Source organism: Candidatus Margulisiibacteriota bacterium, from assembly GCA_041658645.1.
GTDB lineage: Bacteria > Margulisbacteria > WOR-1 > O2-12-FULL-45-9 > XYB2-FULL-48-7 > JBAZZV01.
Window position 1 is genome coordinate 1 of record JBAZZV010000005.1, and the last position, 115,343, is coordinate 115,343.

The 115,343-nt window shown below is 52.8% G+C and carries 107 protein-coding genes and 3 tRNA genes (1 of these 110 running past the window's edge); 69 read left to right on the plus strand and 41 right to left on the minus strand.

Annotated elements, in window-relative coordinates; all coding sequences use genetic code 11:
* Positions 1–157: 157 nt before the first annotated feature.
* Positions 158–1,018, minus strand: a complete 861-nt coding sequence (locus WC903_04915; protein ID MFA5893284.1) for a hypothetical protein — start codon at positions 1,016–1,018, stop codon at positions 158–160.
* Positions 1,019–1,058: 40 nt separating this feature from the next.
* On the opposite strand from WC903_04915, the gene queC reads away from it, so the two are divergent.
* The 14 genes from queC (at position 1,059) to WC903_04985 (ending at position 23,503) form a co-directional block, all read left to right on the plus strand.
* Positions 1,059–1,700, plus strand: coding sequence for a 7-cyano-7-deazaguanine synthase QueC (queC, locus tag WC903_04920; protein ID MFA5893285.1), 642 nt, complete (start codon positions 1,059–1,061; stop codon positions 1,698–1,700).
* 249 nt (positions 1,701–1,949) lie between these two features.
* Complete coding sequence (locus tag WC903_04925) at positions 1,950–4,322, plus strand: hypothetical protein (protein MFA5893286.1); 2,373 nt, start codon at positions 1,950–1,952, stop codon at positions 4,320–4,322.
* A 55-nt stretch (positions 4,323–4,377) separates the two neighbouring features.
* Entirely contained in the window at positions 4,378–5,196 is an 819-nt protein-coding gene (locus tag WC903_04930) for a lipid II flippase Amj family protein (protein ID MFA5893287.1), read from the plus strand.
* 9 nt (positions 5,197–5,205) lie between these two features.
* Positions 5,206–6,105 carry a riboflavin biosynthesis protein RibF gene (gene ribF, locus WC903_04935; protein MFA5893288.1) on the plus strand — a complete coding sequence of 300 codons (900 nt, stop codon included), beginning with the start codon at positions 5,206–5,208 and terminating at the stop codon, positions 6,103–6,105.
* Positions 6,106–6,120: 15 nt separating this feature from the next.
* Positions 6,121–6,381, plus strand: a complete 261-nt coding sequence (gene rpsO / locus WC903_04940) for a 30S ribosomal protein S15 (protein ID MFA5893289.1) — start codon at positions 6,121–6,123, stop codon at positions 6,379–6,381.
* Positions 6,378–8,498 carry a polyribonucleotide nucleotidyltransferase gene (locus WC903_04945; protein MFA5893290.1) on the plus strand — a complete coding sequence of 707 codons (2,121 nt, stop codon included), beginning with the start codon at positions 6,378–6,380 and terminating at the stop codon, positions 8,496–8,498. Before rpsO ends, WC903_04945 begins: the two co-directional genes overlap by 4 nt.
* 160 nt (positions 8,499–8,658) lie before the next feature.
* Entirely contained in the window at positions 8,659–11,490 is a 2,832-nt protein-coding gene (locus tag WC903_04950; protein ID MFA5893291.1) for a TaqI-like C-terminal specificity domain-containing protein, read from the plus strand.
* Positions 11,491–11,513: 23 nt separating this feature from the next.
* Entirely contained in the window at positions 11,514–12,947 is a 1,434-nt protein-coding gene (locus WC903_04955) for a hypothetical protein (protein MFA5893292.1), read from the plus strand.
* Between the two features lies 1 nt (position 12,948).
* A complete protein-coding gene (locus WC903_04960; GenBank protein ID MFA5893293.1) occupies positions 12,949–13,074 on the plus strand; it encodes a hypothetical protein in 126 nt (41 codons plus the stop codon).
* Positions 13,064–17,203: an SIR2 family protein gene (locus WC903_04965; GenBank protein ID MFA5893294.1), complete on the plus strand. Its 4,140-nt coding sequence runs from the start codon at positions 13,064–13,066 to the stop codon at positions 17,201–17,203. The genes WC903_04960 and WC903_04965 overlap by 11 nt, the downstream gene beginning before the upstream one ends.
* 189 nt (positions 17,204–17,392) lie before the next feature.
* Positions 17,393–19,537: a phosphoribosylformylglycinamidine synthase subunit PurL gene (gene purL, locus WC903_04970; GenBank protein MFA5893295.1), complete on the plus strand. Its 2,145-nt coding sequence runs from the start codon at positions 17,393–17,395 to the stop codon at positions 19,535–19,537.
* Positions 19,537–20,163: a lytic transglycosylase domain-containing protein gene (locus WC903_04975; protein ID MFA5893296.1), complete on the plus strand. Its 627-nt coding sequence runs from the start codon at positions 19,537–19,539 to the stop codon at positions 20,161–20,163. The genes purL and WC903_04975 overlap by 1 nt, the downstream gene beginning before the upstream one ends.
* 155 nt (positions 20,164–20,318) lie before the next feature.
* Entirely contained in the window at positions 20,319–20,915 is a 597-nt protein-coding gene (locus WC903_04980) for a ComEA family DNA-binding protein (GenBank protein MFA5893297.1), read from the plus strand.
* Positions 20,916–21,130: 215 nt separating this feature from the next.
* Positions 21,131–23,503 (plus strand): DNA internalization-related competence protein ComEC/Rec2, encoded by a 2,373-nt coding sequence (locus WC903_04985; protein MFA5893298.1) that lies wholly within the window; start codon positions 21,131–21,133, stop codon positions 23,501–23,503.
* Here WC903_04985 and WC903_04990 read toward each other — a convergent pair.
* Genes WC903_04990 through WC903_05000 form a run of 3 tightly spaced genes read right to left on the minus strand, consistent with a single transcriptional unit; the run spans position 23,403 to position 28,046 of the window.
* Positions 23,403–25,361, minus strand: coding sequence for an S-layer homology domain-containing protein (locus tag WC903_04990; protein ID MFA5893299.1), 1,959 nt, complete (start codon positions 25,359–25,361; stop codon positions 23,403–23,405). The genes WC903_04985 and WC903_04990 overlap by 101 nt on opposite strands.
* Positions 25,358–26,092 carry a FlgD immunoglobulin-like domain containing protein gene (locus WC903_04995; protein MFA5893300.1) on the minus strand — a complete coding sequence of 245 codons (735 nt, stop codon included), beginning with the start codon at positions 26,090–26,092 and terminating at the stop codon, positions 25,358–25,360. The genes WC903_04990 and WC903_04995 overlap by 4 nt, the downstream gene beginning before the upstream one ends.
* A gap of 1 nt (position 26,093) precedes the next feature.
* Entirely contained in the window at positions 26,094–28,046 is a 1,953-nt protein-coding gene (locus WC903_05000; protein MFA5893301.1) for a hypothetical protein, read from the minus strand.
* A 55-nt stretch (positions 28,047–28,101) separates the two neighbouring features.
* Between WC903_05000 and coaE the strand changes: the two genes are divergently transcribed.
* Positions 28,102–28,704 carry a dephospho-CoA kinase gene (gene coaE, locus WC903_05005; GenBank protein ID MFA5893302.1) on the plus strand — a complete coding sequence of 201 codons (603 nt, stop codon included), beginning with the start codon at positions 28,102–28,104 and terminating at the stop codon, positions 28,702–28,704.
* Positions 28,679–30,655 carry an excinuclease ABC subunit UvrB gene (gene uvrB / locus WC903_05010; GenBank protein MFA5893303.1) on the plus strand — a complete coding sequence of 659 codons (1,977 nt, stop codon included), beginning with the start codon at positions 28,679–28,681 and terminating at the stop codon, positions 30,653–30,655. Before coaE ends, uvrB begins: the two co-directional genes overlap by 26 nt.
* A 3-nt stretch (positions 30,656–30,658) precedes the next feature.
* Here uvrB and WC903_05015 read toward each other — a convergent pair whose 3' ends face one another.
* The gene (locus WC903_05015; GenBank protein ID MFA5893304.1) at positions 30,659–33,151 is read right to left on the minus strand and encodes a hypothetical protein; all 2,493 of its coding nucleotides are present in this window, start codon (positions 33,149–33,151) and stop codon (positions 30,659–30,661) included.
* Positions 33,152–33,261: 110 nt separating this feature from the next.
* On the opposite strand from WC903_05015, the gene dapA reads away from it, so the two are divergent.
* The 15 genes from dapA (at position 33,262) to WC903_05090 (ending at position 46,970) form a co-directional block, all read left to right on the plus strand.
* A complete protein-coding gene (gene dapA / locus WC903_05020) occupies positions 33,262–34,146 on the plus strand; it encodes a 4-hydroxy-tetrahydrodipicolinate synthase (GenBank protein MFA5893305.1) in 885 nt (294 codons plus the stop codon).
* A gap of 67 nt (positions 34,147–34,213) precedes the next feature.
* Entirely contained in the window at positions 34,214–34,927 is a 714-nt protein-coding gene (locus tag WC903_05025) for a metallophosphoesterase (protein MFA5893306.1), read from the plus strand.
* The gene (locus WC903_05030) at positions 34,920–35,507 is read left to right on the plus strand and encodes a hypothetical protein (GenBank protein ID MFA5893307.1); all 588 of its coding nucleotides are present in this window, start codon (positions 34,920–34,922) and stop codon (positions 35,505–35,507) included. The genes WC903_05025 and WC903_05030 overlap by 8 nt, the downstream gene beginning before the upstream one ends.
* 40 nt (positions 35,508–35,547) lie before the next feature.
* Positions 35,548–36,372: a PHP domain-containing protein gene (locus WC903_05035; GenBank protein ID MFA5893308.1), complete on the plus strand. Its 825-nt coding sequence runs from the start codon at positions 35,548–35,550 to the stop codon at positions 36,370–36,372.
* Positions 36,350–37,441, plus strand: coding sequence for an alanine racemase (gene alr, locus WC903_05040; protein ID MFA5893309.1), 1,092 nt, complete (start codon positions 36,350–36,352; stop codon positions 37,439–37,441). Before WC903_05035 ends, alr begins: the two co-directional genes overlap by 23 nt.
* Positions 37,438–38,958: a DNA polymerase III subunit gamma/tau gene (dnaX, locus tag WC903_05045; protein MFA5893310.1), complete on the plus strand. Its 1,521-nt coding sequence runs from the start codon at positions 37,438–37,440 to the stop codon at positions 38,956–38,958. The genes alr and dnaX overlap by 4 nt, the downstream gene beginning before the upstream one ends.
* Positions 38,959–39,978: an aspartate-semialdehyde dehydrogenase gene (locus WC903_05050; protein ID MFA5893311.1), complete on the plus strand. Its 1,020-nt coding sequence runs from the start codon at positions 38,959–38,961 to the stop codon at positions 39,976–39,978. It abuts the gene before it with no gap.
* Positions 39,979–39,984: 6 nt separating this feature from the next.
* Positions 39,985–40,626, plus strand: coding sequence for a class I SAM-dependent methyltransferase (locus WC903_05055; GenBank protein MFA5893312.1), 642 nt, complete (start codon positions 39,985–39,987; stop codon positions 40,624–40,626).
* Complete coding sequence (locus WC903_05060) at positions 40,623–41,381, plus strand: potassium channel family protein (GenBank protein MFA5893313.1); 759 nt, start codon at positions 40,623–40,625, stop codon at positions 41,379–41,381. The genes WC903_05055 and WC903_05060 overlap by 4 nt, the downstream gene beginning before the upstream one ends.
* Entirely contained in the window at positions 41,382–41,912 is a 531-nt protein-coding gene (locus WC903_05065) for a DUF2148 domain-containing protein (GenBank protein ID MFA5893314.1), read from the plus strand.
* Positions 41,913–41,915: 3 nt separating this feature from the next.
* Positions 41,916–42,521: a serine O-acetyltransferase gene (gene cysE / locus WC903_05070; protein MFA5893315.1), complete on the plus strand. Its 606-nt coding sequence runs from the start codon at positions 41,916–41,918 to the stop codon at positions 42,519–42,521.
* A gap of 75 nt (positions 42,522–42,596) precedes the next feature.
* Positions 42,597–44,054 carry a cysteine--tRNA ligase gene (cysS, locus tag WC903_05075; GenBank protein ID MFA5893316.1) on the plus strand — a complete coding sequence of 486 codons (1,458 nt, stop codon included), beginning with the start codon at positions 42,597–42,599 and terminating at the stop codon, positions 44,052–44,054.
* Positions 44,055–44,060: 6 nt separating this feature from the next.
* Positions 44,061–45,122 carry an MFS transporter gene (locus tag WC903_05080; GenBank protein MFA5893317.1) on the plus strand — a complete coding sequence of 354 codons (1,062 nt, stop codon included), beginning with the start codon at positions 44,061–44,063 and terminating at the stop codon, positions 45,120–45,122.
* Between the two features lie 5 nt (positions 45,123–45,127).
* The gene (serS, locus tag WC903_05085) at positions 45,128–46,381 is read left to right on the plus strand and encodes a serine--tRNA ligase (protein ID MFA5893318.1); all 1,254 of its coding nucleotides are present in this window, start codon (positions 45,128–45,130) and stop codon (positions 46,379–46,381) included.
* A gap of 286 nt (positions 46,382–46,667) precedes the next feature.
* Positions 46,668–46,970: an FmdB family zinc ribbon protein gene (locus WC903_05090; protein ID MFA5893319.1), complete on the plus strand. Its 303-nt coding sequence runs from the start codon at positions 46,668–46,670 to the stop codon at positions 46,968–46,970.
* Here the strand turns inward: WC903_05090 and WC903_05095 are convergent.
* Positions 46,918–47,481 (minus strand): aminodeoxychorismate/anthranilate synthase component II, encoded by a 564-nt coding sequence (locus WC903_05095; GenBank protein ID MFA5893320.1) that lies wholly within the window; start codon positions 47,479–47,481, stop codon positions 46,918–46,920. The two genes, WC903_05090 and WC903_05095, sit on opposite strands and share 53 nt — an antisense overlap.
* Positions 47,482–47,499: 18 nt before the next feature.
* Here WC903_05095 and WC903_05100 point away from each other — a divergent pair, with 18 nt between their 5' ends.
* Genes WC903_05100 through WC903_05110 form a run of 3 tightly spaced genes read left to right on the plus strand, consistent with a single transcriptional unit; the run spans position 47,500 to position 50,473 of the window.
* Positions 47,500–48,567, plus strand: a complete 1,068-nt coding sequence (locus tag WC903_05100) for a peptidoglycan bridge formation glycyltransferase FemA/FemB family protein (protein MFA5893321.1) — start codon at positions 47,500–47,502, stop codon at positions 48,565–48,567.
* Positions 48,568–48,627: 60 nt separating this feature from the next.
* On the plus strand, positions 48,628–48,987 hold the full coding sequence (locus WC903_05105; GenBank protein ID MFA5893322.1) for a four helix bundle protein: 360 nt from the start codon (positions 48,628–48,630) through the stop codon (positions 48,985–48,987).
* 58 nt (positions 48,988–49,045) lie between these two features.
* On the plus strand, positions 49,046–50,473 hold the full coding sequence (locus WC903_05110; GenBank protein ID MFA5893323.1) for a UDP-N-acetylmuramoyl-L-alanyl-D-glutamate--2,6-diaminopimelate ligase: 1,428 nt from the start codon (positions 49,046–49,048) through the stop codon (positions 50,471–50,473).
* Here WC903_05110 and WC903_05115 read toward each other — a convergent pair.
* Positions 50,470–51,102, minus strand: a complete 633-nt coding sequence (locus WC903_05115; GenBank protein ID MFA5893324.1) for a hypothetical protein — start codon at positions 51,100–51,102, stop codon at positions 50,470–50,472. The genes WC903_05110 and WC903_05115 overlap by 4 nt on opposite strands.
* Before the next feature lie 39 nt (positions 51,103–51,141).
* Here WC903_05115 and mtnA point away from each other — a divergent pair, with 39 nt between their 5' ends.
* The gene (gene mtnA / locus WC903_05120) at positions 51,142–52,122 is read left to right on the plus strand and encodes an S-methyl-5-thioribose-1-phosphate isomerase (protein MFA5893325.1); all 981 of its coding nucleotides are present in this window, start codon (positions 51,142–51,144) and stop codon (positions 52,120–52,122) included.
* Positions 52,123–52,190: 68 nt separating this feature from the next.
* Positions 52,191–52,466, plus strand: coding sequence for an acylphosphatase (locus tag WC903_05125; protein MFA5893326.1), 276 nt, complete (start codon positions 52,191–52,193; stop codon positions 52,464–52,466).
* On the opposite strand, the gene WC903_05130 is transcribed toward WC903_05125, so the two are convergent.
* From WC903_05130 to WC903_05140, 3 genes are read right to left on the minus strand one after another with little or no spacing between them, the layout of a single operon-like run.
* Positions 52,460–53,599, minus strand: a complete 1,140-nt coding sequence (locus WC903_05130; protein MFA5893327.1) for a hypothetical protein — start codon at positions 53,597–53,599, stop codon at positions 52,460–52,462. The genes WC903_05125 and WC903_05130 overlap by 7 nt on opposite strands.
* The gene (locus tag WC903_05135; GenBank protein ID MFA5893328.1) at positions 53,592–55,097 is read right to left on the minus strand and encodes an MBL fold metallo-hydrolase; all 1,506 of its coding nucleotides are present in this window, start codon (positions 55,095–55,097) and stop codon (positions 53,592–53,594) included. Before WC903_05135 ends, WC903_05130 begins: the two co-directional genes overlap by 8 nt.
* Complete coding sequence (locus WC903_05140; protein ID MFA5893329.1) at positions 55,097–56,308, minus strand: hypothetical protein; 1,212 nt, start codon at positions 56,306–56,308, stop codon at positions 55,097–55,099. Before WC903_05140 ends, WC903_05135 begins: the two co-directional genes overlap by 1 nt.
* Positions 56,309–56,394: 86 nt before the next feature.
* On the opposite strand from WC903_05140, the gene WC903_05145 reads away from it, so the two are divergent.
* The 3 genes from WC903_05145 to WC903_05155 are packed head-to-tail and all read left to right on the plus strand — an operon-like array spanning position 56,395 to position 58,840.
* A complete protein-coding gene (locus WC903_05145; GenBank protein MFA5893330.1) occupies positions 56,395–56,994 on the plus strand; it encodes a Yip1 family protein in 600 nt (199 codons plus the stop codon).
* On the plus strand, positions 56,994–58,592 hold the full coding sequence (locus WC903_05150) for an AMP-binding protein (GenBank protein ID MFA5893331.1): 1,599 nt from the start codon (positions 56,994–56,996) through the stop codon (positions 58,590–58,592). The genes WC903_05145 and WC903_05150 overlap by 1 nt, the downstream gene beginning before the upstream one ends.
* Positions 58,589–58,840, plus strand: coding sequence for an acyl carrier protein (locus tag WC903_05155; GenBank protein MFA5893332.1), 252 nt, complete (start codon positions 58,589–58,591; stop codon positions 58,838–58,840). Before WC903_05150 ends, WC903_05155 begins: the two co-directional genes overlap by 4 nt.
* Here the strand turns inward: WC903_05155 and hisG are convergent.
* The 3 genes from hisG to panD form a co-directional block, all read right to left on the minus strand.
* Positions 58,830–59,705: an ATP phosphoribosyltransferase gene (gene hisG / locus WC903_05160; GenBank protein MFA5893333.1), complete on the minus strand. Its 876-nt coding sequence runs from the start codon at positions 59,703–59,705 to the stop codon at positions 58,830–58,832. The genes WC903_05155 and hisG overlap by 11 nt on opposite strands.
* A 256-nt stretch (positions 59,706–59,961) precedes the next feature.
* On the minus strand, positions 59,962–60,252 hold the full coding sequence (locus tag WC903_05165; GenBank protein ID MFA5893334.1) for a hypothetical protein: 291 nt from the start codon (positions 60,250–60,252) through the stop codon (positions 59,962–59,964).
* Entirely contained in the window at positions 60,249–60,590 is a 342-nt protein-coding gene (panD, locus tag WC903_05170) for an aspartate 1-decarboxylase (protein ID MFA5893335.1), read from the minus strand. The genes WC903_05165 and panD overlap by 4 nt, the downstream gene beginning before the upstream one ends.
* Between panD and WC903_05175 the strand changes: the two genes are divergently transcribed.
* The 7 genes from WC903_05175 to thiF are packed head-to-tail and all read left to right on the plus strand — an operon-like array spanning position 60,589 to position 64,208.
* Entirely contained in the window at positions 60,589–60,843 is a 255-nt protein-coding gene (locus WC903_05175; protein ID MFA5893336.1) for a DUF1858 domain-containing protein, read from the plus strand. The two genes, panD and WC903_05175, sit on opposite strands and share 2 nt — an antisense overlap.
* A 16-nt stretch (positions 60,844–60,859) precedes the next feature.
* Positions 60,860–61,105 (plus strand): glutaredoxin family protein, encoded by a 246-nt coding sequence (locus WC903_05180; GenBank protein MFA5893337.1) that lies wholly within the window; start codon positions 60,860–60,862, stop codon positions 61,103–61,105.
* Positions 61,092–61,691 carry a thiamine phosphate synthase gene (gene thiE / locus WC903_05185; GenBank protein MFA5893338.1) on the plus strand — a complete coding sequence of 200 codons (600 nt, stop codon included), beginning with the start codon at positions 61,092–61,094 and terminating at the stop codon, positions 61,689–61,691. The genes WC903_05180 and thiE overlap by 14 nt, the downstream gene beginning before the upstream one ends.
* Complete coding sequence (gene thiS / locus WC903_05190) at positions 61,688–61,888, plus strand: sulfur carrier protein ThiS (protein ID MFA5893339.1); 201 nt, start codon at positions 61,688–61,690, stop codon at positions 61,886–61,888. Before thiE ends, thiS begins: the two co-directional genes overlap by 4 nt.
* Positions 61,888–62,664: a thiazole synthase gene (locus tag WC903_05195; protein ID MFA5893340.1), complete on the plus strand. Its 777-nt coding sequence runs from the start codon at positions 61,888–61,890 to the stop codon at positions 62,662–62,664. Before thiS ends, WC903_05195 begins: the two co-directional genes overlap by 1 nt.
* Positions 62,654–63,616: a 2-iminoacetate synthase ThiH gene (gene thiH, locus WC903_05200; GenBank protein MFA5893341.1), complete on the plus strand. Its 963-nt coding sequence runs from the start codon at positions 62,654–62,656 to the stop codon at positions 63,614–63,616. The genes WC903_05195 and thiH overlap by 11 nt, the downstream gene beginning before the upstream one ends.
* The gene (gene thiF, locus WC903_05205) at positions 63,609–64,208 is read left to right on the plus strand and encodes a sulfur carrier protein ThiS adenylyltransferase ThiF (protein ID MFA5893342.1); all 600 of its coding nucleotides are present in this window, start codon (positions 63,609–63,611) and stop codon (positions 64,206–64,208) included. Before thiH ends, thiF begins: the two co-directional genes overlap by 8 nt.
* Before the next feature lie 24 nt (positions 64,209–64,232).
* Here thiF and WC903_05210 read toward each other — a convergent pair whose 3' ends face one another.
* A complete protein-coding gene (locus WC903_05210; GenBank protein MFA5893343.1) occupies positions 64,233–65,123 on the minus strand; it encodes a phosphatidylglycerol lysyltransferase domain-containing protein in 891 nt (296 codons plus the stop codon).
* The gene (locus WC903_05215) at positions 65,120–65,530 is read right to left on the minus strand and encodes a GNAT family N-acetyltransferase (GenBank protein ID MFA5893344.1); all 411 of its coding nucleotides are present in this window, start codon (positions 65,528–65,530) and stop codon (positions 65,120–65,122) included. Before WC903_05215 ends, WC903_05210 begins: the two co-directional genes overlap by 4 nt.
* 90 nt (positions 65,531–65,620) lie before the next feature.
* Here WC903_05215 and WC903_05220 point away from each other — a divergent pair, with 90 nt between their 5' ends.
* The 6 genes from WC903_05220 to WC903_05245 all read left to right on the plus strand — a co-directional run bounded on the left by WC903_05220 (position 65,621) and on the right by WC903_05245 (position 71,467).
* Positions 65,621–66,526, plus strand: a complete 906-nt coding sequence (locus WC903_05220) for an FAD-dependent oxidoreductase (GenBank protein ID MFA5893345.1) — start codon at positions 65,621–65,623, stop codon at positions 66,524–66,526.
* 70 nt (positions 66,527–66,596) lie between these two features.
* Positions 66,597–67,250, plus strand: a complete 654-nt coding sequence (locus WC903_05225; GenBank protein ID MFA5893346.1) for a metal-dependent transcriptional regulator — start codon at positions 66,597–66,599, stop codon at positions 67,248–67,250.
* Positions 67,247–69,280 (plus strand): ferrous iron transport protein B, encoded by a 2,034-nt coding sequence (gene feoB / locus WC903_05230; protein ID MFA5893347.1) that lies wholly within the window; start codon positions 67,247–67,249, stop codon positions 69,278–69,280. The genes WC903_05225 and feoB overlap by 4 nt, the downstream gene beginning before the upstream one ends.
* Before the next feature lie 72 nt (positions 69,281–69,352).
* Positions 69,353–69,772, plus strand: a complete 420-nt coding sequence (nikR, locus tag WC903_05235; GenBank protein ID MFA5893348.1) for a nickel-responsive transcriptional regulator NikR — start codon at positions 69,353–69,355, stop codon at positions 69,770–69,772.
* Positions 69,773–69,788: 16 nt separating this feature from the next.
* Positions 69,789–70,496 (plus strand): energy-coupling factor ABC transporter permease, encoded by a 708-nt coding sequence (locus WC903_05240; GenBank protein ID MFA5893349.1) that lies wholly within the window; start codon positions 69,789–69,791, stop codon positions 70,494–70,496.
* Complete coding sequence (locus WC903_05245) at positions 70,493–71,467, plus strand: PDGLE domain-containing protein (protein ID MFA5893350.1); 975 nt, start codon at positions 70,493–70,495, stop codon at positions 71,465–71,467. The genes WC903_05240 and WC903_05245 overlap by 4 nt, the downstream gene beginning before the upstream one ends.
* Before the next feature lie 22 nt (positions 71,468–71,489).
* Here the strand turns inward: WC903_05245 and rfaD are convergent, their stop codons facing one another.
* Genes rfaD through WC903_05260 form a run of 3 tightly spaced genes read right to left on the minus strand, consistent with a single transcriptional unit; the run spans position 71,490 to position 74,058 of the window.
* The gene (rfaD, locus tag WC903_05250; GenBank protein MFA5893351.1) at positions 71,490–72,476 is read right to left on the minus strand and encodes an ADP-glyceromanno-heptose 6-epimerase; all 987 of its coding nucleotides are present in this window, start codon (positions 72,474–72,476) and stop codon (positions 71,490–71,492) included.
* Positions 72,476–73,513, minus strand: coding sequence for an NAD-dependent epimerase/dehydratase family protein (locus tag WC903_05255; GenBank protein ID MFA5893352.1), 1,038 nt, complete (start codon positions 73,511–73,513; stop codon positions 72,476–72,478). Before WC903_05255 ends, rfaD begins: the two co-directional genes overlap by 1 nt.
* 14 nt (positions 73,514–73,527) lie before the next feature.
* A complete protein-coding gene (locus tag WC903_05260; GenBank protein MFA5893353.1) occupies positions 73,528–74,058 on the minus strand; it encodes a ferritin family protein in 531 nt (176 codons plus the stop codon).
* A 93-nt stretch (positions 74,059–74,151) separates the two neighbouring features.
* Here WC903_05260 and WC903_05265 point away from each other — a divergent pair, with 93 nt between their 5' ends.
* Genes WC903_05265 through WC903_05310 form a run of 10 tightly spaced genes read left to right on the plus strand, consistent with a single transcriptional unit; the run spans position 74,152 to position 80,486 of the window.
* Positions 74,152–74,532, plus strand: a complete 381-nt coding sequence (locus WC903_05265) for a desulfoferrodoxin (GenBank protein MFA5893354.1) — start codon at positions 74,152–74,154, stop codon at positions 74,530–74,532.
* A gap of 2 nt (positions 74,533–74,534) precedes the next feature.
* Positions 74,535–75,227 (plus strand): flavin reductase, encoded by a 693-nt coding sequence (locus tag WC903_05270; GenBank protein ID MFA5893355.1) that lies wholly within the window; start codon positions 74,535–74,537, stop codon positions 75,225–75,227.
* Entirely contained in the window at positions 75,224–76,411 is a 1,188-nt protein-coding gene (locus WC903_05275) for an FprA family A-type flavoprotein (GenBank protein ID MFA5893356.1), read from the plus strand. The genes WC903_05270 and WC903_05275 overlap by 4 nt, the downstream gene beginning before the upstream one ends.
* A gap of 16 nt (positions 76,412–76,427) precedes the next feature.
* A complete protein-coding gene (locus WC903_05280) occupies positions 76,428–77,006 on the plus strand; it encodes a rubrerythrin family protein (GenBank protein MFA5893357.1) in 579 nt (192 codons plus the stop codon).
* A gap of 18 nt (positions 77,007–77,024) precedes the next feature.
* A complete protein-coding gene (locus tag WC903_05285) occupies positions 77,025–77,264 on the plus strand; it encodes a hypothetical protein (GenBank protein ID MFA5893358.1) in 240 nt (79 codons plus the stop codon).
* Positions 77,261–77,824: a TMEM165/GDT1 family protein gene (locus WC903_05290; protein ID MFA5893359.1), complete on the plus strand. Its 564-nt coding sequence runs from the start codon at positions 77,261–77,263 to the stop codon at positions 77,822–77,824. Before WC903_05285 ends, WC903_05290 begins: the two co-directional genes overlap by 4 nt.
* The gene (locus WC903_05295) at positions 77,824–78,219 is read left to right on the plus strand and encodes a SoxR reducing system RseC family protein (GenBank protein MFA5893360.1); all 396 of its coding nucleotides are present in this window, start codon (positions 77,824–77,826) and stop codon (positions 78,217–78,219) included. Before WC903_05290 ends, WC903_05295 begins: the two co-directional genes overlap by 1 nt.
* A gap of 26 nt (positions 78,220–78,245) precedes the next feature.
* A complete protein-coding gene (locus tag WC903_05300; GenBank protein MFA5893361.1) occupies positions 78,246–78,755 on the plus strand; it encodes a methyltransferase in 510 nt (169 codons plus the stop codon).
* A gap of 8 nt (positions 78,756–78,763) precedes the next feature.
* A complete protein-coding gene (locus tag WC903_05305) occupies positions 78,764–80,122 on the plus strand; it encodes a HAMP domain-containing sensor histidine kinase (protein MFA5893362.1) in 1,359 nt (452 codons plus the stop codon).
* The gene (locus WC903_05310; GenBank protein MFA5893363.1) at positions 80,115–80,486 is read left to right on the plus strand and encodes a response regulator; all 372 of its coding nucleotides are present in this window, start codon (positions 80,115–80,117) and stop codon (positions 80,484–80,486) included. The genes WC903_05305 and WC903_05310 overlap by 8 nt, the downstream gene beginning before the upstream one ends.
* A gap of 3 nt (positions 80,487–80,489) precedes the next feature.
* Here WC903_05310 and glgP read toward each other — a convergent pair whose 3' ends face one another.
* Complete coding sequence (gene glgP / locus WC903_05315) at positions 80,490–82,478, minus strand: alpha-glucan family phosphorylase (GenBank protein MFA5893364.1); 1,989 nt, start codon at positions 82,476–82,478, stop codon at positions 80,490–80,492.
* A 172-nt stretch (positions 82,479–82,650) separates the two neighbouring features.
* On the opposite strand from glgP, the gene dusB reads away from it, so the two are divergent.
* Positions 82,651–83,643, plus strand: a complete 993-nt coding sequence (gene dusB / locus WC903_05320) for a tRNA dihydrouridine synthase DusB (protein ID MFA5893365.1) — start codon at positions 82,651–82,653, stop codon at positions 83,641–83,643.
* Here dusB and WC903_05325 read toward each other — a convergent pair.
* Both WC903_05325 and WC903_05330 read right to left on the minus strand, forming a co-directional pair.
* Positions 83,590–84,339, minus strand: a complete 750-nt coding sequence (locus tag WC903_05325) for a ZIP family metal transporter (GenBank protein MFA5893366.1) — start codon at positions 84,337–84,339, stop codon at positions 83,590–83,592. The two genes, dusB and WC903_05325, sit on opposite strands and share 54 nt — an antisense overlap.
* Before the next feature lie 12 nt (positions 84,340–84,351).
* Positions 84,352–85,065, minus strand: a complete 714-nt coding sequence (locus WC903_05330; GenBank protein MFA5893367.1) for an anaerobic ribonucleoside-triphosphate reductase activating protein — start codon at positions 85,063–85,065, stop codon at positions 84,352–84,354.
* Positions 85,066–85,152: 87 nt separating this feature from the next.
* On the opposite strand from WC903_05330, the gene WC903_05335 reads away from it, so the two are divergent.
* The 4 genes from WC903_05335 to WC903_05350 all read left to right on the plus strand — a co-directional run bounded on the left by WC903_05335 (position 85,153) and on the right by WC903_05350 (position 87,439).
* A tRNA-Asn gene (locus WC903_05335) sits at positions 85,153–85,224 on the plus strand.
* A gap of 45 nt (positions 85,225–85,269) precedes the next feature.
* On the plus strand, positions 85,270–85,554 hold the full coding sequence (locus tag WC903_05340; GenBank protein ID MFA5893368.1) for a GIY-YIG nuclease family protein: 285 nt from the start codon (positions 85,270–85,272) through the stop codon (positions 85,552–85,554).
* Positions 85,555–85,556: 2 nt separating this feature from the next.
* Positions 85,557–86,126, plus strand: a complete 570-nt coding sequence (locus WC903_05345; GenBank protein MFA5893369.1) for a CAP domain-containing protein — start codon at positions 85,557–85,559, stop codon at positions 86,124–86,126.
* Positions 86,123–87,439 carry an NAD(P)/FAD-dependent oxidoreductase gene (locus WC903_05350; protein MFA5893370.1) on the plus strand — a complete coding sequence of 439 codons (1,317 nt, stop codon included), beginning with the start codon at positions 86,123–86,125 and terminating at the stop codon, positions 87,437–87,439. Before WC903_05345 ends, WC903_05350 begins: the two co-directional genes overlap by 4 nt.
* Positions 87,440–87,546: 107 nt before the next feature.
* Here WC903_05350 and WC903_05355 read toward each other — a convergent pair whose 3' ends face one another.
* The 18 genes from WC903_05355 to WC903_05440 form a co-directional block, all read right to left on the minus strand.
* The gene (locus WC903_05355; GenBank protein MFA5893371.1) at positions 87,547–88,656 is read right to left on the minus strand and encodes a hypothetical protein; all 1,110 of its coding nucleotides are present in this window, start codon (positions 88,654–88,656) and stop codon (positions 87,547–87,549) included.
* A gap of 52 nt (positions 88,657–88,708) precedes the next feature.
* The gene (locus WC903_05360; protein MFA5893372.1) at positions 88,709–90,154 is read right to left on the minus strand and encodes an FAD-binding oxidoreductase; all 1,446 of its coding nucleotides are present in this window, start codon (positions 90,152–90,154) and stop codon (positions 88,709–88,711) included.
* Between the two features lie 19 nt (positions 90,155–90,173).
* Positions 90,174–92,003: an S-layer homology domain-containing protein gene (locus tag WC903_05365; protein ID MFA5893373.1), complete on the minus strand. Its 1,830-nt coding sequence runs from the start codon at positions 92,001–92,003 to the stop codon at positions 90,174–90,176.
* 67 nt (positions 92,004–92,070) lie between these two features.
* Positions 92,071–95,574 (minus strand): hypothetical protein, encoded by a 3,504-nt coding sequence (locus WC903_05370; GenBank protein MFA5893374.1) that lies wholly within the window; start codon positions 95,572–95,574, stop codon positions 92,071–92,073.
* Between the two features lie 33 nt (positions 95,575–95,607).
* A complete protein-coding gene (locus tag WC903_05375; GenBank protein MFA5893375.1) occupies positions 95,608–97,692 on the minus strand; it encodes a flagellar biosynthesis protein FlhA in 2,085 nt (694 codons plus the stop codon).
* Between the two features lie 20 nt (positions 97,693–97,712).
* On the minus strand, positions 97,713–98,816 hold the full coding sequence (gene flhB / locus WC903_05380; protein MFA5893376.1) for a flagellar biosynthesis protein FlhB: 1,104 nt from the start codon (positions 98,814–98,816) through the stop codon (positions 97,713–97,715).
* A gap of 20 nt (positions 98,817–98,836) precedes the next feature.
* Entirely contained in the window at positions 98,837–99,610 is a 774-nt protein-coding gene (fliR, locus tag WC903_05385; GenBank protein MFA5893377.1) for a flagellar biosynthetic protein FliR, read from the minus strand.
* Positions 99,607–99,876, minus strand: coding sequence for a flagellar biosynthesis protein FliQ (fliQ, locus tag WC903_05390; protein ID MFA5893378.1), 270 nt, complete (start codon positions 99,874–99,876; stop codon positions 99,607–99,609). Before fliQ ends, fliR begins: the two co-directional genes overlap by 4 nt.
* Positions 99,873–100,544, minus strand: a complete 672-nt coding sequence (gene fliP / locus WC903_05395; GenBank protein ID MFA5893379.1) for a flagellar type III secretion system pore protein FliP — start codon at positions 100,542–100,544, stop codon at positions 99,873–99,875. Before fliP ends, fliQ begins: the two co-directional genes overlap by 4 nt.
* Entirely contained in the window at positions 100,541–100,837 is a 297-nt protein-coding gene (locus tag WC903_05400; protein MFA5893380.1) for a hypothetical protein, read from the minus strand. The genes fliP and WC903_05400 overlap by 4 nt, the downstream gene beginning before the upstream one ends.
* Positions 100,834–101,124, minus strand: coding sequence for a flagellar motor switch protein FliN (gene fliN / locus WC903_05405; GenBank protein MFA5893381.1), 291 nt, complete (start codon positions 101,122–101,124; stop codon positions 100,834–100,836). Before fliN ends, WC903_05400 begins: the two co-directional genes overlap by 4 nt.
* Position 101,125: 1 nt before the next feature.
* The gene (locus WC903_05410) at positions 101,126–102,334 is read right to left on the minus strand and encodes a FliM/FliN family flagellar motor switch protein (protein ID MFA5893382.1); all 1,209 of its coding nucleotides are present in this window, start codon (positions 102,332–102,334) and stop codon (positions 101,126–101,128) included.
* 8 nt (positions 102,335–102,342) lie between these two features.
* Positions 102,343–103,155: a flagellar hook-basal body complex protein gene (locus tag WC903_05415; protein ID MFA5893383.1), complete on the minus strand. Its 813-nt coding sequence runs from the start codon at positions 103,153–103,155 to the stop codon at positions 102,343–102,345.
* Entirely contained in the window at positions 103,148–103,891 is a 744-nt protein-coding gene (locus WC903_05420; protein MFA5893384.1) for a flagellar hook-length control protein FliK, read from the minus strand. The genes WC903_05415 and WC903_05420 overlap by 8 nt, the downstream gene beginning before the upstream one ends.
* A gap of 78 nt (positions 103,892–103,969) precedes the next feature.
* A tRNA-Leu gene (locus WC903_05425) sits at positions 103,970–104,053 on the minus strand.
* 4 nt (positions 104,054–104,057) lie between these two features.
* Positions 104,058–105,287, minus strand: coding sequence for a UDP-N-acetylmuramoyl-tripeptide--D-alanyl-D-alanine ligase (murF, locus tag WC903_05430; protein MFA5893385.1), 1,230 nt, complete (start codon positions 105,285–105,287; stop codon positions 104,058–104,060).
* 2 nt (positions 105,288–105,289) lie between these two features.
* On the minus strand, positions 105,290–106,534 hold the full coding sequence (gene rho, locus WC903_05435) for a transcription termination factor Rho (protein MFA5893386.1): 1,245 nt from the start codon (positions 106,532–106,534) through the stop codon (positions 105,290–105,292).
* Between the two features lie 455 nt (positions 106,535–106,989).
* Positions 106,990–107,073: transfer RNA gene (locus WC903_05440), tRNA-Leu, on the minus strand.
* A 254-nt stretch (positions 107,074–107,327) separates the two neighbouring features.
* Here WC903_05440 and WC903_05445 point away from each other — a divergent pair.
* A complete protein-coding gene (locus WC903_05445; GenBank protein ID MFA5893387.1) occupies positions 107,328–107,954 on the plus strand; it encodes a class I SAM-dependent methyltransferase in 627 nt (208 codons plus the stop codon).
* A gap of 430 nt (positions 107,955–108,384) precedes the next feature.
* On the opposite strand, the gene WC903_05450 is transcribed toward WC903_05445, so the two are convergent.
* On the minus strand, positions 108,385–109,926 hold the full coding sequence (locus WC903_05450; GenBank protein ID MFA5893388.1) for a hypothetical protein: 1,542 nt from the start codon (positions 109,924–109,926) through the stop codon (positions 108,385–108,387).
* 409 nt (positions 109,927–110,335) lie between these two features.
* Here WC903_05450 and WC903_05455 point away from each other — a divergent pair, with 409 nt between their 5' ends.
* Complete coding sequence (locus WC903_05455) at positions 110,336–111,781, plus strand: TM0106 family RecB-like putative nuclease (GenBank protein MFA5893389.1); 1,446 nt, start codon at positions 110,336–110,338, stop codon at positions 111,779–111,781.
* On the opposite strand, the gene WC903_05460 is transcribed toward WC903_05455, so the two are convergent.
* Positions 111,773–115,343, minus strand: partial view of an SNF2-related protein gene (locus WC903_05460; GenBank protein MFA5893390.1) — the 3' portion only. Its footprint extends 131 nt past the window's final position; only the last 3,571 of its 3,702 coding nucleotides appear in the window; its start codon lies beyond the right edge, outside the window; its stop codon occupies positions 111,773–111,775. The genes WC903_05455 and WC903_05460 overlap by 9 nt on opposite strands.

The window sequence follows — 115,343 nt, forward strand, 5'->3', positions numbered from 1 at the left end:
CTGCCAGCAGCCTGGCTAATACTTCTTTGATTTTCATCTTTTTACGTAGTTTCTTGAGGATTTGATCAGCGTAGCCCCAACCCCGCCCCCCAAAATCCTGCACACGATGTGGGTATATAGCCCAAAAAGCGGGGGGATCGGTTTGGCCCGATTCTGCCTATCCGATGAAGCCAAGACGGAAAGTAAGATCGGACCTTTCCAGGGTTTCATTTAGTTGGGCGATCTCTGTCTGACGCATAAAATTATTTATATCTTCTCCCGTGTTTACCCGGGCAATTATAGTTCTTAATTGAAAATAAATGCCGGCTTTAATTGCCAATTCGGTGTTATACGGTAAACCATGGTTTTTTGCGACTTTACCGGCGAGCTTAAAAGAAAGCTGCATGAAAACCGAACCCCAGGCAATCTTATCGAAGTGTTCGGCATAACTAACTCCAAATTCCGGATAATCTCCCATTGTTTCCGCTTTTTCCCGGTCAAATGATAAGACCTCATCAATGCTTTTTAGGTTAAAGTGCCAGTAGGTTGATGAACCATCCATTTTATGCTCAATAAACTCGGTTGCGAATTTGTCCCAAACGCCGTAGGCCAGCGGACCGATCATCAGGTTAGGGTCGACCGGCTTTCTTGGATCAACTACCTGATTGCCTTGAGGAACAAGATAAGTTGGGAAATGAGTTATCCCGGGTAAATTGCATTCAAGGCTGTTGCCCCAAAAGTTCACCGAATCGCTGAACTTTAGCGGGGTCCAAGCCGAGTGGTCGATCAGCCATGATTCTCCGCCGCGTTTTGGCGTTCCTGGTCTATCTCTGGTCACTTTACCCGGGTTTAATTCGATTGGCTCGATCTTGATGCCGTAGGTTGATGCAGCGCTAAACCAGCGCAGATGAAAGACAACACCCTGATGAGAAAAGGCCACCTCATTCCCTCTGGCCAGATCAGGAAAATTTCTTTTGGTGATAAATCTCCCGCAAATATTGGCATGTCTTTGATAAGCAATTGATACCGGATTGGTCATATCTATGTATATATCGCCAAAAAACTGCTAAAATTTCATTATGTCCAAAAAAGCGATAGTTTTATTGTCCGGCGGGTTAGATTCGACGACCACCCTTTATTACGCTAAAAGTAAGGGTTATAAATGCTATGCGCTGATGTTTGATTACGGCCAGCGGCATAAACGGGAATTGCGGAGTGCGGTGGCGGTTGCGAAGCGCGTCAAAGTACCTTATCAGATCATCAAGATCAAGTTGCCTTGGAAAGGAAGCTCTTTGCTTGATCCGCGTTACGCGTTACCCGTTACGCGTTCCTTCAAGACGATCGGTCAAGGGATACCGTCAACTTATGTCCCGGCCCGGAATACGATATTTTTAAGCTTCGCGCTCTCCTATGCCGAAGCGATCGGCGCCAAAGCTATCTTTATCGGTGCCAACGCCGTTGACTTCAGCGGCTATCCCGATTGCCGCCCCGATTATTACCGGGCGTTCCAGAAAGTGGCAGAGAAGGGGACGAAAGCTAAAAAGATAAGGATAATTACTCCGTTAATTAATATGACGAAAGCGCAGATCATCCGATTGGGCCTCAAGCTCGGCGCGCCGCTGGATATTACCTGGTCATGTTACGCCGGCGGCCGCAAACCCTGCAGGGTTTGCGATAGCTGTTTGCTAAGGGAAAAGGGCTTTGCTGAATTGAGGCAATAGTCCTTTCGACCATCTTCATTTTGTACCCCCCTTGAACTTAAACCCTAAAGACGCAGATCAAGAAAAGAAAATTGGCTGAAATTATCGGTGGCCGATACTGATAGAAAGTCTGTCGAGGAAGTCGGTTTGGAAACCTGCGAATAAACTTCGCGGTTTCCAAACCAGGAAAGAGGAGTAAGGAAACCGAGACGTTTAGTCTCGGGTTTCCGAGCTTATGTTCATAATAACCCGATAAAAAAGGAGCTCCCTATGGTAATCAATATTTCGACTAATTTAATATTTAGAAATCTGCCGGCTTCAAGCAGTGTAAATAATGATCCTGATGGCAGCGCCGTAGCCAGCCGCAATCGCGCTGAAGAAGGGGTCTATTTCCGGCCGGAAAATTATCAGATGCTAACCGATCTTATCGGAGAATTAAATGAGGAAAGAAAAATCAGCTATCTCGCTCAAAATGGCCCAAGCAACTCATGTAGTAGTATTTCATCCCCTCCTTCCCCTCCTCTCCCTCCACCAACTGTTTTTGTTATTACCCCTCCCTATATTAAGAAAGATGGGACGCAACTGAAAAAGTTTAAAATTATCGGCGACTATTTACCCTTAAATCAACAAATCGACAGGATTGAATTATCGGATGGTAGCGGGAATATTATTGATGCTAGACCATTTGATCGAAAAAACAAAAACATAATCGAATTCTCGATCACTATCGATCAAAACACAAGGGCCGGGACATACGGTCTTAAAATCTTTCGAAAATGGGGACAAAAGACGATCGAAATGCCTGAAGCTTTAAAAGTGGCCGAAAAGACCCAGCCGGTGACGCCACTGGAATTTCGGGTTTCTTCCGAATCGGTCGTGGCGGATAATTTTCCCCATGGAATCATGATATCTGGGGAACACGTGGATAAAGCGAATAATGTAAAGGTGGTTGATGGGAACAATAACATTTTATCTAATCAGGCGCTGGTTGGTTCGCCAAATGAGAAAACAAGAGCTTTTGATTTGCAGTTCGGTCCAGCCCAGCTTGTCGGCCTGGGCCTGACTGCCCATCAAGTCGCGTCGGGGAAAAGATATGATGTTTCGCTGGTCATTAGCTACTCTGATGGTACTCCGGATAAGGTACATCCCTTTACCATCATAGACGAGCGCCATCCCACCATCGTTATGCCAGAAAAGTTAGGGGCGGACAACACCAGCCATAACGTCGTTGTTTTTGGTCCCGGTCTCGATCAGATTGATGCGATGAAAATATTTTCGAACAGCGTGGAAGTTTTTTCCTCCCCCGTCAATGAGTCGAACAGCCAGACCGTTACTGATGACCGGATCATAACTATGCCTGTTCGGATTAATCCTCAAAGCTTGCCGGGAGGAACACCCGACGACTCGGAAAAAGCTGGAAGGACTAATTATAATGCGGCAGTCGTTTTGTATTCCGCCGGTACTCAGGTGCTTCGGAGGGATATTACTTTATATAGTGATCTAGCTGTTCAACCAACTCCGCCGGCATTGCCGCCGGTGATTCAAGCGTGCCAGCCGCCATATGTTTGTCTGGTTCCACCATTAACTCCGCTTTTGTCGCCTCCTATTTTGGGTGTTCCTTCAGCCTTTCATCCGAATATCGAGAAAGCAGCTCCAGTAGGAGATATTGAGGTGGCGGAGACGGGAAGGGTCCCTCTTTATTTAGGGTTTACGCCACAGATAATTGGTGATTCTCCCAAGGCATGGATCAAAAAAGAAAATGAGACTGCTGAAAAGATCGTCAAAAATGATGAGTTGAAAGAATTTATCGCTGCACACAAAGATAAGTACAGATATGATGATTCAACTGAAACCCTCGTAATTAAAGGAGAAATGAACAAAGATGAGAAGAACGAACTTTTAACGATTTATTCTTCTCCGGAAGAGAAAGAAGCAATAAATAGGCTTTTTAGCCAGTCCAAAAATAGTTTTTTTGAATTAAATCTTCAAACACAAGGTTCGCTTTTTATTCCTAATAAGGATAATGAAGAATATAAGAATGGTTTTAGATTTGGCGGGAATGTCCTTTTTACACCGGCAAAGTGGTTCAGGATCGAGGCGCAGGGGCAAGGCACCTGGTCGGGTTCCGGTTCGACCATGAACCTGCCATATTTTTATGGTGTGGTTAGCCGTACCGGCAAATTTAAGGGGGCTGTGCACTTTAATGCCCCCGATATTTTTAGATTTAAATTAAATGTTGAGTATACCGACAGCGCTTACCGTAAAGACGGGAAGGATTTTGATGACAGCCGTTGGCGCGGAACCGGGACTGTATTGGCTGATCTGTCAAAATCGGTAAAGAGCACCTGGGCGCCTTCCCGTATTTCGGCTAACGGCGGTTTTATTCTTCAAGGTTCGAGAAATATTGATGGGGAAAAACACTCGTTAGGCGGCGGAGGATTTATCTCTCAATTTAGATGGGATAGGGGAGTCTTTAGCGATTTTCCCTTCGAACCATATTTTGGCATAGAGTGGGAAAAAGGCGAAGTTGCCTGGGGCAGGAATACTCATTTTGGGGTAAAATTTAATATTATGGACTTCTTAAGAAATACTGCTGGGACCATACAGACGGGCGTCTTGCCTCCATCGATCGATATTTTCTGATCAGGTTCAACTGATTCTGCCTCAAAGACTCGAAGAAGATGATATAATTAACCCCATGAGCCCCTTACTGATCGTCTGCCTCCTGACCGGGATCATCCATTTTACCGAAACGGCCGCTTCGGCGCTCCGCTTGGCCGGCGTCCGGACCAAACTGATCGCCACTTCCCTCTCGTTCGTTAACGCGACCCTCCTGATTACCCGCACCTCGAACATGCTCCAGGCGCCGTTTGTCGGCGGGCTGGTCGATCACGCTATCCTGATCAATGACCCGTCCGCCCTGGTGAACGGTTTCCGGCAGATCATCTTTGCCGCTTTCATCGGCAACCTGCTCGGGGCGGTCTGCACCCCGTTCTTTGTTGCTGTCTTTACCAAAGCAATATTTAGATTTGAGCGGGTCGGTTCGGTCCCCAGGCTGATCGTCTCGGCGTTCCGGCCGAAGAACATGCTGGCGATCGGTCGCCTCTTCCGCTTGCCGAACCGGGCCTCCTTCATCAATTTGTCGTTGAAAGGGATGCCGAAGACTTTTCTCTGGTTGAACTTGGTCGTGGTTTCGGTCTATGCCATCGGGGTCCTCTCGTCGTTATACGCCGGGGCGCTGGTCCCGGAATTCCGGATCACCGCTTCGCAGTTGTCGGCGATCGTCAACGGGATCGCTACGATCCTCCTGGTGACTTTGGTTGACCCGACCTGTGCCTATATCACCGATCAGGCGATCCGGGGAAAACGGCCGGAGTCAGACGTCCGGGCGATGGTCTTCTACATTATTATGGGGAGAGTGGTGGGGACGCTGATCCTCTCACAGCTCTTCCTTATTCCGGCCGCCGAATATATCAGAAATGTCACTTTGCTGGTCAAAGGGGCTTTTGGTCATTAGGTCCCAAGCATGAAGATCATCAGACACCCGCAAAAAAGCAGATTACACCGGCCGGTCGTCGCTCTGGGGACTTTTGACGGCGTCCACCTTGGCCACCGCAAAGTCATCTTGGCGGCAGTCAAATACGCCCAAAAGATCGGCGCCCACTCGGCGGTCATCACCTTCGATCCCCATCCCCAGGAGATAGTGGCGCCGGAGCGGGGCCTCCGCCTCCTGACCACCCTGGGGGAGCGGGAAGAGTTTTTCTGCTCGCTCGGGGTCGATTCCGTCATCGTTATCCGGTTTACTCCCACGATGCGCGCCCTCTCTTATAAGAAGTTCATTCAGCGGTATCTGGTCAAGAAGCTTGGGGTCAGAGGGGTCTTCGTCGGCTATGACCATGCTTTTGGCCATGACCGCTCCGCCGGGACCAAAGAATTGCGGCAGTTGGGCCGGGAACTCGGTTTTAGCGTGACCGTTGTCCCGGCGGTCAAGGTCGGGCACCGGCTCCCTAAATCAGGCCTGATCCGGGAGCTGGTCAGCCGTGGGCGCTTTAGCCAGGCGGTCAAACTCCTGGGCCATCCTTACCGCCTTACCGGCCGGGTGGTCGGGGGGTACGGTCGGGGGAGGAAGTTAGGCTTTCCCACCGCTAACCTGAAGGTTGATCCGCGGAAGCTCCTTCCTGCCCAGGGGGTTTACACCGGCACTGTTAATGATAGGCAATGTTTGGTCAATATCGGTTTTAGGCCAACTTTTGGGCATGGGGACCAGCTGGTGGAGGTCCATTTGCTCGGTTTCCGGGGAAATCTGCGCGGTAAAACGCTTAAAGTTGATCTTTGGCACCGCCTGCGCGACGAAAAGAAGTTTATCGATGCCGCGGCTTTAGTTGGCCAGATCAAAAAAGATATTGCCCAGGCCCGCCGACTGTGATATAATCTTGTTATAATGACATTAGAAAAGAAGTTAGAGACGATCGCCCAGTTCAAGACCCATGAAGGGGATACCGGTTCGACTGAAGTCCAGGTCGCCCTGCTGACCAGAAGGATCCAACATCTGGTCGAGCATCTGAAGAAGAACAACAAGGACAACCACAGCCGCCGCGGGCTCCTCCTGCTGGTCGGCCAGCGCAAGCGGCTGCTCAACTACCTCAAACGCGAAGACACCAAACGCTTCGATGTTTTGACCGGGAGCCTGAAACTCCAATGATCAAAACAGTCAAGCAGGACCTCGGCGACGGCCGGATCATAAGTTTAGAAACAGGCCGGGTGGCCAGGGAAGCTGGTGGTTCCGTTATCGTTCGCCTTGGTGACACGATGATCCTGGCGGTGGCCACGATGTCCGCCACCCAGCGCGAAGGGATCGATTTTTTCCCCCTGCTGGTCGACTTTGAAGAGAAACTCTACGCCGCCGGCCGCATCCCCGGCGGATTTTTCAAGCGGGAAGGGCGCCCGTCCGAAAAGGCGATCCTGACCGCCCGCAAAATTGACCGCCCGATCCGCCCGATGTTCCCCGAAGGTTTCCGCAACGACGTCCAGATAGTCGTTACCCCGCTTTCCGTCGACCAGGAGAACCCGCCGGACATTTTAGCCATCATCGGCGCCTCGGCCGCCCTCTCGATCTCGGACATACCGTTCGACGGGCCGCTGGCCGCGGTGCGCGTGGCCAAGGTCGGTGATCAATTCATTACCAACCCGACCGCGACCCAGATGAAAGAATCATCGCTCGACTTGGTGATCGCCGGGAATAACGAGACGGTCTCGATGATCGAAGCTGGTGCCGATCAGGTCAGCGAAGCCGATGTGCTGGCGGCGATCAAGGCCGGGCATGTCGTGATCCGGCAGATGATCGCCTTGCAGTTGGAGCTGGTCAAACAAGCCGGACAGCCGAAGATCGCCGTGGCCATCCACGAGATCGACCCGCAAATCGAGAAACTGGTCCGCGATCAGGCGACGAGCCAGATCGAAGCGGCCCTGAAGATCGCTGACAAGGATAAGCAGGGAGCCGAGGTCAAGAAGATCATCGAAGGGATCAAAAAGAGCGCCCAGTCTAATGCCGCTTTGGCGGAAATGGTCGCCAAGAACCCGGGCGACGTCAAAAAAGTGATCGAAGAGATCGAATACGAGTCGATGCGCCGGATGATCTTAAAGGATGGTAAGCGAATCGACGGCCGCGGACCGAAAGAGATGCGCGAGATCAGCTGTGAACTGGGTGTCTTGCCGCGGACCCACGGCTCCGCCATTTTCTCCCGCGGGCAGACCCAGGTCCTGACGGTAGTCACCCTCGGTTCAGCCGGAGAAGGGCAGAGGATCGAAGGGTTGGACCTCGAAGAGACCAAGAAACGGTACATGCACCATTACAACTTTCCGGCCTATTCGGTCGGTGAGGTTCGCCCGCTGCGCGGGGCTGGCCGGCGCGAGATCGGTCACGGTGCCCTGGCGGAAAAAGCCCTCTTGTCGGTCATTCCGGACGAAGAGGTTTTTCCTTATACCCTTAGATTAGTTTCCGAAGTCCTCGGGAGCAACGGTTCGACCTCGATGGCCTCGACTTGCGGCTCGACCCTTGCCTTGATGGATGCCGGGGTCAAGATCGAAGCGCCGGTCGCCGGCATCTCGATCGGCTTGATCTCCGAAGGGGACAAGGCGGTCACCATTACCGACATCCAGGGAGTGGAAGACCACCTGGGCGATATGGACTTTAAGGTGACGGGGACCCGCACCGGGATCACCGCCATCCAGGTCGACATCAAGATCAAAGGGTTATCGTTTGAGATCATCGAGCGCGCCCTGCAGCAGGCCAAAGAGGGGCGCAACTTCATTCTCGACAAGATGGAAGAGACGATCAAAGAGCCGCGGGCCGAAATGTCCCCTTACGCGCCGCGCGTCATCACCATTAAAATTGACCCGAGCAAGATCGGCATGGTCATCGGCCCTGGCGGCAAGAATATCCGGCGGATCACCGAAGAGACCGGCGTCCAGATCGATATCAATGACGATGGGACGATCCTGATCACGACCGCCGACGCCGAAGGGGCGAAGAAAGCAAAGGCGGAGATCGAAGCGATCACTTTTGAGCCGAAGATCGGCGATGTCTTCAAATCGCGGGTCGTCCGGATCATGGCGTTCGGCGCCTTCTGCGAAATCCCGGGCGGGAAAGACGGCTTGATCCACATTTCCCATCTCTCCAACCAGCGCGTGGGGAAGGTCGAAGACGTCCTCAAGATCGATGACGAGGTCATCGTCAAGGTCATCGAGATCGACGACATGGGTCGGATCAACCTGACGGTCAAAGGCGTGACCGACGAAGACAAAAAGCGCGCGGTTTAAGCAGTCGAAACCCTCACCCGCTAACGTAAAGTGTCCCCCCTCTCCCAAAGGGAGAGGGGTTTTCGTTTAAATTTTCAAACCCACCGTATATTTCTTTCTGTGTTTTGCCCGAAATTGTCATTTTTCCCCTTATACGCGTAATTAATGTATAATTGCTATTATGCCTGCTCCAAAAGAAGTAATTGAGCTTGTCGAACGATTTGAACGCAATCTGGAAGAATACAAATCGGGCCGCTACAATGAAACCCAGCTACGGATAGAATTTTTAGACCCATTTTTTGAGGCGCTCGGATGGGATATCAACAATAAAGAGGGCCGCGCCCCCGCCTACCGGGATGTAACCCATGAAGACCGCCTTTCAGTCGGAGAATGGACCAAATCGCCCGATTATTGCTTCCGGGTCGGCAAAGAACGGAAGTTTTTCCTTGAAGCGAAGAAACCCTCGATTAATGTCAAAGAAGATATCAGCCCCGCCTACCAGCTAAGGCGATATGCCTGGTCGGCCAAACTTCCTCTTTCTATCCTTTCCGACTTTGAAGAATTTGCGGTATATGACACTCGGATAAAACCGGTTAAAACCAATGGCGCGAAGGTTGCGCGTATTAAGTACTTTACCTACAAAGATTATATTGATAAATGGGACGAGATCGCCGGGATATTTTCGCGGGAAGCGGTTTTAAAAGGCTCTTTCGACAAATACGCGGTTTCAGGTAAAAAGAGACGGGGGACGGCGGAAGTTGACGATGAATTTCTTAAAGAGATCGAATTGTGGAGGGAGATACTGGCCAAAAACATTGCCGAAAATAACCCGAGGCTTTCCACCCGTGAATTAAATTACGCGGTCCAGAGCACGATCGACCGGATAATCTTTTTAAGAATATGCGAGGATCGGAGGATAGAAGATTACGCCAGGTTAATGGCTTTGCAGAATGGCGACAATGTATATCCGCGCTTATGCGACCTGTTCAAGCAGGCTGATGATAAATATAATTCGGGGTTATTCCATTTCAGCGAAGAAAAAGGAAGGACCGGCCACCCCGATACCCTGGCGCTGAAATTGAAAATCGATGATAAACCAATAAAAGAGATCATTAAGGGGTTATATTATCCCGACAGCCCATATCAATTCGATTATATGCCGATCGAGATACTCGGGCAGGTTTATGAGCAGTTCTTAGGCAAAGTAATTCGCCTTGAAGACCATCACGCCGTAATTGAGGAAAAGCCGGAGGTGCGGAAGGCGGGCGGTGTTTATTACACACCAAAGTATATTGTTGATTACATCGTTAAGAATACGGTCGGAAAGCTGCTCGAAGGTAAAACGCCGAAGCAGGCGGCAAAGATCAAAATCCTCGATCCAGCCTGCGGTTCCGGGTCGTTCCTGATCGGGGCTTACCAGTATCTGCTCGATTGGCACCGCGAGTGGTATGAAAATGACGGTGCTCTAAAGTGGGCCAAGAAAACGTCTCCAGTGCTATATCAGGATATACATGGGGGATGGCAGTTGACCATTGCCGAGAAGAAGAGGATCTTGCTTAATAATATTTTCGGGGTAGACATCGACTCGCAGGCGGTGGAGGTTACCAAGCTTTCTTTACTATTGAAGGTCTTGGAAGGAGAAACATCGCAGACGATCAATTCCACGCTCCGGCTGTTTCATGAGCGTGCCTTGCCCGACCTTGGCAACAACATTAAGTGTGGAAATTCCCTGATCGGGCCGGATTATTATGAGAATAAACAGATTAGTTTGTTAGAAGAAGAAGAACGCTATAAGGTGAATGTCTTCGATTGGCAAAAAGAGTTTGCTGATATTATGCAAGTCGGGGGATTTGATGTTGTAATTGGAAACCCTCCGTATGTGAATATGGTGGCTCTTCCCAAAAACGAGCGAGAATATTTTCAAAATAAATACAATTCTTGTAAAAATAAAAGCGATCTTTACAGTTTTTTTGTTGAGAAGGCCATGTGTTTGACTTCAAAGCCAATAAGACGGATAGGGCTTATTATCCCACAGACCTGGCTTGCCACCGATAGCTTTGAATTACTGAGAGAAGAATTATTTGGCGAGAAGGCAATAGATGAGTTGGTGGATTTAGGGCATGGAGTTTTCCGAGGTGTAATAGTAAAAGCATTGATACTTATATGTTCCCGTGCGAACAAAGAGATTCAGATAAAGAACAAAGATTTTACGGACCGGATTAGCGTACGAACCAATATATGGGATAAGCGGCCTTTTCAGATTGATTTGTCATGGAGTACGCAAAGACAAAATATAAGCGATAAGCTTTATAGGTCGGGGAAAACGCTTAGCTCAATTATTCAATTTCAAAGAGGGATAAAGACGAGCAATGATAAGAAATTTGTATTAAGCAAGCAGATTAACAAAGATTGCATGAAAGTATTTCGCGGAAGGAATATAAAGGCCTACCAACTGAATTGGGAGGGGGAATACATTTGGTATAGGCCAGATTTGATGAAAGCAAAGGTTGGTAGCCTTCCTCATAGCAAATCGTTTTTTGAGGTTCCGGAAAAGATCGTGACTCAACGGATCAATAGCTCTATGCAACTGCTTGCTGCTTATGATAACAGACAAAACTACTTTTTGGACACAACAAATGTATCAAATTATAGTTCGTGGGATAAAAAGCATCCCCTAAAATATATATTAGCATTATTGAATTCCAAGCTAATCAACTATTGGTATTGTAATAAGTATAGAATGCCGACAATTGGGCTTTATGAGCTTCATAGCATTCCAATCAAATTGATTGATAAAAATGATGATCTAGATAAGAACGCTTGTAATGAAATAATCCGATGTGTTGATATAATAATCAAATTAAAAGATCAAGAAACAAATGAAAGCACTTCTCACGGGAAAACAACCTTATCGCGCCAAATAGATAATGCAAATAAACATATTGATCAGCTTGTTTATAAGCTTTATGGGTTGACGGATGAGGAGGTGGGGGTGGTGGAGGGGGGAGGATGAGTTTTATAAATTTAGACCTTTCCATGAATGACGAATTTGATAATCAATTGTTTAGCGAGAGACATGAATTTAAAGGGACTTTGTCTAAAGGCGGAATAAGCGTTAATAATCTGCAAATATTTATAGAATACTCTTTGGTTTCGGTTGGCCATATTAAAGGGAAAATCACGGGAGACGCAAGTGTTTACAAGGAAATTCAGAAAATCTTTGAGCTTCCAGGGGTTTATTGTGAGCTACGCTCGGTTGCCCCAAAACCAAGGCAAATAGAGATATCTAGTAATAAAGTGATTATTACTTCTATTAAAGGGAAATCAAGTGATATGGTTTATCATATTGCCGACCTTCGTTTCGATGAACTTATTATAGTCGAACCTCATGGGAAAGAAAGGCGCTATGAGCGCGAGCTAATTTTCTTCTTATCTGATTCCAAAATGATATGGGACGTTGGAGGATCAATAGAGAGATCAGTTTCGGGGGACATTAAACGCTCACTTTCTAACAGCAAGATAGAGCTAAACGAATCCTTTCCCTTTGACATAGAAATTTATCCTTATCATTATTATAAAAATATTTCTTTGCCAAAAAGCTATGAAATAACTACAGATGTTATGTCCTTACATATGAGAACGAAAAAGTCAAAAGAAGATTTATCTGACGATGTCTTTCTTGAAATGGGAGAAGGGTTGTGTAAGGACCTTTTATTATTAATTTCTTTTGTGGCGAGAAGTCGAATTTCATGGTTCCGCTATCGATTTCAAGCGGATTCCTTCCTTAAAGAATATGTATTAAAAGTTTCGGAGTCATTGCCGGTGAATAATGACGTATATGATTGCGCTGTTGAATATCACGAGATTAGGAAATTCATAAAAGTGGCGCTTACTCGATTTCGGAGGTTAAGGGATGAAGGATTTAATCTTTTTTGGGCAATGAACCATTACGTAAGTACCAAAGAAGCTAAATATCTTGAACAAAAATATTCAACATTATTTATGGCTCTTGAACAAATAAAGGATTTGTTCGCAAAGAAAGAAGGGCTGGATAAAATCTTGCCAGACAATGAATTTAGGGAGCTTAAAAAGCCAATAATAAAAATGATCAATGATAATATTATGGATGAGGCAAAATCTATCCGTATAAATGAAAAAATATTAGAATTAAATAGGTATCCCTTGAACTATTTACTTGATCTTGTTTTTGATCGATATAAGGTTGAATGGAGGAATTTATATCCTCCTGGGTCTGAGAGGACTCTTGTAAGTACCAGAAATAATCTGTTCCATTCTTCTAAAAAGGTAGAAATTGATCATTTAGCAAAAGAATATTATCGCTTGCAAGCCATTCTCGAAAGAATTATCTATGGCTTACTAGGATGGAGCGACTATTCTCGCTCGCCGGGAATGGGGATAAAAACATGGTTGGCTGCTAATGATGAAAAAAAACCGTTGGTTGATAAATAAAATGCAAAAAATGCTTCAGTACCAGATTGATGCTACGAACAAACAAATTGATCGGCTGGCTTATAAGCTTTATGGCCTGACGGAGGAGGAGGTTGGGGTGGTGGAGGGGGCGGGAGATGGAAAATAAAATATTTGATCCATCAACAAAAAACCAACTGCCCGATGATATCTACTTTATTCCAACAATTCCACCACAAATAAAAGATGCTGCTGCTAATGGCAAGTTAGTCGTGTTTTATGGCGCCGGAGTGTCTAGAATAATTGGGTGTGATGGCTGGGAGGAATTATCCAATAGATTGATTGACGAAGCATTTGAAAGAAAGCTGATTTCTTTCTTTGAAAAAACAAGGGCCAAAGAAAAATATCCTCCAAGAAAAGCGATAAGCATCATCAAGGATCAATTGGAGCCAGAAACATTTAAAAATATACTTCTGGAGGCACTAACGGAAAAGAACGATAAGAAAAAGCAATTCCCAATATATGACAAACTAATTAGACTTAGGGGGATATATGTAACAACGAACATTGATTCTTGTTTTGATGGCAAGTTCGATAGCGAAATGATATTCGCAACCCCTTCAGAGATTGCTACTGCTACAATAAGGAATAATTCGCTTTTTCATCTTCATGGTTCAATAAGAGAGGGTTGTCCGATAATACTGACAACTAGCGAGTATTTATTTCACTACAATAATGATCAAATTCAACAGTTTCTTCGACGTATATTTTCAGGTGACTTTACTGTTCTCTTTATTGGTTATAGCATGTCAGAAATTGAGGTGCTTGATTATATATTATTAAAAGGAAAAGGAAGCTCAAAAGAACATATAGTTGGAAATTATTTATTACTACCGTTCTTTGAGGCAGAAAAGGCAATGTTAAAACACGAGCGCTGTTACTTTTCTCAGCTTAATACAATGGTAATCCCATATGCAATAGACAAGAAAGGATACGAACAGTTGTACGATGTAATTGAATCGTGGGAAAGAGAGATCAATATAGCATCTCCTTTCTTATATAAGACATTTGATTTCATCGAAAACAACGCGAAGGAATATAATGCCTCAAATGTCGCAGAAGTACTCCAGCTGCTGAAGAATGATCAAGAGTTTTATCGTCACTTCTTTAAGCATGTATCAACAATCGATTGGTTTACTATGCTAAAACAAAAGGGATATTTCTTGCCAATAGAGGCTCCAAAGCCCGTGGAAACGGACCAAAAAGGAGCATATATGATTCCGGAATGGGAAATATTGCAATATCTGGAAAGAATATCATTACAATCATTGGCGGGACAAACAGATATTTGCAATGAAATATTGACAGTAATTAAAGACACAACGGAATATCATATAAAGAATGATAAGGTTCTGGACAATTTTAGAATCTGGCAATATTTCATCAAAATCCTTGGAAATTTACCAGCCGTAGCAACTATCGATTATCTTAATAAATATAATATTGATCTCGGCAAAGATTGGATTCGAGAATGGCTTAATTCAAAATTTGATAACGGTTCGCCTTCGAGCGAGATAGCGGAAAACCTTCTCCCAAAATTCTTGGCCCCAAGGGAGGAAGATGTTGATATTGCCGAAAAGATATTGAAGGAACTTGTCGAAATCAAACTTAAACCGATGGCTGAAACCAGTAAGGAACTCTCGAGCCGCGAATATGAATTTGTAACTATTGTCGACCCATATTGGCTAAATAAGGCATTCGATGATAGCCGTGAAAAGATAGGCAGGCTTTGCAGTAAGAATCTGGAATATCATATGGCCGATAAAATTAAACAGATTATTCTTTATGAGGGCAATAGATATGGCTTTGATATTGTAGAGGATGTATTTGAGCTGGTCATCAATAGAGTAGGGAATGAAAGCGGAATGATCGAAGAATTTAATTTCAAATGTAAAATAAATAAAATTATCCCGGAATCGCAGGAAGATAGTAGCAAGACAAAAAAGGCATTATTCGGGATATTTGAAAGAAAAAAAGAAACCATTGCTGAATGGCCCATCAATAATTGTAAGACTCAAGAGTGCTTTGTCAATTCAATATATACGGAATTGCTTAATATTAAAGATATTAAAACGGCAGAGATGGCTGATGTTATAAAAAGAAGACTCGGAGATATGTATGATGAACTGTATGATGATATGTCCTATATTTGGATGAAATCGATTGACGCCAATGACGAGTTGGGCGCTACTGAAGTGAAACAACTATTGACGAGGTTGCTAAGAGATTTATTAATCGTGAAGTGCCAAGAGAATAAAAGCGAAGGTAAAGAGATATTGGAAAGCATGATCCAGGATTATCGATTTGCCATCTTTAAAAGAATGGCTTTATATCTGATTAATACATACTGGCATGAATATAGGGCCTTGTTTGACATGTATTTTACCGGAGATATTGCAAAGGACATGATTTATAAGACTGATTATGAGGTTGAGATGTTCAATCTGTTTAAGGGGCACAGCCGGGATTTCAACGAAGAACAAATAAATACTATTGAGAAGTTAATTGAAGAAGGGCATCCTTATTATAGGAGAGAAGAAAATAAAGGTCTTATGAACAGTTGGAAACTCCAGAAATATCTCCCGTTAAAAGACGACCCACGGTTCAAAAATAGATATCATGAATTGGCGAAAGCAGTCGGCAAGGAACCAAAAGAGCCTGATAAGAAATTTATAAAAGCTTTGTGGGGTGGGGAACAATCCTCATTAAAAAAAGAAGAAATTATCAAAATGGAGAATACAAGGTTGTATGAATATCTGCAATCGTTCAAGGGCGATGATGGGGAAGGCCCGACAAAAGAAGGGCTGGGTAATGCGTTAAGATCGGCTGTAATAGAGAGTCCTGCAAAGTTTGTTGATGAAATAATGATGTTTAAAGACGCCAATTATTTATATGTCCATAATATTATATATGGCTTGGTAGAAGCCTGGAAAAACAAAAAAGAATTTGACTGGAAAAAGGTGTTTGACTTTGCCGTTGAATATATAAATAAACCGACTTTTTGGGAAGAGGCCAAGGCAGGGCAAGGCGCGGATTATCTAAATACTCATATCTGGGTATTTAGTTCAATGGCCGACCTGATAGAAGAAGGCAGTAAGGACAATTCCTGGGCCTTTCCGGAAACATATCTTGCTCAAGCAAATAGCCTGCTTGATATGATGTTCGATAAATCCGAACCTGCAAAAGAATCCAGTTATGATAATGCGGTAACCCGGGTATTGAGTACAACGCTTGGCAAAATTATTAAATCAAAAATACTGTTGATGTTAAGGAAAGCTCGTATTGATAAGAGGAATAATAAACAAAAAGACGATTCATATTATTCAGTAGAATATGAGAAATTGTTTAAAAAGGCCGAAATAGCAGTTGATGAAGCATATGCTCTTTTTGGGCAATATATGCCAAATATGTTCTATTTGAATAGATCCTGGGCTGAAGGCAAGGTTAAGGAATTCGAAAGTATCCCACAAGAAGATATTCGTTGGAAATCATTCTTTGAGGGGTATTTATTCGGGGGAAGATTGTATGACGATTTATATGAGCTAATGCGGACACATTATGAAAGGGCTATTGGTTATGATTTTGGGGAAGGTTATGCAAGAGAAAAACTATTGGATCATATCTCAATCGGTTATATAAGGGGCAAAGAATCATTGGATGATCAAAACAGCTTATTTAGAAAGGTTATCGACCGGTGGCAATATAAAGAATTAAGAGAAATTATATTATATCTTTGGTCGCAAAGAGATTATCTTAAGATAAGCAATGATTCTGAGGAACTAAAAGAAATAAAACCGGCAAAACAAAGAGTATTAGACTTGTGGAAATGGTTTTATGACAATAAAGCACCGGTGGAAAACAAACTAAAGGGTGATTATCCAAAATTGATGTCGGACTTATCCCGACTCACATGTTTATTGGATGAGATAAACGAAGAGAATTCGAAATGGCTATTACAGATAGCACCTTATGTCGGAGTGGCCTTCAATTCGCCATTCTTTATAAAATCATTGCTTCCATTGATAAAAGATGTTGATAGCGCAAAACATTCAGGGAAAATTTACTTAGCAATGCTTACGGCTATTACTCCTGATTATCCCAGGGAGACGATCCAAGCATTAGTAGAAAGCCTATATAAGTATGATAACGAAGAGGATGTTGTCAAAATATGTAACATTTATGGGAGCAGGGGGCATGAATTTCTACGAGAAATATATGAAAAGCATAAAAATAGTTAAAAATGGCGAAAAAGAGTCCGATATTATAAACATGCCCATGTTCAACAGTTCATGTTGGGCCAAGGTCAATTCTTGTTATGATCCCAAACATGAGAAAATAAGATTACGTCAATTGTAAGGAATTTCCTCCTTTTTTAGGATTGCTTTCAATTTGTCAACGTCGACCGAAAAATGCTAAAATAGATCGTCATGGACAAACAAGTCTACCGCGAACTTGGTTTAAAAGACGACGAATACCAGCGTATCCTCACCATTCTCAAAAGAGAGCCGACCCCGACTGAACTGGCGATGTTTTCCGTCGAATGGTCGGAGCATTGCGGCTATCCTCGTTCCAGGAAATGGCTCAAACTCTTCCCCCAGACCGGCAAATACGAATCGCTGGTCGGCGAAGATGCCGGCGGGATCGTCTATGACGGGATGGCGATCATCTTTAAGATGGAATCGCACAACCATCCTTCCCAAGTCGAACCAAAACAAGGAGCAGCAACCGGCGTCGGTGGCATTTTGCGCGATATTTTTACCTCCGGCGCCCGGCCGATCGCCTTGCTCGATTCGCTCCGCTTCGGCCCACTCGATAACCCCTTCAATAAATATATTTTCAACGGGGTGATCGATGGAATTCAATTTTACGGTAACTGCGTCGGCGTCCCGACCGTCGGCGGCGAGATCTATTTTGACGAAGCTTATGCCGGCAACTGTTTGGTCAACGTGATGTCTATCGGGATCTGCCCGAAAGAGAAGCTGGCCCGGGCGCGGGCCGAAGGGGTCGGTAACCCGATCATCTACGCCGGTTCCAAGACTGGCCGCGACGGGATCGGCGGTTGTTCGATCCTCGCTTCGACCGTCTTTGAAGCGGGCGAAATAGAAAAACGGCCGACCGTCCAGGTTGGCGACCCGTTCACCGAGAAATGCCTGATCGAAGCGACGCTTGAGGCGCTCGAGACCGGCGTTGTCCTCGGCATCAAAGACATGGGGGCGGCCGGATTGACCTGTTCCTCTTCCGAGATGGCTGCGGCCGGCAACGTCGGGGTTGATATCGATCTCGACCTGGTCCCGCTCCGCGAAAGCGGGATGGAACCATGGGAGATCATGATGTCGGAATCGCAGGAGCGGATGCTTCTTTGTGTCGTCAAGGGTAAAGAAGAAAAAGTCCTTAAGGTTTTCCGTAAATGGGGCTTGGACGCGGCTATTATTGGACACGTTCTCGCAGAGCCCAAGGTTATTATCCGGCAGGGTGGCAAGATCATTGCCGACGCGCCGACGGAAGAGCTGGCGAAAGCGCCGATCTATGACATGCCATACGAGAACATCAAACATCCAACTTCAAACCTCAAAACAAAAACCAATAAAGACCATAATATCCAACTTCTAAACTTATTAAGTGACCCGAATATTGCCAGTAAGCGGTCGGTTTATGAACAGTACGACCACATGGTCCAGACGAACACCGTTGTCCTGCCGGGGGGTGACGCCTCGGTCCTGCGGGTTCGGGGGAAAGAGTGGGGGATCGCGGCGACGACCGATTGCAATGCCCGCTACTGCCAGCTTGATCCGTATATGGGGGCCAAAATTGCCATTGCCGAAGCGTCCCGGAACCTGGTCGTGACCGGTGCCGAGCCGGCCGCGGTGACCGATTGCCTGAACTTTGGCAACCCGGAGAAACCGGACCGCTTTTTCCAGTTCAAGTCGTGCGTAGAGGGGCTGGTCGACGCCTGCAAATTCTTTGAACTGCCGGTCGTCTCCGGTAACGTCTCTTTCTATAACGAGAGCCCGCAGGGGCCGATCCTGCCGACCCCGACGATCGGGATGATCGGTATCATCAAAGACATTAATAAGCATTGCACCGCCGGGTTCAAGTCGGACGGCGACCTGATCGTCCTCCTCGGCCCTAACAAGGAGGAGAGCGGCCCGGTCCCGGAGCTTGACATGGACCTGGAGCGGCGCGTCCAGCTCGCCTGCCTCGAAGCGGTCCAGATCGGGATGGTCAAGTCGGCCCACGACCTGTCAGAGGGCGGGCTGGCGGTCGCCCTGGCGGAGTGCGCCATTATAGGCGAGATTGGGGCGGTCATTAGCTTGTCCGATAAAATAAAAGATAACGCTCTTCTTTTCGGTGAGTCCCAATCTCGTATTATCCTGACGATCCCGGCCGACAAGATCTTCTCGCTCTTCGATGTGGCGATGCTCTATGAGGTGCCGTGCGCGATCATCGGCAAGGTGGGGGGGCGCAATTTAACGGTCATGCGTGATAATAAAAAGCTGGTCGATCTCCCGGTTGCCAAGCTGGCCAAGACCTATTATTCAGCCATCCCGGACTTGCTGAAAAAGAAGGGTTAATGGATACAACGACCGCGGTCGTCATCTTCATCTTCGTCATCTCGATCTTTTCGGGGATGGGGAATAACCAGGGTTACCATCAGCCGGCCAACCGGCCGACCTTCCCAACTGCGCCGGTAACTGCCCCCTCTCCGGTGGCGGTCCCGTCACCCCTTCCTGGACAGCCTGACCCGACCTTTGCCTCGGTCGGCGGCGCCGCGACCCAGCCGGCGATCCAAAATTATATCCAGAGATACCGGAGCAGTGACCAGTCGCTTGCCATTAGCACGAGCCTCGTCCGGCACGCCGAGACCTATAACATGAACCCGAAGCTGGTGGCGGCGCTGATCGCCCGGGAATCAAAATTCAACCCGCGGGCGCTTTCTTCTTCGGGGGCGGGGGGACTCGGGCAATTGCTTCCTTCGACCGCTAAGGGGTTGGGGGTTAACGACGTTTTCGACATTGACCAGAACGCGATGGGGACGACCCGCTATTTCCGGTCGCTGATCGACCGCTTTAAAGGGAACGTCAATTTCGCCATTGCCGGCTACCTGGAAGGGCCGAACGCTATTTTGCGCAATAACGGCTATTCCACTCGCACCGGGACCTACGTTAACGACATCCTCACTATTTATAATAAGATCTGACCGCCGCTGACGGCGACTTTTCGTCAGAATGATACAACTCTAATACCCGAATATGCTGGCTCAAATACCCTAATAAAACAGGAAATATTCTGGCATTAGTGTCTCAATTAGTGAATTCGGGTTGTACCTGGCAATAAGATTGCTTTACACAAGTCGTGTTCAGTCTAGAGATCACTAAAGAACAACAGCTCCTTATCCTCGGGTTGATCGTTTCTCTCCTCGTTGGCCTCGGGGTCATGGCGGCCAAACAGTTTATTCCCCAAGAGTCCGATGAAATTACTGTGGCCGAACCGCAAGATGTCCAGCCGATAACTTTACTGGTCCATGTCTGCGGAGCGGTCAGAAGAGAGGGTGTTTATAAGTTAAAGCCGGGGGATAGATTGTTGTCTGCGATCAGTTTAGCCGGCGGCAGTTTGCCCATGGCTGACTTGTCGGCTTTGAACTTGGCGGAGCCGGTTAAAGATGGGGAGAAGATATTTATACCATTGAAACAACCGGTGGTGAGAGAGGTGGTAGAGATTAAAGTAAGTGGTAAGGCTCAGAGTAAAGCTAAAACTACCGGTCGGGTTAATCTAAACAGCGCTAGCGTTGCCCAGCTTGACGCTTTGCCCGGGATCGGCAAATCAACAGCGGAGAAGATCATCGAATACCGGCAAAAGAACGGCCCTTTCCAGAAGCTGGAGCAGTTAATGGAATTGCCTAGGTTTGGTAAAAGTAAGTTCGAGAAGCTGAAGGATAGGATAACGCTGTGATAATAACCATGCCCGGCGGATGGGGATCAGCGGCCCTCACCCGATCCCCTGAGGATTCTCACCCTCTCCCAAAGGGAGAGGGTAAATCGCCTTGCGAAACACCTTCTCCCCCTGGGAGAAGGTACGCTACTTTGGCGGATCGGATGAGGGGAGGCGAAGGTACGAATCTTTGGCGAGTCGGATGAGGGTGCTGAAAATATTGGTGGTGAAAAAAAATGGATAAGCCGGTGGTCTGGTTAACACTCGCTTATGCGGTGGGGATACTGTTGGCTAGTTTGCTGCCGATCCCCATAGCATCAACGATCATTCTGCTGCTGGTCTTTATTTTGCTAACGACTTACGCTTCCTGCCATAAGCTCAATACAACTATTTTCTTACTCATCATTTTACTTTTACTTGGTTGTTTTCTATATCAATACAAAAATCTTCCCAACCCCAAAGATATCGCTCAATACGCGGATAAAGGGTACGGCACGGTAACCGGCCGGATCGATGAGCAACCGAAAATATCCGAAAAGGGAGCTTATTTCCCTTTAAAGACCGAACAGGTTGGAACTTCTGACGCTGTTGGGCGACTGAACGTCTTTACGACGGAGAGGCTGACCCTCGAATATGGCGATCGGGTCGTTGTTCGCGGGGTGATCGAAGCGGACGAGGGGCTGGCTAACCCGTTTTTGCTGCGGCCGAGACGATCTTTCAAGCTCTTCGCTTCCTATGTTGAGCGGCTCCCTGGTGGCGGTGGGAACCCACTAAAGAAGTTGGCGATCTTTCTAAGCGGCCGATTCAACGACGTCTTGAACAAGATCTTACCAAAGAAAGACGCTTCCTTGCTCGGCAGTATCCTGCTGGGGAGCGCCGTTTCCCCCTTAGACAGTTCGGTTACGGAGCAATACAGGAAGGCTGGCTTGATCCACCTGCTTGTCGTTTCCGGCACCCAAGTTTCCATCCTGATCGGGGTCTGTTTGGGCCTAATGCGCGGTTCCGGTTTGCCGCTAACCTGGAGCGTCCTAGCCACCTCCTTTTTCAATTTAATGCTGGTCATCATCACCGGAGCAGGGGCCTCGATCATCCGGGCGGCGATCATGGGCGAAGTGATGTTGGTCGGGCTCCTCTTCGACCGGGAAAAAGAATTCTATACCGCTTTAGCCATATCAGCGCTTCTTTTATTGTTACTTGACCCCAACGTTCTTTTTGACATCGGCTTCCAGCTCTCTTTCGCGGCGACTTGGTCGCTGGTCTATGTCGTCCCGGTCATGGAGAAGCGAATGCCGCAATTATTGGCCCTTTCGATCTCCCCGCTGCTGGCGACGACCCCGATCATCGCGACCTGTTTTGGCCAGATCACGCCGGGAGCGATCATCTCCAACTTGCTGGTCCTCCCCTGGGTCGAATTCCTGGTCATCCTCGGTTTTGGGACGACCGTGCTCGGTTTTATCCTTTTACCGGTCGCCCAGGTTTTGGGCCATACGATCTGGCTCTTATTGCTTTGCCTGGAGAATATCGCTGATCTGGTCGCGAGTCTCCCCGGGACCTCGATCTATATCGCTGTGCCAGGCTGGCCGGTGATACTCGGCTACTATCTCGCCTTGCTGGCTCTGCTGGAGTTACTGAAGCGGGAAGAGAAGCTGCGCTTGACCCCGAAACGAATAATGGCCGGGGTTCTCTTCCTATTGGTTGTTTTTCTCTGGAACGGGTTAACGGCTGATACCGCCTCCGGCCAATTGGTAGTGACCTTTCTCGATGTCGGGCAGGGGGACAGCATTTTTATCCAGACCCCGCAAAACAAACTGATCCTGATCGACGGAGGGGGCGAAGAGAAGGCGCAAGGCGGCCATGACAAGGTTGGCCAGAGGGTCGTCCTCCCGTTTTTGCGTCGCCAAGGGATAACCAGGCTTGATCTGGTCATCGCGACTCATCCGCATAACGATCATATCGGCGGCTTAAATGAGGTCCTGGCCGGGATCAAGGTTGACCAAGTGATCGATAACGGCCAGGTGTTTGATTCGGCCGCGTATCGCCGGTTCAAGGGACTGCTCAAAGCAAATGCGATCAAATGTCTTAGTGCGAAGGTCGGGCAAAGGCTCGAGCTGGGTGATGAGTTGCGCGGGACGATCATCGGTCCGTTCCAGCCGTTGACCGGCGACGTCAATTCCGACTCGATCGTGCTGCGCCTGGTTTATGGGAAAATTTCTTTCCTGTTCACGGGCGATCTGGAACAAGCAGGCGAAGAACGATTATTACGATCCACGAATCACGAACTACGATCCACGATCCTGAAAGTCGGCCACCACGGGAGCCGGACCTCGACCTCGGACGAGTTCCTCCGGCGGGTCGCCCCGGAGCTGGCGGTCATTCTTGTTGGGAAGAACAACCGTTACCGGCATCCGCACCAGTCGACGCTGGAGAGATTAATTGGGTCGGGGATAAAGTATCTTCGGACAGACCTGGATGGGGCGATCACGGTCCGGACCGACGGCCGGAGTTATACTATCGACCGCCAGAGACGATCCCGCTCTCCCAATACTCCTCGACCATCTTCTGGATATTCGGCACGCGGTAGAGGACCTCGCACGCTTCGGCGCGGGTGAAGGGGGCGGCCGCCTGGAAATCTTTCCCCGCTAGATAGTTGAGCAGGCCGGCTTTCTTGGCCGGTTCGATGAACTTGTTGGCCCAGTAGCCGGGCAGGAGGTCAGGGAAAGGATTGGTCGTGACCGCCTCATCGATCAGGTTGGCGTAGCGGGCGAGGATGGTGACCCCTTCAGCCCGGGTCAAGACCTTGTTTGGCTGGAAAGATTTATCAGGATAGCCGGTGACATAATTCACGGCATTCCCGTAATTGATATATTTAATTGCCCAATGCTTCTTAGTCACGTCGCGGAAGAGCTCGGTCTGGGCGTGCGGTTCCAGTGTTTCGGCGGAGAGGCCGAGGCTCCGGACCAAGAGGGTGACAAGCTCCGCCCGGGTGATCCCCTTATCCGGCTTAAAACTGTTGTCGGGATAACCATTGACCAGGCCGAGGACGCTGTTCAGCGAGATCGGCTCGATCGCCCAGAAGGAGAGCGGGGTATCGCGGAACGGTTCGATCCTCAAGACATGCAACTCGGCGGAACCGGTCACGGCCTGGAAGATCTGCTGGGGGGTGACCACTTCCGGTGAAGTGAACCCGGCGAGTTGGATAACATTACGGCCGACCGCCACTGCCGCTTTACCCTCAAAGGTGCCGTTCCGGGTGAGCGCCTGGCCGTTAAACGTCAGTTGGGCCAGCGCTTCCAGCGAAGTTATGGCATAGGCGTCGCTAGTTTCGGAGACAGCGGTGACGGTCCAGGTCCGCTTCTGGTCGAGGAGACGCAGCGCCCAAGCTTCAGCCGTGAACTCGATCGTTTCCTGGTCGGTGATCAACCGGTCGCGGGGCGAGAGGAACTTAAGGAGCGGCCGCTTGGCGGTTAACTTTTTGGCGAAGGTCATGACCCGCTCCCCGAGGTAAGAGAGCGAAAAGTAGTGAGGCGTGTCGCCCGACAAGCCGTTCCGCTGGGCATAAGCGTAATCAAAGCGGAAGCCGCCGTTGACCACACCGACGCCGAGAGCTAGGCCGAGCCCGCCTCCTTCAATATTCAGCCCGCTCCGGATAAACACATTCTTGACCGGCGAATAATCGAGGCCGAGATGATAAGCTGTCGAGGCCAGTGAGCTGTGTGGGATGTCCAGGTCAAGGCCGCCGTAGAGATCGTGCTCTCCAGCCCGCCAGGCTTCGGTCGAGGAGCCGAGAAGATAAACTTTGCATCCCAGCTTGTAGAAGCCGCCGATCTTATCGGCCGAACCTCCGGTCCATTTTAAAGTCCCTTCCAAAATGTTTTGCAGATTAGCGGCAGCGGTCAACCAGGAGAGCGGGTGGTAACTGGCCGACAGGTCGAGCCCTGTCCCGTTCGCCTGGCTGGCCACCCCGCCGCGCAAGGCTTGATTGAAAAGTTTGAGCGCCCCGCCGACAGCCAGGTCGGGCCTGACCTTCCTGGAGTAGGAGAGGGCGAGGACGTTGTTGTCAAAGCCAGTCGCTTCTTGGCTGGGAGCGATAATGATCCTGGTCGTGGCGGGGTCGCGCTGGGTGGCCGGTGATCCTCCGGTGTTTAGCGAGGTATAGCCCAAGCCAAAAATGCCCAGATCGGTCGGCAACGACCAGCAGAGCAGGGTGTACTGGGTTTCATCAAAGACCAGTTTCCGGGAAGCGGCCAGTAATTGCGGGAATTTGATGTTCGTCATCCCGGCCGGGTTGGCGAAAACACCGCTGGCGTCATCGGCGAAACCGAGAGCGGCTCCGCCCAGGCCGAGTTGCCGCGCGCTGTAAAGAGTGCTGGCCGGATCAAGTCCTATGCCATCGACCGCCAGGGCCGCTGACCAGCCACCAAACGCTGCTAAGCAGATAATGAGGGCTTTAATAATTATCTTTCTCATCGCTTAAAGACCGTGATCTTTCCTTTGCCGTTCTGGGCGAGCGCGCCGTCGGCGATTATCAGGTAAATGTAAACGCCGTTGCCGGCATAATTGCCGGAATCGGACTTACCGTCCCAGCTGACCTCGTTGTAACTGGCGCTCCCTCCCGGCTGACCGGAGAGATAGGATTTTTTGGCGACCAGGTTGCCGGACAGGTCAAAGATGTTAATAGCGACATTAGCGGATTTGGAGAGGTTATACCCGAGGTAAGTCTTTTGCGTCCCCGGGTCGAACGGGTTGGGGTAGTTCAGGGGCAGGCCCTGGATGGTGACGACACCGGCTGACTGGACGTAAAGAGGGAGGATCTCAAGGGTGGTTACATTATTATAATTATCGGCCGCTTCAATGGTGAGACAATGCGTCCCGTCGGCCAGGGCGGCAGTAACTTCATGCGTGGCGTAGAATTTGCCGGCGCTGCCGGTAAGGACCAACGCGGCTGAAACGCTGCCGACCTTAAGGTTGATCGCCTGAACCGTGTTGGTTGACGTAACGGTGATCTCAATTTTTGGGGTGGCGCTTAGCGCGTCGCCTGGATAAGGCTTGCTCCCGTCGATCCTGATCGCGATCGATGGCTTTTCCTGTGTCGCCGCGGAGGTGGTGAGCGCCTGGCCGGCGGTGGCCAGCCCCAGAACAAATAAGCAGCAGATCATTAAGGAACAACAATCTTTTGTTTTCAGTTTGAAATTTTTCATTTTAAAATCTATAGGTCACTCCTAACGTTTGGATGAATTTTGCGTCGCTTGTCTCGAACTTCTTGTCGGTGCCGGCAGCTGCCGGCTTGTTGCCGTAGGCGGCCGCGGTCGCCAGCGGGTCGATCTGCATGATGTAGGAAATGAGCCAGGCGTCCCGACCGACGGTCAGGTTGGTGAAGACAACCTTGCTCAAGTCGATATTTGTTGTGTCGAACTGCAGAACGCTGATCAAGCTCTGGGCGTTGACACCGAGCGACAGTCCGACCAGCGTTCCCCAGGCATTGATATTGGTCCCCAGGTCAAGCTTGACCGGAAAGCCGGGGAGACCGAATTTACTGACCTTGCTATAAGCATCGTCCAGGCTTTTCTGCGCTTCGGCGGTCAGACCGGAAATAGTCGGCTTGGGCATCAGGGTCAAGCCGCCGCGCAGCCACATGGGGAGAAAAAGGAGCCGGGTCTCCATGCCGATCCGGATAAAGCTTAGATCACGAACGACCACATCCGAGACAACATTGTTCTGCACCTGCCTTATGGTGATCGGGCTGGAATTTTGTTCAAAGTCGATGGCGATCAGCCACGGTTTGCTCAAGGCCAGGCCGTAGCGGAGGCGCTTGGGGAGTTCGTAATTTTTTTCCGGCTCCAGGTAGAGGAGGGTGCCGCCCGCTTCACTGGTGGTCGTCCACCGGTCCGAAATCAGGGTGTACTCGGTCTTGCCGCCGGGCTTCATCAGATCGTCGAAGTTGGCTGATTCATCGGTGCTGATCCCGCGGTAGCTGATAAAAGTGGCGAGCCCGTTCCCTTTAAAGTTCAAGGTCGAGCCGGTCAAGTTCTCCAGCACCAACCCAACGGTCAACCAGTCGGTCACATCGTACATGCCGCCCAGGTCAAAACGGGTGGTGCTGGCCTGATAGAAACCGCGGTATTTGGCTGTCCCGATAACATCACCGGCCGGGACTTTGATATCTTTGCGGGTATAACCGTTAGAAGTTCCATAGCGGGCTTCGGTCGTTGTCCAGTTCAGGATATCGGCCTGGTTGGTAGGATCGAAATTCGGGGTATAAAGATAGATATTTGAGGTGTCGGCATCGACCACTGCCCGAACATCATTATCAATATTCGCGTTAGCGGAGATCGGGACCATATTTAAGCCCAGACTGAAATTCCCTATTTTAGAAGCGATCGACGCGGTGTAGGGCGACTGGACGGTCAGGTTGTTCCGGAGCTCGGAAAAAGCGATCAGCGGCAGGGTCGCCTCCTGGCTCAAGAAATTGCTCCAGACCTCGGCGGAGCTTTCATAGGTGGCGACTGTTCCCCCGATGTCATAGGTAAATCTTAATTTACCGTCGGCCCCGATCGTCATGTCGCCTAGTTTTTGGCCGATAAAATTTGTTCGGGCTCTGGCTGTGACCGGGAAGGCTCCGGCCAGCGAGAGGTCGGCGCTGATCGGGCTGTTCGAGGAAAAACCGACGGTCACCCAGTCGTTGACCTTGAGGGCCGTAGAGAAATTCTGCCCGGTACTTTCCGTGGCGTAACTCCCGTGGCCGAGGACCGTGATCTCCCTGGTGGCCAAGCCGGCCCCGATATCTTGCGGGTAACGGTAGAAGAGACCGTAATTGCCGCCGCTGCCGATACTGCCGGGATCAAACTCGATCTGTCCGCCGGATTCAGCGACCGTAAAGCTCTTTTCATAACTGTAAAGGCCGGAAACCATCGGCAGGGCGAGAGAGGCTTCGGATAATTTAAGTTTGGCCAGGGAAGCCGGGTTCCAGAGAACGCTTTTCGCTCCCTTGGCAATAGTCGTGTAATAGTTCCCCAGGCCGGGAAAGGGATCGTCATGCGGCGCCAATTTTAGGCGGAAGCTGGCGTAGGGATAGTTCAGGTCAGCCGCCTGGACCAGGCAAGAAAAGGCGAACAGGAAGAGCAATAGGCTGACCGATCTGGCTGTCGATCTCATTACGCTTAATTCTATGGTAGTTGCCGCTGCCTGTCAACGTTGTTATAATCTGGTTATGACGATCATTGGGCTGACCGGGCCGATCGCGGCCGGCAAAGATGAAGTGGCGAAGCTGTTCCGCCGCCGCGGCGCGACCGTGATCGACGCCGATAGTCTGGCCCATCAGCTTTATTCCCCTCAAGCCCCAGCTTGGCATGAATTGGTCAAGGCGTTCGGTTCGAAGGTCCTTTTGCGGGGCGGCAAGATCAACCGCAAGAAGCTGGCCGAGATCGTCTTCGCGGACCAAAAAAAGCTCCAGCTCCTGAACAAGCTTGTCCATCCGAGATTAAAAGAAAAGATCATTCAACTAATAGCAAGTTGTCAGTCGTCAGTTGTTAGTTGCCCGCCTGCCGGACGGGCAGGTAAGTTGATTGTAATCAATGCGGCGGTCCTCAAGGAGATAGGGTTACTGCCAATAGTCGATCGGGTCGTGGTCGTTCTGGCCCCAAAAGAGACCAGGCTCAAGCGCTTGCTGAAGGCGGGGTTAAGCCGGGGAGAAGCCAGCCGCCGGATCAAGGCGCAGTTATCCCAGGCGGAATACTTAAAGATGGCGGATGTCGTCATCAGGAACGACGGGACCAAAAGAGAGCTGAATGTCAAAGTTCAAAATAGTCTCTGATTATCAGCCGCGCGGCGACCAGCCCAAGGCGATCGGCCAGTTGACCTCCGGTTTGGCCGCCCGGAATAAATTCCAGACCCTTTTGGGGATCACCGGCTCGGGCAAAACCTTCACTATGGCCAACGTGATCCAGGCGGTCCAGCGGCCGACCCTGGTCGTCTCCCCGAACAAAACGCTGGCCGCCCAGCTCTGCCAGGAATTCCGCTCTTTCTTCCCCCAGAACGCCGTGGAGTATTTCGTTTCTTATTATGACTATTACCAGCCGGAGGCGTACCTCCCGTCGACCGATACCTACATCGAGAAAGATTCGGCGATCAACGATGAGCTGGATCGCCTGCGGCATGAAGCGACCATGTCGCTGTTGACGAGGCGGGACGTGATCGTTGTCGCCTCTGTTTCCTGCATTTATAGTTTGGGGACCCCCAAGGATTATCTCCGGGCGGTCGTCCTGCTGAAAGTGGGGGAGCCCTGCGTCCGCGACGAGCTACTGCAGAAGCTGGTCAACGTCAAATACGAGCGGAACGATGTCGAGCTGAAGCGGGGACGCTTCCGGGTGCGCGGCGATGTAGTGGAGATCTTCCCCTCGTCTGCCAAGAACTATGTCCGAGTCGAACTCGACGGCGACCGGATCAGCAAGCTGTTCGACGTGGAAACGGTCAGCGGCCGTAAACTGGCCGCCCGCGATTCGGTCGGAATCTTCCCTGGAACCCATTACCTGACCTTTGACGAACAGCGCGACGCGGCGATCAAGACGATCCTCGCGGAAATGACCACGCGAGTCGAAGAATTGCGCGGGCAAAACAAACTGATCGAAGCGCAACGGATCGAGCAACGGACCAAATATGACATGGAAATGATCCGGGAGATGGGGTACTGCAACGGGATCGAGAACTATTCGCGGCATTTTGACGGTAGAAAGCCGGGTGACCCGCCGTCGACCCTGATCAGTTACTTTCCCGAAGACTATCTCATGTTTATCGACGAATCGCACATCACTTTGCCGCAAATGCGCGGCATGTACGAGGGGGACCGCGCCCGCAAGCGGAACCTGATCGACTTTGGCTTCCGTTTGCCGTCGGCTATCGATAACCGGCCGCTCAACTTTCCGGAGATAGAGACCCGCTTTAACCAAGTGGTCTTTGTCTCGGCGACGCCGGGACAATACGAGCACCAGCATGCCCAGCAGACGGTTGAGCAAATCATCCGGCCGACCGGGTTAATTGACCCGGCCGTTGAGGTCAGGCCGGCGGTTGGCCAGGTCGAGAACTTGCTGGAAGAGATCAAGGTCCGGGTAGAACGGAAGGAGCGGGTGCTGGTCACGACGTTGACCAAGAAGATGGCGGAAGACCTGTCGGAATATATTAACGAGGCCGGGATCAAGGTCCGCTACCTTCACTCCGACGTGGAAACGCTCGACCGGATCGAAATATTACGGGGTTTGCGGCTGGGGGAATTCGATGTTTTGGTCGGTATCAACCTTTTGCGCGAGGGTTTGGACCTGCCGGAAGTCTCGCTGGTGGCGATCCTCGATGCCGACAAGGAGGGGTTCCTGCGTGGGGAGACTTCGCTGATCCAGACGATCGGCCGCGCCTCGCGTAATGTCAACGGGACGGTCTTGATGTACGCGGAAAAGATGACCGATTCAATGCGCCGGGCGCTGGCCGAAACGAACCGCCGCCGCAAACTGCAGATCGCTTTCAATACTAAACACGGTATTGTCCCGCAGACCATTGTCAAAGAGATCCACGATATCTCCGACCGGATCAGGGAGAGCAAGCTGGCCGAGATCAAGCGTTTGAAGGATTTCCTGCCGCCAGAGGAGCTGCCGGCCCTGATCCAGGACCTGGAAGGGGAGATGGCCAGGGCGGCGACCGAGTTAGACTTTGAGCAGGCGGCGGAGATCCGGGACAGGATCAAGGAATTGAAGAAGGCGTTTGGGCTGAAGTCCTGATGTTTAAACCGTTGGAGGGGCTTCGCCGGGCCCGTAGAGTTTCTGCGCCCATTTGAGAATGGTGCCGATATAAAGGGTAGAAAGTGGTTGGCCGGTCCTGATGTTTAAGAAACCGGATCTATCAAGTTTGCCTTGCCGGCCCGCAGCGGTGATTTTCTCTTTGATCATTGTTTCAAAACGGCGGGCATAGTCGGCGGCCGCGGCCTCAAACCTTAAATGGCGCAGGCTGATCGTCGAGCTTAACCGGCCGGCGGCCTCCAGCGCGCCGAGAGCGGTCGCGTAAGCGACCCGGCCGCTCTTTTTGTCCCTTCTTAATAATTTTTCTCTCCGTTTATCGATAAAAACGATGACTGCCCCGAGCGAACCCAATATTTTTTCGCCGTCGTGAAGAACGGGGGTCTGGTCGTAATATTCCCGACCAGAGGCCAGCCGATTGAATTTTTGCTCCAAAGGAATTCTTCCGGCGGCCTGAAGAGCGTCGATTAAAGTGGCCAAAGCGAGACTTTTGCTTTTAGTTTCGGTTTTGATCTGTTGGAGGTTTTTGCTTAGCCAGTCAACCAGTTTAACAGGCTCTTTTAAAATCCCTTCTTCAACGGACCGGAGAGCGGGCGAGCGATCATATAATTCCCGACTGGCGGCCAGCCGTTGAAATTTTTGCTCCAAAGGAATTTTACGAACGGCCTGGAGCGCGCCGACCAAGGTGCCCAGAACGAGCCTTTGGCTTTTAGTTTCGGCTTTGATCTGCCCGCGATGTTGGCTTAACCAATCAATAACTTTGATCGGATCGTTTAGCCTTTCGGCCGGAATGCTCTGGAGCGTAGGTGAGCAGTCATAAGAGTCCCGGCCGTCGGCCAGGCGGTTAAATTGCTGATTCAGGGCTAGCCGGCCGGTGGCTTGCAGGGCGACCACTAAAGTGACCAGGGCCAGGGAATCGCTGCCGGTTTCGGTTTTAATTTGCTCGCGATTTTCATGCAGCCAATCAATTGATTTAACGGGGTCGTTTAATAGTTCATCTGGAACAGCCTGGAGGGTGGGTGAGCGATCATAGATACTGCGGCCGGTAGCCAGGCGATAAAACTTTTGTTTGAGAGGGATTTTGCGAGCGGCCTGGAGCGCCTCGATCAAACTGGCTAAAGCCAGTCTTTTACTTTTAGTTTCGGCTTTGATCCGCTCGCGGTTTTCGCTCAGCCAGCCGATCAGCTTAACGCGATCTTTTAAGATTTCTGCCGGGACGGCCTGGAGGGTGGCCGAGCGATCGTATAGATCCCGGCCGCCGGCCAGACGATGGAAAGTTTGTTTGAGGGGGATTTTGCGAACAGCCTGGAGCGCGTCGATCAAAGAGGTCAAAGCCAGACGTTCACTTTTGGACTCTGCTTTGATCTGCTCGCGGTTCTTATACAGCCAGTCGATGATTTTAAGAGGATTCTTTAAAGTTTTTTTCGGGATGGACCGGAGAGTGGCTGATCGATCGTATAGATCCCGGCCGCCGGCCAGACGATGATATGTTTGTTCGGAGGGAATTCTGCCGGCCGAATGCAGGGCAAGGACTAAAGTGGCCAGGGCCAGGCGATCGCTGCCCGTTTCGGTCCTGATCCGCTCTCGATTCTTGTCCAGCCAATTAATAACTTTAATCGGATCGTTCAATATTTCAACCTGAATGTCCTGGAGGGTGGGTGAGCGATCATATAAATCCCGAGCGGTGGCCAGGCGGTTTAAACTCTGCTTGAGCGGGATCCGGCCGGCGGCCTGCAGAGCGTCGATCAAAGTGTCCAATGCCAGGTTTTTGCTTTTGGTTTCGGTTTTGATCTGTTCGCGGTTTTCACGCAGCCAGCCGATCAAGCTGACGGCCGCTTTTGAGATTTCTTCCGGGACGGCTTGGAGAGCGGGGGAGTGATCAAATAAATCCCGGCCGCCGGCCAGGCGATGATATGTTTGTCCCAAGGGAATTTTGCCGGCGGCGGATAGCCCCTGCATTAAATAACCCAGAGAAAAATATTTCCGGCCGCATTCAGCGGCAACGGCGGCTCGATGGTCGACCAGCCAGTTGATCAGTTTAACCGGCTCCGACAGGATATCTTTTGGTACAGTTCTTAATGTCGCGCTTAACAATATGAGCCGGCGGGCATCCGCCTCATAACTGTTGCCCAGGCACCGGAATGAAATTTCTTCGCCTTTCAGCGAGCCGGGTAGCGATTTGAGCGGAACATCATGAACCGCCGAAGCCGGGACCAAAGCCGGTATTTTTTCGGGGCCTTTGACTGTGGATATCTCTCCAAAAGTGGGATAAACTTCGCTTGATAAGTTGGGATTCCGTCTGACGGCGGCAAGCAAAGAAACCGGGTCGGCGTTGTTTCGCAAAGCGGAGAGGAGGCAGGCTGTGCCGGCTTCCGAGATTAGGCCCCGGATCCCGTTGCCGACGATCATCCGCGTTGAGATCTTTCTCCACCGGCCGCCCGCGGCGCGATCTCTTATTGTTGACGTCACTGCACTGGACATATTTATTTACCTCATTAACGGTACCTAAATCTTTTCGCCATTTTCTCCCGTCAATTTCATTTTTTATTGAAGGTGTTTTATGGTAAAATTAAATTATCTGGAGGTGCCCAATGACTGATTTTGGTAAAGTTATGACCGCAATGGTGACCCCATTCAAAGCGGATATGTCCGTCGACTGGCCAAGGGCAGAGGAACTGGCTGATTTTCTGGTTAAAAACGGTTCCGAAAGCTTGGTCGTCCACGGCACGACTGGTGAATCTCCCACTTTAACCCACGAAGAAGAATATGAGCTTTACCGCGTAGTGAAAAAAGCGGTTGGCGGCAAATGCAAAATAATAGCCGGGACCGGCTCCAACTCGACCGCGACTACGATCAAATCATCTCAAGAGGCGGAGAAGATCGGGGTCGATGGCTTGTTGGTCGTGGTCCCTTATTATAACAAGCCATCGCAAGAGGGGATGTACCAGCACTTTAAAGCGGTCGCCCAAAAAACCAAACTGCCGGTCATTATTTATAACATCCCCGGCCGCTGCGTGGTCAATATGCTGCCGGAAACGGTCGCGCGCATTGCCAAAGATTGCTCGAACGTGATCGGCTTGAAAGACTCCGCGGCGAGCGTTGAACAGACTAAGAAAACCGCCGAGCTGGTCCCGCCCGGGTTTACGATCTGGTCGGGTGATGATTCAATGGCCTTACCGATGATGAAAGTGGGGGCGGTGGGGGTCATTTCGGTCGCTTCACATATTGCCGGAAAAGAGATCGCCCAGATGATCGCCGCCTATCATGCCGGCGACCTGAAAAAAGCCGAAGCTTTGCACCACCGGTTAATGCCGCTCTTCAACGTCCTTTTCATCACGGCCAATCCGACGCCGGTCAAAGCGGCGCTCGAGATGATCGGCTGGCCGGTCGGGATCCCGCGCCTGCCGTTGATCGAGGCGACTGCCGACGAGAAAGCCCAGATCAGGAAGGTATTGAAAGAGCTGGGCCTTGTCTAATCTTTGGTGGAAACCGCGACGCTTGCCCCGATGGAAATCGAGGGGTTTAGTCGCAGGTTTCCTGCTGTTGTTGCTATCGGTCGGACCCTCGTTCGCTTACTCCTTCGTGGTCTTCGGTGACTCGACCGGCGGTGACCAGATTTTTCAAGACCTGATCGCTAAGCTGAACCGAGGCCCGGCTATCGCCCTGGCGGTCAATACGGGCGATTTTATCGCCAGCGGCCGGCCGGAACAATATACCGCCTACCAGAAAGTGATCGCCCGGCTGAAATACCCCGTTTATCACGCGCTGGGGAACCATGACGGGATGAGCGGCGGGTGGCGGACCTTTCTCAAGACTTTCGGGCCGCTCAATTATTCTTTCACTTACGACGGTGACCGGTTCATCGTCATTAATAACGCCTTCCGCGAAAGTTTTGACAGCGCCCAATTCAAGTGGTTGAAGGGGGAACTGGCCAGGCCGGGGGCGCGCCATAAATTCGTTTTTATGCACAAGCCGGTCTTTGACCCTTCGGAGATCTACCAGGATTACATCATGTCGGGCCGGGCGGTGACCGAAGAACTGCAAAAACTGTTCGAGAAATACCGGGTCGACTATGTCTTTGCCGGGCATATCCACGGCTATGCCCGGAGTGAAAAGACCGGGGTGGTTTACATCGTCTCCGGCGGGGCCGGTTCGCCGCTCCATCTCCCGCCCGAGTTTGGCGGCTACTATAATTACGTGCAGGTCGAGATCAATGGTGGTAAAATAAACGACCGGATGATCAGGATCTATGAATAAGAAAAAAGCGAGTTCCCTCTGCGAGCGAAACCGGATCGCCTTGGCTTTCCTGGAATTGGCCCGGGACAAGTTCTTTCTTAAGCTGCCGGAAGAGGAGAAGAACCGGCTGGTCAAACAGGTCCTGGCGATCGGCGACGAGGCGGCCAGCTGGGTGGCGGCCGAGTACAACACCGACGACCCCCGCAAGATCGCCGTGAAGATGGGTTTGCGGATCCACGGCGAGGAGAAGAAATCGCTGACCCGGAGCGAATACCGGCGCGAGAGCCGCGAGATCGCCATCTCCCGGCGCTTTCACGAGAAGCTGCTGCGCGAAGTCCATTCCAAGGAACTCTCGGAGCGTTTGTTGAAACTGGTCGTCGCCCACGAGCTCTTCCACCACATCGAAGCGGAGCGGATCGGCGAGGTTTACAAGCGGTTCAAGTTCAAGCTCTTCCAGCTCGGACCGCTCGTTATCGAAAAGACGATCAAGGGATTAAGCGACGTGGCCGCCCAGGCTTTTACCCAAAGTTTGCTCGGCCTGGAAGTCTCCCCCCAGGTCTTTGACTATCTGGTCCTGACCTCGATCTCGGCCCGCCCTTAGCGTCATTTACCACCGGCCGTAAATTTGTTATAATTCAGCAATGCCGGCCGACCTGCACATGCACAGCAACCTGTCCGATGGGACCGATACCCCGGAGGCGCTGGTTGACCTGGCGGCGGCGGCCCGGCTGAAGACGATCGCCCTGACCGACCATGATCTGGTCGACGGTATCGACCGGGCGAGGGGGCGCGGGAGTGAAGTTGGCGTCGAGGTTGTCCCGGCGATCGAGTTCACGACCGATTCACCGCGGGCGCAGGTCCATATTCTTGGTTATTTTATCGATCATCAGGACCGCGAGCTGACCGCCGTCCTGGAGGAGATCCAGGCCGACCGGGTCAAACGGATCCATAAGATCGTCAAGAAACTGCAGGCCTTGGGGGTCAAGATCGGCCCGGAAGATGTTTTTAACCTGGCCGCTAACAAGGCGCCGGGCCGGCCGCATGTCGCCCTGGCGCTGGTCAAGCTGGGCGAGGTTAGCAGTTTTAAGGAAGCTTTTAACCGTTATCTCGAAGATGGCGGGCCGGCGTACGTGCCGCATTACCAGCTCAAACCGGCCGAAGTGATAAAATTGGTCCAGCGGACAGGAGGGCTGGCCGTTTTTGCCCACCCGCGGATCTCGAATTGCGACGAAATGATCCCGCAACTGGTGGCCGAGGGTTTGCGCGGGATCGAAGCGTATTATACCGGGTACTCTCCAGAGGAAATCGCGCGTTATGTTGGTTTGGCGAAGAAACAGGGGCTGCTGGTGACCGGCGGATCGGATTATCATGGGAGCGGCTGCGGCCGGGAAATAAAATTAGGCGAAGTGACCCTGCCGGATGAATATGTTGAGGCGTTAAAAAATGAACACCTACGCGGAAATTAGTTTAGCGGCGATCAAACACAATATCTCCGAGATCCGGCGGCTCCTGGCGCCAGCCTGCAAGTTCATGGCGGTGGTCAAGGCGAACGCCTACGGCCACGGCGCGCCGGCGGTCGCCCGGGCGGCGGTCTCCGCGGGGGCCGATTACCTTGGCGTGGCGAACGTTAAAGAGGCGCTGGAGCTGCGCGAGGCGGGGATACTGGCGCCGATCCTCATCCTGACCGAATCACCGACTTCGGCGGCCGATGAGGTCATCCAGCATGACCTGACCCAGACTATTTATTCCTTTTCCGAAGCGAAGGCGCTCTCGGATGAAGCGGTCAAGCGCCATAAAAATGTCAAAGTCCACGTCAAAGTCGATACCGGCATGGGACGGGTCGGCGTTTTGCCGTCGGAAGCGGTCGCCTTTATCACCAAAGTAACTTCCCTCCCCGCGGTGACGGTGGAAGGGCTCTTCACCCATTTTGCCAAGGCGGAAGATCCGGAAGACACTTTCACCGCCGACCAGTTCCAGAAGTTCCAGCAGATAATCACGCGCGTCAGCTGGGTCCCGCTCAAGCACGCGGCTAATTCGGCGGCGACCCTTTTCCACCCGGAGACCCATCTCGACCTGGTCAGGGTTGGGTTAATGATGTACGGCCTTTATCCGCAAGGTAATTCGCGCCGCCTGATCAATCTCCAGCCGGCGCTCTCTTTCAAATCACGGGTCACTTATTTGAAAAAAGTTCCGGCCGGAACGCCGTTGTCCTACGGCAGTACCTACGTGACCCCGACCGAAACGACCATTGTCACGGTCCCGGTCGGCTACGCCGACGGTTACAGCCGGCGGCTCTCCAACCGCGGCCAAGTCATGATCCGCGGGAAACGCTATCCGGTCGTCGGGCGGATCTCGATGGACCTGACCCTGGTCAATGTCGGCGATAACAAGGTCGAAATGGGGGACGACGTCATCCTGATCGGGGCGCAGAACGGGCAGGGGATCTCGGCCGATGAGATCGCCGGGCTAGAAGAGACCATTTCTTACGAGGTCGTCTGTGCGATCGGCAAAAGAGTGCCGAGGGTTTACCGATGAGCTACGTTTCCCTCTACCGCAAATGGCGCTCGCAGGATTTTGCCGAGATCGTCGGCCAGCCGGTCATTGTCCAGACGCTGCAGAACGCCATCAAGCATGACCGCCTCGCCCATGCCTATCTTTTCTCCGGCCCGCGCGGGACGGGGAAGACCTCGACCGCCCGTATTTTAGCCAAAGCGCTGAACTGCCAGGAAGGGCCGACGCCAAACCCGTGCGGTAAGTGCGCCAATTGCCAAAAGATCAAGAGCGGCCAGTCGGTCGACGTCACCGAGATCGACGCGGCCAGCAACCGCGGCATCGACGAGATCAGGGAACTGCGCGAGCGGGTCCGCTACGCGCCGCTCGAGGGCCGCTACAAGGTCTATATCATCGACGAAGTCCACATGCTGACGGCGGAAGCGTTCAATGCCCTGCTCAAGACGCTGGAGGAGCCGCCGGCCCACACTATTTTTGTCCTGGCGACGACCGAGACGCAAAAAGTGCCGCTAACGATCGCTTCCCGCTGCCAGCGGCTCGACTTTGGCCGGATCAAGCTGGCCGAGATCAAGGGACAATTGAAAAAGATCGCCGCGGCGGAAAAGATCTTAATCGATGATAAGGCGCTCGACCTGATCGCCCGCTCGGCGGAAGGGGCGATGCGCGACGCCATCTCTTTGCTGGACCAACTGGCCTCTTTCTGCGGCGACAAGATCGGCTACGACGACGTGGTGACCCTGCTCGGCACGGCCGATGAGGAGCTCCTCTTTGGCTTTGGCCAGGCGGTTTCGGCCGGCGATATTACCGCGGTCCTGACCCTGGTCAGAAAGGCGGTCGAAGAGGGGCGGGCGATGCAGCAGGTGACCCGTGAGTTAGTACTCCATTTCAGAAATTTACTCCATCTCAAGGCTGGTTCGGGAGATGCCCTGGAATTGACCGCCGACCAGTTGGAAAGATTGGGCGAACAGGCGAAACAATTCAGTTTAGAACGGGTCAAAGCGGTCCTGCGGGCCCTCTCGCGCGCCGAACTCGACATGAAGTGGCACCCTTACGCTAGATTAGTCCTGGAAGTGGCTTTGGTTGAGATGCTGGGAGAACCGGTGACGGTGATGGCAACGAAACCCGAGGCGGCCGCAACCGCGCCCCAACCGGCGGTAGAGATGCGTCCGGCGTCTGACGTGGCGGTACGTGCCGGTGCGGTTGTGACCGGGTCCGACCAGAAACTTAATGAGGTCAAGCATCACTGGCCGCAGATCCTCGAAGCGATGCGGAAAAAGAGCTTGTATGGTTTTGTCTCCCTGCATGAAGGTGAACCGCTCGAGCTGAACGGTAAAGGTAAGCTGGTCATCGGTTTTAAAAAGGGTTATTCCTTCCACAAGGACCGGTTGGAAGAGGCGAAAAATAAGGAGTCCCTGGAAGAGTCGATCCGCGAAGTGCTGGGGCATAAGGTCCCGATCGAATGCGTGATCAGCGACCAGCCAAAGGCTCCTGGTATCTCGGTCAAAGCAGTCGCGGATTTTTTTGAAGGGAAGGTGGTCTAAATGAAAAAATATAACGTTTGCGTATTAGGGGCGACGGGGATGGTGGGGAAAGAGATGATGAAGGTCCTGGAACAGAGGAATTTCCCGGTCAATAAGTTCCTGCCGCTGGCGTCCGAGCGGACGGCCGGGAGCCGAGTGACTTTCCAGGGGAAGGAATATACGGTTGAATTAGCAGCACCGAGCTCATTCGAAGGGATGGAGATCGGCCTTTTTTCGGCCGGGGCCAAACCGTCGGCCGCGTTAGCCCCGGAGGCCGTTAAACGGGGCTGTATCGTGATCGACAACACCAGCCATTTCCGGATGGACCCGAACGTCCCGCTGGTCGTTCCCGAGGTCAATCCGCAGGCGATCAAACGGCATAAAGGGATTATCGCCAACCCGAACTGCTCGACCGCCCAGCTGGTCCTGGCGCTGAAGCCGATCTATGACGCCGTGGGGATAGAGCGGATCGTAGTTTCTACCTATCAATCGGTTTCGGGCTGGGGAAAAGAAGCGGTAGAGGAGCTGATGGCCCAAAGCAAAGCTTTGCTGGCCGACCCGAACGCCAAAGTGGAAGCAAAATGCATTTTTAGGCGGATCGCTTTTAACGTTGTGCCGCAGATCGACCAGTTCACGGACAACGGCTACACCAAGGAAGAGATGAAGATGGTCAACGAGACGCGAAAAATATTTGAAGACGATTCGATCAAGGTATCCGCGACGACGGTGCGGGTGCCGGTCGTGATCGGCCATTCGGAATCGGTCAATATCAAGACCAAAAAGAAGCTCTCGGCGGCCGAAGCCAGAAAACTGATGGGTAACTTCGCCGATGTCAAAATAATGGACGATCCAGCCAAAGGCGTATATCCGACACCGATCGATTGCGTCGGCAGGAACGAAACCCTGGTCGGCCGTGTCCGCGAAGACATCTCCCAAGAAAATGGTCTGGAAATGTGGATAGTCTCCGACAACCTGCGGCGGGGAGCGGCTTATAACGCGGTCCTGATCGCGGAAAGAATGATCAAGGACGGGTTGATCTAAACCAGCATGAAACAGGCCCAGATCGATTATTACGAAGGGTTACTAGCCGAACACGGCAGTAGTTTTAAGGCGCTTGACTGGAATTCGCCCGAGAGCCAGCGTCTCCGTTTCAAGATCTTGCAGGAGATCTTTATCTACGGGAAGAAAATGAACGGGGTGTCGCTGCTTGACGTCGGCTGTGGTTTTGGCGACCTTTACGGTTATTTTAAGGCGGAAGGGTTGGTCGCCCGCCAGCGGCTGAACTATACCGGCTATGACATTGCTCCGAAGATAATTGAGACCGCCCGGAAGAAGTATCCCGATGCCAAATTCGAGCTGAAAGACATCATGGCGGAGCGCCATCTTCCTTCTTTTGACTATATATTTTGTTCCGGCATTTTCAATGTCCGGACGATCGACCAGGCGGCCCATCTTGATTTCGTCAAGGAAATGCTTTACCGTATGTATGACCTGGCCGGTTGCGGCCTGGCGGTCAATTTCTTGAGCGAGGGGTCGCTCCCGGCCGCCGATCCGGAAGAGCTGAACGCGGGGCGTTACTTTTTCTTCCAGCCGGAAGAGATCATCCGGATCATCCGGTTCACTTGCAACCGGTATATCATGAGGCACGATTATCACGCGGGGGATTTTACGGTGTTTTTATTAAAATGAACCCAATATATTTAAGGACCAATCCGTTGCGGCGGCTGATCATTCCGGGGCTCTTGATCCTGGCGATCATTATCCTGGGAGTAGCCGGGTACATGAAGATCGAGGGGTGGTCTTTCCTTGACGCCTTGTACATGGTCGTTATTACCCTGTCGACCGTCGGCTTCCGCGAGGTTCACGAGCTGAACTCCGCCGGGCGGCTGCTGACCATTGCCATTATCCTGGTCGGGGTGGCGACCGTCGCTTACACGGTCGGTCAGTTTATCGAGATCATCATTGAAGGGCAAATCGTCGGTTACAGGAGGAAAAAGAAGATGGAGCAAACTATTGCCGAAATGAGGAACCATTACATCATTTGCGGTTTCGGCCGGGTGGGACACCAGATAGCGGTCGAGCTGGCGGAAGCGAAGATCCCGCACGTGGTGCTTGACAGCAAGCCGGAAACTGCCGAAGAGATGGCGGCGATGAATATCCCCTATATTCTCGGGGATATCACCACTGACAAGATCCTGCTTAACGCCGGCATCAAGCATGCCAAGGGGTTGATCGCTTCGGCTGACTCCGATACCGCCAACGTCTTTGTGACCCTCTCCGCGCGGGCCCTTAACCCGGACCTGTACATCATCGCCCGGGCCGGCTACCCCGATTCCGAAGAGAAGCTGAAGAAGGCCGGGGCCAACCGGGTCATCTCACCGTATTTTACCGCCGGCAAGCATATGGCCGAGATCGCGATCAAACACCGGGCCGAAACCAAATAAATGATCAGATCGGAAGAGGATTTTCGCGCGGTCGCGGTCGAACGGATAGCGGAGGAGATGGCCTTGGCGGCGCGGACCGCGCCAAAAGCGCGCGGCCTCGATCTGCTCGAGATCGCCGTCCTGAAGGGGAACGAGATTGAGCGCCTAGCCGCTAAAATGAAAGAGATCGGCGAGCGGGAGAACCATAACACTTTCCTGCGCGACTCGGAAAATATCAAGAGCGCCCAGGCGATCGTCCTGATCGGCACAAAAAAGAAAGTGGTCGGTTTGCGCTATTGCTCTTTCTGCGGGTACGCCGGCTGTGACGAGGCGGAGCGGGCGGGGGCGGTCTGCGCTTATAATACCGGTGACCTGGGGATCGCCGTCGGTTCGGCGGTCTCCGTCGCGGCCGACCATCGGGTCGACAACCGCGTCATGTACAGTGTCGGGCGGGCGGCAGTTGATCTGAAGTTGCTGGGGAACGAGGTCGTGGTGGCGTACGGAATACCGTTGTCGGTCTCGGCCAAGAACCCATTCTTTGACAGGAAGTGAACCATGATAGACGATATTAAGGTAATATTTGAGAAAGACCCGGCGGCGAAGAATATCCTGGAGGTTTTGCTTTACCAGGGGCTTTGGGCGATCTGGGTCCACCGCTTCTCCCATCTCCTCTATACCTGGCGGATACCGGTCTTGCCGCGCTTTATCTCGCAGTTAATGCGCTGGTTCACCCAGATCGAGATCCATCCCGGGGCGACGATCGGGCGGCGCTTTTTTATCGATCATGGCAACGGGGTCGTTATCGGCGAAACGACGATCATTGGCAACGACGTGATGCTCTACCAAGGGGTTTCCCTGGCCGGAACCGGTAAGGAAAAGGGCCAGCGGCATCCGATCATCGGGGATAATGTCGTCATTGGCGCCGGGGCGATCGTTCTTGGCTCGATCAAGGTCGGGGACAATTCACGGATCGGGGCCGGCGCGGTCGTGACCAAAGATGTGCCGCCGGATACGACCGTGGTCGGCAATCCCGCCTGGATATTGAAGCAGGAGGGGCGCCGCCTGGACCCGCTCGAGCACGGCGCCCTGCCGGACCCGATCCACAAGGCGCTCGACGAGTTAAATAACCGGATCAAGGCGCTGGAAGAGAACCTTAAATAACCAGGAATCCTGCGACTAAACGTCGCGGCTTCCTGGAAACCGAGACGTTTAGTTTCCGGTTTCCACAAAGGACAAATGAAAGTTTTTAACTCCCTGACGCGGCAAAAAGAAGAGTTCCAGACCCTCGAGCCGGACAAGGTCAAGATGTACGTTTGCGGCGTGACGCCGTATGACGAGTGCCACCTCGGCCACGGCCGGGCTTACGTCACCTTCGACATTATCCGGCGCTACCTCGAGTTTTCCGGTTACCAGGTCACCCACATCCAGAATTTCACCGACATCGATGACAAGATAATCAAAAAGAGTAATGAGTTAGGAGCTCCGAGTTCGGAGTTAACGGAGAAATATATAGCCTCATATTTTGAGGTCATGGATAAACTGAACATCAAACGGGCGACTAATTATCCGAAAGCGACCGAGCATATCCCGGAAATGATCAAATGGATCGGCGGCCTGGTCGATGGGGGTTACGCTTATCTGCTCGAAGACGGCGTTTATTTTGAGGTGGAGAAATTTGCCGGCTACGGGAAGCTCTCCGGCCGGAAGATGTCGGACCAGGAAGCGGGGGCGCGGGTCAAAGCGGACGAGAATAAGAAGAGCCCGCTCGATTTTGCCCTCTGGAAGAAAGCCAAGGCGGGCGAGCCGTCCTGGGAGAGTCCCTGGGGAGCGGGGCGTCCCGGCTGGCATATCGAATGCTCGGTCATGTCGACCAAATATCTCGGCGAGCAATTCGATATCCACGGGGGAGGGCTCGACCTGGAATTTCCCCACCACGAGAACGAGATCGCCCAGACCGAAGCGCTGACCGGGAAAGTCCCCTGGGTAAAGTACTGGCTCCATAATGGTTTTGTCACGACCAATAAAGAGAAGATGAGCAAGTCGCTCGGCAACTTTTTTACCCTAAGGGATATTTTCCAGAAGTTCGAGCCGATGGCGGTCAGGTTTTTCCTTCTTTTGACGCATTATCGTGGTCCGATCAATTTTAGCGAGACCGAAGTGACGGCGGCCCGGGAAGGATTCGAAAAACTCCGCCAATTTATCGCCAAGCTTGATTTTCTTCTGACTAAAAGCACGACGGCCGGAGAGATGGTGATTGAGATCGAAGACCTGGACGAAGAGCTTCAGCCTTACCGGGACAAGTTTAAGGCTTTCATGGATGACGACTTTAATACTGCCGGGGCGATCGCCGCAATATTTGAAATGATCGCTTATTGCTACCATGCTTTGGATGACGGGGAAATGGAAAAAGATTGTTTATCGCTGATGAGAGAAACCACGATTAAATTGTGTGATGTTTTAGGCTTAGTAGTTGAAATTGAAGATGTGACAAAAAGGCCTGGGGTTAAGGAAAAGGTTGATGCTTGGGACAGGGCGAGGGCAGCTAAAGACTATAAAACAGCAGATGCGATCAGGGCTGAATTAAGTATTATTGGGATAGCCGTGTCAGCAACAGGTCAGGGCACTATGACTGCTGCAATTACCTCTTTTGTGCAGGGCGGCACAACTTTAATTAAAAATTCTAACAAGAAATAAGGCCAAATGGAAAAGTCGAACCTGATCCAGTTCCTCAATAACGCGGCGATCTTTGCTTCCGCCATCTTCATCCCGGTCATGGCCAAGGAGTTTGGGGCGAGCCCGTTCGAGATCGGCCTGGCGGTCGGCATCTTTAACCTGACTTACTTCGCGTCCAACTACTTTTTTGGCATCATGGCCGACCGTTTCTGCATCCGGCGGATGGTCCAATATGGCTTCCTTTTTTCCGCCGTCTGTTTCCTGGCGCAACTCTGGATGACCGATCTCTTTTCCCTCTTATGGGTCCGAGCCCTGGCTGGGGCGGCGGCGGGGACCTTCCCGGCAGCTTTGGCGGTCTACGCTTACGAAGAGCGAGCCGGGCGGATGGGGATGTTCAATGCTTACACTTCGCTCGGCTGGGCCTTCGGTTCGGTCGTGGCCGGTTTGGTCGGCGCCTATAACGTCATCTTTATGCTCAGTGGGGCGATGTTCCTGGTCTCTTACCTCTCTTCGTTATCCCTGAAGGATATCTGCCAGGAGCGGGGGAGCTCGCTCTTCCCGGTCAGGCTGGTCAAAAAGAATTTTCGGATCTACTTTCCCTACTTTATGCGGGCGGTCGGCGCCCAGGCGACCTGGTCGGTCTTCCCCCTCTTCCTGATCGCGCTGGGGGCCGACAAAATGCTGATCGGCGTGACCTATTTCCTTAACCTCGGCTCCCAATTCTTCATCATGCAGCATGTTGAGCGTTTCCGGAACCTCTCTTTGATCAATATCGGCCTGCTGACCTCGGTCATCGTTTTTGTCCTGTACGCCGTGGCGCCGACGATCTGGGTCGTCCTGCCAGTCCAACTCCTCTTGGGGGCTTCCTTTTCAGCCTTGCAGGTGGGAACCCAGCAGGAGCTGTTAAAAGAGAACCGCGAAAAAGCGAGCGTCATCGGTCTGCTCAACGCCATCGTCAACTTTACGGCGATCATTGGTCCCCTCCTGGCCGGCTGGCTGTTAAATTACTGGGATTTCCCCGTGCTGATGTGGCTGGCCGCCGCCACCGCCTTTATCGGATTGATTAGCTTCACGAAAGTGATAGAATAATAAGCATGTTAGACCCAAAATTCGTTCGAACTGAATCGACAGCTGTCCGCCAGGGGTTGCAAAATCGCGGGGCGGATACGGGGGCGGTCGATAAATTTCTCGAAGTTGACGCCGAGTGGCGCAAGTTGACCGTTAAAGTAGATGAACTCAAGGCGAAGCGGAACAGTGCTTCCGACCGGGTCGCGGTCTTGAAGAAAGAAAAGCAGGATGCCGCCGGCCTGATCGCCGAAACAAGAGAGCTTTCCACTAAGATCAAGTCATTGGAGGAAGAGCTGGCGGCGAGCGAAGCCCAGCTGGCCGAGATTACAATGACCATGCCGAACGTTCCCCATTCCTCCGTCAAAGTCGGGAAAAACAGCGCCGACAACCGGGAAATAAGGAGCTGGGGCCGGAAACCGGAATTCAAGTTCAAGCCTTTATCCCACGATGAGATCGGCAAGAAACTGGGTATCCTCGATTTTGACCGCGCGGCCAAGCTCTCCGGCTCCCGGTTTGTCGTCTATAAAGGATTAGGGGCGGCGCTCGAACGGGCGCTGATCAGCTTTATGCTCGACCTGCACACCAAGGAGCACGGTTATGTTGAAGTCCTGGCCCCGGTCCTGGTCAAGCCGGAAGCGTTGCGGGGGACAGGGCAACTGCCGAAGTTCGAGGAAGATCTTTTTCGCTGCCGCGACGACGAGTTATACCTGATCCCGACCGCCGAGGTTTCGGTAACCAATCTTTACAGCCAGGAGATATTGCCGGCGGCCTCATTGCCGATCAAGCATTGCTGCTTCTCCCCCTGTTTCCGCCGCGAGGCTGGTTCGTATGGCAAAGATGTTAAAGGGATGATTCGCCAGCATCAGTTCAACAAGGTTGAATTGGTCAAGTTCGTCGAGCCGCAGACGTCGTACGAGGAATTGGAGAGCTTGACCCATGACGCGGAGATGGTTTTGCAGAAACTCGACCTTGCTTACCGGGTCGTCGAGCTTTGCACGGGGGATATGGGTTTTGCTTCGGCCAAAACGTATGATCTCGAGGTCTGGTTCCCAAGCGAGAATGCTTATCGGGAAATTTCTTCCTGCTCTAATTTCGAATCATTTCAGGCGAGAAGGGCGGGGATCCGCTACCGGAAGGAAAAGGAGTCTAAACCGGAGTTCGTTCATACGCTGAATGGTTCCGGCCTGGCCGTCGGCCGCTGTTTTGCCGCTATCTTAGAGAACTACCAAAAAGCCGACGGGACATTCGAAGTCCCGGAAGCGCTCAAAAAATATCTCTAAGCGCTGCTTTTTTCTATATGGGTTGTGTTTCCACCTGCTAACGCAAGTTTTGGGCGTTTTTGACCGATAAGTAAGTGTAATATGATGGATCGAATTGGCGGCAAGTCAATATCGTCCCAATCGTCTCCAACTGGCGTTAAGTCGGGTGGAGATAAAGCTAAACCGGACTTCATGTCCTCCCTGCAGGATCAGTTCGACAAGGTACGGGACAATATGCGCGAACTGCCGGGCCTCCCCGGAGTCTACTCGCCCAAAGCGAATTCCTCGCCTGTGATATAATAGTTTTATGCCTCTCTATGATTACAAGTGTGGAAAATGCGGCCATATCTTCGAGGTAATGCAGAAAATATCGGAAGAGCCGCTCAAATTCTGCCCCGAATGCAAAGGGCCGATCAAGCGGCTGATCTCGGCGGCGGGCATCATCTTCAAGGGGACCGGTTTTCATGTGACGGACTATAAAACTAAGACTACAGACCACAGACCAAAGAGTGAAGATAGAGGGCAGAAGACTGAAGACAGAGGACCGAAGACCGAAGTTAAAGAGACAAAAAGTTCGCCAGGAGCTGCTTCCCCGAAGAAGTCAGAATAGATTCCGGATGGAATTGGACCCCTTCAACCTTGAACTGCTTGTGCCGCAGGCCCATTATCTCCCCTTCTTTTGTCCAGGCGGAAATTTCGAGCTCCGGCGGAAGCGATCTTTTCTCCACTAAGAGCGAATGGTAGCGGGTGGCGATAAAAGGGTTGGGCAAACCTTTAAAAACACCCCGGTCATCATGGTGTATCTCCGAGGTCTTGCCGTGCATGATCCGGCCGGCGCGGACGATCTTACCCCCAAACACTTCGCCGATCGCCTGGTGGCCGAGGCAAACACCCAATATGGGAAGTTGGCCGGCGAAACGGCGGATAACTTCTTCGGAAATGCCCGCCGCTGACGGTGTCCCGGGGCCGGGGGAGATGAGTATCCGCTCCGGCTTAAGCCGAGCGATCTCTTCAATCGTGGTCTCATCGTTGCGGCGGACCTCGATCCGGGCGCCGAGTTCCCCCAAGTATTGCACCAGGTTGTAGGTGAACGAGTCATAATTATCGATGACTAGAATCATGATATAATTGTACCACGGATGAACTCAAAAATAATTACCTTCCCGGAAAAAGAGCGTTGGAACCAGTTTGTCGCCAATTCCCCGTACAGTTCCATCCTCCAATCATACGAATGGGGGGAGCTGAAAGCCAATTTCGGCTGGCGGCCGCTCCGCCTTGTCCTGGAAGAGAACGATAATATCCTGGCCGGCATCTCCATTCTTAAACGGGATATCCCGCTTATCCGCCATTCCCTCTTTTACGCCCCGCGCGGGCCGATCGTCAATTTCTACGACAAGGAGTTGATGCACGCTCTGATGGAGGCGGTCGAGAAAGAGGCGGAAAGGAACCACGCCATCTCGCTTAAGATCGACCCGGAGCTGCCGGAAGGGGCGGCCGACCAGCTTCGGAACATTATCGGGCTCGGTTTTGAACCGTCCCTCAAGCAGGTCCAGCCGCGGGCCACTTATATTCTCGATCTGGAACGCGACCTCGATGAGATCATGAAGAACTGTGAAGAGAAGACCCGCTACAATATCCGTTTGGCGGAGCGGAAAGGGGTCACGGTCAAGGAAGATAACACCGCCAAAGGGATCGCTACTTTTCATGAGCTCTACCAAATCACGGCTAAACGCGACAACTTCCTGGTCCACCCGCTTGTTTACTATCAGCGGATACGCGACGTCCTCTTTGCCGCCGGACACGGGACCAATTTTATCGCTTATTTTGAGGGGAAACCGGTCGCCGCGGTCATTATTTTCGCTTTCGGCAAGAAGATCTGGTATATGTACGGCGCGTCGGCTTCGGAATACCGCAAGGTCATGCCGAACCATCTCCTCCACTGGGAAGTGATCAAGTGGGCGAAAGAGCAGGGGTACAAAGAGTACGATCTCTGGGGGATCCCGGCCAATCCGCACGCCGGGCACCCGCTCTTTGGCGTCTATCGCTTCAAGAAGGGGTTCAACGGCGAGCTGGTCAAGTATATCGGCGCCTACGACTTCCCCATCAGCCCGCTCCTCCATTTCGGCTTTGAGCACGGCGTCGCCTGGCTGCAGGGGGCCAGAAGTTTGATTACCAAAGGTAAAATTGAAGACTCTCTTTCTGAATGACTAATGATGAATGTCTAATGACTAATGGTGGAAAGCCAAACACTATGCTAATAAAATAATATGGAAATACAGGACAGAACGTTATCATTCGCGATCAGGGTGGCTAAATTTGTTAGGAAGATAGCCAAGGATATGGCCTTTGAAGTCTTGGCAAAGCAACTATTGCGAAGCGCGACTTCTATTGGCGCGAATATGAAAGAAGCTGATGGCGCAAGTTCCAGGAAAGATTTTGTTAATAAAGTGACGATCGCCAAAAAAGAGGCTCAGGAAACCGAATACTGGCTGGAAGTTCTGCGAGGAGCGGAGTTCATTCATCATCCTGATAATAATATAGAACTTGTAGGTTTGTTATCTGAAAGTCGAGAGATCACGAGGATACTGGCGTCAATAATAATTAAAGCTAAAAAGGGGCTCGATTAAATAGCATGTGGATTTGGTGGACATTAATTAGTCATTCGTCATTAGACATTAGTCATTTATGAGCATTGCGTATGATTCCCGTAAAGTAAAGCCCGGTGATACCTTCGTGGCCATCCCCGGCCAGAAGCACGATGGGGTGGAGTTTGTCCCCCAGGCGATTGCCAATGGGGCCAAGGTTATTGTGGCGGAGAAAGAAGTTGCTGTCCCTGCGGGGGTCGAGTTTAAATTGGTCCCGTCGGCCAGGATAGCCTTGGCCGAAATGGCGGCCGAGTTCTACGGCCACCCCTCCAAAAAGTTAAAGCTGATCGGCGTGACCGGGACCAAGGGTAAGACGACAGTTTCATATTTGGTCCGCTCGATCCTTAACACGGCCGGTTTCAAGGCGGAGCTGATCGGCACGATCACCAATGCGATGACGACCCCCGAATCGGCTGACTTGCAGGCTGAACTCGCTCACCTGGTCAAAGAGGGGTACACCCATTGCGTCTTGGAAGTCTCTTCCCACGCCCTGGCCCAGGAGCGGGTCCACGGCTGCAAGTTTGCCGTGGCGATCTTCACCAACCTGACCCACGATCACCTTGATTACCATAAGACGATGGAGGAGTATCTTGCCGCCAAGCGGAAGTTGTTCGAAAGGCTTGATCGCGAGGCGGTGGCGATCGTCAATGTCGATGACCCGGCCGGGGCGGCCATGATTGGGGTGGTGGCGGGGGAAGTCGTGACCTATGGCCTGCACCAGGCCAAACATGAATTAAGAAGCACGAAGCATAACGAGTTTGATACCGACGTCAGCGATATCGATATTCGTGGCCGTGAAATGAAGCTGAAGATCAACGCCAGCGAGATCAGGACGCCGCTGATCGGCCGGCATAACGCCTACAATATAACGGCCGCCTACCAGTGCGGCCTCTCGCTCGGGATCAGGCCGTCGGTCATCAAGGCGGGGATCGAAGCGGTCAAGGTCATCCCCGGGCGGCAGGAAGAGATTGTCGCCGGCCAAAAGTTCCGGGTGATCGTCGATTTTGCCCACTCGCCCGACAGCTTGACCAAATTGCTGGAGACTTACCGGCCGTTTACCAAAGGAAAGTTGATCCTGGTTTTCGGTTGTCCCGGCGATCGCGATCGCGCCAAAAGGCCGATGATGGGGGAGATCGCCGCCCGCTTAGCCGATGTTGTCATCATAACGACCGACGATCCGCATGGGGAAGACTCGGCAGAGATAATAAAAGAAGTCATGACCGGGACAGACCCCTATCCCCCATCCCCTTCCCCCTTATTAAGGGGGAAGGGGAGAGAGGGGTTAGGGGTGAACGAAGCGATCATCGACCGAAAGCAAGCCATCGAAAAGGCGCTCTCCTTAGCTAAAGCCGGAGACATTGTCCTGATCGCCGGGCGGGGACACGAAAAATACCAAGATTTTGCCGGGAAGAAAGTGCCGCTGGATGATAAGATCGTCGCTGAATCTTTCTTAAGCCAACTGAATTAATCAAGGTTCAGCGGCAGGTTCAGTTTCCTCTTCAGGGCGATATTGTATTGATCGATCTTGGCCTGCGCGTACTCCGGCCGGATATAATGGGCCGGGGTCAGGTTAAAGGCGCTCAAGAAAAAGCCGGCGGTCATGCCCAGCGCGCCGCCGGTCGCCAGTGACGATCCCGAGGAGAGGGCGACCGCCCCCAGCATGGCGAGCACGCCGCCGCCGATAAAGACGTTACCGATCGTCCTCATTCTCGCTTTACCGTCTTCCAGAACGGTGATCCGGGCGAGTTCCTGCTGTTCGCCGAGCAACTGGAGAAAATCCCAATCGTTCAATTCGTTGATCCCGCCCATGTAAATGAACCAGTCATTGACCTCTTTCACTTCAGAGCGGGAGTAGGAATTGGTGGAAATGTTAGTCGAAGTGTTCGAGTAGGCCTCCCAGGATAAGGTGGTCGAGTTGATATCGGTGTTGCTGTAGTTCCTCTTCTCGTCGATCAACCGTTTTTTCGTGACCAGCTCAAGCTTGTTATGCTTGTAAAAGAGGAGGTTGATATAAGCCTGGTCGGCCGGGCTGTCGATAGCCAGGGAGAGAGGGGCGAGCAAACAGACGGTTAGTAACGCAATAATTGTCTTTCTCATGATAAAATTATAATACATAAAGGGGGAAATGAACAGACTATGACACGAACAATAACCTGGTTAAATAATAAGGTCAGGATGATCGACCAGAACGCCTTGCCCCATAAATTACGTTTGATCGACCTCAAGACGGCGGCGGAAGTGGTCCGGGCGATCAAGACGATGAAGGTGCGGGGGGCGCCGGCGTTAGGGGTGGCCGCGGCCTTCGGGATGGTCCTCGGCGTTAACGACCTGAAAGGGACAGCCCGAAAGTTGATCGCTTCCCGTCCGACCGCGGTCAATATCCGCTGGGGGGTAGAGAGGATGTTGGCGGTCGCCCGGGCTGGAGCCGGTTTGCCTCTGCCCAAACTGAAAAAACTTCTCTTATCGGCTGCCCGGAGGTTAGCGGATGAAGATGTGGCGATCAACCGGGCGCTCGGCCGGCATGGGTCAAAAGTGGTCCGGCGCGGGATGAATATCCTGACCGTCTGCAACGCCGGGGCGCTGGCGACGGTCGATTATGGGACCGCTCTTGGGGTCATCCGGGCGGCGCACGAAGCAGGGAAGAAGATCCACGTTTATGCCGCCGAAACGCGCCCCCGCCTGCAAGGGGCCAAACTGACCGCCTGGGAATTGAAACAAGAGAAAATACCGTTTACCCTCATTACCGATAACATGATCGGTCATTTGATGTCTAAAGGGAAGATCGACCTGGTTGTCGTCGGGGCCGACCGGATTGCCCGCAATGGCGATACGGCTAATAAGATTGGCACCTATAACGCCGCCGTCTTGGCCCGAGTCCACGGCGTCCCGTTCTATATCGCGGCACCGAGCTCAACTTTCGATCCGAAGTGCCGTTCCGGTAAAGATATTGTCATCGAGGAGCGGGCTCCGGAAGAGGTCCTTTTCGTCGGACGGGAGAGGATCGCGCCGGTCGGGATAAAGGTCTATAACCCGGCCTTTGACGTCACCCCGGCGAAATATATCAAAGGGTTTATCACCGAAAAGGGGATTTTGCGGAGGCCGCGTCTAAACCCCTAACCCCTCTTCTCCCCTTCCCCCTTAATTAAGGGGGAAGGGGATGGGGGATAGGGGTGAGAGCGATAACCATGCAAAAGCGCGTTGAGGTCCATTATGCCGGCCGGGTCCAGGGGGTAGGGTTCCGCTTTACGGCGGAACGCCTGGCCGCCCCCAACGGCTTAACAGGTTTCGTCCGTAATTTGCCTGATGACCGGGTGGAGTTGGTCCTGGAAGGGGAGGAAGAGGCCATTAAGACAGTTCTCGAGATGATCCGCCGGGAGTTCGACCGCGAGATCGACACGATTGCTGACTACTGGTTGGAACCGACCGGGGAATTTAAGAGATTTAATATCAAGAACTACTGACCAAGGAGCGGAAAGACTGACTTCAGCCCCGGATGGACTATTTTGCCGTCTTTAATGTTAAGCCCCGTCTTGATCGTCCGGTTATTTTCGACTGACTGCTCCAACCCTTTATTGACCAATTCTATGACATAGGGGAGGATGACCGTGCCGAGCGCCTCCGAAGTCGTCCGCGCGCCCATTGAGGGGAGATTAGGTGGCGCAAAAAAGAAGATCTCGGTCCCGGGGATCGATGGCAGGTCGAACGGTTCTAAAATACTTGTTTCAAAGACCCCCTCAACCCCGCCCCCCTGATCAATATCGATCGGGTAGACGCAGCCGCCGGGGCGCATCGTCTTCAAAAGATCGAGGGCGACCAGCTTCTCCGGTTTCTTCCCGGAATTGTACATGGCGGTCACCAGGAAAAAAGCGTCACGGATGGCGTGGCGCAGGTTGTCAGGCGACATCTCCAATACTTTGACCTTCGGGAACCTGATCTCTGACTTCTTGAAATATTCGGTCAGGCTTTTTACTCTGGTCTGATCTTTTTCCAGCAGGGTCACTTCACAACCGCGCTCGGAGAACTCTTCGGCCGCGGTCCGGCCGACGACCCCGCCGCCGAGGATCGCAGCCTTCACTCCGTGCAACCCGGTCTCCGGCAGACCGGAGGTGATGATCTTCCGGCTCAAGAGGGCGTATTCATCGCCGTGGCGGGCGATCACCTTGGCGGCTGCCTCGCTCATCGGGGCGAGGCAGGGAAAGGTCCCGTCGAGATCCATTGTTTCCAAGGCCAGAAAGGTGGTTTTGCTTTTGAGCGCGGCTTCGGTCCGTTCCCGCCCCGCGGCGAAATGCTGGTAGGAGAGGAAGATGTTGTCGCGCAGTTTCGGGAAGTCCTCAAGTCTTGTTTCTTTGACCCCGAGGACGAGCTCTTTCTGCAAGGCCGATTCGTGGCCGCAGATCCAGCCGCCGGCCGCTTCGTAGGCGGCATCGGAGTAGTCGATCTTGGCCCCGGCGTCCTTCTCGACAAATATCTTTAACCCCGGGCAGGCGGCGAGTAGTTGTCCGACCAAGCTGGGGGTCAGGATCACCCGGCTTTCGACCTCGCGCCCCTGGCGGTCGGTCTTGCTCTCCCGTAAGATGGCGACTGTCTTAATCATTGAACCTATACTTTAGTATTTCCGGGTCGCTTTCGTCAACCCGGATCAGGTTATAGGGGAAAAAAATGTCGGTCTTCGACTCGCGGATATTGAGGTCCTCGAGCCGGAGCTCGAGATGGACGTCGGCCGGGATCACTTTCAGTTCGCGCGCCTTGACCCCCTCCATTGGCTGGGCCCAATTTTCGATGATCCGGCTGATCGTTTCGCGCCGGCCGGAGAACTCCTCGCCGAACTCGGTCAGGATCGCCAGGAGCGGCTTGCCGAGGCGCGCCTCTTTGAGGAGGTTGATGCAGCCGAGCATGCCGAGATGCTGGCGGAGGAATTTCCCTTCTTCTTTCTCGACCGAACCGATATTCAATAAGATGACCTGGCAATCGCGGTACTCTTTGCCGATCCCCGGCTCGTAACGGGTGTCGCCGGTGATGCCGATGCGGAGCTTCTCGCGGTCGGGGCCGGGGAGGTTGGTTTGGATGACCAGGCCGACGGAAGACTCCTGGTTGGTCCAGCGCTCGGTATGGTGGGCCGCCTTAACGGAGAGGGTGAAGCCGTGTTTTTCGGCCAGAGAGACCCCCTCGATCTCGGTGACATCCGAGCCGGGGATGAGGAGCTTGTAATTGATCTCCCGGTTGCCGAAAGGGTCGGTCGCCGAGAGGAGGCCGTGGAACTTGAGCAAGACGCCGGCCGAACCGAAAATGTCGACCACTTTGCTTTTTCTCTGCTCGTTATGGTCGTTGTATTTAGCCAGCAGAGAGAGGATCCCTTCGACCGACTCGGTATGGTCGTCATGGTCGTGGGTGATGATGATGGCGTCGATGTCGGCAATCCCCATCCCCAGGTCGCGGAAAATGTCGAAGAAATCGTAGCCGGGATCGATGGCGATCCCCTTGATCTCGTTGCGGGCGTTGCGCAGGGTCAGAAAATAGCCGCCGCCTTGCGAAATGCCGCTGGAGAAGAGAGGACTGGCCGAATTCCATTTATGGATCGTCCGGAGGATATTAGGCCCGATGACATGGCCGAGGGTCCGGGGGATATTGAGGTCGCGGACCAGCTTGGCCTGGTTCTGCCGGATCATTTCCCGGGTGGGGAAGAGAGTATCTTCCATGTAGGCGATCGCCGGGGCGGCCGGGCTGTTGAAGTTTTTGGCTTGCAGGTCGTTCTGGTGGGCCAGTTTAAAGTCGGCATAAGCCTCCTGGAACCGTCCCTGCAGGAAATGGGCGATGCCGCGGAAATAAGCGGGGAGGCCAAGGTTCTTATGCTGTTTCTGGCTCTTCTTCAACAGCTCGTCGTAGATCGTCTCCGCTTCGCGGTAAAGGTTGTTGTTGATGCAGGTGTAGCCGATGATATTCCAGTAGGCGGTCCCGTTCTCGGCCAGCGCCAGGAGGGTCTTTAGTATATCCTTGAGGTTCTTTTGCAGCCACTCTTTCTGCCCATGGGGGGAGAGGCGCTTCAGGTTTTCCCAGCTGTTCGGCCTGGCGGGATCGAGCAGCTCTTGGGTCATCAAAACCTCCAGGTCCCTCCGACCATTTGCGTCCGGTTGTAAGTGCCGCCAAGGATAGCGTAGTCGATGATCAGATTGCCGAGGGCCAGGCTTAGGCCGGCTGATTTATTCCCGTCATTCAATCCGACCCGGGCAAGGAGGCCGGGGAGAAGGACCGCTTCCGCCCCGTAGTGCATGGTCGAGCCTTGGCCGTTCTGCCCTAAAACATTGTGCATATCGGCGGCCAGGGTGAGGGAGTAGATCGGTTTGACGGCGACGCCGCCGTTGACCAGCATCTGGTAGCCGCGGGTTGTCTGGGCGTTCTGCCAGTGGAAATCGGTGGTCAGGACCCCCTTGGTGGCCAGGCCGAACGAGATATATTCGACCGGCTTGGCGATCACGCCGAGGTCGAGGTCGGCTCCCATCCCCCGGATATCGGTGCTGATCTTGGTTAGATCATAAAAGTTGACCCCGGCGCCGACGGCGATCCGCTGTTCAAAACCGGAGGCGAGGGTTAGGGTGTACCAGTTGGTCTTCTGGTCGAGCGGATTGTTGACATCGTTCAACCAGCTGACCCCCAGAGCGAACTGCGCTTTGGTGCTTGGCTCGTCCTGGGCCGGACGTTCCCAATAGGTCGGCCGATCGTAATCGCGGTAATACCAAGGGTTTCCCCAGGGCATGAGGCCGATGTTGACCGTGGTGTGGCGGGCGACACTTTTGGCCGTCTCTTTGGCGGCGGAGCCGGTCTCGCCGGCCAAATTTTTCAGGACGCTCTTTAGTTGCGACTTCAGGCTGACGACCTCGTCCGAGCTGGTCAGTTGTGAGGTGAGAGACTCTTCACGCGACGGGGCAGGGCCGTCACCGCCCCTTCCCCAATTCTTCTGTAACACCCCCTGATCTTTAAGGTACATCGCTCCCTGAAAGGCCAGGGCCGAAGCAAGTCCGACTCCGGCGATCCAGAGAAAAGGGTTCATGTCGGTTTCGTAGCACATTTTCAGATTGGCGACGTTATCCCCGACCCAGGTGTTCCGGTTATTGGCCAGGGTAGAGCCGGTCAGGGAGACTTCGGGGTTGAGAGCAAGGCCGGCTGGGTTCCAGTAGGGGGCATTGGCGTCGTCGGCCACCGCGGTGAAAGCCCCACCCATCCCCATCGGGCGGGTACCGAAGAAAGCAAAAGCCGAATTGACGGTCAAGGCGAGGATCAAGCTGGTGATCAGTAGCCGTTTAAACATAATGATAACCTCCTGGCGTTCTTCATCTGACATTGTAACAAAGCCACCTTGCCTTGACAAGGATAGTGATGATAAAATGCCCCTTAATGGATAAACTGTTCGAGCGGGTCAAAGCTCTCCTCCTCAAGCCGCGGAAAACATGGGGAGTGATCAAGGGTGAGCCGGCCGGCGTGGCCGAACTGATGGTCAATTACGCTGCCCCGCTGGCGCTGATCCCGGTCGTTGCCCGGGTGATCAATCTGGCGCTCATCGGCTTCCAGCTCCCCGGCGGGCATGTGACCCGCGCCCCGCTCCTGGACGCGCTGTTCGGCGGGGTGGTCAGTTTCATTTTTCATCTGGCCGGTCTCCTGGCCGGGATCTGGGTGATCAACTGGCTAGCCCCCTATTGCGAATCCAAACCAGATCTGAAAGGGGCGGCCCAGATAGTTCTCTACTCGATGACCCCGGTTTGGATATTAGGGGTTTGCGCCGTTTCACCCATTTTGGGTTTGCTCCAGATCTTCGGCTTATACGGCATTTACCTGGCCTATCTCGGTCTGCCGGTCATTATCGGGACACCGCCGGAGCGGGTCCCCTGGTTCACCCTTCTTCTGTTCATAACCTCGCTGGCTATCGGCCTGGTCTTCAATGTCGTGGTAGACAGCGCGGTCTACGGCCCGATCATCATCCGCATGATGGTTTACTAATGGAAGTATTGACCTTCAAACAGCTCCTGGAGAGGAACGCTACTAAGTTCGCCACGGATATCGCCTATCAAGTGAAACGTGAAGGGGTCTGGCGGCGTTATACCTACCGCGAGGTTTCGGAGCTTGCCCGCAAACTGCAGTCGCTCCTGGCCGAACTGGGAGTGAACAAAGGCGACCGGGTGGCCCTCCTCTCCGAGAACCGGCCGGAGTGGCCGATCGCTTACCTGGCGATCACCGCGCTGGGGGCGGTTGTTGTCCCGCTCGATGCCATGTTCAGCCGGGAAGAGATCCTCCCCTTGCTGGAGGACTCCGCCCCGCAAGCTTTTATCCTCTCCGCCAAATTCGCCCCCTATGCCAATGGGACCCCGCTAGAGGGGAAAGTTATCCTGATGGAGAACTATGACAGTTTTGTCCCCTCGCGCCCGGCGCCTGATAACGATGTGGCGCCAGGCGACCTGGCCGCGATCGTCTATACCTCCGGCACCACCGGTTCGCCCAAAGGGGTGATGCTCTCCCATCGTAATCTTCTCTCGAACGCCATTGGCGGCGCTTCATGTTTTGACATCGGGCCGACCGATAACTTTCTCTCGGTCCTGCCGCTCCATCATACTTTCGAGACGACCGCCGGTTTCCTGGCGGAGTGTTACATGGGTTGCCGGGTGACCTATGTTGAAAGCTTGAAATCATATGTGTTGCTCAAAACCATGCAGGAGACAGGGGTGACGGTGATGTGCGGCGTCCCGCTCCTCTACCAGCTCTTCTATGACGGGATCATGCGGGAAGTTGAAGAGAGCGGGAAGGGGAAGCTTTTTGCGGTGCTCCTGGCTGTTGCCCGCTTCTTCCGCGATCTGATCGGGGTCAATATCGGCCGGAAACTTTTCGCGATGGTCCACAAGAAGTTCGGCGGAAAGATCAGATTCTTTGTCTCCGGCGGGGCGGCGATCGATCCCGAACTGATCAATAATTTTGACCTGCTCGGTTTCACCATTATCCAGGGGTACGGTTTGACCGAAGCCTCTCCTGTCCTGACCGCCTGCACGCTCCAGGCGAACCGCCGCGGCTCGGCCGGGCGGCCGATCCCGGGGGTCAAGGTCAAGATCGCCGGCGAGGAACCGGTCGGCGAGATTTTAGGGACCGGACCGAACATCATGCAGGGGTATTATAAACGGCCCGACCTGACCGATCGGGTCCTGATCGGCGGCTGGCTCTTTACCGGCGACCTCGGTTATCTCGACGACGACGGTTTCCTCTTCATTACCGGGCGGTCAAAAGATGTCATCGTGACCGGTTCTGGGGTCAATGTCTATCCGGAAGAGCTGGAATTCGCCCTCAAGAAGAGCCCGGCGATCAAGGAGCTATGCATCCTGGGTGAAAAGGTCAAGGCAGGGACCCGGCGGGGGAGTGAGGTTGTCCTGGCGGTCATTGTCCCGAAAGAAGGGGTCACGGAGGAAAAGGTCAAGGCGGAGATCGCGGAGTATAATAAAGGGGTCGCCGAATTCAAGCGGGTCGCCCGGATCATTATCAGACGGGCAGAATTGCCGAAAACGCGCCTGCAGAAGATCAAGCGTTTTGAGCTGAAAAAGGAGTTGGGGCTGTGAAGGACAATGGTCAGCTGGCTCTGGAGATCAAAACTTTGGTCGCCAAGATCATCAGAAAACCGGAAGCCGAGGTCACCCTTGGCGCGGACCTATTCAATGAGCTGGGGGTGGACTCGCTTCTCGGGGTAGAGATCTTTGCCGCCCTCGACAAGAAGTACGGTGTCGTCATCCCGGAAGATCTGCTTAAGGGCGTCACGACGCTGGGCGACCTGGTTCAACTGGTTGCCGAACAGCGCTCTAGTAAATAACCTTATTCAGCGGATATTCGACGATCCCCCGGGCCCCTGCTTTTTTCAGTTTGGGAATAAGTTCGCGGACCAGCTTCTCGTCGATCACCGTGTCGACATCGACCCAGTCGGGGTTGGAGAGTTCAGCTATGGTCGGTGTTTGGAGGGCGGGGAGGAGGGCGATGACGTTCCGCACCTGTCCCTTGATCACGTTCATCTTCAACCCGACCTTCGTTTCGGCATTGAGCGCCCCCTGCAGGAGAAGGACGAGATTGTTGAGCTTCTCTTTTTTCCAGGCGTTGGCCAGGCAATCACCGTTAGCGATGACGACTGTGTTCGATTCCAGGACGGTATCAACGATCCGGAGGTGGTTGGCCTTCAGCGACGAGCCGGTCTCGGTCAGCTCGACGATCGCGTCAGCCAGGACCGGCGGCTTGGCTTCGGTCGCACCCCAGGAGAACTCGACCGTGGCGGCGACTTTTTTCTCTTTCAGCCAGCGTTTGGTCACGTTGACCAGTTCGGTCGCGATCCTTTTCCCTTTGAGGTCTTTGGCGGTCTTGATCTTGCTATTTTCCGGCACGGCCAGGACCCAGCGCACTTTGCGCATTCCCTGTTTAGCGTAGATCAGATCGGCCACCTGCTTGACGCGGCAGCCTGATTCCATTACCCAATCGGTCCCGGTCAACCCGGCGTCGAGGACTTTATCTTCAACATAGCGGGCCATCTCCTGGGCGCGGACGAGCATGATCTCCATTTCCGGATCGTTGATATCGGGGAAATAGGAGCGGGAGGTGGAGCGGATCGACCAGCCGGCTTTTTTTAACAGTTCAAATGTTGCTTCCTGCAAACTCCCCTTCGGTAACCCAAGTTTTAATGTATTTCCCATAAAAACACCTCTTTTTATAGGTAATTTTACACCTGGCCTGGGGATTAATCAAGCAGAATTAATTGCCTGATAGTGTAACCATCTATATGTAAGGGAAGAATAGTGAATAAACTCAAATATATGCTGTTATTATGCCAAAAAATACAAGTAAAGTGTTTTCGGCCGCCCTCACCCTATCTTAGTTAAGCATAGACCCCTCTCCCTCAGGGAGAGGGGTCTTCGTTCTGGCAAAGCGGAGGTGAGGGCTTTTAGTCCCTTATTTCTTGAGGGGACATGACTGACGGGCGGTTTCTTGACTGGGTGCGGCCTTGAGCTCATAGGTTGACGTGGCCGGTACCATTTCCATCTTCAATATTTCCAGCTTGTACTCCGGCTCTTTGGGCTTGGCGCCCATGGCCAGCGCAGGGTTGCCAAGAACTTCCAACATCAAACATCCAACCTCAAAACAAATAACAATGACCAAAAACCAAGTCTTAAATGCTTTGGAAGTTGCTATTTGTGAATTGGCTTTTGTTTGGATGTTTGAAGTTTGAAGTTGGATGTTCATTTCCGTTTATTCCTCGCGTCCACGTGGACGATCTTTGGCCGGACATTTTTGGCCTTCTTGGCGTCAATTAACCCGTAAGAGAGGATAATGACCCGCTCGCCCCGCCGGCCGAGCCGAGCGGCCGGACCGCGCAGGGAGATCTCCCCTTTTTCGCCGAGAATGGTGTAGGTCTCAAAGCGGTTGCCGTTATGGAAGTTCAGGATATGGACCTTTTCCCCCACGACCAGCCCGGCGGCCTTGAGCAGGGTGGGGTCGATAGCGATGCTCCCCTCGTAGTTGAGCAGGGTATCGGTGATCGTGGCCATGTGTATTTTAGATTTTAGGACAGTGATCAACATGTCAGTATCAATTATAATTGAAAATTACCGGCAGTTCAAGTATAATCAAATTATGGCGGAAGAAAAGAAAATGACGAAAGAGATGATGATCGCCGACGCGCTGAAACTCAAGCCGGCGATCGCCGGCTTGCTGATGGCCAAGGGAATGCATTGCCTCGGCTGCGTTATCGCCCAGGGGGAAACTCTGGCCCAAGCGGCCGAAGTCCACGGGCTGGATGCCGACGAACTTCTCAAAGAATTGAACGACCTTTGATCAGGAGGTTGTGGCTATGGCGAGCGTAAAAGTCTATTCCACCCCGACTTGCCCGTACTGCAAGATGGTCAAGGGCTTCTTGGCGGAGAATAATGTCCAATACGAAGAGATCGATGTCTCCCGGAACCAATCGGCCGCCCAGGAGATGGTGGCCCGCTCCGGCCAGATGGGCGTGCCGGTCTTAGACATTGATGGCCAGATAGTGGTTGGCTTCGACCGCGCCAAGATCAAAAAGCTGCTGGGGAAAATTGGTTACGCCTAAATTAACTTCATTCAACCACGCGATCTACGTGATCTCCGATTCGATCGATGTCCTGAAAAAAGCGGTTGATGACGGCGCGGCGGCCGTCCAGTTGCGCGATAAATCGGGCGACCTGGAATCGATCCGCGAAAAGGCGCGGGCAATGGTCCTTTACAAACGATCCAAAAACTTTATCTTCATTCTTAACGACCATCCCAAACTCGCGGTCGAGGTTAATGCCGACGGCGTCCACATCGGACAGGACTATGAAACCGCCGAAGCCCGAAGGATCGTCGGGCCCGATCTGATAATTGGGAAATCAACTCATTCCATCGAGCAGGGGCTTGAGGCGCAAAAAGAAGAGGCAAACTATATCTCCGTCGGTCCGGTCTTCTTGACCCCCACCAAACCGGGACGCAAGGCGGTTGGTCTGGAATATGTTAGAGAAGCGGCGGGAAAAATATCTCTGCCGTTTGTGGCGATCGGCGGGATTGATCTTGATAATGTCGGCGCGGTCCTTGAGGCAGGAGCCAAAACCATTGGTGTGGTGAGGGCGGCCTCGGCTGTCCCTCAATTTTTAAAGCTGATCGGAGAGAGTGGGCGATGATCGTAAAAATAAACGGGCGGCCGGAAGAGGTCAGTTTGAACAGCAATGTGGAAACCTTGGTAGCCGGTTTTAAGCTTGAAGCCGCCAGAGTGGTCGTTGAATTAAATGAGAAAATAATCAAGAAGATCGAATGGCGGCAGACGATCGTCAAAGAGAACGATGTCATCGAATTGATCTCTTTTGTGGGGGGCGGCTAATGAACGGTCCCTTAATCCTTGGCGGCAAAGAATTGAAGAGCCGTTTTTTGCTGGGAACAGGGAAATTCGGCAGTAAGGAGATACTGCGGGAAACCATTATTCAATCCGGCGCGGAAGTGGTCACGGTCGCGCTGCGCCGCATCGATCTAACTTTGAACGAAGATAATATACTCGCCTATATTCCCAAAGGCGTTATCTTATTGACCAATACTTCCGGCGCCAGAAACGCCAAAGAAGCGGTCCGGATCGCCCGTCTCGCCCGCGCAGCCGGTTACGGCAATTGGATAAAAATCGAAGTCATCAATGACAGCAAATATCTTTTACCGGACAATGCCGAAACGATAAAAGCCGCCGAAGTCCTGGCCGGTGAAGGTTTTGTTGTTCTTCCCTATATGCATCCGGACCTCTACGCGGCCCGCGCGCTGGTCAAAGCGGGAGCGGCCGCCGTGATGCCTTTGGGCTCTCTGATCGGTTCGAACCTCGGCCTGGAGATGAAAATGATGATAAAAATATTAATTGATGAAATTGATGAAGTGCCGGTGATCGTTGACGCGGGAATTGGCATTCCCCTTCACGCCGCCCAGGCCATGGAGCTGGGCGCCGATGCGGTCCTGGTCAATACCGCCGTAGCCACCGCCGCCGACCCGGCTAAAACGGCCAAAGCGTTCGCGGCAGCGGTAATTTCAGGGAGAGCCGCATATTTATCGAAAACAGCGGATCGCCCTTTAGGGGCCAGCGCCTCCTCCCCGCTTACAGGTTATCTAAATGATCGATGATCTGGCGGTTCGGGCAAGAAATCTGACCATCCAATATTTTGGCCGGGCGGTCGGACTGTACGCTCCGCTTTATATTTCCAACTACTGCGACAATCTCTGCCTTTACTGCGGCTTTAATCAAAAACAAAATATTCCCAGGAAAAAGCTTTTGCCGGCAGAGATCGAAAAGGAATGCCGGGCATTGGCCCGTACGGGCCTGCAGAATATTTTGATCTTAACCGGAGAATCCCGGTCCCATTCGCCGGTGAGCTATATAAAAGAAGCGGTTTTGGCGGCCGGACGGCACTTCCCCAATATATCTCTGGAAATTTACCCGCTGGAAACGGAAGAGTATCGTGAATTATTTTTGGCCGGAGCCGACGGCGTGACCATCTATCAGGAAACATATGATCGTGAGAGCTATCAAAAGCTGCATCCGGCCGGGAAAAAGAAAGATTTCGACTATCGTTTTGAAGCGCCGGCCAGGATCGCCCGGGCGGGGATGAGGCGGCTCTCCTTGGGCATTCTGCTGGGACTGTCGGATTGGCGGCAGGATTTAAAAGCGTTATTCGATCATCTGCGTTGCCTTGAAAAAAAATACCCCGGGGTCGAATATTCGCTTTCTTTTCCGCGCTTGCAGAAAGTCCGCGGCGACAGTAATGATTACTGTCCGGTTTCAGACCGCGAAATGACGGAGATAATCGCCCGGACCAGATTGGCGTTCCCCCGGGTCGGCATAAACCTGTCGACGCGGGAGCCGGCTGATTTTCGGGACCGGATCTTTGAATTCGGCGTCACCCGGCTTTCCGCCGGATCTTTGACCTCTGTCGGCGGTTATGGCCGCAACGATGATAAAGGACCGGGCCAGTTTGAAGTTAGCGACCGGCGCTCCCTAGCGGAGATCAAGGCGATGCTCGTAAAAAAAGGATACGATCCGGTCATTACCGACTGGCGGAGGATCCCCAATGAATGATTTTGAAAAAGCTTTAAGTTTGTATTATTCTCCCGATCAGCTCTTGACCATACAAAAAACCAGGGTTGGCATTGCCGGCGCCGGAGGTCTGGGGTCGAATATAGCCGTCTGCCTGGCGCGAAGCGGGTTTAAGGACTTTGAAATAATCGATTTTGACGTGGTGGCCGTAAAAAACCTTAATCGGCAGTATTATTTCTTGGCAGATGTCGGAAAACCAAAAGTGGAAGTTCTGACCGAAAGGCTAAAAAAGATCAACCCTGATCTTTCGGTCAAAACTTCGAAAATAAAGATCGACGGCGGGAATATTGCCGGTCTTTTCGGCGACCGGGATATTATTTTTGAAGCTTTTGACGGCGCCGGGTCAAAAGCCCTCCTGCTGGAGCATTTTGGCAATAGTAATAAACTTTTGATCTTTGGCAGCGGGATGGCGGGCAGCAGCAATCAAAGAGAAATAAAGATAAAAAAGATCAAAGAAAACATTATCATTGTTGGCGACGGCCAAACCGACATTAAAGACGCCCCGCCTCTCGCCCCCAGGGTCACCGCCTGCGCTTCGCTGATGGCCGCCTGCGCCCTTGAAGCTGTAATTTAGCGGGCTTGAGGCGGAAAACACTATTTAAGGCTTGAGTTTGACCTCGAACTTTTTCTCCAGCTTGACCGGCTGCCAGGAGAGCTTGGCACTGCGCAGGCCGGGGATGCCGAGGTCCTGCTCCAGGTTGAGGAATTTGTAGCCGGAGTAACATTTATTTGCCGCCTCCCAAAGCATCACCTGCGATATCCCGGGGTAGGCCGGGTCGCCGTACATGAAGTGGAGCGAGACCATCTCCGGGTTCAGTTCACTGGCCAGAGTAAATCCGAGCAGCTTCCCCTCCAGCCGCAAAGCGCAGCCGAACAAGTGGAGCTCCTGGAACCACTTAAAGGCATTGTTGATCGCCGTTTTTTGGGAGACATAAGCGAGACGGGGAAAAAACTTCGATTCTTCCCTTAATTTGAACCATTGTTCAAAGAGGGCGAGCGTGGACGCTTTATCCGATCTTTGCAGGGGCTCAAAAATGTATTCGGGATGCCTGGCGCGAAAGCGCTTGATATGGTTCCTTTTCCCGTCGTATTTTTTCCCTTTTAGTCCGGCCAGATCGGAGCGAAGGTAAATGTAGTCGAACTGGCTGCGCAACTCGGCCAGCTCGAATTTTTCGCTCGGCAGGAGAGCGGCGCAATCCTCCGAGATCCGGGAGACCCGGAAGCCGCGCTCGAGGCAGGTGGTGATCGTTTCGACCAGCTTCTCCCGGCCGAGCGGCTCCAGAAAATAGGGGGGCTCGACCGGTGGGGTGATCAGGAGGCAAATATTACCGTTGAGGCAGGTCGCCTGCGGCCGATCGAACTCTTCCCAGATAAAGAGATTGCCCAGGGTCAATTCGCAGACGTGGCGGGGGAGGTGTTTCAAGTGCTTCGCGACCCAGAGGCGGTCGTTCTGGGTGAGCCGCTTGAATTCCGGGAAGGTTGGTATCATTTGGCCGGCCTGACCATCGCGGTGCATTGGTTGGGGAAGCATTGGTCGCAACCGTAGATCTCTTTGGTTGGGAGGCCGGGGGGCGGGGTGGCGGCGACAAAGCCGAAGGGGCGGAAGAAACCCGGGATGATCGTGTAAAGATAGGCCGGCTTAGTTTTTTCTTTCAGGACCGCCTGGAGGAGGGCGGAAGCGATCCCTTTTTTTTCCTGGGCCGGTCTGACGCCGAGCGAGGTCAGGAAATAAAAAGCCGGATGCTCTTCCAGCCTGACCACCCCGACGATTTCACTGTCCAGTTCGGCGACGGTGAAACTGGTGAGCGTTTCCGCGGAGTAGCGCAGATCCGCTTCATCCAGGACTTTCATAATGCCGGCCAGGTCCCGGGCGGCGGCGGGGCGGATCGTGATCATGACCTGAATTATATCGGCTAAGGCCGGCCAAAAGCAAGACGCAAAGCCCAAAAGATTGAAAGGCAAGAAGCAATCGGCTAAAATTAGAGTATGATCAAAGACCTGATTATTATTGGGGCAGGCCCGGCGGGGATCACGGCGGCGATTTACGCCGCCCGCAAGAAGCTTGATTTTATCGTCATCTCACGGGACATTGGCGGTCAGACGGTCTGGGCAGGCGAAGTAGCGAACTATCCAGGATACCAATTGATGAGTGGCGCGGATCTGGCGATGAAGTTCCGCGAGCACCTGGAGCAATTCCGATTTGACTTAAGGGAAGGAGAGGAGGCGGCAACAGTCGAGAAACTTGGCGACCATTTTCGGGTGACGACCGGCAAGGGGGAGAAGATCGAATGCCGGACCGTCTTGATCGCCACCGGGAAAAGGCCGCGTCTCTTAGGCGTTCCCGGCGAAGGTAAGTACAATAATAAGGGCTTGACTTTTTGCGCCACCTGCGAAGGGCCGTTGTTCGCCGGCAAAGCGGTGGCGGTGATCGGCGGCGGCAACTCGGCGCTCGATGCGGCGCTGCAGTTGATCCGTTACTGCGCCAAAGTTTACGTGATCAACGTGGCGGATAAATTGACCGGTGACCCGGTCATGATCGAAAAGGTCCAAACCTCCTCGATCGTGGAAGTGCTGAATAATACCAAGGTTCTCGGTTTCCTGGGTGACAACTTCCTGAAAACTGTCCAGGTGGAAAGGGCCGGCACGAAAAAGGATATTGCGGTCGAGGGTGTTTTTGTCGAGATTGGCCTGGTCCCCAATTCCAATTGTATAGATTTTGTAGAGAAGAACGAACAAGGGGAGATCGCGGTCAACTGCAAGGCGGAAACCTCCACTCCCGGGGTCTTTGCCGCCGGTGATGTTGCCGACGGTCCGGAAAAACAGATCATCATCGCGGCCGGCGCAGGAGCGACGGCGCTGCTCTCGGTGTTCCGCTATCTGTCGACCCGCTAAAGTCTGTTTGACAATTTGCGCCCGACCAAGCTAAAATTAGGCATGCCTAAATTACGGTTGGTTGCGATCAATGCTGACAAAAACTAAAGAAGATTATCTGGAAATAATATTTCACCTCGAATCGGAGGGGAAGACGGCCGCCACGAAAGAGATCGCTTCGCATCTAAATATCTCCGGCGCTTCCGTTTCGGAGCATTTAAAGAAGCTGGCGCAAGAAGGTCTAATTAAACACGCGCCGTACCAGGGGGCGGAGCTGACCGCGCGGGGGAAAAAGATCGCCCTTGACGTAGTGCGGCGCCACCGCCTCTCCGAACGGTTATTAACGGACAAGCTGGGGGTAAAATGGTCAGAAGCCCACAGCGAAGCCCATAAGCTTGAACACGATATTTCCAAAGTCGTCGGCGAGAAGATGTACAAAATGCTGGGCGAGCCGGCGACCTGCCCGCACGGCAATCCCATACCCGACGCCAACGGCCGGATCAAAGAAGAGCCTTCCCAGCCGCTGGTCGACTTTGCAAGGCATGACCGGCTTAAGATCGTCAAGATAACCGACGAGGAGCCAAAACTGCTCTGTTACCTGGCAACTCTTGGCCTGATGCCGAGGACTCAGATCAGGGTGGAGCAAAAAGCCCCGTTCAACGGGCCGGTGATGGTCAAAGTCGGCAATGCCGTGTACGCGCTGGGGAGAAAGATTGCGGAGTCGATCTGGGTGAGGAAGATATGACCCGCCTGCCCAGTTGCCACGCCGAATATCAAAGGATCAGCCGTGATGCGAAGCTCGTGATCGCCCTGGCGGGGAATCCCAATGTAGGAAAGTCCACCATCTTTAACAGTCTCACGGGCCTGGATGCCGTGACCGCCAACTATCCCGGGAAGACCGTAGCTTTGAACCTGGGAACGGCCGAATATCAGGGAACGAAGATCGGCATTGTGGACCTGCCAGGAACTTATTCGCTCGGTTCTGTTTCCGACGATCAGCTGGTCGCTAGGCGCGAGATCTTGGAAGGCGCGGCGGACATTATCGTTTCCGTCCTTGATGCGACGAACCTCGAGCGCAACCTTTATATGGTACTGCAGCTCTTTGATCTTGGTTATCCGGTCGTCATTGCGCTTAATCTGTCGGACCTGGCGGCCCAGCAGAACATCTGTATCGACCTGCAAAAGCTCTCCGCTATCCTTGGCGTTCCGGTGATCCCGATGGTGGGGACAACGGGAGAGGGGATTGAACAGTTGATCAAGACCTGTCTGGCCGTCAAGGCCGGCGAGATCAAGCTCCAGCCCAATTCTCCCAGCTACGGCAAGGACATTGAGGCCAACATTGGGCAGCTGGCGGCCAGGATCCAGGAGTGCCTGAAGAACATCCCTTACGGGCTCTCCCCCCGCGCGCTCGCTACTCTGCTTTTGGAAGAAGATGCTGAATTCATGGCGCTGGTCGCGGCGGAAAAAGATTGCGGAAAGGTCATGCAGAAGCTTCGGGAAATATCGGCCGACATCGAACGGACGCATGGCGAACGGGCGGCGCTCCGCTTTGTGCGCGAACGGCACGGCTTGGAAGGGGTGATCGTTGACCAGGTACAGACGATCGGGGCCTGCCGGATCTCCCGGACGGAAAGGTTGTGGCGGCTGACCATTGAACCCTTGACGGGGATCCCGATCCTGCTGTTTGGATTAATGGCGGTCTTTGTCACGATGTATTACGTTGGAAGTTTTCTCTCGAGCATTTTTGAGTCTGCCTGGAGCGTGTTCGTATCCCCTTATATCAATACTTTGTTCTATGGCCTGCTAGGCCACAACGCTTTGTCCAGGACGCTTTTATGGGGGTTTGATGCCGGCATCAAGGCTGCGTTGTCGGTGGGTATCCCCTTTGTCATGACCTTCTACATTATACTAGCGCTGCTAGAGGATACAGGCTATCTAAATTCGATCGCCTTTTTGACCGACAGCCTGATGCACAAGTTGGGACTGCACGGCCGGGCGATCATCCCCATTATTGCTGGTGCGGGCTGCAACGTTCCGGCGATCATCGGGACCAGGGTCTTGACCACCAGGAGAGAAAAAATAATCGCCTGCACTTTGATCATACTGACGCCTTGCAGTGCGAGGACGGCCGTAATAATGGGGGCGGTAGCTTTATTTGTCGGCTGGCAATACGCCTTGGCGATCTATGCGATCGACTTTGTTATCGGTATCCTGGTCGGCAGGACGATGGCCGTACTTCTACCTGGGGAATCCTCCGGGCTAGTTATGGAGATGTTCCCTTTCAGGGCGCCGAAGCTGGCGCATATATTGAAAAAGACCTGGTACCGGGTGAAGGAATTCGTCCTGATCGCCTTACCAATAATAGCCGTCGGGAGCCTGGTCATGGGGGCACTTTATGAGACTAAATACATGTGGCTGTTAACGGCGCCCATGAACCTGGTCGTGGAGAACTGGTTGGGCCTGCCGGCGGTGGCGGGGATCTGCCTTCTTTTCGGGATATTAAGAAAAGAGCTCGCTTTGGAACTGCTGCTTGCCCTCGCGATCGTTAAGTACGGCCCCAACATTCACAATCTTCTTTCCTTTATGACCAAACAACAGCTTTTCATCTTTGCGCTAGTGACCACGCTCTACTTTCCCTGTGCCGCTGCCTTGACCGTGCTGGTTAAGGAGCTGGGGTGGAGAGCTTCTATTGCCATTGTCATATTCACTGTTGTTCTAGCCGTCGTCGTAGGCGGCTTTGCCAACATGTTCCTTAATGTTGTTAAGATCATCTAAAAAGCATAGTGGGGGATGAGTTCCCCCTCCCCCTTGACGGTCTGGTAGCACCTCTGTTATAATCGTGTCACTATGTCAAAGTTAAAAAGATTCGGCGTTGCCATGGATGACGCCCTCCTCAAGAAACTAGACCAGATCGTCCGGCATAAGAGCTACGCTAACCGCTCCGAAGCGATCCGCGACTTTATCCGCGACCAGCTGGTGGAGGCGGAGTGGGCGAACCCCAAACAAGAAGTGGTCGGCACCCTGACCATGGTCTACGACCACCATGCCCGGCTTCTTTCTGATAAATTGGGTGACATCCAACATGAACATCACGGCAACATTATCGCTGCCACCCATGTCCACCTTGACGCCCACAACTGCGCCGAAGTGGTCATTATTAAAGGGCCAAGCGCGACGATCAAAAAAATTGCCGATCGCCTGATCGCTACCAAAGGCGTCAAACACGGCAAACTGGTGATGACGTCGACCGGTAAAGAATTAAGTTAAGGAAAGGAACAATAAAATGCATATTCCGGACGGGTTTCTTGATCCAAAAATGTCGGCGGGGATGATGGGGGCGGCGGCGTTTGTCTTGGCCTATTGCGTCGCCAAGGTGAAGGCCGCGGTCACGGCACTGGCTCCGCAAGCGGCGCTGGCTGCAGCGGGAAGAGGTGTGGGGAATGTGGTAAGCGGGATGAGGCGCGTCCTGACCGGCGATGGTGAGCGGACGATCTATAAGATGGGAATGGTAGCATCGCTGGTCTTTGCCGGGCAGATGTTCAACTTTCCGATCAGCAGTGGGACTTCGGGCCACTTGATCGGCGGCGTTTTTGCCTCGGTCCTGCTTGGCCCTTTTGCCGGGGCGATCGTTATCGCTGTTGTTCTGGCGGTGCAGATGCTCTTTTTTGCCGACGGTGGATTACTGGCCATTGGCGCGAACATCGTTAACATGGCGCTTTCCGGAACGATCATTGCTTACTACATATATTACTTTTTAAAGAAAGCCGCTCCGGAATGGCTGGCGATCATAGTTGCCGCCTGGTCATCAGTCGTTTTAGCTGCGTCAACTTGCTCACTGGAGATCGGTTTTTCCGGTACGAGCGCTTTTACGCAGGTCATTCCGGCGATGTTAAATGTTCATGTCATTATCGGCTTGGCTGAAGCCTTGATCAGCCTGGCGGCCATCTATTTATTCCGAACCATGATCAGGGGCGAAGAGCCGGCGGAATGAAAAGACTGTTTTTGGTCGTTTTACTTGTGGCCATATCTGCCGCTTTTTTTGCCTCGGCTCATCCGGATGGCCTCGATAAAACAGCGGCCAGGCTTGGCTTTGCGCAAAAAGGGATTGAACGGAGCGCGGTCATGGCCGGTTATACTCTTCCCAGTTCGCCTGAAGGCGGGCTCTCGACCGCTGCGGCCGGGATCGCCGGAGTGTTGATCACGCTGGCTATATTTTGGTTGGCTGCTTATTTATTTAAAAGCTTTAACAACAAGAAGGAGCTGGCCGCCCTGTTTTGTCTGGTGTTGCTTGGTAGTTCGTCCTGGGCCGCCCGACCATTAGTGACCGATGACTTTTATACGGTGTCGGCCGGTGGTTACGAGCTGGAAGTAGGGTATGCTGCCACCCAAAATCAAGCCGCTCAGGCCAATGGAGCCAATCTTTCGTTTAAAAGAGGGATCTTGGTGAACTTTGACCTGGGGATCGAGGTCCCCTATGCTCTTTCCTCACCCTCGGGGTTGAATGATGTTTTATTGCACGCCAAATACCGTCTGTGGGAGCGGGGAGAGGATGAGGGCCTGACCGGCCGGATCGATTATAAATTCAATAATGGGGGGGTCAGTCAAGGCTTGGGGAGCGGGGACAACGATTACTGCTTGATGCTGATCTATTCGAAGATGTTCGGCTTAACGAAAGCCCACCTGAATTTTGGTCATGTTTTAGTCGGGGTTAATGCCGGTGTGCAAGCCGACGATTATTTTGCCTATTCTGTTGCCCTGGAACAGCCCGTTTGGGGAGAGCAGGGGGATATCGTGGCTGAGTACATAGCCAACAATGCCGCTTTGCCTAGTCCGGCCTTCATTCAGCTCGGCGCCCGGTATTTGGTCGCCAACGGTCTAAAACTCGACGCCGGATATAGTGTTGGTTTGAACAATAATACGATCAAAAACAGTTTGACGGCCGGTATTCATTACGAGTTTTAGTTCAAAGCCTGGTCAAGTCGCCCTACAGCCGGGCGGAACCTTTTTCCAGATAATTCCTGACGTAGTCGGCGACGGCGTCTTCCAGCGAAGTGATCTTGAGGGGGAGACCGGTCTTTTTTAGTTTGCTCAGGTTTGCTTCGGTGTAATACTGGTATTTATCTTTTAAGATCTCCGGCATCTCAATGTATTCGATCACCGGGGGTATTTTCAAGGCCGAAAAGATCGCTTTGGCCAGGTCGTTCCAGCTCCGGGGGAGGCCGGCGCCGACATTGTACAACCCTTTGACTGCCGGGTGCCGGTAGAACTCATACATCAGATCGACCACGTCTTTGATATAGACGAAATCCCGTTTTTGCTCGCCGTCTTTATATTCCGGCCGATATGACTTGAAGAGGCGGAGCCGGCCGTCCCGTTTAACCTGTTCGTAACCCTTCAGGACCATGCTCCGCATATCATCTTTGTGGTATTCGTTCGGGCCAAAGACGTTAAAATACTTCCAGCCGACGACCTTGTCTAAAAGTTCATTGTTCAACAGCCAAAGGTCAAAATCCTGTTTGGACTGGCCGTAGAGATTGAGCGGTTTAAGCGAGGGGATGAGCGACTCATCATCGGCATAGCCGAGCGAGCCGTCGCCGTAAGTGGCGGCCGAGCTGGCGTAGAAGAAGGGGATGGAGTTCTTAAGTGACCAACCGGCTAATGTTTTAGTGTACTCTAGATTATTCTCTTTGAGATAAGCGGCATTTTGTTCGGTCGTGGAGGAGCAGGCGCCAATGTGGAAGACCGCTTTAACATCGGCCGGAAAAGAACCGGCTGTGATCGCCCGGATAAAAGCCCCTTTTTCCAGATAGTCGAGGTAAGCTTTGCCGGCCAGGTTCCCGAAGGAGCGGTCCGCCCCGGCCGCGTCGACCACGATGAGCTCTTTTTCTCCTTCACGGTTAAGCTTGCCGACAAAAGCACTGCCGATAAACCCGGCGCCGCCGGTCACGATGATCTTTTTGGCTGGGGCCATTAAAAAAACCTCTTGGCCAGGCCGAGGATCCCTTGTTTCCAGGGGATACGATGGGAGATGCCGCTTTGCCCGGAGAAGTTCGCCTCATTGGCCAGATACCAGCGGTAATTCCTGATCAGGGCGTCCTTATTCGAATAGCGCGGAGCGAAACCAAGTATCTTCTCGGCTTTGTCGATCGAGACAAATGAATCCTTGGAGGCGGTTTCGTAGACCCACTTATATAACGGTGACAGCTTTAAAAATTCGAGGAGGCGCAGTGTCCAGATCATCGGCCAGGCGGGAAAAGGCCTGATCTTCTTCCCGAAGCCGGCCACATCGAGTACCGCCTGGTAATCTTCCCCCATGGTCGTGAATTCTTTGGCGCCGATGTTGAAGGTGTCATTGACCTTGTTTTTGTCGCCAGTCATTGCCAGGTAAATGCTGGCGCAGAGATCTTCGACGTCGAGCAGTTGGTAGCGATTCTTTCCATCCCCGATCATGGGGAAGCCGCGGCCATCTTTGGCCCAGTCATAGAAGAGAGCGAAGACGCCGAGCCGCTCCGGCCCGATGAAAGATTTTGGCCGGAGGATCGGGACGCACATTCCCTGCGCCCGGTATTCCAGGCAAACCTCTTCGGCCATGATCTTAGCTTTGCCATAAGGGCCAACACCATCCAGCCGGTCGGTTTCCCGGAGAGGGTGATGGTCGGGGATGCCGTAGACAGCGGTCGAAGAGATGTGGACAAAGCGCTCAACCCGCTGGGCCTTCGCTTCGGCCAGGAGATTCCTCGTTCCAGCGACATCGGTGGTAAGAATATCCTGGGGCGTGTAAAGGGGGAGGGCGGCGGCGGTATGGACGACGCAACCACAACCTTTCATCGCCCGGGCGACCGCCTGTTTGTCCCGGATATCGCCCCGGATAAAAGTGACCCGGTCTTTTTCGGGATAATCAAAGTCGGCCAGATCGAGAACGACGATATCCCGGATCCCCTTGTCCAGTAAATAACGGACCAGGTTGATCCCGAGAAAACCAGCGCCGCCGGTTATCAGTACTCTCATCTGATTAGATTACGTTAGCCCTCAACGATCCAGCGTTCCTGCTCGCGGTACCAATCGCCGGGATCGTTCAGATAGCGGAGAGTATCTTCGAGGATGTCATAATGCTCCCGCTCCTCAATGGCCAGGGCGGAGTAGAATTTCTGGGCGGTCGGGTTATCGGTTTCCCGGGCGATCTTGTCGTAGAGGACAAAAGTGTCGGTTTCCAACCCTTCGGCGACCTTGTAGGCTTCATTGATATCCTTTTCGGTCTCGAATTTCTTATCTAGATTATCTTTTAGCTTTTTTAGGATCGGCGCGAGGAGGGCTTTTTTATCAGGCGGGGTTTGGACGACCGTTAGCCAGCTCGCGTCCAGCTTGTTGCCGCCGGTCAGGCTGGCGTAAAACTCGGTGATCCGCTTGATATGTTCTTTCTCCCGGTCCGCCAGACCGGTCAAGGTGGCGACGGCCAGCGGATTCTTTGTCTTGGCGGCCGTTTGCCGGTAGAAATCGTACCCTTTTTCCTCTAATTCGATCGAGAGCTTAACGTCAGCCAGCAGGTTGTACATGGAGTTAATATTAGCAAAGCGGCCGCCAATAAACAAGTTCGTTCGCAGAAGCCGGGGGAAAATGGTAAAATATTCCCTCAAGGAGGAAACTATATGGCTAAACGGTTAGAGGTTTATAAGTGCGAGGTTTGCGGTAATATCGTGGAAGTGGTCCATGCCGGGGTGGGGGAATTGGTCTGCTGCGGCCAGCCGATGAAACTACAGGTCGAGAACACCGTGGACGCGGCCAAGGAGAAGCATGTGCCGGTTATCGAACGGTCGGAGAGCGGTTGCCTGGTCAAGATCGGCGCGGTCCCGCATCCGATGGAAGAAAAACATTATATTGAATGGATCGAGCTGGTCGTGGACGATAAGGCCTATCGCCAGTTCCTCAAGCCGGGGGATAAGCCGGAGGCGTTCTTTCCGGTGAACGGGGCGAGCCTGACCGCCCGCGAGTACTGCAACCTCCACGGGCTCTGGTCGGCGAAAATTTAAGGATGAAGCCCGAGACCCTGCATAAATTGAGCTACGGGATGTACATCGTCAGCTCCAAGGACGATGGAAAGCTGAACGGCCAGATCGCCAATACCGTCTTCCAGATCACGGCCGAGCCGCCGACCATCGCTGTCAGCATTAACAAGCAGAACCTGACGCACGATTACATCACTACCAGCCAGCTCTTTACCGTTTCCGTCCTGGCCAAGGAGACGCCGCTTAGTTTTATCGGCCAGTTCGGGTTTAAATCCGGCCGGGACCTGGACAAGTTCGCCGGGGTCAAATACTTGACGGGGAAGCTGGGGGCGCCGGTCGTCCTGGATAATACCGTGGCTTATCTGGAGGCGGAGGTGGTGGACGAGTTTGATTGCGGCACGCACACCGTCTTCCTTGCTCGGATCAAGGAAGCGGAGACGCTCCCCGGTCAGGCCGAGCCGCTGACCTATGCCTACTACCATGAGGTCAAGCGGGGGACCTCGCCGGCGACCGCGCCGACTTATCTCAAGTCTGAAGAAACAATAAAGGAGCCAGGCATGAAAAAATATGTTTGCAAGGTTTGCGGGTATGTTTACGAGCCGGAGAAGGGGGACCCTGACGCCAAGATAGCCGCGGGAACGGCGTTCGAGGGCCTGCCGGCGACCTGGGTCTGCCCGGTCTGCGGGGAGGGTAAAGACCAGTTTGAGGCGGTCAAATGACAGCCAGGCAAGTTAAGCCCAATATTTATAGCGTCGGAGCGATCGACTGGGACCGGCGCCTCTTCGACTCTCTGATCCCGCTGCCACACGGGACGAGTTATAATGCCTACCTCATTAAAGGGAGTGAGAAAACGGCTCTCCTCGATACGGTCGACCCAACCAAGGCCCAGGACCTGTTCGACAACCTGGCCGAGTTGAAGGTCGAAAAGATCGATTACGTCGTTATTCATCACGTTGAGCAGGATCACTCCGGCTGCTTGCCGCAAGTACTGCAACGTTTCCCGCTGGCGAAGGTCGTGACTAACGCCCGGGCGAAAGAGATGATCAAAGACCATCTTTTGGTGGCTGACGAGAAGATCATCGTGGTCAACGATCGGGAGACCCTCTCCCTGGGGGACCGGACCCTCGAGTTCATCCTCGCTCCCTGGGTCCATTGGCCAGAGACGATGTTCACTTACTTGAAAGAAGACAAGGTCCTCTTCACCTGTGACTTTCTCGGCTCACATCTGGCGACGAGCGACCTCTTTGCCGGGAGTTGGGACGAGATAGTTGAAGGGGCCAAACGTTATTACGCCGAGATCATGATGCCATTCCGGACCAGCATTAAGCAACACCTGGAGGCCCTGAAAGGGTATCAATTTGACCTGGTGGCGCCGAGCCACGGGCCGATCTACAATGATCCCAAACCGGTCCTGGCGGCTTATACCGAATGGGCTTCGGATTTGGTCAAGAACGAAGTGGTCATCGCTTACGTTTCGATGCACGGCAGTACCGCCGAAATGGTCCGGCACTTGACCGACGCTCTGGTCAAGCGCGGCCTGATAGTCAAACAATTCGACCTGCCGCGGACCGATGTCGGAGAACTTGCCATGGCGCTGGTTGATGCCGCGACCGTGGTCATTGGCACGCCAACGGTACTGGCCGGCGCCCACCCGGCTGCGGTTTACGCCGCTTTCCTGGCCAACGCCCTGCGGCCGAAAATGCGTTTTGTTTCGGTCCTCGGCTCGTTCGGCTGGGGAGGAAAAGCGGTCGAACAGCTGGCCGGGTTACTGACCAATTTGAAGGTCGAGATTATTCCGCCAGTCATTGTTAAAGGCTATCCCAAGGAAGCCGATCTGAAAGCTATCGAGGCCTTAGCCGGCGGGATCTACGCGAAACATCAAACGCTCGGAATCGCGAAATAAGAAGGGGGAAGAAAAAATGGCTAATAATCTGAAAGGGTCCAAAACGGAGCATAACTTGTTAGCGTCTTTTGCCGGCGAGTCGCAAGCGAGGAACCGGTACACCTATTTTGCCAGTGTGGCGAAAAAAGCGGGCTATGAGCAGGTCGCGGCGCTCTTCCTGGAAACGGCTGACAACGAGAAGGAGCATGCCAAGCGTTTTTTTAAGTTTCTGGAAGGCGGGGAGGTGACGATCACGGCGGCGTATCCGGCCGGGGTGATCGGTGACACCATAGCCAACCTCGAAGCGGCGGCGGCCGGAGAAAAGCTGGAGTGGTCCAAGCTCTACCTTGACGCGGAGAACATCGCCCGGCAGGAAGGGTTTGAAGAGATCGCCAAGCAGTTCAAAGAGATCGCCGAAGTTGAAGAAAAACATGAAACGCGCTACCGCAAATTATTAAAGAACCTTAAGGACGGCAAGGTTTTTAAGAAAGACCAGGTGGTCAAATGGCACTGCCGCAATTGCGGTTATGTTCACGAAGGCCAGGAGGCGCCGGTCGAATGTCCGGCCTGCCGGCATCCCCAGGCTTACTTTGAGCTCTTGGCTGAAAACTATTAGCCATGATATAATAGCCCCATGGCCAAAGTTAACTGCCCGATCTGCGAGCGGCCGATCGAGATCGGTGAAAAAGATAAACCCGGCAAGAGGATAACCTGCCCGAATTGTTTTGCCCAGCTGGGGCTTTTCAGTATCAAAGGGAAACTGATCCTTGGCTGTGCTATCTGCAAAGAACCGGTCTTTGACCCGGGGAATTGCGGGGAGTGCGAGCGCCGCCACGAAAAAAAGAAGCAGTTGATCGAAGAAGGTAAACTTTGACCCCATTCCTGGCCGCGCTGGCTATCATCGGCCTGGCGGAACTCGGCGACAAGACCCAACTCCTGACCTTTGGCTTTGCCACCAAATACCCCTTCTGGAAAGTGATCGCCGCAGTGGCCAGTGCTACCGCCTTACTGATGGCGATCGCGGTCGGCTTTGGCGGTATCATCAGCCGGTTTATTCCCCATTTTTATCTCCAACTATCGGCCGGTATTATCTTTCTTGCTTTCGGTCTGTGGACCCTGTTCGGCAGGGAAGAGAAGGAAGAGGGGGAGAAGGAGGGAGTAGGAAGGAAGCCTTTCTGGATCGTTTTTACCGCCTTTTTTATTGCCGAACTGGGGGACAAGACGCAGTTGGCCACGCTCACGTTGTCCGCGCAATATGGCGCCCCGCTTCTTGTCTGGTTGGGGGCGACACTCGGCATGGTGGGGATCAATGTGGTCAGTGTTCTGGCTGGCAGCTGGCTAAACCGCCACTTGCCGGATAAATTTATCCGCTATCTGGGCGCCGCTGTTTTTATCATCTTCGGCCTGGCGACCCTGGCCGAGCTTTTCCGCTGATGCTTGACCGGGGAAAAGTTTTTGCGCTCGACGGTGGCTCCGCTCTGGTCGATATTGCCGGGGTTGGGGAATGCCGCGGTTGCGCGGCCTGCCAAATGTTCGCTGCCGGGCACAAAGGAGTGGCGGCGGTCAACGGGGTCGGGGCCGTGATCGGCGACGAAGTTGAAGTGGAGATCGTCCCGGTGACTAAAATGTCTGCTCCCGCGCTCGCTTTTGGCTTGCCCTTTCTTTGCTTTCTTTTTGGTGTTATTGCCGGAGCGATCTGGTCGGAATTATTTAGCTTCATTGGTGGAGCGATCGGTTTAGCGGTTGGCCTTATCAGCGCGCGCTGGTTGGACCTTTATTCCTTCGGCCGGGGGACCTTCCGTTCCCGTCTGGTCAGGAAATTGACATAGCTGGAGAGAGAGGGTAAGATAATATCATGTATTGGCAATTATTGGTCGTCCTTATTTTTGCCCTCAACCTTGCCTTGCTTTGGAGCGACAAATTGGCCTGGTGGCGTCTTCCCGGCAGCCTGATTTGCGCCGTTCTCCCGCTGGTCACCGTCTTTATCCCGCAACCGAGTTTCGAGCTTGATTACTTCTGGTGGCGGATCGTTGGCGGGGTGGCGATCGTCGCCGGAGCAGCTTTGATCGTCTGGGCCCAAATGGCTTTAGGCCGGGGACTGACGAACATTGGTGGCACGCCAGCCAAGCTGGTGACCGAAGGTCCGTACGCCTTTTTCCGCCACCCGATCTACCTCGGCCTGATCTTTGTCTGGGTCGGTTGGTGGTGGGTCTTTGCGGCCGTCTATTCTTTCTATGGCGGGATGTTCATCCTGGCGGCCATTTGGCTCCAAGGTTATTTTGAGGAAAAATTCGTGCTCGAGAAGAGCTTTGGCAGTAAATTCAAGGAATATCGCCAACAGACCGGGATGTTCTGGGTTAAGTAGGTGGTTTGATGGTTTTGCCGGAAGAGGAAGAGAAGGTACTGATCCACGATTTCCGCCAGAAATACTCCTGGGGGATATATGTCCGCTACGCCGTCATCGCCCTGGGCATCCCCCTGCTGCTCTACGGTTTTTTTATTAACCTCGACCTGCGCAACTGGCTCTATCTTTTCTCTTTCTTGGTCGTTTATAACCTGGCGGCCCATCTGGCGCGCGCTGCCGCCCGGGAGGTCAAACTTTGGCAGATCATCGGGCTGATCTCGATCTTTGAGTTCTGCGATCTGCTGGCGGTAACTTTCCTCATCTACCTGACCGCCTGGCTGGAGAGCCCGTACTGGTTCCTCTATTTGGTCTTGATCATCATTTCCGGTTTCGGGGTCTTTTCCCGTTATTCTTCGGTCGTTTTCCTGATCGCTTTTTTCTCCGCGCTTTTTTACCTGGGGCTGATGGTCGCGTCCTACACCGGCTTTATCCCGGTCTATGGCCTGACCTTTACGCTGACCCAGCAGGAGCTCCTCCGCTCGATCCTGAACCGGGCGATCTTTACGATCGCCGCCTTCTTCCTCTTTGCCGGGACCATTTATTATTTTTCGCAACTGCTTAACCAGAACCAGGCCAGATTGGCGGTCAAGAACCGGGACCTGCTCTCCGCCCTCGACCGGATGAAGGAGGTCGACCGGGCCAAGGATGAGTTCGTGTCGACCGCTTCCCATGAACTGCGGACGCCGTTGGCGGTCGTGCGGGAGAATGCCAGTTTGATCATCGACGGCTTGGTGGGGGCGGTTGGCGCCCGGCAAAAGGAACTGCTCATTACCTCTCTGGAAAACGTTGACCGGCTGGCGAAACTGCTTGATAGCCTTCTCGATATATCCAAGATCAAGGCTAATACCGTCGAACTGAAACGCCGCTCGACCGATATTGCCGAGCTGGCGGCCAGGGCGGTTTCAACCCTGCGCGGCTTGGCCGCCAAGAGGGAGACCAATATTGAGGTGCGAGCGACCCGGGGGGTAGAGACATATGTTGATCCTGACCAGGTTTTACGCGTCTTCCTTAACCTGATCGATAACGCCATCAAATATGACGGGAAAAAAGGGAAGATATTGGTCGTGGTCGAGCCCCAGGCTGACCAGATAATGGTGACAGTGGCGGATAACGGCCCGGGGATCGCTCCGGCCGACCTGCCGCTCCTCTTTGAGCGGTTTGTCCGGCTGGAGGGGGCCGCGCAAGGCGGCACCCGCGGTTCCGGTCTCGGCCTCTCGATCTGCCGGGCGATCATTGAGATGCATGGCGGGCGGATCTGGGCGGAAAGCCAGCCGGGCGAGGGAACCAAATTCATTTTTACCTTGCCGAGGATTAATGGACATGGCTAAGATACTGATCGTAGATGACGAGCCGGCCATCGTTGAAGCGTTGTCCTTGCGCCTTGGGGCGAACGGTTATGAGGTTATCTCGGCTGCCGATGGAGTGGAGGGATTGCAGAAGGCGCGGACCGAAAAACCGGACCTGATCATTCTTGACATCATGCTGCCGAAGATGGACGGCTTCAAGGTCTGCCGGATGTTGAAATTCGACGAAAAACACGGTTCGATTCCGATCATTCTGCTGACCGCCAAGGTCCAGCAGTTGGATCTAGAACAGGGGAAAGAAGCCGGCGCGGATGCCTATATGACCAAGCCGTTCCGGTCGGACGAATTACTAGCGAAGATCAAGGAATTGCTGGACAAAAATAAGTAGTCGTCACATTTCCCAGATCTGTGTCTTGTATTCCCCGATCATCCGCTGGGTATTAAAGAAGCCGGCCTCGGCGATACAGTTGATCATCATCTCCAGCCAAGCTGATTCTTCGATCTTCTTGGCCCCGGTGATGGTGGCATAATAAATATCGACCAGCTCGCCGAGCGCCCTGTAGAGCTCTTTGGAATCTTGGGCGAGCTTGAGGTCCGATTCGCTGCCGAGCTCGCCGGGAGGCGGGACGTAGCCAAATATCCGCCCGATCCCCTGGTCGGCCGCTTCCACGACCCAGCCATCGAGCGTGCTTAACTGGATGACCCCGTTATGGAGCGCCTTCATCCCGCTCGTCCCCGAGGCTTCGAAGGGGGGGAGGGGGTTATTCAGCCAGACATCGACGCAACTGGTCAGGATCTTGCCAAAATAGGTGTCGTAATTTTCCAGGAAGACGATCCGGAGGCGTTTCCGCTCGCCGCTTAACATGATGATTTTCTCCATCATCTCATCCATGTGAAGCGAGGCGGGGACGTCGGCCGGGTGGGCCTTGCCGGCGATGACGATCTGCAGGGGCCCTTTCCGCCTAGCGATCTCGAGCAAAGCGTTCGGGTCGTGCAGGAGCATGGTCGGCCGCTTGTAAGGGGCGATGCGGCGCGCCCAACCGATGGTGAATGTCGTGTCATCAAAATACCAATGTTCGAGCAGTTGGGCGAGCGCTTTTTTATTCTCCAGATGGGCGGCCCAGAGGTCCCGCCGGAAAGCGCCGTTGTTGATCAATGACCGGACATTGGCCAGCCGGCACGGGTCGCTTTCCCAATCGCCGATCTCTCCCTGATACTTTTGCAACAGTGCCTTGATCGGCTTGGAGAGCCAGGTGTGGGTGTGAACCCCATTGGTAATACTCTTGATCTTCTCTTTGTACTGTGGGAACTGGATCCTGGTTACTTCGCCGTGCTTCCTGGCGACGGCATTGGCGTGGCCGCTGGTGCTCATCGCGAGGAGGGTCAGGTTGGCGACATTAGGGTTATGAGGGTCACGGCCGAAGCGTTTAACGATCTCGGCCGCTTCAGAGCCGACGGTCGCGGTCAGTTCCTGGAGGTCAAAACGGTCGTGTCCCGCTTCGACCGGAGTGTGGCAGGTGTAGGCAAATTGGCTCTTCAGCTTTTCCGGGTCCTCTTTTTTGGCTTTTTCGACAAAGGCAAAGGCGGCGTGCCCCTCGTTCAGGTGATATTTATTTATCCCGTAGCCGAGGGCCTCGAGCGCTCGGATCCCGCCCATGCCGAGGATGGCCCGCTGGCAGATCTTGATCCAGCCGCTGTTGCTTCGGTAGAGCTGGTCGGTCAGTTCGCGGAAGTACTCGGGGTTTTCCGGGATGTCCGAATCAAGCAGGACAAGCGGGATGACCTTGGTCAGGTCGTAGGAGTAGACGTAGTATTTCCAGAGCTTGAGCTGGAGCTTTTGGCCGCTGATCTCGATCTCGACGCGCGGTTTCAGCGGGACCAGGCCGGGGTAGGTGTGGGGATCCCAGGTCATCTCTTCGGGGGCCTGGCCGCCGGAGCGGAACCAGAACTTCTGCTTGAAATAACCTTTCCCCCAGAGTATCCCGATGCCGGCCAGGGAGAGGCCGACGTCGGCGGCCGATTTCAAGCTGTCACCGGCCAGAACACCCAGACCGCCGCTGTAGATTGGCAGGTCGAGCATCTTGTTGAGCGGCAGGTGGTGGTAATAATCCATATCCTTCATGTTGGAGAAGACTTCGTGGTTGGCGACGCTGTTATGCTGGTCGATCGGGTTGACCGTCTTGAAGGTGTTGTAGACGCTGGGAGCGAGGCCGTATTCCATGGAGAAATAAGCGATCGACGGCGTCGCTTTGTCCAGCAGGCGCTCTTCCGCTTCGATCAGCGAGGCGGCGGGATAACCGAAATACTCCGTGTCGGTGATATCTTTCAGGTACTTCTCGTTGGCCGGATCAAGCTGGATCATCTCGGCTGTTTTATTCACAACTGTTATTTTAGAGTAAAACGGATAGGATGTGAAGAGGTATCCTCACCCCCTTAATCCCCCTCTCCATCTTTGATGGAGAGGGGGAAACCCCGAACGAGAGTGAGGGGAGGGGGTGAGGAAGGCGGCAAGCCTTGCCTTTCTCCCCTCCTGACGCTAAAATGGGTTCACGATGATCAAGATCGGCACTTATAAATTACCCGGCAAGATTATCATGGCGCCGCTCTCCGGCTGTACCGACCTCGCCTTCCGGCTCATGGCCAGGCGCTACGGTGCCAAACTCTGCTTTCTGGAGATGGCCGATGCCAATTCGCTCGTCCACCAGGATGTCGGCATTACCGAGTTTTTTAAGACCAACCGCGAGGACCAGCCGTTGGCCGCCCAGCTGGTTGGCGGCGAGCCGGCGGCGATGGTTGAGGCGCTCCAGCGTTTGCTGACCCTGGTCAAACCGGCTTTTATCGACATCAATGCCGCCTGCCCGGTCAGAAAAATGGTCGGCAAGAAAGCCGGTTCATATCTGATCTTTGAGCCGGCGCGGCTCTACCGGATAGTGGAGGGAGTAGTTGCGGCTTCGTCTTTACCGGTGACCGTTAAGCTCCGGACCGGTTTTGAGCGGCGGGACCGGAGACATCTCTTGACCATCGCCCGAAACCTGGCCAAGCGGGGAGTGGCGGCGATCTTTATCCATGGCCGGACCAGAGGGCAGGGCTATTCCGGTGAGGTTGATTACGCGGCGATCAAAGCGGTTAAAGAAGCGGTCACCATCCCGGTCTTCGGTTCGGGGAATATTTTCTCGCCGGAGCTGGCCAAAAAGATGTTTGACCTGACCGGTTGTGACGGGATCACGGTGGCGCGCGGCGCGCTCGGCCACCCCTGGATCTTCCGGCGGATCGAGCACTACCTCAAGGATGGGAAACTGTCACTCGAGCCTTCGTCCCGGGCCAAGATGACCGCCCTGAAAGAGCACCTCGCCTTGTTGGCCGAGCACCGGCGGACCAGCCAGTTAGGCTGGATGCGCAAGGTGGCGATCTGGTACCTGAAAGGTTTTCCCGACGCGTGCGAATGGCGCAACCGTTTTGGCCGGGCTAAAAGTTACGAGGAGATGCTCGGCTTAATCGACGAGCAGCAGGAGAAACATCAGGCCGATCCCGCAGAGAAGGAATAAGAGCTGCAGGCAGGAACGGCGCAGGCCGACCTCTTTTTTTAATTCCGGGATCAGGTCAGACCCGGCGATATAGATAAAACCTCCGGCGGTCAGCGGGATCAGGACCCGGGTGATCGTGGCGTCATTTAAACTTAACCCCAGCACGACGAACGCCCCGAGGAAGGCGGTCAGGGCCGAGAGAAAGTTGAAGAGGAGGGCCCGGCCGCGGCTTAAGCCGGCATAGACCAGCACGCCAAATTCCCCGATCTCCTGCGGCACTTCGTGCAGGATGACCGCGATGGTTGTGGTCACGCCGAGCGGGAGGCTGACCAGGAAACTGCCGGCGATCACCATCCCGTCGATAAAATTATGCAAGCCGTCGCCGATGATGTTCATCCAAGCGAGCGGGTGAGGATGGTTAGCCGAGGTCGGCAGGTGGCAATGGCGCCAGCAGACGACCTTTTCCAGGATAAAGAAGAGGAGGATGCCGGCGAGCAAGGCGACCGGGACGCTCAAGCCGCCGCCGTTGTCCTTGAAGGCTGCGGGGAGGAGATGGATAAAGGCGTCGCCAAAGAGGGCGCCGGCCGAGAAACTGACCAGGAAAAGAAGGGTATTCTGCAGCCATTCATCCTTCAAATAAACGAAAAATATTCCCACCAGCGAGATCAAACTGACGACGGCGACCGCGGTCATGGTATAAAGCCAGACGAGATTCATGATGTTATTATATCACGCTCCCCGGAGGGAAGTGTTGGGGACAAAGTGCCGCGCCGCTTCGACCATCTCGACTAATTTTTCTTTGGGGTAGGGTTGTGCCTTTCGCAAGGTTTCGTCATAACAGTTGCCGGGGACGAACTGCTGGAGGACAAAGCGTTTCGCTCCGGCGATCCCCTCGGCCATATGTTTGATATCGTCAAGATCGAGCAACCCCGGGACAACGGTGGTGCGGAACTCGTAATTCCGGCCGCTCCCCATGATCAACTGGACCGATCGTTTGACCTGCTCGAGCTCGGTTTTAGTGCCGGTCAGCCGGTCGTAGCGCTGATCGAGCGGCGCTTTCAGGTCCATGGCGATATAATCGACCAATTTGTCGTCGATCAGCTCCTGCAGGCCGTCCGGGTCGGCTCCGTTGGTATCCAGTTTGATGAGGAAACCGTGGTTCTTGATCCGTCGCATGAAATGGCGCAGGCCGCGCCCCTTATGGAGGAGGGGTTCGCCGCCGGTCAGGCAGATCCCGTCGAGAAAATCCTGGTGTTCCAGCAGGTATTTTTCGATCTTATCCAGCGGGATCGTCTCGAACTCGTGCGGGTTGACCACCAGGCCGGAATTATGGCAAAAAGGACAGCGGAAGTTGCAGAGCGGCAGGTAGAGGGTGGTGACGATCTTGCCGTCCCAATCGAGGAAGGAGGTCTCGGTCATCCCTTTGATCTCGAGGTCAGCCATAAAAAGCAGTATAACACGATTTATTTGACCGGTCATAGGCCGTTTGCTACAATAACAATGTATTCTCGCCTAAGAGAGTCGAGGTATTCCCCGGTAGCGCAGTGGTAGCGCAGGTGACTGTTAATCACTTGGTCGTAGGTTCGAATCCTACCCGGGGAGTCTCTCGACTCGCTCACTTTGTTTGCTGGCCGAGATTTAATAAATATGTCCTATTTTGTTTACATCCTTGAATGTGCCAACCAAGCTCTTTATACCGGAATAACCACTGACCTGGAACGCCGCTTTGCTGAACACAAGGGTGGCAAAGGTGCACGCTATACATCGGCCAATCCTCCGATCCGTATTCGATATTCTGAGAAAAAAACCACGAGGAGCGCGGCGTTAAAACGCGAAGCCCAGATAAAAAGTTGGTCCAGAACTAAAAAGATCGCCTTAATAAAAGGTGCTAAAGGCATTCTTAAGGCCGCGGCAAGATACAGGAGCAGATAGCCATGACCAAACCAAACATAATACATCTGCCCACGTTTCGCAGCAAGCTTGTTGGTCTTTTATTGGCCTGGTTAATTATAGAATTATTAATAGCCCCTTTAAGCTCAACAGGGATGGCCTTTGCCCTGGGAGAAAGGATCGGCAGTGACGAAATCGCCGCGGCGTCGATCCCCAGTCCCGCAAGTAAGACCCGGAAAATGGAAGCCCGTGTCTTTAGCCTGATCAATCGCGTCAGGAGTAGCGGCGGTTTAACCGAATTAAAAATAAACAACTATCTTTCCGGCCTGGCCAGGCAACACAGCCTGGATATGGCGACAGGGAAAGCGCCTTTTGGACATCAGGGATTTGAGTTCCGCACCAGCTTGATAAAGCGAGAAATTGGCGCCGCGTATATTGCCGAAAATGTCGCATACAATGAAGGTTATGACGATCCGGCCAACGAAGCCGTTAAAGACTGGCTGGCCAGCCCCAAACATCTGATCAATATTAAAGGTGAATATAAACTAACCGGGGTTGGGGTTGCCTCCTCTGGCGAGGGCAGTTATTTCTATACTCAAATCTTTGCGAGATGATCTCAAGAAATACCGGTCGATTTGATATCGTGGTTGCCGGCGGAGGGCCCGCTGGAATGATGGCTGCCGGCCGGGCGGCAGAACGAGGGGCCAAAGTACTCCTGGTGGAAAAGACTTATCGCCTGGGGAGTAAATTGTTGCTGACCGGCGGAGGAAAGTGCAACTTAACCAATAACGCCGACCTACCGGACCTGACCGCCGCCTTTGGGAAAGCTGGGAAATTCCTATATAAAGCCTTAACCGTATTTTCCAACAAAGATCTGATTAATTTCTTCAGTTCACGCGGAGTACCGATGCGCGTCGAATCAGGCGGGAGAGTTCTCCCCTTAAATACTGACGCGGCAGGGGTGCTGGCTTGTTTACGCGCCTACCTCAAAGAGCACCGGGTCCACATCCTGCACAACACTACAGTTACCACCATTCACTATGGATCAGAAAAAAAAGAAAACATTACAGGGGTTACGCTTTCTGACGGCAGTCAGGTGGACGCAACCAGCTTAATTATTGCGACCGGGGGTCGATCCTACCCGGCGACCGGCTCGACCGGTGATGGGTACGAAATGGCCAGACAAAGCGGTCATACGATCGTTCAACTTAGCCCGGGGCTGGTAGCGCTGGAGTCCAACAGTTCATATATTAAGGAGCTACAAGGACTAACGCTTAAGGATGTTGCCATTTCAGTCGTCATGGACGGCCGTAAACAGCGCGCGGAGAGAGGGGACATCCTGTTCACTCATTTTGGCGTGTCCGGCCCGATCGTGCTTAACCTTAGCGGCAAGATTATTGACGCACTCTCCAGTAAAAGTAAAGTTGAAATAGCGCTGAACTTGCGGCCTGAATATAGCACCCAGGAATTCGATCAATTATTGCAAAAGGAAATTATTTTTTTTGGATCAAGAACTGTCGCGCAGTATTTCAAAAAGACTTTACCGGCATCCCTTTCGTCTGTTTTTGAGAAGCTTTGTTCTCCGGCGGCAGATAATAAATGCAGTATGGTCAGCCGCGCTGATCGTAAGATGATCGCCGGTTACTTCACTGATCTTAGAATACCTATAATTGGCTCCAGGCCCATCGAGGAAGCGATGATCACGCGGGGCGGGGTCTCGCTCAAAGAGATTGATCCGCGAACGATGGGGTCGCGACTGGTCCAGGGGCTCTATTTCTGCGGAGAGCTGATCGATCTGGCCGGGCTAACCGGCGGGTATAATCTTCAGGAAGCGTTCTCCACCGGCTATCTGGCCGGCGACTCGGCTGCAATTGAGCTTTTCGAGACGAAGCCGGCAGGCCTAGGCTCTTCTCCGCACGCACGATAGAGGAAATAGAACAAAAGCCCCAGTCAATCGGACGACTGACCGGGGCTTTAGCGCATCAGCTAGGAAACTTTAGAAATTCTGCTTCTAAAATTAACTTGGTTTATACGCTATAAAGCGAATGCTTCTTTGCTCCCCCCAATGTAAACATTACCTCCGGTTGAAGAACCTTCAAGCGTGCCGATCCTTGTTCCGCTGCTGTCGAGAACTTCTCCCGTGGCGGTCATCGTAGCCGGGTTCATATTGACAATTACGGTATACTTTGGAGCGGCCTCGGTTGTGCCCACGACCCTTAACCAGCTGGGCGGACCATCGGCAGTAAAATTCATCGACATAGTGGCTTCCAGGCTGCCAGCCGGGGTGGTCAGGGTGCTAGCCCCGCTGTAAATCCCGGCTACGGGCCTGCCTTCGGGGCCGGTATTAACGCTAATTGTAATTTCACCGGTGGCGGATTTGGAGAAAACCATTTTCATTTCCATCCCGCCGATTTTATCGAGGTTGGTAACTTCGGGGGTAATCATATAAATATGGCTCGGTGCTCCCGGCATGAATTGCGCCATTGTGCTGATGCCGGCTTCTATGGAAGGATACATAAACATCCAGGCCATATAATCGGCTTCAGTGCTGATGGGCCGGAATATGGTTGTGTTAGTAAAGGGATGAGTGTTTGCACCGGCTATGTAAGCGGCTACATAGCGAGCGACATAACTGCTCACTTCCACCGTCATGCCGTTGGGGATCACGCCTTCCGTGCCGCCCATAATATCCTCGACTTCGAGCGTCAGCCATTTGCCGATTTTTTTGTTGGCCAGAAAAGCGCCGTTAACGATGTCGCCGCCGACAGTTTTCAACCGCATGTAAGGGGTCATATTCCCACCGACCGATTCGCTGGTCGGTGAAAGGTAACCGTCGATACTGGCAGTGCCGGTCGTTAAACTGGTGAAGAATGAAGCGGGCGGGCCGCCCAAAGCCCTGACCGACATGAGTTTTACTCCAGCCGCGCTTCCTACGGTAGTCGCGGAACTGCCCACGCTTGATCCGCCGCTGGCGAGGAGCACGCCCGCTTTGGCGGCGCTAACCTGGGCTGAAGCGATGGTGACAGTGGGGGCAGTAGTGGTGGTCGTTGTGGTGTCAGAGTTCGCGCCGCAGCCGAAGATGACAAAACCTAAGGTGGTGACCAGGGCGAGGAGGGAACAAGCGACAACTATTTTCTTTGGCATAATAACTACCTCCTAAAAAGATACTGCGATTATACGACAGCCACGATTATTGTCAAGCGAATTCTGGGAAAATATTGCCGCGATTGAGAATGTGGCTAGGGTCGAAAAGCGCTTTGACGCGGCGCATCTCGTTCAGACCGGCGTTGCCATACATTTCGCGTAAATATTGGTGCTTGATCTTGCCGATCCCGTGCTCGGCCGAGACCGTTCCGCCCAGTTCGACCGCTTTCCGGACAAACTTCATGACCAAAGCTTGCGCTTTGTCAAAATATTCCGGTTTCTTGGCAACTAAATTTACGTGAAGATGGTTGTCCCCGATGTGCCCAAATTTAATATAAAATAGTTGTGAGTCGTTAGTTGTCAGTTGTAAGTTGTAGAAGTTAAACATTTCCTTGAATTTGTCGGCCGGGACGGCGATGTCGGTCGCCAATTTGATCTGATGATGCTGTTTGAATATCTCATTGATATGTTCGGGGATAGCGTGGCGGAAGCCGAACAGCTCTTCCTTTTGTTTGGGGTCTGTTCCCAGCCAGCAGTTGTCGAGTGAGGCTCCATATTTTTCCAACAGAGAAGCCCAATTATCGAGATAGCTCTTTTCATTGGTTTCGTTTATTTCCTGTTCGACATAGACGGCTGCCTGAACTCCCGCCGGGATGTGGGGATAGGATGGGCGAAGCATGGCCAGCGTGTTGGGGTCGAAATATTCGTAAAAATTAATGGTCGGGTCACGTTTTTCTTTACTAGCCTGGACAAAATCGACCGCCAGCTCCTCGCTGGGGAAGAAAGCGACAAGGTCGAACGTCTCCCGCAAGGCCGGCGCCAAAGCGACTTCGATCTCGGAGACGATACCGAGCGTTCCTTCGGCGCCGATAAAGAGGTCGACTAGATCCATGTTGGGGGAACTAAAGTAACCGGCGGAATTCTTGATGGGAGGCATGGAATAATGCGGAATGCGGAATGTGGAATGAGGAAGAATAAATTCAGCCTGGTTATTGGCGGTCATTAGCCCGCGCTTGAGGTTGTAGCTCGTCCCATTGGGGAGGACGATCTTGAGCCGCCTGATCCAGTGGCGGGTTCCGCCGAAGCGATAGCTCCGGCCGCCGGAAGCGTTGGTCGCCACATTGCCGCCGATCGTTGCCGTTTTCTCGGTCGGGTCCGGCGGGTAGAGGAGGCCGGCTATTTTTACCGCCGCGTCGAGCTCTTCCAGTTTGACCCCTGGTTGGACGATGGCGAACTTCAACTCCGGGTTGACGTCAATGATCTTATTTAGCTTCTGGGTCGAAAGCAACCAGCCGCCAAAGGGGAGACAACCGCCGGTCGTCCCTGTCTGCCCGGCGGAAACGGTCAGAGGGCTCTTTTTGGTGACACTTTCGGCGAGCGCCTCAAATATCTCCGCCTCATTGGCCGGCAGGTAGAGTCCCTCGGCGTGCGCTCCGGCCAAGTTGGAGCTGTCCTCCAGATAACCTTTAATGATGTCGGGATCGGTCTTGGTGAGCATGAAATAATTATAGCAGTTTTCAGTCGGCTGGCGTGGTCCCGTAGCCCTGCTCAAAATCAAGCAGGGCGTCGATCTTGGCTCGCAGTGCCGGGACCCGGGAGATCAGCGCGGCGAACTCGGCGCGGGTGAAGTCCTCTTTTGGGTTCAGGTTATCTTTGGCAAAATCGAGCATCCGGTTCTGTTTGGCGGCGGTGATCTCCATGATCCCCCAGTGGCGGGCGTCGATGTCGGCGAACGGGCGCTCCAGCACTTCGGGGGTGCCGAAGTTGGAGTAGCGGACGGTCACGACGATCGCTTCGAGCAGATTGGTCTTCTGTGACGGCTTGAACGTCTTGTCCGGATACCCTTTGACCAGTTTACGGTCGTAACCGCCTTTGATGAACGACGCCATCGGCTGGGTCTTCCGGACATCTTTAAAGATGGTCACGGTCGATTCGGCGGTCGGGACACTGCCGATCTCCATGAACTTGATCAGGAAGTGCGCCCGCTTCAGCGTCTGGTCCGGCTGGAAGGTGTTGTCAGGGAAGCCGGTCAGGATACCGAGCGTTGCCAGTTGTTCGATCTCATTTTTCGCCCAGAATTCGTTGCCGATATCCTTGAAAGACGCGAGCCGGAGGACCCGAACCCGCTGGCGGTCGAGCAGTTTCCCTTTACTGTCGTAACTGCCGACCCAGAGGGAGTTTTTGCCGATGGGAAGTTCAATTTCGGCTTCAAAACTGCCGCTTTTCCTGTTATAACCAATGAGGTGATTGTTGAGCTTGATTTCCACAGTCCGCGTATCCTTGGCCAAGCCGGCCACCGTGACATGCCCCTGGGTGGTGATCAGTTTGTCCGCGGGCGAGCTAAGCGCAAGCGGAATGAACTTGACCGGCTCATAAGCGTAGGCGAAGGAGAAGTAGTGGGTGTCGTTGGCCGAGATATTGTTGTACTTATGGAAAGCGTAATCGAAGCGGGCGCCGCTGAAGTTGAGGCTTAAACCGGCGGTCAGGTTATTTGCCGCTTGCAGCTCAAGACCGCTGCCGATACCAATGACATCCTGGTCAAGGCCGGCCCGGAGGGCGAGCAGTTTGTTCGGCCACCATTCAACGCCGGAATGCAGGTAGCCGGGATAGGCGGACTGAGATGGTTTATATTCGTAGTCATTGCTGATATTGACGTAGCCAAAACGGTTGAGAAGGTTGAAATGAATATTGGCGCCCAGCACATAACTGACCGGCAGGCTGGAGATCTGGCCGGTATTCCAGGTCACTTTTCCGCCCAGACTGACCGGCAGGAGGTTCCTGGCCATCGCGCCGAAAGAGAGCACAGGGTTATATCGATAAAGAACGCCTAAATCCAGGTCGTTCCCGTTGGAATTGGCGCTGCTGGTTCCGGAAATGTCTTCCTTAAATAATTTAAATGTCCCACCCAGCGTCAACTCCGGGCGAAAGAGGGTTGTGCCGTAGGCGAGGGCGATCACATAATTATTGTAATTGTAAGAGACGGATTCGGTTGTCGAAGGGATGATCCGGTACTCGCCGGTGGCGATCTCGGTGATGATCAGGACCGGCGAGTTGAAGCCGAAGCCGGTGCCGGAATAGCCGATCCCGAACGTCCCAAATTTGGTCGGCGCGACCGAGCAAAGGGTGAGGTAATTAGCGGTGTTGGCGAATGAAGCCGACATACTTAGGAACTCGACCGACTTGAGACCGCCCAGGCCGCCGGGGTTCAAGTACATCGCGCTGATGTCATCGGCCAGACCGGCAAAGGCCCTCCCCATGCCGAGCGGGCGGGCGCCGACGCCAAGGCGGGTAATGTCGGAAGTGATTGTCACTTCCGATTGGGCGCCGGCCTGGGCGGCCAAGGTCATGACGCAAACGAACGCGAACCAAAATACCAGCCTTCTAATGGTCTCTTTCCTCTCTAGAATGAATTCTTTATTTAACTACAAAGTTAGTGGTGCCGATCACCTTGCCGGCAGAGACGAACTGGACGATATAAGCGCCGTTCGGGATGGTCGTGCCAAAATCGGTCTTACCGTCCCACAGGACTTCATTATAGCCGGACTTGCCGCCCACTTCGCCGGCGGCGAACTTCCGGTGGTAGACCGGCTTCATCTCCCGCACGTCATAAATGAAGATGTCTATCCCCTGGTCTTCATCCAATGAATAAGCCATCCGCGGCTGATCGGCGGGGCCAAACGCGCTGACCGCGGCTTTCTGCGAAGAAACCAAGGTCGGAGCAAAATAGAAGCCGGTGGTCTCCAGTAAAATGCCCTGGCTCTTGACGATGCTCTCGCCGCCGGCATCGACGATCGTCACGTCCCAATAACCGACATCGTTTTGCGTTAATTGGGTGCTCGGGATGGTATCGAGGGCGATCGTGCCGCCGCTGACCGAAAAGCTCGCAGCCGGGAAGGTCAGCGTCCGGCCGGTCCGGGTGTTGGTCAGGATGACCTTGACCGGGTTAACCGAGCCGGAAGTATCGATCAACACCTGGACAGCTTCGGTGATTCTACGGACCCTGGGCGTAACTTTCTGGATCAGGCCGACCAGCCGGGTGGTGGTGGTCGTGGCCGTGCCGGTAGTAGTTGTCGTCTCGGCGGCCGAAGTCGTGGTCGTTGCAGAACCCGCCGTTGTGGTAGTGGTGGTAGTGGTGGTAGTAGTTGTTGTTGTTGGCGTCGATAGGCCTGATACCTTCTGAATATGTACATCAGTGTCCCAGCTTAAAATAGCGGTGCCGCTGCCGATCGCCGCGATATCCGGATAATTCTTGAGATCGGTAGCAGTGACGACCTGGAAGGGATCGGCGAGAAGTTTGGTGCCATTCCCGTCCAGGACCTGGACCTGGTTGCCGTATGTTCCGGCCCCGGTATCATTCGTGATCATGTTGATAAGACTATCCCCGGAGGTTGAGTCAACCGCCGCATGAGGCAGTGACAGAGAATTGTTTCCAGTCCCGATCACGACCTCCACCCCGTTAGCCGTCCAGAGGCCGAGGCCGTTGGTATCCAGTTTTTGCGCGTAGATATCGGTCAGCGTCCCCCTAGCTCTGCCGCCACGGGCATCGGTCCAGGTTACGATCGAAACACCGTCGGCTATTTTAGCGACGCGGGGATAGGTTTGATCCCCGGTCGCGTTGCAGACCGGCAGGCCAGCGGCTGAAAGCTGCAAGCTGCCGTCGGCAATTGAGAGTTTTTGCCCGTAAATATCGGTCGTGAGCGTGTCAACGTCGTTCCGGTTATCGGTCCAAACTACCAGGGCTGAACCGCCGCCGATATTGGCGACCGAAGGATAGGTCAGCGCAAGGGTAGGAAACTCGGCGTCAGTATAGGTGCTGACCAATAGACCAAGCCCTGCAGCATTTGAGGCGGCGTCGGCCCACATAAAAGAGCCGTCACTGCCGACCCTCTTGGCGTAGATAAGTTTAGCGCCGCCGCCACCCAAAGCAAATAACATATTATCCAGATCGGGTAGCTCCGAAGCGTCGGAGACGTAAGCGCTCGCCAGAAGAGGGCCGCGCGATCTTAACCCGATACCGCCGCCGCTGTTCGACCAGGTTACGACCACTCCGCCGTTGTCATCCGGGGCGACTGTCGGCTGGACCTCGTTGTTGCTTGAACTGGTGACTCGGAAGCCATTTGCCGTCAAAAGGCTTGCCCCGTCAGCGGAGTTAAGGTATTGCAAGTAAATATCGGAGCTGGCATTGCGCTGGTCTTCCCAAACGACCGCGTACTTGCCGTCGCTGGTCCTGCGAATGCCGCCCAGGTTGCGCGTCCCCGCGCCGGTCGCGACCGCGACGCCATCCGAGGCCCATGAAGGGTTGCCGGTAACCGGATCGATTTTTTGAGCGTAGATATCGCTTTGACCGTTCTTGGCATCGCGCCAGGCTATGACCAGCCCGTCCTGGCTGATAACCGGCTGGTCCTGGTCGACGGCTTTTTGGGCCGCGCAGATCGCTTCGCCGGAAGAACCCCAGGCCGCCGAGCCATTGCTGGACGCTTTTGTCCCGTAAATATCACCGTTAGAATCTGTATTGAGGTCAGTCCAGAAAATAAGGGCGCCGCCTGAACCATCTTCCACCGGCGAGGAGAGGCATTCGGAATAATAATATTGTTTGGTGTTTCCGCTGAATTGAACGCCGTTGGCCGTCCACTGGGCCGCTCCGCTGCCATCGAGCTTTTGAGCGAAGATTTCGGAATAGTAAAATCCGCTCGTGTCATTGCGCGTGTCTTTCCAGAAAATTATCGAGCCGCCCGAGCCGGTGCTAACGATCAGCGGAGCTGTCTGGTAGACGGAGCCCAGGCAAACGGCAACCCCGTCCGCTGTCCACTGGACCACGCCGGAGCCGTTGACCCGCTGGGCATAGATGTCGTTGCCGCGGGTGTCATGCCAGGTAATGACGGCCCCGCCGGAACCGTCGGCAATAATTGAGGGATTCATCTGGACGGTATTGAGAGCGGAACAGATGGCGACGCCGTTAGCTGTCCATTCGGGAGTGCCAGATCCGTTGAGCGCTTGAGCGTAAATATCTGAATTGCCGGAGGCTTGCAGGCGATTGTCTTCCCAGGTGATGATAAATTTATCGGTGCCGCTCCCCACGATCTGCGGATTCGCTTCGTTATTGGCGACCTGGCAAACCGTGCTGGTCCAAGGAAGAGCGCCGGCGCTCGTTACCTGCAAAGCGATAATGTCGCTCCCCGTGCCGTCGGTCGCAACAATGCTGGCGACGACCGCGCCGCCCGTCCCGTCGGAGACAAGCTGCTGGAAGGTCTTGCTGTAAGTACTGGTAAAAAGCTCGACCCCATTGGCGGCCCAGGCCTTAGCACCGTTGCTGCCGATCTTTTGCCCGTAAAGGTCATATTTAGATTGCTGGTTGCGGTCGTCGCCCCAGCAGATGATGGCGCCGCCGGACCCGTCGGCCGTCATCCGGAAAGAATTGACGGCAGAATAACCAGCAGTGGCGGTCACAACGGGTAGGCCGCCAGCCGTCCACTGGACCGTTCCATTTCCGTCAACTCTTTGCGCGTAGATCGCCACGCCGCTGCGCTGGTCCAGCCAGCTGACGATCGCGCCGCCGGCGCTGTCGGGGACGATGCATATTCTATAGTATTCAATCATACCCGTGCCGACGGTAGCATATCCGGTAGCAATAGCCACACCCCCTTCCGGGGTATTCCAGGCCCCAACACCGCTGCTGTCGAGCTTCTGGACATAAACTTGATAATAGCTGCTGGAGAGGTTGCCGCCTCTTTCATCAGCCCAGGCAACGATCGTATTACTGTCGCTCGTCCGGCAGACGGCCGGGTAGACCTGCGCGGCCGGACCTAGAGCATTGGCGATTACTTTGCCGTTGTCAGTCCAATCCCTGACCGGGGTCAAGCCGAAAGCCGTGGAAATAAGGGGCAGGGCGCACAGGCCAATAGTTAGATATTTTTTCATTTTTTAGCTCCTTGACTTTACTTGCTTGAAGACTTATTCGATCGAGATCATCCCGATCGACTGGACTTTAACTTGAGGCACTATTTCATTGTAGGACAGCACAGCCAGATCGGGAAAACTCCGTTCGATGAACCGTTTGAAATGGGGGCGGAGGCGGGGTGAACAGAGGATGACCGGCTTGAGCTTTAAACGCTTAAAATTCTGCAAATGGCCGGAGATCTGGACCAGGATCTTTTCGCCGACCGCCGGGTCGACCGCCAGGAAGGAGCCGTATTCCGACTGATGGATGGCGCCGATCAATGTTTCCTCCAGAGCGGGGTCGATCGTCACCACGGTGATGACCCCTTTCTTGTCGGTGTAGGCTTCGCAGATCTGCCTGGCCAGCGACTGGCGGACGTATTCGGCCAGGATGTTGATGTCGCGCGAGAGGTGGGCGTAATCGGCCAGGCGTTCGAGGACGGTCGACAGGTCGCGGACCGAGACCCGCTCGCGCACCAGGAGCTGCAGGACCTTGTGGACCTGGCCGAGCGAGAGGAGGTCGGGGATCAGCTCGCGGACGATCGCCGCGTTGCTGTTCTTGACCAGCTCGATCAGCGACTGGACGTTCTGCCGGGTCATGATCTCGTCGGCATAGCGTTTGATGATCTCGGTGAAATGCTCGGAAATGACATCGACCGGCGGCTTGGCTGGAATGCCCAGCTTCTGGAGCTCCGGAAGATAATCGTCCCCGACCCAGGTGACCAGGTCGTTGCTTAGCGGGTCTCGCCCCTCGGTCCCGTTCAGTTTTTTCGCTTTGACCTGGGCGAGCGGGAGGTCGACCAGGTGATGGCCGAGCAGCGCTTCTCCGGCCGAGACCTTGGTCCCCCGGATATCGATCGTATATTGGTTGGGGAGAAGCGAAAGGTCGTCCATGACCCGGACGCCGGGGATAACGAAGCCAAGCTCCTGGCCGATGTTATAGCGGATCAGGGTGATCCGCTCGAGCAGCGGCCCTTTCTGGCCGGGATCGATCAGCGGGATAAGGTTGCGGCCGGTCTTGAGCGAGAGCGGATCGAGGCCGAGCGTCCCGAGGATGCTCTCCGGTTTTTTAAGGACATCCTTGGCCGAAACCTCTTCGGTCACTGTTTTGGCCTCGTCTTTTGAGGTCTGCGCCCGCATCAACACCAGGGCCAAGACGCCTGACATGCTGGCCATCATTAAAAACGAGACGGTCGGCATGCCGGGGACCATGGCGAACGCGCCGAGGATGATGGTGACAAAAGCAAAAGCGCGCGGTTGGGCGAAAAGCTGGGAGGAAATGTCGGTGCCGAGGCTCATTTCCGAAGCTGATTTGGTGATGATCAGGCCGGTGGCGATCGAGATCAGGAGAGCGGTCACCTGGGCGACCAGGCCGGCGCCGACCGTCAGCAGGGCGTAGGTCGTGAGCGCCTCCATGATCCCCATGCCGAGCTGCAGCCAGCCGACGAGGATACCGCCGATGATGTTGACCAGAACGATGATGATGCTGGCGATCGAATCGCCGCGGACGAACTTGTTGGCGCCGTCCATGCTGCCGAAGAAGGTCGCTTCCGCCTCGATCTTGCGGCGGCGGGCGCGGGCCTCATTGGCGTCGATCAGCCCGGCGTTGAGGTCGGCGTCGATCGACATCTGCTTGCCGGGCATGGCGTCGAGGGTGAAGCGGGCGGCGACCTCGGCCACGCGCTCCGAGCCTTTGGTGATGACGACGAACTGGACGATCGTGATGATGGAGAAAATAATGATGCCGACGATATAATTGCCGCCGACCACGAAATTACCGAAGGCCTGGACCACCTGGCCGGCGTAGGCTTCGGTCAGCAGGAGGCGGGAGGAAGCGATGTTCAGGGCCAGGCGGAAGACGGTCACGATTAAAAGAATTGACGGGAAAGATGATATCTCCAGCGCTTCTTTCAAGTACATCGCCACCAGGAGGAGTATCAGGGCCAAGGCGATGCTCGCGGTCAGCAGGATATCAAGGACGAAGGGCGGGAGCGGGACCAGCATCAGCGCGATGATGACAATCAGGAGCCCGGCGACCATAAAGTCGCCCAGGGAAAAGAGATTGCGCATAGCTTTCAGGTCAAATCCGGCCGTCGCCATAAGTGATTTTGATTATATACCTAACGCGGGGCGAGAGCAAGCGAGGCTTTGCGCCGGATTTCCCGGTCGCGCTTGATCTTATAAACGTAGGCCAGTATTTCCGCGGTCGCCTGGTAGAACTCCGCGGGGACCTCCTTGTAAAGAGGGGTGCTGCGGTAGATGGCGCGGGCCAGTTGTTCGTTTTGGACGATAGTGATCTCGTGCGCTTCGGCGATCCGCCGGATCTCTTCGGCCACCTTGCGTTCCCCTTTGGCCAGGACGAGCGGCGCCTTCATCTTGGCCTGGTCGTATTTCAGCGCTACGGCCAGGTGGGTCGGGTTGGTGACGACGACATCAGCCTGGGGGACGCCCGACATCATCCGCGACATGGCGGTCTGGCGCTGGAGGTCGCGCATCCGCTGTTTGACCATCGGATCGCCTTCGAGCCGCTTGTATTCTTCCTTGACCTCCTGCCGGCTCATCTTTAAGTTCTTCATGTATTCCCAGCGCTTGTAGAGGTAATCGAGGATCGCGATGGCGATATAGAAGAGGCCGACCCGCATGGCGATCCGGTAGGCGATGTCGCCACCGAGGACCAGCGCCTGCCAGGGGTGGGCTTCCATCAGGACTATTATGTAAGAGAGGTCATCCTTGACCGCGTACCAGGCGATATAGAAAACAATGATGATCTTGAGGAGCGATTTGATCAGTTCGACCAGACCCTGCAGGGAGAACATCCGCTTGAACCCTTCCAGCGGATTGACCCGCTCGAGCTTGGGACTAAGCGGGTCGAGAGAGACGACAAAGCCGGTTTGCAGCGCTTCGGCGACGAGGGCGGCGATAAAACCGACCACAAAGATCGGCAGGAGGACCAAAGCCATCGCCCGCAGGCCGATCAGCAGGAGGTAGCCGGCCAGGCCGAGACTGAACTCGCGCGCTTCGGGGACCAGCTGGAAGATCGCCTGGGCCATTTCGGCCAGGTTCCTCCACATGTACTCGCCCAGGTAGCGGAAGAGGTAATAAGAGAGGAGGAGGAGGACGGCGGTCGTGACTTCTTTGCTTTTGGCGACCTGGCCTTTTTCCCTCGCTTCGCGCAGGCGGTGAGGGGTTGGCTCTTCGCTCTTATCGCCGCTCCCTTCGCCCATGATGACTCACTCCCTTAAGTTTATTTGATGAACACGGCCAGCTTGACCATTTCGGTCCCCATCAGCTCGAGCGACTTTTCTATATATTTTACCAGAAAAGGGAGGATGAGGGAAAAACCGAAGAGGCCGAGGAGCGGTTTGACCTGGAAACCGAGCATGAAGACGTTGACCTGGGGAGCGACGCGCGAGACGATGCCGAAAGTAAAATCGGCCAAGAAGATCAAGAGAACGATCGGCGCGGCCAGTTTGATGCCGGTTAGCCAGAGCGTGCTGCCGAGCGCGATCAGTTGCTGGGCCAGACCGGGCGAAGCAAAATTAGCCAGCTGGCCGGCCGGCAGCGTGGTAAAACTCTGGTGCAAGCCGGCCAGGAGGAGGTGATGGCCGTCCATGACCAGGAAAACGACCAGGGCGGTGAAGAAGGTCAGCCGGCCGATGATCGAAATGACCGAGCCGAAAACGGGATCAAGGGCTTGGGCGACGGACAGCCCCATCTGCATGTCCATAAATTCGCCGGCGGCCTGGATGGCGACAAAAAGGATGTTGCAAATAAAGCCCATCAGAAAACCGACGGCGACTTCACTGATCAGAATGAACAGGAAGGCGACCAGGGAGGTCGGGAGGTGATTCGTGACCGGGGTCACGAACCAGAGGACAATGGTCAGCCAGATAACCAGGGCGACTTTGGCCGAAGTGAAAAAGCTCCGGGAAGAGAAGATAGGTGCCTGGATAAAAACGCCGGCGATCCTGGCCAGGATAAAGAAGAAGACCTCGACCTGAACCAGGCTGAGGATCATCGCACCATGCCTGGGATAGTATTCCAGAGGGTCGAGGTGAAATCGACGATCAGAGAGATCATCCAGGGTGAGGTGAAAGCGATGACGAGCAAGACCGAAACGACCTTGGGGACAAAGGTCAGGGTTTGCTCCTGGATCTGGGTCACGGCCTGGAAGAGGCTGATCATAAAACCGACGATCAGGCCGACCCCGACCGCCGGCAGGGAGAGTAGTAAGGTCAAGTAGATCCCCTGGAAGAGGATCTGGACAACGGTATCCTGGTTCATCGGAAACTCATCATCAGGCCGCGGGAAATCAGGTTCCACCCGTCAACCAGCACGAAGAGGAGGATCTTGAAAGGGAGGGAGACCATGACCGGCGAGAGCATGAACATACCGAGCGAGAGGAGGATGTTGGCGACGACCAGGTCGATGATGATGAACGGCACAAAGAGGAGAAAACCGATCTGGAAACCGGTCTTTAGTTCGGAGATCATGTAGGCCGGGACCAGCACGTAGAACGGCACTTCGGCGGCCGTCTTGGGGGGCTTGATCTTGGCGAATTGGACGAACAACCCAAGGTCTTTTTCCCTGGTTTGGCGGAGCATGAACTGGGAGAGGGGCCGGAGGCCGACCTCGATCGCTTTGGCCTGGGAGATCTTGCCGGCGTTGTACGGGACCAGGGCGTTAGTGTTCACTTCCTGCCAGACCGGCGACATGATAAAGACCGTCATGAAGAGCGCCAGCCCGATCAGGACCGAGTTTGGCGGGACCTGCTGGGTGCCGATGGCGGTGCGCAGCAAACTGAAGACGATAATGATCCGCAAAAATGAGGTGACCGAGATCAGGAAAAAAGGGAGGAGCGAGATCAGTCCCAGAGAGATCATCAGCTGGATGCTGTTCGAGAATTGCGGGGCGGCCATGATCTTGGCCAGGTCGAGCGTCGCTCCGTTCATTTGAGGATCTCTCCGCTCACCTCGGCGACCGAGTGGACAGCTTTATTGCTGGCCACGACCAGCCAGGACCTTAGGCCGACTTTCAGGATATAGGCGGTGACTTGAGGTTCGAGCATGACCCGGTCGACGACAGAGATGACCCGGCCGACGGTCGCGACCCGTAATTTTGGCAAGAGATATTTGGCAATGACGAAGATCAGGGTGAGCACGACCGCCAGCGAGAAAATGACCTGCATCAGGTAACCGACGGTCACGATCGGTGAGGCCTGCAGGGCTAGAGTTTCAGCCGTCATCGCATGACCACGTTCGTGATCCGGAGCCCGTAATAGTCATCCACGGCCACGACCTCGCCCTGGGCGACGAGCTGGCCGCCGACTTTCAGGTCGAGCGGTTCGCCGGCCAGGCGGTTCAATTCAATGATCGACCCTTCGGCCAATTCCAGCACTTCTTTGAGGGATAATTCTGTCGAGCCGAGCTCGACGGTGACCGTGACCGGGATGTCGCCGAGACTGCGCGTCTCGAGCCGCTCACCCTTCTCCCCAACCTGTAATTCCGGGAATCGGACATTTTTAACTTCCATCTTAAGCCTCCTTCATCTCGGTTTCTTCGTCTTCGGCAAAGATATCTTCGGTAAATTCTTCATCATCAAGCAAGCCGGCGTCATCCTGGGTGATGTTTTCCGGTTTATATTCCGCTTCGTTCAGCTCGCTTTCGCCCGTTTCTGCGGCGAGCGGTTTCTCCTCGGGCGGGGGAGGAGGGGCGGTGATTGGTCCAGGCTGGGCCGGGGTCGTGCTTTCGGCCAGTGGAGGAGTGGTGGCCACCTGCTCTTCGGTCAGGCCGGCAATGCGCAACGCTTTCTTCTTGGCGGTCTGGCCGGGCTGGGAAGGCAATTTGAGCTTGTTGCCTATCCGGACGAAGATCGACGAGTTGATCGGCGTATCCAGCGCGACCACGTCGCCGACCTCCAACTGGTCTATCTCCGAGGAGGAGAGGGCGGTCTGGCCCAGGACGGCCTTTGCTCCGATCATGATCGTGTTAAGGATGGAAAGGGGGAGGCGGCTGAAGTCCACCTGTTTCTGCCGGTATTTTGCCGTATAGGCTTTGAGCAGAGTCTTGATCGCCGCCCCGGGATAGCCGATGATCATCTTCCCGGCCGGTCCATCATTGATGGCGACCTCGGCGACAAAAACAACATAGGTGGCGGTCGTGCTGACCGCCGGGTCAAGGGAAAAATCAGGCGAGCTGACGTAAGTGAAGGCCGGGGCCTCGAGGACCTGTTCGTAAGCGGCATTGAACGAGGGGAGGAAATCGGCCAGGGTCGCAGCGAAGAGCTCTTTTTCCACGTCGGTCAGGCCGCGCTGGATGATTTCCAGGTTATGGCTGCCGAGGGCATAATTGATCAGGCTATGGGCCAGGTCGGCCTGCCAGGCCCAGAGGATATTTTCGTGCACGTTGCCGACGGCGATCTTGCCTTGGGCGACCGGGACGTTCAGCCCCCGCAGAAAATTGATATAAGTGGTCTGTTCCACCTGGCAGGCGAGGAATTCGATGCCGAGGCCGAGATCGATCTTACACCGCTCCAGCAGGTCAAGGGTAAAACGGTAGTGGATGCGCAGCAGGTGTTTCAGCTCTTCTTTGGAGAGACGGTCAAACCCGTAGAGCCCGGTCTTGACTTTCTTGACCAGTATCTTAGGGGCGCGATAGGTGGTCCAGTCCCCGATGGCTGGGGGGAGTTTGACCACCTTTTTTTGGGAAGCTATTTCCGGCTTGGTTGTTGACCGTTCAGTCATCTAATTGCTTACCCCAGTTTCGAGATGAAATTTGAGATCAGGTCGGAGGCCATCTTGATCATGCTTAGGTTGCCGCTCAAGGCGCGCTGTAATTCCAGGGCGGTGATCGTCTCATTCAGGTAGACGACGTTCGATTGTTCCAGTTGCCCAACTTTTAATATCCCGGCCGCGCCGCCAGGTCCCTGGGGAGTTGAGACACTGCCCGAAGCCAGGGTTTGGGCAAAAGCTGTCCCCTGGGCCTGGGCCAGGCCGCTCGGATTTTGGAAGTAGGCGAGGGCGATGCTGTAGCCGGTTGGGGTATAGGTCGTGCCATCAGCGGTATATTCGAGCGTTCCGTCCGCCTGCCAGCGGTAATCGGTTTTGACCCCCGACGGCAAGCCGGTGATCGGGACGACATTCCCGGCATTATCAAATCCGTAAACCTGCAGGCCGTTCGAATTAAGGTTGCCGCTGGCATCGATCTGAAAGTTGCCGGAACGGGTATAAAGCCGGCTGTTCCCGCCATCGGCCGAAACGATGAACAAGCCGCCCCCCTGGATGGCCAGGTCGAGAGAGGAGGCGGTGCTCGTCTCACCGTTGGAAAAATCGAGAGAGATGTCGCCGATGGCCATGCCGGAGCCGTACTGCCTCGGATTGGTCCCGCCCGTGTTTCCCTGGCTCCCCGTCCCTTGGGTCAGCACTCGTTCGAAGATCGATTGGAAGGAAAACCCGATTTTTTTGGAGCCCGGCACGTTCATGTTGGCAATGTTCGAAGAAGTGATCTTGAGCGCCGCGTTGTAAGCTTCGATCGCGTTCTTGGCCTGGGACATGACATCAAACATGCTCTTTTACCTCCTCGATCTTGATGGTCTCGAAAGTTACGCCGGCTTTCTTTAGCGCCCGTTCCAGTTCGGCTTTACTTTCGTCGATCAGCTTCCTGGTCTCGGCCGAAGCCTGGATCTGGATGGAGAGGAGCCCGGCCTGGGCGGTGAGCAGCAAGACGATCTCGCCCAGCTCGGCCGGTTTGAGGGTTAAGGTGAATTGGGTCTTCTCTTGGCTTTTGACCAGTTTCACTTTGGCCGCGATCTCATCGACTAGCGCCTGCATATCCAGCTTGGCTTGCAGTTTGCCGTCCAGGAAGGCCTGGAAGAAATTCGGCTGGGCCGCCAGGTTGGGGGTCAGCCAGCCGGTTTTGGCCAGCAGTTCCTGGAGCCACCCGTTCTGGGGCGAGCGGAGCGGCAAACCTTCGAATAATTGGAGCGCCGCGCGGCTGGCCGCGTGGTTAGGTTGTTGGGTGGTCGGGGCCGGGGAGTACGCCGAGCCATAATTTTCTTGCGGTGTTGAATATTTTTGACCGGCCCTCTCCGGCTCGGAAAAATTGAATGTCTGTTCCAACGGGTAAGAGAAAAGGCCGCTGAACTGGTTGTAAGGGGAGAACAACAGGCCCAGGCGGGCTTGTTCGTTGCGGAGTTTCTCGTCGAAGGAGCGGGTGCCGCCGGGGTCGGCGCTTGGCTGGCTATGAGTATCCGTCAACAGGCGAGGTTCAGTTGATTCGACCGGCGGGAACTGGATAGTCAAAGCTGCCTCCTTTACTGGATCGTAATCATAACGAGAAAACTTGTGCCCGTCAACCGACCGCGCTGCTTGATAAGATAATACCTGGGAGGAGATTTGAACTCCTACGCTTTTAAAGGCGCCAGCCCCTCAAGCTGGTGTGTCTGCCAGTTCCACCACCCAGGCCTAGTTATCTTAAGGCGCCGACCACTTCTTCCATCCGCGTTCCCCGTGAACCTTTGCACAGGATTATATCACGCGGCCGGATAAATTTCTTTAGCTTTTTTATCAGGTTTTTTTTGTTTGTTTCCGGCCGGGAAAGTCGCGGCCATAACCGGCCGAAAGTGAAGACCCGATCGATCTTCAGCTCGTGAGCGAGCTTGATCAGCCGGCGGTGGGCCGGGCGGGCCGAGCGGCCGAGCTCCAGCATGTCGCCCAGAACGGCGACCTTGCGCCCCTCAAGAGCGGCCAGAGTTTTCAAGGCTGCCGTCATAGCTTGCGGGTTGGCGTTGTAGGTGTCATTGATGATCTTAATGCCGTTACGGCAATTGACCACTTCCATCCGGTTGTTCGAGGGGCGGAATTTTTCCAGGCCGCGTTTGATCTGGCGCCGGTTGAGCCGCAGCACTCGGGCTACGGCGACCGCGGCCAGGGCGTTGTAAATATTATGTTCCCCGGGGATGGGTAATTCGATCCCGTTAAGCGCTTCTGGCGTGACATCAGCTTTTTCAATAATCCCAAAAGTCATTATTTTTAATTTTTGATTTTTTACCTTTGATTTTAAGTGTTCATAGTATTCGTCATCCTGGTTGATGACCGCCCAATCACCCTTCTTCAGGAAAGAGAATATCTCCGCTTTGGCTTTGGCGATATTCTTTTTACTTTTGAGGAACTCCAGATGCGCCTCGCCGATGTTGGTGACGACGGCGATTGTCGGCCGGGCCAGCCTGGCCAGCAGTTCGATCTCGCCGCGGCCTTGCATTCCCATCTCGATGACCGCCGCGCGGTGTTTTCCGGCCAATTTGAGCAGGGTGAGGGGGACGCCGATCTCATTGTTGAAGTTAGCTTCGTTCTTGAGGGTCGGATATTTTTCCGAGAGGACCCTGGCGATCATATCTTTGGTCGTCGTCTTGCCGGCGCTGCCGGTCACGCCGATCACGGGGATGTCGAATTTACTTCGGTGATAGGCGGCCAGGTCCTGCAGGGCCTTCAGCCCGTCCTTAACTTCGAGAACAAAGGCCCCTTTTTTCAGGGCGGCGGGGATGAATTTCCGGCCGTCAAACTTTTCGCCGACGAGCGGAATAAAGAGTTCCCTCCGCTTGACCGTGCGGCTGTCGGTCGAGACACCGCTGATCTTCCGGCCGCGGCCTGCGACCCGCGAACCCTTGACTACTTTAAGTATCTCGCCGAGGGTGAACACATCTATTTGGCGTCGGCCGATTCGAAGAACTGTTTGTTAGTTTTAAAGGTCTTAAGCCGCTCGATCAACTGGCTGGTCGCTTCGACCACGTCGTAATCGGCCATGACCTTGCGCAACAGCCAGATCCGCTTTAATTCCTTCTCGTCGAGCAACAATTCTTCGCGCCGCGTGCCGGAGAGCTGGATGTCGATCGCCGGGAAAATACGGCGGTCGGCCAGTTTCCGGTTCAGGTGGAGCTCCATGTTGCCGGTCCCCTTGAATTCCTCGTAAATGATATCGTCCATGCGCGAGCCGGTGTCGACCAGCGCCGTGGCGATGATCGTCAGGCTCCCCCCGTCCTCGATGTTGCGGGCGGCGCCGAAGAAACGCTTCGGGCGGTGGAGACAGGTCGGATCGAGACCGCCGGAGAGGGTCCGTCCGGAGGGCGGGGTGACCAGGTTGTAGGCCCGCGCCAGGCGGGTGATCGAGTCGAGCAGGATAACGACATCCTTACCCGCTTCCACGATCCGCTTGGTCGATTCGAGCAGCAGTTCGGCGATCCGGATATGGTCCTCCGGCGGCTCGTCGAAGGTCGAGGCGACCACTTCGCCCTTGACGGAGCGCTGCATGTCGGTCACTTCTTCCGGCCGCTCGTCGACCAGCAGGACCTTGATGACCGCTTCCGGAAAATTGGCGGTGATACTGTTGGCGATATTCTTGAGGACGGTCGTTTTACCGGCCTTGGGCGGGGAGACGATGAGGCCGCGCTGTCCCTTGCCGATCGGTGAAACAAAGTCGACGAGCCGGGCGGTCATGGCGCAACCGGGATACTCCAGCTTAAAACGTTCGTTGGGGAAGATCGGGGTCAGGTTGTCGAAGGGGATCCGCTGGCGGGCTTCTTCGGGATTGACCCCGTTGATTGCCTCAATCTTGAGCAGGCTGTAATATTTTTCCCCTTCTTTCGGCGGGCGGACCTGGCCGGTAACGTAGTCGCCGTTCTGCATGTCAAAGCGGCGGATCTGGGTTTGCGAAACGTAGACATCTTCGCGGGAGGGGAGGTAACCGGCGGTCCTAAGAAAACCGTAATTCTCGGGCAGGATCTCAAGGACCCCTTTGGCGAACATAAAGCCGTTCTTTTCGGTCTGCGCCTCCAGTATTTTAAAAATGAGATCGTGTTTTTTTAACTGCCGCAGATTTGGCATGTTCAGCTCTTTCGCGATCGCGTAAAGCTCCTGCAGCGTTTTCCCTTCCAGCTCCACTATGTCCATTTTTTCCTCCTAAAGATACTAATGATCAATGACGAATTTCTCAATGACGAAATAAACTTCAATCCTCAAATCTGAAAAAAATGTTTGGTTTTTAGACAGTTGGTGTTTTTTTTCGTCATTGGGATTTGGTCTTTCGGATTTAAAACAAGAGGCCTTTCCGTTCGACTCCCACATAATAATCTATTTAGCCCTGTTTGTCAACAGAAAATAAATGCCGCCCGCCTGCGGCGGGTAAACTGGCCGGCCCGGCACGGGGGATTAGCCTGCCAATTCAGGGAAAAATGCCGCCCGCCTGCGGCGGGTAAACTGGTCGGAATTTCCCGATGGCATTAATAGATTCAATAATGGAATATCGGGATCCCGACATTACATAATTACATAAATTTATGTCGTCGGGAGAACCGGCACGGGGTTGCCCCCACCAGATTTTGAGTCGTAATTTATGATTATAGAAATGCCGCTGGTCGGACTTGAACCGACATGGGGTTGCCCCCACCAGATTTTGAGTCTAGCGCGTATGCCAATTCCACCACAGCGGCATTTCTATCAGTGAAATCAAGCGCGCCTGCCTGCCGGCAGGCAGGTCTGCCAATTCCACCACAGCGGCATCGTGCCATCCGCTTGATTATACCTAACGCTATCCGAAGGCGCAACTGGCAAGGGCGGGGAAACCTAAATCTGAAAATCCGGTGAAATTTATCGGTTGAATTGATCGAAGAGAGGGGGGATGATAAGCGCGAGTCCCGATGTGATCGGGATAAGCCCATGTTCTATAAAGAGGAAATAAACTATTATGCCATTAGACACCAGATTTACTGTGGGAAGATATGACACTAAAATTATCGCTAAACGATTTTTTGACCGAACAATTAAATTAAGGATTTCGGCTGAACGAAGATTTATAAAAAAAATGAAAGCTCGGCACCCAGGATCACTTGTTCTTGATGTGGGATGTGGGGTTGGCAAAGATTTGGCGCGATTTCTAAGGGCAGGTTTGAATGCGGTGGGAGTTGATGGGGCAAGAGAATTATTAAAGTTAGCACAGCAAAGATTGCAAATATCCCCCGCAAAGCTTTTTGAGGCTGATTTGAGGAGCCTTCCCTTTTCTCCCGGAACCTTTGGTGGGTTGTGGATGAGAGCAGTTTTAGGGCATTTCCCCTACCCGGATAATTTAATCGTGCTGAAAGAAATGGCTAGAGTGGCAAATTCCGATGCTTTACTTTTTGCAAGAATTAGAGAGGGGGACAGAGAAGGAATGGAAGAAAAGGATGGAACAACCAGGTATTACAAATATTATAGATCTGACGAAGTTAGAACGCTATTGCAGCAAGCCGGATTTGCCATCGATTGTCTTCGATATTCAAAAGGAGAAATAGACAAAAGTTCTTCTTGGATACACATTTGGGCCCATCTACGATAGCCTCAATAGTGCTTGAATGGTCTTCCCCGCCCACTTATAAATATTATTCTCCGCCACGGTTTCCTTCATTTTCAGCTATCCGGAGCATAAGGATTGATCAAGACGGCATCCGTCAGTTCCCCCAGTAAACTGTGAAAGGATCAGCGTCCCTTTGCCGTCATCAGCTGCCCCAATGCAATGGTTCGCGATAAAAATAATATGCCTCGACCCGGCGATCTTCAAACCATTCCGTGCCGAGACACTATCTCTCTGATTATACCCAATACCATTCATGGGTGCAAGAAAAAAGACTTACACAGAATGTAAGTTTATAGGAGAAGCGGTTTTTTCTCCCCCATACGTCGAAAAAACCGCTTCTTGATTAATTAGCATTAAAAGAGATCATTCTAAACCCTGCCTTTAATTGGCGGGGCCTTGCAGAATATATTTACTATATTGCAAACAACTTTTTTTCTAATGCGTCCATATTTATCGGGTCATCATACTTCCACTCAATTAAAACGGCATTATTGCTTTTACACCTTTTTGCCTTTCTTCTGTCAAGCTTTTTAAGCCTTGTAAAAGAATTAATTCCGCCAAAGAATGCAACTGGCTCATAATGTTGCCTTCCTTGATATTCAAAGGCTATGTTTTTTGATGGGATATATATATCAAGATGCTGTGGCTTTATCCAATCGGGGGACCCATGTAGTTGAGCATCTTTATATTTCTTTTTTACTAGATTAAATAATGCCACCTCTGAAACCCACCCCTCACCAATTCTTGGCAAATTATGATTCTCCCGAAGTAAGTTCTCGGCTTCTCGTAAAATATCATCTACTAGCTCTAGAAATGCGTTCCCCAAATACTTCCCTTTATCTACATTCTTTCGTAATAAATCAATCTCATAGAAATATCTGCCCCCTATAAAATGTTTTCTACCGGTGTATCTAATATTATGTGTGCCATAGTCTGACTTTTCTATTTCGTTTATTGAGGTAACCGACATGAAGTCGGGCGTTTTATCCCTTCTATTCCATGATTTATGTTTAAACGCTTCAATGCCATTTAAATGCAACCCTTTATCAATAACTTTATTTTTAATATATGAAGGGGAATACGTTGTCCACAATCCGGCATATTTTTCATCATCAGGATATTCGATTATTTTGCAGTAACTAATTTGATCGGGATATTTATTGAAAAGCCTGCCACTTAAGCAATGATCCCAAGCAGAAGAGAAAGTATCATCGCTTACGGGAGTATGATCCCTTTTGAATTCCCCATCCCACAAATAAACTCCTTTATGCCAATCTTCTTTCTTATCTCTTACTAATATTCCCATCGTTGGGGCATTTTTAATAATAATATCTAGGGGCAACGTTGAGCTGGCTTTTTTATACTGATTTAAAACCTTATTAAGGCATCCCACATATTCATCTAGATTTGATTCTATTAATTCATCTTGTGTCGATGTGGTTCGAAAACACAGGATATCCCTGCCTTCTAACGGGATATTAGCTAGTCTTTTAAGATAAATTAATTCACTATTTAGGTCATCATAATATTTATCGCCAAGAACGGCATAATACCTTTCAACTGCTTTTCCGTATTTACCAGCATGAATTAGCTTTATAATCTCCTGATATTGAATTAAGTGTTCTTTGGGCCGTCTTATGGCGCGCTTGAAAGCGCCTGTCTTATCAACATAATCAAGATAACCTTCTTCTTGTAATTTATTAATTACTTTTTCCATGTCCTGCCAATAAGGATTAAGATAGGTGTCTTTCAAATGCTGCATTACTTCTTCATCGGGTGTTTTAAGTGTACTTCTAATTGTATTTGCTGCTGCAGATACTCTCTTTTTATAGACCTCCGAAGCATAATAATAATCATATCTGCCTTCTTTTAAGTAAGTTATTATGTCAAATATATTTGCTCCGTATAATCTTGCCCCAGTGAAATGCTTAACTAACTTGTATATCGCGGCCATAAGATCAATTTGGTCACTAGTAAAGACTATTGTGTGAGACAGATCATCGCCAGTTCCTTGTTTAATATGTTCGTGCGCAAGACTCAAGAGTTGCAATGCTTGATTATAACGCTTGCTTTTGGAATAATTAAAATGAATTCTATATAGTTCTGTCATTCGCTCAGCTTTTAATGTAATAATGTCGCATATTTATTTAGACCATACCTTTCAATTAGCTTAATAATTATAACGAAGAATATTTTTGCAAACAAGGTTATAGTACTATCCTAGAAGCATTTTGTGCTAAGGTCTATGGCTGCGCAAAGACAAGAGCATAATTCTTGATTTATCACATATAAAGGCGTAGCATTGAACATATGATTTATCCCTTTCTCACAGCAAATACAAGGATAAGCTCAGGATGGCTTGAATGACAAATAATATCACCGCCCAGGATTTATATAATTATACAAAATGCCCCTATCGTGTATACCTAGAAAGCAATGGAGATCCATCGCAAAAAGGGCAGCCAAGTATTTTTGTTCAACTGTTATGGGAATCTGGTGTAAAGAACGAAAAAGAAGTTATTCGTCAAATAGGCATTGATAATATTGCCGAGGTTAAAGATGTTGATATCGATTCGGCTTGTTTAACCACAGCTAAACTTATGAAGGATGGCGTAGAGACGATTTATCAAGGGTGTTTAAAATCCGCTGATATGGTTGGACGGCCAGATTTATTGATTAAGAATGGCAGCCATCCGTCAAAATACGGGGATTATTACTACGAGGCGATTGATATAAAAAGCGGCAAAGGAGTCGAGGACGAAAGAACGCAAAGATTTAAAAAACATTATGCTTATCAAGTGATGTTTTATAATGATTTGCTTAAATTAATTCAAGGCTATTCTTCCGCTATGGGTAAAATAATCAATGGAGATAAGGCGACTGAGGAATTTGTAATATCCGATTATGTTGATGAGTACAATCGCGTGATTAATGAGGTCCGGGAGCTAAAACATTCGGCAGGTCGTCATGAGCCAATCATAAGTAGTGCTTGTTCGCTTTGTGTGTGGGACAAATTATGTAAAAAATGGGCGAAAGACAATAATGACCCATCTCTCATATATTTTGTTGGCAAAAACAAGTATTTATTAAAGGGGAAAGGGTTGAATACAATAGAAGATTTAGCAAAGATGGATTTAGATAAATATCTATCTCCCCCGTATAGAATGAAAGGGCTTGCAGAAAAAACGCTCACAAATATTAAGAATCGAGCGGCTACAGTTCTTAACGATTCCCCCGATATTAGGCCTGGATATAGCTTTCCTGTAGGAAAAAAGGAAATTTATTACGATATAGAAGATGATCCAACGCAGGATATTGTATATTTGCACGGGTTATACGTTATAGAAACTAACGGGGTTGGAGAATTCAAGTATTTCCTTGCAAATTCATTGAATGATGAAGGAGTAGCCGCCAAGGCTTTGTGGGATTATATAAGCGAAAATGATAATGCTATATATTATGTTTATTCATCGAAAGAAAGATCGACGTTAAAAAGACTAAAAGACAAATATGGATTAAGTGAAGAGGTCTTTGATAAATATGTTGCGAGGGAGTACGACTTGTACACAGATTTAGTAATTAAATATTCTGATTGGCCGACTTATTCTTATGGGCTGAAAAATATTGCCAAGAATATCGGGTTTAAATGGAGAGACGAAGACCCCTCAGGCGCGAATTCAATAGTATGGTACAACCAATATCTGGAAAATAATGATCCAAATGTATTGCGTAGAATATTGGAATATAATGAGGATGATTGCAAGGCCACTTATGAAATAAAGAAATATTTTGAGGGCCGTTTAACTTAGAATCTTCCATCCTTTATTATCGCGCTTCCCCAGCGCTATTCGACCAGACACAGAATTGTCTACCAGGGAATATAGTAGTCCTGCTTGTCTTAACTTAAAGCCTAGCCAGGTCCTGATTTCTAAAGAGATGGCTAAGTAATGATTATCCGGGGATAACTCTGCCGCCTCAACCCTACAACTCCCCCCGCCAACCAACTTGGAAGCTTCTGTCGCAATAGTTTTCCAAAGATCAGATTTGTCAGCCTTTTTAGAAACCCCATTGAGAAGATTTACTAAAGGTTCGAGCTGAACATGCGCTCCAATTGATGCAAATTCAAAATATATTGGTATGCCAGTTAATTCGCACAAACGCAAATCGTCGGGGTGGCATTGCCGGCCACTCCAGAAGCACGACTTAGCTTCTAAGGGAGAGCAAAAATTGCCCGCAACGGATTTAATAGCTTCCCGTTCAAAAAGATGTGCTCCTGATAGGCTGCTTATAACAAAGTATTTCTTTAATGCCTTTTCACCGGTGACCGCACTCTTATCAAGCTCTGAAGGTAATACTTTCTTTCCTGTTATTTCGCATCTTTCAAGCAACCCAGGCATAACAGCCTTTCCTGTCACTTCACATCTTTCTGCTTCATCTGATAATAGGGGCTTATTCGTTTCCGAGCAAAAGATGAATTCTTCGCGATGACCAGTTTTCCCGGAGACCGCAGAGTGTAATTGCTCATCAATGCGATAGCGTTTGCCGGATATTTGGCTAATTGCTATTTCATTCTCAAGAACTTCAGAATTACTAAACTCACATCTAGAGAAGAATTGCGGTTCCGCTCTTTTGCCGCTCATGGATGATGTTTTGAGCAAGGATTTAGTAACATATTGATCGGTGATTGCTGATTTCTCAACCTCATCGATTAAGACTCGTTTGTTACTTAAAGAACAAATAACGATATGTTCAGGAAGGGCCAATCTGCCACTCAGTTCTGATGGGGTAAGTAAGTGTTTCATCACCTGAGTATTGCTAATAACGCACTTGTCCAGGCAATCGCGAGGGACAACTCGGCTCGTCTTCATACACTTGTCCATGTCGGGGCCCTTATTTATTTCGGCTGTTGATGGAGTTAGTGTCAGCATGCTTGTATATTCAAATCCCGGGTCTAATTGATAAGTCACATCTATTACTAATCTACGATGCATCCTTCCATCGAGCCCCACCAACGATAACTCCAGTCTTGGGGTAAAATCATCCTCAAGTTTCTTTCTTTTACGAGCATCATCTCCTGCGGCATTCATTTCTTGCGTTCTTCTTTCGGTGTAGAATCGGCAAAACTCCGAGATACTAGGATCTGAGATCGCTTTTTCATTTAATTTGTCTGTAATTAAACCAACGGAAATAGGATTTTCAATTATCTCATTAAGTGGCTCTAGCCCTTTTTTAGATGCGCTACTAAAATGTTCGCTTGAGGCACAATCAACATCAACAAGTCGTTCATATCCATCATGAGCCACGGTTGCCCTAACCCTCATTAATGCGGTGCCGTTAAAACAACGAACTATTCCATTGGTATCAACTGTTTTGCATGTGCCACCAAAACCACTAACCCACTTAGCGCATAGCTCTTCCGCGGTTTTCAACGAATTCGTATCAATGTCTTCGACTCGATGCCACCCATCATACGTGATTCCGCTTACTAACCGTTCAAAGGAGGATGATCCCGGCGCATACAAGGTGCTTCTTACTCCTACTACTTCGTTGTGATCAAAACGAATTACTTCTTTTTCTCTTCCAGATTCTGCGGAATATAATCCATTTGAAATAGGGGCCAATCGCATCCCTTGAGAAGCTAAGGCGGACAATACAAAATTGCGTGCATCCATTGATTGCGTTTGACGAGGCAACCTCGGGCATCTAGGCCCAGAGAATTCATCGCCCATCCCACCTAACAATGAATTTATATTGTTTTCTTCCCGCTCCAATTCTTTTTTTGCTTCAGCAATACTATTAGCAGCTGAACGCGCTTCAAGCTCAACGTCTTTTCCAGCCAAAGAGGCTATAACAAGGCGCAGGATCTTTTCCTCAAAACTGGTAGAGCCATCCTCTTCGTTGTCATCCAAATTGGAGGCTTCTAATAAGGCTTCCACATCTCCAATAGCATGTGCGGCCAGCTGTAACTTTTCCATAAGTCTTCCAACGATATATTCTTCAAAAGTGCCCTGTAAAATAATATTAAAAATGCATACGCTTGCATGCTTCGAGGCTAGTCGCTGAATTCGTCCTATTCGTTGCTCAACGATCATTGGATTCCAGGGCAAATCATAATTGATTAACACATTAGCTGCTTGCAAATTAACGCCTTCAGAGCCGGCCTCGGTGGAAATAATTACATGTATTTCCGGAGGAATCGTTTTTAATTTAGCAATGGTAGTTTGATTTCGTGGGCCTGATTCCCCATTGATTAGACCACATGATATTCCCCGAGATTCAAGGAAATCTTGGATTGTTATTTGTGTCTCTCTTCGACAAGTAAATACGATCATTCGCCAATGCTCTGGCTGTTCTTTTCTAAGTTTTTCAACTAAGACATTTAGGCCGTTTAATTTAGCCGTTATCGGCATCCGATCAACAACTGCTTGTACGGCTTTGGCTAGCAACTCTGGGACTGTCCCTTTACGAGCCATTGTATTTAATTGGGCCGCTAAAGCATGAGGGCTGCTTATTAATGCCTGGAGGATAGAGATTTGGGCAAGTCGATTGAGTCTTTGTATTGGTTTAGCAATGATATCTATTAATTCGAGTTCTTCCTTGGTTGGAGTAACTTTATGAAGCTGAACAACCCTTTCCGGAAAATATAGTTTTGCATCTGCGCGCCTTACTCTAGACATGTAGCTATAAACAATAGAGCGGAATTCGTCTTTCCTTTCAACATTTAACTTTCTTGCTTGAGTGCGGCCGTCAGCAATATATTTCCTGGCAAAAATGCCTTCGCTCCCAAAGGGATTCTCGTGTCCACGAGCGACGGTTAATAAATCAATTAATGAATAAAGGTCCCAAAGCCTATTGTGAATGGGGGTGGCAGTAAGCATCAGAACATACTTAAACAGCCTATCTGCCAATGCTTTTCGGAAGCGCAACGCAACTTGAGGGGTGGGGTCAACGCCATATAGGTTCCGAAGCTTGTGCGCTTCGTCAAGTATAAGCATTTCATATCCAACTTTAGCAAGTGCGTCGAAATGCAAACGTGCGGAGTGATAGGTTGTTATAACGGCCCCGGCTTCTTCTGGCGGCTTAGCTTTGACAAGTTTGCTTCCAACGGCTTCAATGGAAGGGATCCCAAATTTTGAATCAAGTTCTTCTCGCCATTGAGGCATTAGTAGTTTTGGGCAGACGATTAGTATTTTAGATATTCTTCCGCGCGATATTAATTCGCTCATTACTAGGCCAGCACTTATGGTTTTTCCTAGCCCAACATCGTCAGCAAGTAGTGTTACCGGAAGTCGGCGGCAAAATGTCATTAAATTTGTGACTTGATGGTGATAAGGTTCAAGCCGGTCCCGCCATTTATTCTCAGATCTTATG

Coding starts and splice junctions, on each gene's coding strand:
- WC903_04915 (MFA5893284.1), bottom strand. CDS start 1,018: ATGACCAATCCGGTATCAATTGCTTATCAAAGACATGCCAATATTTGC.
- queC (MFA5893285.1), top strand. CDS start 1,059: ATGTCCAAAAAAGCGATAGTTTTATTGTCCGGCGGGTTAGATTCGACG.
- WC903_04925 (MFA5893286.1), top strand. CDS start 1,950: ATGGTAATCAATATTTCGACTAATTTAATATTTAGAAATCTGCCGGCT.
- WC903_04930 (MFA5893287.1), top strand. CDS start 4,378: ATGAGCCCCTTACTGATCGTCTGCCTCCTGACCGGGATCATCCATTTT.
- ribF (MFA5893288.1), top strand. CDS start 5,206: ATGAAGATCATCAGACACCCGCAAAAAAGCAGATTACACCGGCCGGTC.
- rpsO (MFA5893289.1), top strand. CDS start 6,121: ATGACATTAGAAAAGAAGTTAGAGACGATCGCCCAGTTCAAGACCCAT.
- WC903_04945 (MFA5893290.1), top strand. CDS start 6,378: ATGATCAAAACAGTCAAGCAGGACCTCGGCGACGGCCGGATCATAAGT.
- WC903_04950 (MFA5893291.1), top strand. CDS start 8,659: ATGCCTGCTCCAAAAGAAGTAATTGAGCTTGTCGAACGATTTGAACGC.
- WC903_04955 (MFA5893292.1), top strand. CDS start 11,514: ATGAATGACGAATTTGATAATCAATTGTTTAGCGAGAGACATGAATTT.
- WC903_04960 (MFA5893293.1), top strand. CDS start 12,949: ATGCAAAAAATGCTTCAGTACCAGATTGATGCTACGAACAAACAAATT.
- WC903_04965 (MFA5893294.1), top strand. CDS start 13,064: ATGGAAAATAAAATATTTGATCCATCAACAAAAAACCAACTGCCCGAT.
- purL (MFA5893295.1), top strand. CDS start 17,393: ATGGACAAACAAGTCTACCGCGAACTTGGTTTAAAAGACGACGAATAC.
- WC903_04975 (MFA5893296.1), top strand. CDS start 19,537: ATGGATACAACGACCGCGGTCGTCATCTTCATCTTCGTCATCTCGATC.
- WC903_04985 (MFA5893298.1), top strand. CDS start 21,131: ATGGATAAGCCGGTGGTCTGGTTAACACTCGCTTATGCGGTGGGGATA.
- WC903_04990 (MFA5893299.1), bottom strand. CDS start 25,361: ATGAGAAAGATAATTATTAAAGCCCTCATTATCTGCTTAGCAGCGTTT.
- WC903_04995 (MFA5893300.1), bottom strand. CDS start 26,092: ATGAAAAATTTCAAACTGAAAACAAAAGATTGTTGTTCCTTAATGATC.
- WC903_05000 (MFA5893301.1), bottom strand. CDS start 28,046: ATGAGATCGACAGCCAGATCGGTCAGCCTATTGCTCTTCCTGTTCGCC.
- coaE (MFA5893302.1), top strand. CDS start 28,102: ATGACGATCATTGGGCTGACCGGGCCGATCGCGGCCGGCAAAGATGAA.
- uvrB (MFA5893303.1), top strand. CDS start 28,679: ATGTCAAAGTTCAAAATAGTCTCTGATTATCAGCCGCGCGGCGACCAG.
- WC903_05015 (MFA5893304.1), bottom strand. CDS start 33,151: ATGTCCAGTGCAGTGACGTCAACAATAAGAGATCGCGCCGCGGGCGGC.
- dapA (MFA5893305.1), top strand. CDS start 33,262: ATGACTGATTTTGGTAAAGTTATGACCGCAATGGTGACCCCATTCAAA.
- WC903_05030 (MFA5893307.1), top strand. CDS start 34,920: ATGAATAAGAAAAAAGCGAGTTCCCTCTGCGAGCGAAACCGGATCGCC.
- WC903_05035 (MFA5893308.1), top strand. CDS start 35,548: ATGCCGGCCGACCTGCACATGCACAGCAACCTGTCCGATGGGACCGAT.
- alr (MFA5893309.1), top strand. CDS start 36,350: ATGAACACCTACGCGGAAATTAGTTTAGCGGCGATCAAACACAATATC.
- dnaX (MFA5893310.1), top strand. CDS start 37,438: ATGAGCTACGTTTCCCTCTACCGCAAATGGCGCTCGCAGGATTTTGCC.
- WC903_05050 (MFA5893311.1), top strand. CDS start 38,959: ATGAAAAAATATAACGTTTGCGTATTAGGGGCGACGGGGATGGTGGGG.
- WC903_05055 (MFA5893312.1), top strand. CDS start 39,985: ATGAAACAGGCCCAGATCGATTATTACGAAGGGTTACTAGCCGAACAC.
- WC903_05060 (MFA5893313.1), top strand. CDS start 40,623: ATGAACCCAATATATTTAAGGACCAATCCGTTGCGGCGGCTGATCATT.
- WC903_05065 (MFA5893314.1), top strand. CDS start 41,382: ATGATCAGATCGGAAGAGGATTTTCGCGCGGTCGCGGTCGAACGGATA.
- cysE (MFA5893315.1), top strand. CDS start 41,916: ATGATAGACGATATTAAGGTAATATTTGAGAAAGACCCGGCGGCGAAG.
- cysS (MFA5893316.1), top strand. CDS start 42,597: ATGAAAGTTTTTAACTCCCTGACGCGGCAAAAAGAAGAGTTCCAGACC.
- WC903_05080 (MFA5893317.1), top strand. CDS start 44,061: ATGGAAAAGTCGAACCTGATCCAGTTCCTCAATAACGCGGCGATCTTT.
- serS (MFA5893318.1), top strand. CDS start 45,128: ATGTTAGACCCAAAATTCGTTCGAACTGAATCGACAGCTGTCCGCCAG.
- WC903_05090 (MFA5893319.1), top strand. CDS start 46,668: ATGCCTCTCTATGATTACAAGTGTGGAAAATGCGGCCATATCTTCGAG.
- WC903_05095 (MFA5893320.1), bottom strand. CDS start 47,481: ATGATTCTAGTCATCGATAATTATGACTCGTTCACCTACAACCTGGTG.
- WC903_05100 (MFA5893321.1), top strand. CDS start 47,500: ATGAACTCAAAAATAATTACCTTCCCGGAAAAAGAGCGTTGGAACCAG.
- WC903_05105 (MFA5893322.1), top strand. CDS start 48,628: ATGGAAATACAGGACAGAACGTTATCATTCGCGATCAGGGTGGCTAAA.
- WC903_05110 (MFA5893323.1), top strand. CDS start 49,046: ATGAGCATTGCGTATGATTCCCGTAAAGTAAAGCCCGGTGATACCTTC.
- WC903_05115 (MFA5893324.1), bottom strand. CDS start 51,102: ATGAGAAAGACAATTATTGCGTTACTAACCGTCTGTTTGCTCGCCCCT.
- mtnA (MFA5893325.1), top strand. CDS start 51,142: ATGACACGAACAATAACCTGGTTAAATAATAAGGTCAGGATGATCGAC.
- WC903_05125 (MFA5893326.1), top strand. CDS start 52,191: ATGCAAAAGCGCGTTGAGGTCCATTATGCCGGCCGGGTCCAGGGGGTA.
- WC903_05130 (MFA5893327.1), bottom strand. CDS start 53,599: ATGATTAAGACAGTCGCCATCTTACGGGAGAGCAAGACCGACCGCCAG.
- WC903_05135 (MFA5893328.1), bottom strand. CDS start 55,097: ATGACCCAAGAGCTGCTCGATCCCGCCAGGCCGAACAGCTGGGAAAAC.
- WC903_05140 (MFA5893329.1), bottom strand. CDS start 56,308: ATGTTTAAACGGCTACTGATCACCAGCTTGATCCTCGCCTTGACCGTC.
- WC903_05145 (MFA5893330.1), top strand. CDS start 56,395: ATGGATAAACTGTTCGAGCGGGTCAAAGCTCTCCTCCTCAAGCCGCGG.
- WC903_05150 (MFA5893331.1), top strand. CDS start 56,994: ATGGAAGTATTGACCTTCAAACAGCTCCTGGAGAGGAACGCTACTAAG.
- hisG (MFA5893333.1), bottom strand. CDS start 59,705: ATGGGAAATACATTAAAACTTGGGTTACCGAAGGGGAGTTTGCAGGAA.
- WC903_05165 (MFA5893334.1), bottom strand. CDS start 60,252: ATGAACATCCAACTTCAAACTTCAAACATCCAAACAAAAGCCAATTCA.
- WC903_05175 (MFA5893336.1), top strand. CDS start 60,589: ATGTCAGTATCAATTATAATTGAAAATTACCGGCAGTTCAAGTATAAT.
- panD (MFA5893335.1), bottom strand. CDS start 60,590: ATGTTGATCACTGTCCTAAAATCTAAAATACACATGGCCACGATCACC.
- WC903_05180 (MFA5893337.1), top strand. CDS start 60,860: ATGGCGAGCGTAAAAGTCTATTCCACCCCGACTTGCCCGTACTGCAAG.
- thiS (MFA5893339.1), top strand. CDS start 61,688: ATGATCGTAAAAATAAACGGGCGGCCGGAAGAGGTCAGTTTGAACAGC.
- WC903_05195 (MFA5893340.1), top strand. CDS start 61,888: ATGAACGGTCCCTTAATCCTTGGCGGCAAAGAATTGAAGAGCCGTTTT.
- thiH (MFA5893341.1), top strand. CDS start 62,654: ATGATCGATGATCTGGCGGTTCGGGCAAGAAATCTGACCATCCAATAT.
- thiF (MFA5893342.1), top strand. CDS start 63,609: ATGAATGATTTTGAAAAAGCTTTAAGTTTGTATTATTCTCCCGATCAG.
- WC903_05210 (MFA5893343.1), bottom strand. CDS start 65,123: ATGATACCAACCTTCCCGGAATTCAAGCGGCTCACCCAGAACGACCGC.
- WC903_05215 (MFA5893344.1), bottom strand. CDS start 65,530: ATGATCACGATCCGCCCCGCCGCCGCCCGGGACCTGGCCGGCATTATG.
- WC903_05220 (MFA5893345.1), top strand. CDS start 65,621: ATGATCAAAGACCTGATTATTATTGGGGCAGGCCCGGCGGGGATCACG.
- WC903_05225 (MFA5893346.1), top strand. CDS start 66,597: ATGCTGACAAAAACTAAAGAAGATTATCTGGAAATAATATTTCACCTC.
- feoB (MFA5893347.1), top strand. CDS start 67,247: ATGACCCGCCTGCCCAGTTGCCACGCCGAATATCAAAGGATCAGCCGT.
- nikR (MFA5893348.1), top strand. CDS start 69,353: ATGTCAAAGTTAAAAAGATTCGGCGTTGCCATGGATGACGCCCTCCTC.
- WC903_05240 (MFA5893349.1), top strand. CDS start 69,789: ATGCATATTCCGGACGGGTTTCTTGATCCAAAAATGTCGGCGGGGATG.
- WC903_05245 (MFA5893350.1), top strand. CDS start 70,493: ATGAAAAGACTGTTTTTGGTCGTTTTACTTGTGGCCATATCTGCCGCT.
- rfaD (MFA5893351.1), bottom strand. CDS start 72,476: ATGGCCCCAGCCAAAAAGATCATCGTGACCGGCGGCGCCGGGTTTATC.
- WC903_05255 (MFA5893352.1), bottom strand. CDS start 73,513: ATGAGAGTACTGATAACCGGCGGCGCTGGTTTTCTCGGGATCAACCTG.
- WC903_05260 (MFA5893353.1), bottom strand. CDS start 74,058: ATGTACAACCTGCTGGCTGACGTTAAGCTCTCGATCGAATTAGAGGAA.
- WC903_05265 (MFA5893354.1), top strand. CDS start 74,152: ATGGCTAAACGGTTAGAGGTTTATAAGTGCGAGGTTTGCGGTAATATC.
- WC903_05270 (MFA5893355.1), top strand. CDS start 74,535: ATGAAGCCCGAGACCCTGCATAAATTGAGCTACGGGATGTACATCGTC.
- WC903_05275 (MFA5893356.1), top strand. CDS start 75,224: ATGACAGCCAGGCAAGTTAAGCCCAATATTTATAGCGTCGGAGCGATC.
- WC903_05280 (MFA5893357.1), top strand. CDS start 76,428: ATGGCTAATAATCTGAAAGGGTCCAAAACGGAGCATAACTTGTTAGCG.
- WC903_05285 (MFA5893358.1), top strand. CDS start 77,025: ATGGCCAAAGTTAACTGCCCGATCTGCGAGCGGCCGATCGAGATCGGT.
- WC903_05295 (MFA5893360.1), top strand. CDS start 77,824: ATGCTTGACCGGGGAAAAGTTTTTGCGCTCGACGGTGGCTCCGCTCTG.
- WC903_05300 (MFA5893361.1), top strand. CDS start 78,246: ATGTATTGGCAATTATTGGTCGTCCTTATTTTTGCCCTCAACCTTGCC.
- WC903_05305 (MFA5893362.1), top strand. CDS start 78,764: ATGGTTTTGCCGGAAGAGGAAGAGAAGGTACTGATCCACGATTTCCGC.
- WC903_05310 (MFA5893363.1), top strand. CDS start 80,115: ATGGCTAAGATACTGATCGTAGATGACGAGCCGGCCATCGTTGAAGCG.
- dusB (MFA5893365.1), top strand. CDS start 82,651: ATGATCAAGATCGGCACTTATAAATTACCCGGCAAGATTATCATGGCG.
- WC903_05325 (MFA5893366.1), bottom strand. CDS start 84,339: ATGAATCTCGTCTGGCTTTATACCATGACCGCGGTCGCCGTCGTCAGT.
- WC903_05330 (MFA5893367.1), bottom strand. CDS start 85,065: ATGGCTGACCTCGAGATCAAAGGGATGACCGAGACCTCCTTCCTCGAT.
- WC903_05340 (MFA5893368.1), top strand. CDS start 85,270: ATGTCCTATTTTGTTTACATCCTTGAATGTGCCAACCAAGCTCTTTAT.
- WC903_05345 (MFA5893369.1), top strand. CDS start 85,557: ATGACCAAACCAAACATAATACATCTGCCCACGTTTCGCAGCAAGCTT.
- WC903_05350 (MFA5893370.1), top strand. CDS start 86,123: ATGATCTCAAGAAATACCGGTCGATTTGATATCGTGGTTGCCGGCGGA.
- WC903_05355 (MFA5893371.1), bottom strand. CDS start 88,656: ATGCCAAAGAAAATAGTTGTCGCTTGTTCCCTCCTCGCCCTGGTCACC.
- WC903_05360 (MFA5893372.1), bottom strand. CDS start 90,154: ATGCTCACCAAGACCGATCCCGACATCATTAAAGGTTATCTGGAGGAC.
- WC903_05365 (MFA5893373.1), bottom strand. CDS start 92,003: ATGACCTTGGCCGCCCAGGCCGGCGCCCAATCGGAAGTGACAATCACT.
- WC903_05370 (MFA5893374.1), bottom strand. CDS start 95,574: ATGAAAAAATATCTAACTATTGGCCTGTGCGCCCTGCCCCTTATTTCC.
- WC903_05375 (MFA5893375.1), bottom strand. CDS start 97,692: ATGGCGACGGCCGGATTTGACCTGAAAGCTATGCGCAATCTCTTTTCC.
- flhB (MFA5893376.1), bottom strand. CDS start 98,816: ATGGGCGAAGGGAGCGGCGATAAGAGCGAAGAGCCAACCCCTCACCGC.
- fliR (MFA5893377.1), bottom strand. CDS start 99,610: ATGATCCTCAGCCTGGTTCAGGTCGAGGTCTTCTTCTTTATCCTGGCC.
- fliQ (MFA5893378.1), bottom strand. CDS start 99,876: ATGAACCAGGATACCGTTGTCCAGATCCTCTTCCAGGGGATCTACTTG.
- fliP (MFA5893379.1), bottom strand. CDS start 100,544: ATGAACGGAGCGACGCTCGACCTGGCCAAGATCATGGCCGCCCCGCAA.
- WC903_05400 (MFA5893380.1), bottom strand. CDS start 100,837: ATGACGGCTGAAACTCTAGCCCTGCAGGCCTCACCGATCGTGACCGTC.
- fliN (MFA5893381.1), bottom strand. CDS start 101,124: ATGGAAGTTAAAAATGTCCGATTCCCGGAATTACAGGTTGGGGAGAAG.
- WC903_05410 (MFA5893382.1), bottom strand. CDS start 102,334: ATGACTGAACGGTCAACAACCAAGCCGGAAATAGCTTCCCAAAAAAAG.
- WC903_05415 (MFA5893383.1), bottom strand. CDS start 103,155: ATGTTTGATGTCATGTCCCAGGCCAAGAACGCGATCGAAGCTTACAAC.
- rho (MFA5893386.1), bottom strand. CDS start 106,534: ATGGACATAGTGGAGCTGGAAGGGAAAACGCTGCAGGAGCTTTACGCG.
- WC903_05445 (MFA5893387.1), top strand. CDS start 107,328: ATGCCATTAGACACCAGATTTACTGTGGGAAGATATGACACTAAAATT.
- WC903_05450 (MFA5893388.1), bottom strand. CDS start 109,926: ATGGCCGCGATATACAAGTTAGTTAAGCATTTCACTGGGGCAAGATTA.
- WC903_05455 (MFA5893389.1), top strand. CDS start 110,336: ATGACAAATAATATCACCGCCCAGGATTTATATAATTATACAAAATGC.